87 protein-coding genes (1 of these 87 only partly in view) are annotated in these 115,343 nt (G+C 70.3%); 39 read left to right on the plus strand and 48 right to left on the minus strand.

Annotated features, from left to right (window positions below):
* Positions 1 to 51: 51 nt before the first annotated feature.
* The 4 genes from OEB96_RS39575 to OEB96_RS39590 all read right to left on the minus strand — a co-directional run bounded on the left by OEB96_RS39575 (position 52) and on the right by OEB96_RS39590 (position 6,337).
* The gene (locus OEB96_RS39575; protein WP_266222098.1) at positions 52 to 1,254 is read right to left on the minus strand and encodes an alpha/beta hydrolase; all 1,203 of its coding nucleotides are present in this window, start codon (positions 1,252 to 1,254) and stop codon (positions 52 to 54) included.
* 332 nt (positions 1,255 to 1,586) lie between these two features.
* The gene (locus OEB96_RS39580; protein WP_266222099.1) at positions 1,587 to 2,738 is read right to left on the minus strand and encodes a cyclic nucleotide-binding domain-containing protein; all 1,152 of its coding nucleotides are present in this window, start codon (positions 2,736 to 2,738) and stop codon (positions 1,587 to 1,589) included.
* Between the two features lie 6 nt (positions 2,739 to 2,744).
* Positions 2,745 to 3,671, minus strand: coding sequence for a hypothetical protein (locus OEB96_RS39585; protein ID WP_266222100.1), 927 nt, complete (start codon positions 3,669 to 3,671; stop codon positions 2,745 to 2,747).
* Positions 3,668 to 6,337, minus strand: coding sequence for a serine/threonine-protein kinase (locus OEB96_RS39590; RefSeq protein WP_266222101.1), 2,670 nt, complete (start codon positions 6,335 to 6,337; stop codon positions 3,668 to 3,670). Before OEB96_RS39590 ends, OEB96_RS39585 begins: the two co-directional genes overlap by 4 nt.
* Before the next feature lie 163 nt (positions 6,338 to 6,500).
* Here OEB96_RS39590 and OEB96_RS39595 point away from each other — a divergent pair, with 163 nt between their 5' ends.
* Entirely contained in the window at positions 6,501 to 7,907 is a 1,407-nt protein-coding gene (locus tag OEB96_RS39595; protein ID WP_266222102.1) for a sigma 54-interacting transcriptional regulator, read from the plus strand.
* A 44-nt stretch (positions 7,908 to 7,951) separates the two neighbouring features.
* Positions 7,952 to 8,428, plus strand: coding sequence for a hypothetical protein (locus OEB96_RS39600; protein WP_266222103.1), 477 nt, complete (start codon positions 7,952 to 7,954; stop codon positions 8,426 to 8,428).
* On the opposite strand, the gene OEB96_RS39605 is transcribed toward OEB96_RS39600, so the two are convergent.
* Together OEB96_RS39605 and OEB96_RS39610 are read right to left on the minus strand one after the other, a co-directional pair.
* The gene (locus tag OEB96_RS39605; protein ID WP_266222104.1) at positions 8,400 to 8,705 is read right to left on the minus strand and encodes a hypothetical protein; all 306 of its coding nucleotides are present in this window, start codon (positions 8,703 to 8,705) and stop codon (positions 8,400 to 8,402) included. The genes OEB96_RS39600 and OEB96_RS39605 overlap by 29 nt on opposite strands.
* Entirely contained in the window at positions 8,702 to 9,844 is a 1,143-nt protein-coding gene (locus OEB96_RS39610) for a hypothetical protein (protein WP_266222105.1), read from the minus strand. Before OEB96_RS39610 ends, OEB96_RS39605 begins: the two co-directional genes overlap by 4 nt.
* 239 nt (positions 9,845 to 10,083) lie before the next feature.
* Between OEB96_RS39610 and OEB96_RS39615 the strand changes: the two genes are divergently transcribed.
* From OEB96_RS39615 to OEB96_RS39625, 3 genes are all read left to right on the plus strand, one after another.
* Positions 10,084 to 11,181 carry a hypothetical protein gene (locus tag OEB96_RS39615; RefSeq protein ID WP_266222106.1) on the plus strand — a complete coding sequence of 366 codons (1,098 nt, stop codon included), beginning with the start codon at positions 10,084 to 10,086 and terminating at the stop codon, positions 11,179 to 11,181.
* 69 nt (positions 11,182 to 11,250) lie between these two features.
* Positions 11,251 to 11,742 (plus strand): hypothetical protein, encoded by a 492-nt coding sequence (locus OEB96_RS39620; RefSeq protein ID WP_266222107.1) that lies wholly within the window; start codon positions 11,251 to 11,253, stop codon positions 11,740 to 11,742.
* Positions 11,739 to 12,641 (plus strand): hypothetical protein, encoded by a 903-nt coding sequence (locus tag OEB96_RS39625; protein ID WP_266222108.1) that lies wholly within the window; start codon positions 11,739 to 11,741, stop codon positions 12,639 to 12,641. Before OEB96_RS39620 ends, OEB96_RS39625 begins: the two co-directional genes overlap by 4 nt.
* Positions 12,642 to 12,656: 15 nt before the next feature.
* Here the strand turns inward: OEB96_RS39625 and OEB96_RS39630 are convergent, their stop codons facing one another.
* A complete protein-coding gene (locus OEB96_RS39630) occupies positions 12,657 to 14,900 on the minus strand; it encodes a B12-binding domain-containing radical SAM protein (RefSeq protein WP_266222109.1) in 2,244 nt (747 codons plus the stop codon).
* Positions 14,897 to 16,009: a radical SAM/SPASM domain-containing protein gene (locus OEB96_RS39635; RefSeq protein ID WP_266222110.1), complete on the minus strand. Its 1,113-nt coding sequence runs from the start codon at positions 16,007 to 16,009 to the stop codon at positions 14,897 to 14,899. The genes OEB96_RS39630 and OEB96_RS39635 overlap by 4 nt, the downstream gene beginning before the upstream one ends.
* Positions 16,010 to 16,059: 50 nt before the next feature.
* Here OEB96_RS39635 and OEB96_RS39640 point away from each other — a divergent pair, with 50 nt between their 5' ends.
* Positions 16,060 to 17,454: an MBL fold metallo-hydrolase gene (locus tag OEB96_RS39640; protein WP_266222111.1), complete on the plus strand. Its 1,395-nt coding sequence runs from the start codon at positions 16,060 to 16,062 to the stop codon at positions 17,452 to 17,454.
* Positions 17,455 to 17,623: 169 nt separating this feature from the next.
* A complete protein-coding gene (locus tag OEB96_RS39645) occupies positions 17,624 to 18,151 on the plus strand; it encodes a hypothetical protein (RefSeq protein WP_266222112.1) in 528 nt (175 codons plus the stop codon).
* A gap of 8 nt (positions 18,152 to 18,159) precedes the next feature.
* Here OEB96_RS39645 and OEB96_RS39650 read toward each other — a convergent pair whose 3' ends face one another.
* Positions 18,160 to 19,287, minus strand: coding sequence for an acyl-CoA dehydrogenase family protein (locus OEB96_RS39650; RefSeq protein ID WP_266222113.1), 1,128 nt, complete (start codon positions 19,285 to 19,287; stop codon positions 18,160 to 18,162).
* 382 nt (positions 19,288 to 19,669) lie between these two features.
* On the minus strand, positions 19,670 to 21,028 hold the full coding sequence (locus OEB96_RS39655) for a class II 3-deoxy-7-phosphoheptulonate synthase (RefSeq protein WP_266222114.1): 1,359 nt from the start codon (positions 21,026 to 21,028) through the stop codon (positions 19,670 to 19,672).
* 111 nt (positions 21,029 to 21,139) lie between these two features.
* On the opposite strand from OEB96_RS39655, the gene OEB96_RS39660 reads away from it, so the two are divergent.
* Positions 21,140 to 22,213 (plus strand): calcium-binding protein, encoded by a 1,074-nt coding sequence (locus OEB96_RS39660; RefSeq protein WP_266222115.1) that lies wholly within the window; start codon positions 21,140 to 21,142, stop codon positions 22,211 to 22,213.
* A 123-nt stretch (positions 22,214 to 22,336) separates the two neighbouring features.
* On the opposite strand, the gene OEB96_RS39665 is transcribed toward OEB96_RS39660, so the two are convergent.
* The 3 genes from OEB96_RS39665 to OEB96_RS39675 all read right to left on the minus strand — a co-directional run bounded on the left by OEB96_RS39665 (position 22,337) and on the right by OEB96_RS39675 (position 30,419).
* Entirely contained in the window at positions 22,337 to 26,026 is a 3,690-nt protein-coding gene (locus OEB96_RS39665; protein WP_266222116.1) for a YncE family protein, read from the minus strand.
* 205 nt (positions 26,027 to 26,231) lie between these two features.
* On the minus strand, positions 26,232 to 27,737 hold the full coding sequence (locus tag OEB96_RS39670; RefSeq protein ID WP_266222117.1) for an OmpA family protein: 1,506 nt from the start codon (positions 27,735 to 27,737) through the stop codon (positions 26,232 to 26,234).
* Positions 27,738 to 27,992: 255 nt separating this feature from the next.
* The gene (locus OEB96_RS39675; RefSeq protein WP_266222118.1) at positions 27,993 to 30,419 is read right to left on the minus strand and encodes an O-antigen ligase family protein; all 2,427 of its coding nucleotides are present in this window, start codon (positions 30,417 to 30,419) and stop codon (positions 27,993 to 27,995) included.
* A gap of 227 nt (positions 30,420 to 30,646) precedes the next feature.
* Between OEB96_RS39675 and OEB96_RS39680 the strand changes: the two genes are divergently transcribed.
* Together OEB96_RS39680 and OEB96_RS39685 are read left to right on the plus strand one after the other, a co-directional pair.
* Positions 30,647 to 31,408, plus strand: a complete 762-nt coding sequence (locus OEB96_RS39680; protein WP_266222119.1) for a sulfite exporter TauE/SafE family protein — start codon at positions 30,647 to 30,649, stop codon at positions 31,406 to 31,408.
* Between the two features lie 156 nt (positions 31,409 to 31,564).
* On the plus strand, positions 31,565 to 32,617 hold the full coding sequence (locus OEB96_RS39685) for a hypothetical protein (protein ID WP_266222120.1): 1,053 nt from the start codon (positions 31,565 to 31,567) through the stop codon (positions 32,615 to 32,617).
* A gap of 13 nt (positions 32,618 to 32,630) precedes the next feature.
* Here OEB96_RS39685 and OEB96_RS39690 read toward each other — a convergent pair whose 3' ends face one another.
* Positions 32,631 to 34,874: a GumC family protein gene (locus tag OEB96_RS39690; RefSeq protein WP_266222121.1), complete on the minus strand. Its 2,244-nt coding sequence runs from the start codon at positions 34,872 to 34,874 to the stop codon at positions 32,631 to 32,633.
* 146 nt (positions 34,875 to 35,020) lie between these two features.
* The gene (locus tag OEB96_RS39695; protein ID WP_266222122.1) at positions 35,021 to 35,551 is read right to left on the minus strand and encodes a TIGR02444 family protein; all 531 of its coding nucleotides are present in this window, start codon (positions 35,549 to 35,551) and stop codon (positions 35,021 to 35,023) included.
* A gap of 109 nt (positions 35,552 to 35,660) precedes the next feature.
* Between OEB96_RS39695 and OEB96_RS39700 the strand changes: the two genes are divergently transcribed.
* Together OEB96_RS39700 and OEB96_RS39705 are read left to right on the plus strand one after the other, a co-directional pair.
* Positions 35,661 to 36,557 carry a HipA domain-containing protein gene (locus tag OEB96_RS39700; RefSeq protein WP_266222123.1) on the plus strand — a complete coding sequence of 299 codons (897 nt, stop codon included), beginning with the start codon at positions 35,661 to 35,663 and terminating at the stop codon, positions 36,555 to 36,557.
* Positions 36,554 to 37,345, plus strand: a complete 792-nt coding sequence (locus OEB96_RS39705) for a hypothetical protein (RefSeq protein ID WP_266222124.1) — start codon at positions 36,554 to 36,556, stop codon at positions 37,343 to 37,345. The genes OEB96_RS39700 and OEB96_RS39705 overlap by 4 nt, the downstream gene beginning before the upstream one ends.
* An 18-nt stretch (positions 37,346 to 37,363) precedes the next feature.
* Here OEB96_RS39705 and OEB96_RS39710 read toward each other — a convergent pair whose 3' ends face one another.
* Positions 37,364 to 39,187, minus strand: a complete 1,824-nt coding sequence (locus OEB96_RS39710; RefSeq protein ID WP_266222125.1) for a DUF2330 domain-containing protein — start codon at positions 39,185 to 39,187, stop codon at positions 37,364 to 37,366.
* Positions 39,188 to 39,431: 244 nt separating this feature from the next.
* On the opposite strand from OEB96_RS39710, the gene OEB96_RS39715 reads away from it, so the two are divergent.
* Entirely contained in the window at positions 39,432 to 40,877 is a 1,446-nt protein-coding gene (locus OEB96_RS39715) for an FG-GAP repeat domain-containing protein (protein WP_266222126.1), read from the plus strand.
* A 9-nt stretch (positions 40,878 to 40,886) separates the two neighbouring features.
* Here OEB96_RS39715 and OEB96_RS39720 read toward each other — a convergent pair whose 3' ends face one another.
* The 11 genes from OEB96_RS39720 to OEB96_RS39770 form a co-directional block, all read right to left on the minus strand.
* Entirely contained in the window at positions 40,887 to 41,579 is a 693-nt protein-coding gene (locus tag OEB96_RS39720; protein WP_266222127.1) for an NUDIX hydrolase, read from the minus strand.
* Between the two features lie 30 nt (positions 41,580 to 41,609).
* Positions 41,610 to 43,391: a hypothetical protein gene (locus OEB96_RS39725; protein WP_266222128.1), complete on the minus strand. Its 1,782-nt coding sequence runs from the start codon at positions 43,389 to 43,391 to the stop codon at positions 41,610 to 41,612.
* Entirely contained in the window at positions 43,388 to 44,191 is an 804-nt protein-coding gene (locus OEB96_RS39730; RefSeq protein ID WP_266222129.1) for a protein phosphatase 2C domain-containing protein, read from the minus strand. Before OEB96_RS39730 ends, OEB96_RS39725 begins: the two co-directional genes overlap by 4 nt.
* 42 nt (positions 44,192 to 44,233) lie before the next feature.
* Entirely contained in the window at positions 44,234 to 44,974 is a 741-nt protein-coding gene (locus tag OEB96_RS39735) for a vWA domain-containing protein (RefSeq protein ID WP_266222130.1), read from the minus strand.
* 14 nt (positions 44,975 to 44,988) lie between these two features.
* The gene (locus tag OEB96_RS39740) at positions 44,989 to 45,792 is read right to left on the minus strand and encodes a cysteine hydrolase family protein (protein WP_266222131.1); all 804 of its coding nucleotides are present in this window, start codon (positions 45,790 to 45,792) and stop codon (positions 44,989 to 44,991) included.
* Positions 45,793 to 45,935: 143 nt separating this feature from the next.
* A complete protein-coding gene (locus tag OEB96_RS39745; protein ID WP_266222132.1) occupies positions 45,936 to 47,216 on the minus strand; it encodes a lipoprotein N-acyltransferase Lnb domain-containing protein in 1,281 nt (426 codons plus the stop codon).
* 51 nt (positions 47,217 to 47,267) lie between these two features.
* Positions 47,268 to 49,253 (minus strand): serine/threonine-protein kinase, encoded by a 1,986-nt coding sequence (locus tag OEB96_RS39750; protein ID WP_266222133.1) that lies wholly within the window; start codon positions 49,251 to 49,253, stop codon positions 47,268 to 47,270.
* A 61-nt stretch (positions 49,254 to 49,314) separates the two neighbouring features.
* Positions 49,315 to 51,336, minus strand: a complete 2,022-nt coding sequence (locus tag OEB96_RS39755) for a serine/threonine-protein kinase (protein WP_266222134.1) — start codon at positions 51,334 to 51,336, stop codon at positions 49,315 to 49,317.
* Between the two features lie 107 nt (positions 51,337 to 51,443).
* Positions 51,444 to 52,490, minus strand: a complete 1,047-nt coding sequence (locus OEB96_RS39760) for a hypothetical protein (protein WP_266222135.1) — start codon at positions 52,488 to 52,490, stop codon at positions 51,444 to 51,446.
* 218 nt (positions 52,491 to 52,708) lie between these two features.
* On the minus strand, positions 52,709 to 54,034 hold the full coding sequence (locus tag OEB96_RS39765; protein ID WP_266222136.1) for an aspartate kinase: 1,326 nt from the start codon (positions 54,032 to 54,034) through the stop codon (positions 52,709 to 52,711).
* Between the two features lie 139 nt (positions 54,035 to 54,173).
* Entirely contained in the window at positions 54,174 to 55,505 is a 1,332-nt protein-coding gene (locus OEB96_RS39770) for an acetyl-CoA hydrolase/transferase family protein (RefSeq protein WP_266222137.1), read from the minus strand.
* Between the two features lie 90 nt (positions 55,506 to 55,595).
* Here OEB96_RS39770 and OEB96_RS39775 point away from each other — a divergent pair, with 90 nt between their 5' ends.
* Entirely contained in the window at positions 55,596 to 56,006 is a 411-nt protein-coding gene (locus OEB96_RS39775) for an MGMT family protein (RefSeq protein ID WP_266222138.1), read from the plus strand.
* Positions 56,007 to 56,016: 10 nt separating this feature from the next.
* Here the strand turns inward: OEB96_RS39775 and OEB96_RS39780 are convergent, their stop codons facing one another.
* Positions 56,017 to 56,439, minus strand: coding sequence for a zinc ribbon domain-containing protein (locus OEB96_RS39780; protein WP_266222139.1), 423 nt, complete (start codon positions 56,437 to 56,439; stop codon positions 56,017 to 56,019).
* A gap of 55 nt (positions 56,440 to 56,494) precedes the next feature.
* Between OEB96_RS39780 and OEB96_RS39785 the strand changes: the two genes are divergently transcribed.
* The 3 genes from OEB96_RS39785 to OEB96_RS39795 all read left to right on the plus strand — a co-directional run bounded on the left by OEB96_RS39785 (position 56,495) and on the right by OEB96_RS39795 (position 59,053).
* Complete coding sequence (locus OEB96_RS39785; RefSeq protein ID WP_266222140.1) at positions 56,495 to 57,553, plus strand: hypothetical protein; 1,059 nt, start codon at positions 56,495 to 56,497, stop codon at positions 57,551 to 57,553.
* A 246-nt stretch (positions 57,554 to 57,799) separates the two neighbouring features.
* Positions 57,800 to 58,168, plus strand: coding sequence for a BON domain-containing protein (locus OEB96_RS39790; protein ID WP_266222141.1), 369 nt, complete (start codon positions 57,800 to 57,802; stop codon positions 58,166 to 58,168).
* Positions 58,169 to 58,183: 15 nt separating this feature from the next.
* A complete protein-coding gene (locus tag OEB96_RS39795) occupies positions 58,184 to 59,053 on the plus strand; it encodes a diacylglycerol/lipid kinase family protein (protein WP_266222142.1) in 870 nt (289 codons plus the stop codon).
* 27 nt (positions 59,054 to 59,080) lie between these two features.
* Here the strand turns inward: OEB96_RS39795 and OEB96_RS39800 are convergent, their stop codons facing one another.
* Positions 59,081 to 60,523 carry a formylglycine-generating enzyme family protein gene (locus tag OEB96_RS39800; RefSeq protein ID WP_266222143.1) on the minus strand — a complete coding sequence of 481 codons (1,443 nt, stop codon included), beginning with the start codon at positions 60,521 to 60,523 and terminating at the stop codon, positions 59,081 to 59,083.
* Positions 60,524 to 60,627: 104 nt separating this feature from the next.
* Here OEB96_RS39800 and OEB96_RS39805 point away from each other — a divergent pair, with 104 nt between their 5' ends.
* Positions 60,628 to 61,518, plus strand: coding sequence for an Rpn family recombination-promoting nuclease/putative transposase (locus OEB96_RS39805; protein WP_266222144.1), 891 nt, complete (start codon positions 60,628 to 60,630; stop codon positions 61,516 to 61,518).
* A gap of 33 nt (positions 61,519 to 61,551) precedes the next feature.
* On the opposite strand, the gene OEB96_RS39810 is transcribed toward OEB96_RS39805, so the two are convergent.
* Positions 61,552 to 63,255 carry a peptide chain release factor 3 gene (locus OEB96_RS39810; protein ID WP_266222145.1) on the minus strand — a complete coding sequence of 568 codons (1,704 nt, stop codon included), beginning with the start codon at positions 63,253 to 63,255 and terminating at the stop codon, positions 61,552 to 61,554.
* Between the two features lie 121 nt (positions 63,256 to 63,376).
* On the opposite strand from OEB96_RS39810, the gene OEB96_RS39815 reads away from it, so the two are divergent.
* The 3 genes from OEB96_RS39815 (at position 63,377) to OEB96_RS39825 (ending at position 66,842) form a co-directional block, all read left to right on the plus strand.
* Complete coding sequence (locus OEB96_RS39815) at positions 63,377 to 63,547, plus strand: hypothetical protein (protein ID WP_266222146.1); 171 nt, start codon at positions 63,377 to 63,379, stop codon at positions 63,545 to 63,547.
* Between the two features lie 102 nt (positions 63,548 to 63,649).
* Positions 63,650 to 65,470, plus strand: coding sequence for a cation:proton antiporter (locus OEB96_RS39820; RefSeq protein WP_266222147.1), 1,821 nt, complete (start codon positions 63,650 to 63,652; stop codon positions 65,468 to 65,470).
* Positions 65,471 to 65,525: 55 nt separating this feature from the next.
* Positions 65,526 to 66,842, plus strand: a complete 1,317-nt coding sequence (locus OEB96_RS39825) for an alpha/beta hydrolase family protein (protein ID WP_266222148.1) — start codon at positions 65,526 to 65,528, stop codon at positions 66,840 to 66,842.
* Between the two features lie 36 nt (positions 66,843 to 66,878).
* Here the strand turns inward: OEB96_RS39825 and OEB96_RS39830 are convergent, their stop codons facing one another.
* On the minus strand, positions 66,879 to 68,510 hold the full coding sequence (locus tag OEB96_RS39830; RefSeq protein ID WP_266222149.1) for a hybrid sensor histidine kinase/response regulator: 1,632 nt from the start codon (positions 68,508 to 68,510) through the stop codon (positions 66,879 to 66,881).
* A 67-nt stretch (positions 68,511 to 68,577) separates the two neighbouring features.
* Positions 68,578 to 70,413, minus strand: a complete 1,836-nt coding sequence (locus OEB96_RS39835) for a sigma 54-interacting transcriptional regulator (RefSeq protein ID WP_266222150.1) — start codon at positions 70,411 to 70,413, stop codon at positions 68,578 to 68,580.
* A 287-nt stretch (positions 70,414 to 70,700) separates the two neighbouring features.
* Here OEB96_RS39835 and OEB96_RS39840 point away from each other — a divergent pair, with 287 nt between their 5' ends.
* The 4 genes from OEB96_RS39840 to OEB96_RS39855 all read left to right on the plus strand — a co-directional run bounded on the left by OEB96_RS39840 (position 70,701) and on the right by OEB96_RS39855 (position 78,299).
* Positions 70,701 to 72,893, plus strand: a complete 2,193-nt coding sequence (locus OEB96_RS39840) for an ATP-binding response regulator (protein WP_266222151.1) — start codon at positions 70,701 to 70,703, stop codon at positions 72,891 to 72,893.
* A 221-nt stretch (positions 72,894 to 73,114) separates the two neighbouring features.
* Positions 73,115 to 73,531 carry a response regulator gene (locus OEB96_RS39845; RefSeq protein ID WP_266222152.1) on the plus strand — a complete coding sequence of 139 codons (417 nt, stop codon included), beginning with the start codon at positions 73,115 to 73,117 and terminating at the stop codon, positions 73,529 to 73,531.
* A gap of 317 nt (positions 73,532 to 73,848) precedes the next feature.
* Complete coding sequence (locus tag OEB96_RS39850; protein WP_266222153.1) at positions 73,849 to 75,951, plus strand: response regulator; 2,103 nt, start codon at positions 73,849 to 73,851, stop codon at positions 75,949 to 75,951.
* 167 nt (positions 75,952 to 76,118) lie between these two features.
* Positions 76,119 to 78,299, plus strand: coding sequence for a response regulator (locus OEB96_RS39855; protein WP_266222154.1), 2,181 nt, complete (start codon positions 76,119 to 76,121; stop codon positions 78,297 to 78,299).
* 20 nt (positions 78,300 to 78,319) lie between these two features.
* Here the strand turns inward: OEB96_RS39855 and OEB96_RS39860 are convergent, their stop codons facing one another.
* Both OEB96_RS39860 and OEB96_RS39865 read right to left on the minus strand, forming a co-directional pair.
* Positions 78,320 to 79,363 (minus strand): hypothetical protein, encoded by a 1,044-nt coding sequence (locus OEB96_RS39860; protein ID WP_266222155.1) that lies wholly within the window; start codon positions 79,361 to 79,363, stop codon positions 78,320 to 78,322.
* Between the two features lie 111 nt (positions 79,364 to 79,474).
* Positions 79,475 to 83,563 (minus strand): VIT domain-containing protein, encoded by a 4,089-nt coding sequence (locus tag OEB96_RS39865; protein ID WP_266222156.1) that lies wholly within the window; start codon positions 83,561 to 83,563, stop codon positions 79,475 to 79,477.
* A gap of 255 nt (positions 83,564 to 83,818) precedes the next feature.
* Here OEB96_RS39865 and OEB96_RS39870 point away from each other — a divergent pair, with 255 nt between their 5' ends.
* Positions 83,819 to 84,652 (plus strand): hypothetical protein, encoded by an 834-nt coding sequence (locus OEB96_RS39870; protein ID WP_266222157.1) that lies wholly within the window; start codon positions 83,819 to 83,821, stop codon positions 84,650 to 84,652.
* A 34-nt stretch (positions 84,653 to 84,686) separates the two neighbouring features.
* Here OEB96_RS39870 and OEB96_RS39875 read toward each other — a convergent pair whose 3' ends face one another.
* Positions 84,687 to 85,871, minus strand: coding sequence for an SMP-30/gluconolactonase/LRE family protein (locus tag OEB96_RS39875; RefSeq protein WP_266222158.1), 1,185 nt, complete (start codon positions 85,869 to 85,871; stop codon positions 84,687 to 84,689).
* A 12-nt stretch (positions 85,872 to 85,883) separates the two neighbouring features.
* Complete coding sequence (locus tag OEB96_RS39880; RefSeq protein WP_266222159.1) at positions 85,884 to 86,432, minus strand: hypothetical protein; 549 nt, start codon at positions 86,430 to 86,432, stop codon at positions 85,884 to 85,886.
* Between the two features lie 119 nt (positions 86,433 to 86,551).
* On the opposite strand from OEB96_RS39880, the gene OEB96_RS39885 reads away from it, so the two are divergent.
* Positions 86,552 to 87,679: a glycoside hydrolase family 6 protein gene (locus OEB96_RS39885; RefSeq protein ID WP_266222160.1), complete on the plus strand. Its 1,128-nt coding sequence runs from the start codon at positions 86,552 to 86,554 to the stop codon at positions 87,677 to 87,679.
* A 10-nt stretch (positions 87,680 to 87,689) separates the two neighbouring features.
* On the opposite strand, the gene OEB96_RS39890 is transcribed toward OEB96_RS39885, so the two are convergent.
* The 3 genes from OEB96_RS39890 to OEB96_RS39900 all read right to left on the minus strand — a co-directional run bounded on the left by OEB96_RS39890 (position 87,690) and on the right by OEB96_RS39900 (position 92,020).
* Positions 87,690 to 89,537, minus strand: coding sequence for a phosphoenolpyruvate carboxykinase (GTP) (locus OEB96_RS39890; RefSeq protein ID WP_266222161.1), 1,848 nt, complete (start codon positions 89,535 to 89,537; stop codon positions 87,690 to 87,692).
* Between the two features lie 186 nt (positions 89,538 to 89,723).
* A complete protein-coding gene (locus OEB96_RS39895; protein WP_266222162.1) occupies positions 89,724 to 91,103 on the minus strand; it encodes a hypothetical protein in 1,380 nt (459 codons plus the stop codon).
* Between the two features lie 113 nt (positions 91,104 to 91,216).
* Positions 91,217 to 92,020: a hypothetical protein gene (locus tag OEB96_RS39900; protein ID WP_266222163.1), complete on the minus strand. Its 804-nt coding sequence runs from the start codon at positions 92,018 to 92,020 to the stop codon at positions 91,217 to 91,219.
* Between the two features lie 121 nt (positions 92,021 to 92,141).
* On the opposite strand from OEB96_RS39900, the gene OEB96_RS39905 reads away from it, so the two are divergent.
* Positions 92,142 to 93,107, plus strand: coding sequence for a hypothetical protein (locus tag OEB96_RS39905; protein ID WP_266222164.1), 966 nt, complete (start codon positions 92,142 to 92,144; stop codon positions 93,105 to 93,107).
* Positions 93,108 to 93,211: 104 nt separating this feature from the next.
* Positions 93,212 to 94,189: a DUF6263 family protein gene (locus OEB96_RS39910; RefSeq protein WP_266222165.1), complete on the plus strand. Its 978-nt coding sequence runs from the start codon at positions 93,212 to 93,214 to the stop codon at positions 94,187 to 94,189.
* Between the two features lie 4 nt (positions 94,190 to 94,193).
* On the opposite strand, the gene OEB96_RS39915 is transcribed toward OEB96_RS39910, so the two are convergent.
* From OEB96_RS39915 to OEB96_RS39930, 4 genes are all read right to left on the minus strand, one after another.
* On the minus strand, positions 94,194 to 94,925 hold the full coding sequence (locus OEB96_RS39915) for a hypothetical protein (protein ID WP_266222166.1): 732 nt from the start codon (positions 94,923 to 94,925) through the stop codon (positions 94,194 to 94,196).
* A gap of 148 nt (positions 94,926 to 95,073) precedes the next feature.
* A complete protein-coding gene (locus tag OEB96_RS39920) occupies positions 95,074 to 95,403 on the minus strand; it encodes a hypothetical protein (RefSeq protein ID WP_266222167.1) in 330 nt (109 codons plus the stop codon).
* Positions 95,393 to 95,890: a ClpXP protease specificity-enhancing factor SspB gene (locus OEB96_RS39925; RefSeq protein ID WP_266222168.1), complete on the minus strand. Its 498-nt coding sequence runs from the start codon at positions 95,888 to 95,890 to the stop codon at positions 95,393 to 95,395. Before OEB96_RS39925 ends, OEB96_RS39920 begins: the two co-directional genes overlap by 11 nt.
* 81 nt (positions 95,891 to 95,971) lie before the next feature.
* Positions 95,972 to 97,162, minus strand: a complete 1,191-nt coding sequence (locus OEB96_RS39930; RefSeq protein WP_266222169.1) for an acyl-CoA dehydrogenase family protein — start codon at positions 97,160 to 97,162, stop codon at positions 95,972 to 95,974.
* A gap of 248 nt (positions 97,163 to 97,410) precedes the next feature.
* Between OEB96_RS39930 and OEB96_RS39935 the strand changes: the two genes are divergently transcribed.
* The 7 genes from OEB96_RS39935 (at position 97,411) to OEB96_RS39965 (ending at position 106,701) form a co-directional block, all read left to right on the plus strand.
* Positions 97,411 to 98,157 (plus strand): hypothetical protein, encoded by a 747-nt coding sequence (locus OEB96_RS39935; protein WP_266222170.1) that lies wholly within the window; start codon positions 97,411 to 97,413, stop codon positions 98,155 to 98,157.
* A 16-nt stretch (positions 98,158 to 98,173) separates the two neighbouring features.
* Positions 98,174 to 99,241 carry a hypothetical protein gene (locus OEB96_RS39940; RefSeq protein WP_266222171.1) on the plus strand — a complete coding sequence of 356 codons (1,068 nt, stop codon included), beginning with the start codon at positions 98,174 to 98,176 and terminating at the stop codon, positions 99,239 to 99,241.
* A 103-nt stretch (positions 99,242 to 99,344) separates the two neighbouring features.
* On the plus strand, positions 99,345 to 99,926 hold the full coding sequence (locus OEB96_RS39945) for an RNA polymerase sigma factor (protein ID WP_266222172.1): 582 nt from the start codon (positions 99,345 to 99,347) through the stop codon (positions 99,924 to 99,926).
* Entirely contained in the window at positions 99,919 to 100,746 is an 828-nt protein-coding gene (locus OEB96_RS39950) for a hypothetical protein (RefSeq protein WP_266222173.1), read from the plus strand. The genes OEB96_RS39945 and OEB96_RS39950 overlap by 8 nt, the downstream gene beginning before the upstream one ends.
* 32 nt (positions 100,747 to 100,778) lie before the next feature.
* Positions 100,779 to 102,458 (plus strand): hypothetical protein, encoded by a 1,680-nt coding sequence (locus OEB96_RS39955; RefSeq protein ID WP_266222174.1) that lies wholly within the window; start codon positions 100,779 to 100,781, stop codon positions 102,456 to 102,458.
* A gap of 209 nt (positions 102,459 to 102,667) precedes the next feature.
* Positions 102,668 to 104,338, plus strand: a complete 1,671-nt coding sequence (locus tag OEB96_RS39960; protein WP_266222175.1) for a vWA domain-containing protein — start codon at positions 102,668 to 102,670, stop codon at positions 104,336 to 104,338.
* Between the two features lie 263 nt (positions 104,339 to 104,601).
* Positions 104,602 to 106,701, plus strand: a complete 2,100-nt coding sequence (locus OEB96_RS39965) for an AgmX/PglI C-terminal domain-containing protein (protein ID WP_266222176.1) — start codon at positions 104,602 to 104,604, stop codon at positions 106,699 to 106,701.
* A gap of 87 nt (positions 106,702 to 106,788) precedes the next feature.
* On the opposite strand, the gene OEB96_RS39970 is transcribed toward OEB96_RS39965, so the two are convergent.
* Positions 106,789 to 107,547 carry a hypothetical protein gene (locus OEB96_RS39970; protein WP_266222177.1) on the minus strand — a complete coding sequence of 253 codons (759 nt, stop codon included), beginning with the start codon at positions 107,545 to 107,547 and terminating at the stop codon, positions 106,789 to 106,791.
* A gap of 93 nt (positions 107,548 to 107,640) precedes the next feature.
* Between OEB96_RS39970 and OEB96_RS39975 the strand changes: the two genes are divergently transcribed.
* Positions 107,641 to 108,405: a glutathione S-transferase gene (locus OEB96_RS39975; protein ID WP_266222178.1), complete on the plus strand. Its 765-nt coding sequence runs from the start codon at positions 107,641 to 107,643 to the stop codon at positions 108,403 to 108,405.
* 35 nt (positions 108,406 to 108,440) lie between these two features.
* Here OEB96_RS39975 and OEB96_RS39980 read toward each other — a convergent pair whose 3' ends face one another.
* The 4 genes from OEB96_RS39980 to OEB96_RS39995 form a co-directional block, all read right to left on the minus strand.
* Positions 108,441 to 110,171, minus strand: a complete 1,731-nt coding sequence (locus OEB96_RS39980; RefSeq protein WP_266222179.1) for a M23 family metallopeptidase — start codon at positions 110,169 to 110,171, stop codon at positions 108,441 to 108,443.
* A gap of 88 nt (positions 110,172 to 110,259) precedes the next feature.
* A complete protein-coding gene (locus OEB96_RS39985) occupies positions 110,260 to 111,420 on the minus strand; it encodes a hypothetical protein (RefSeq protein ID WP_266222180.1) in 1,161 nt (386 codons plus the stop codon).
* Positions 111,413 to 112,078, minus strand: coding sequence for an RNA polymerase sigma factor (locus tag OEB96_RS39990; RefSeq protein WP_266222181.1), 666 nt, complete (start codon positions 112,076 to 112,078; stop codon positions 111,413 to 111,415). The genes OEB96_RS39985 and OEB96_RS39990 overlap by 8 nt, the downstream gene beginning before the upstream one ends.
* Positions 112,075 to 113,307 carry a hypothetical protein gene (locus OEB96_RS39995; protein ID WP_266222182.1) on the minus strand — a complete coding sequence of 411 codons (1,233 nt, stop codon included), beginning with the start codon at positions 113,305 to 113,307 and terminating at the stop codon, positions 112,075 to 112,077. Before OEB96_RS39995 ends, OEB96_RS39990 begins: the two co-directional genes overlap by 4 nt.
* A 190-nt stretch (positions 113,308 to 113,497) precedes the next feature.
* Between OEB96_RS39995 and OEB96_RS40000 the strand changes: the two genes are divergently transcribed.
* Together OEB96_RS40000 and OEB96_RS40005 are read left to right on the plus strand one after the other, a co-directional pair.
* On the plus strand, positions 113,498 to 114,112 hold the full coding sequence (locus tag OEB96_RS40000; RefSeq protein ID WP_266222183.1) for a hypothetical protein: 615 nt from the start codon (positions 113,498 to 113,500) through the stop codon (positions 114,110 to 114,112).
* Between the two features lie 129 nt (positions 114,113 to 114,241).
* A protein-coding gene (locus tag OEB96_RS40005; protein ID WP_266222184.1) for a NifU family protein crosses the window boundary here: on the plus strand, positions 114,242 to 115,343 show its 5' portion. It continues 164 nt past the right edge of the window; 1,102 of the gene's 1,266 nt are visible here — the first part of the coding sequence; it begins with the start codon at positions 114,242 to 114,244; the stop codon falls past the right edge of the window.

Below are 115,343 nucleotides of genomic sequence, written 5' to 3' on the forward strand. Positions count from 1 at the left end.
GAGCGAGGGATGACGCCGTTCGTCGGCCAGCCCGGGGACTTCGGATCCCCGTCACGGCTCCTGCCGCACCTCCGCCACCCCCTCCGGGTCGTCCTCGAGCAGGGTGTCGAACGCGTCGCCCAGCCGGGGCTGGCACTGGAGCGTCTCGCCGAGCGCGGCCGCCGTGGTGGTGTCGATGATGCTCCACGCCCACGGATCGGACAGCCGGTCGGGGTCGCACTGGACGCGCGGCTCGAGCTGCTCCGCCCCGCAGACCCCCACCTCTACCAGCACCTCGATCGCGCTCTGGCCCCGACCGTTGCGGAGCTCGCAGATCTCGGTGAACGAGAGGTGCCCGGCGTCGCGGATGCCCACCAGCCGCTTGGGCGAGGGCGACGACGAGAAGCCCTCGCCCTGGGTCTCGTAGCTCACGATGGAATCGGCGGTGCCGCCCAGGATCAAGGTCGAGCGCAGGGCCTTGCCGGCCTCCACGCCCGCCGCGGCCATGGGGACGAGCACCTGCGCCAGGTTGCCCAGCGATGCCAACGCAGAGCCGCCCTCCGCGTGCCCCACGACCGCGATGCGCTCGGCATCGATGCTGCCGTGGAGGAACGCCAGCGCGCCGTCGCGCACCATGGCGGACCCGCGGACGGCCAGGATCATGCGCACCGCGTCGGACCGCGCGTCGTGGGCGATCGGGGCGCCGTTGCAGGCCGACGCCAGCGCATCCTCGAGCCGAAGCCCCGGCAGATCGGCCGCCAGCACGATGAAGCCCCGGCTGGCCCAGTGGGTCACTTGAGGCAGCGACTGCGTCCGAAATCCACCCTCGCCGTGGAGGAACACCACCACCGGGTAGGGACCATGGGCGAGGTCGGGCACGAGGTCGCGGTGGCAGTTGCAGATCTGCCACGGCGAGTCGAAGTCGGAGATGAGACTGGCATCGTCGGGGTGGAGGTACTGCCGCAGGTCGTAGGACTCGGGCTCGTAGTGCACGGGCAGCAGCTCCTTCTGGGCGGGGTACCAGACCTCCACGGTCGAGCTGCCGATCTCGACCGTGCGCACGCCCACCCGCCAGGGTCCACGATCCCCCGGGTCGAACGACACGGGCCGCAGGTGCGCGTACTTGCAGCCGAGGTCGTAGACGGAGTCGTCGGCGAAGCAGCCCGGCAGGCTCGCGGTCATGGCCAGCGCCAGCGCGCCGATCAGCGCGCGAACGATGGGACACGAAACGGGGTGACCCGGGGCAACTGCTTGCTTGGGGGTCTTGGTGGGCATGACGCTCGCTCCTTGGACGGCACTCCGCGATCGCGACGGCGTGCCACCAAGGGCCGCCGCTCGCGAGCACGGCGTGTCGCATCCACGCCTTCGTCTTCGATCGTAGCCCGCGGCCGGTCGCGCCCCTCGTGCCGCGGCCGGTCACTGCCGTGGTCGGGCCGCGCGCTGGAGCGAAGGGACGTTCGGGCTCGCGGGGCCCCGGATTCGAGTCGGGCGGGCAATTCGGTGGCGGCCCGGCTCGGCCGACCCATGGGCCGCGGCGCCGTAGCCGAGCCCCGGGCGCAGCGCTCGTGGCGACGGGAGGCGGACGCGCGACGATCGGGCCGGGCTGCTCAACCTTCGACCGGTCGCAGACCGAGCTGCGTGGCGACCTCGCTCGGCACCCGACCTCGCTGGCGCAGCTTGTGGCACAGCCCGCGGGTCATCGACAGCAGGAACTTGGCCGCACCCGTGCCCTGGTTGGCCACCAGGGTCTTGAGGCTGCGCTCGCTCAGCGCGAGCACCCGGGCTCCGTCGTGGCCGGCCAGCACGTCGCTCATGCGCTCGCCATCGGTGAAGAACGCGACCTCACCGAGGATCTCCCCCGGCGCGGTGAGCTCCACGATCACCTTGCCCTCGTCGCGCACCACCAGCGTCCCCGTGAGCAGCACGTAGAGGGTGCGCGAGACGTGGCCCTTGCGGATCAGCATGGCCCCGGGATCGCAGTCGAGCGCATGACCGTTGTCGAGCAGGGTCTCCAGCTCCTCGTCGGTGAGCCCACCGAGCCGCTGGGCCAGCTCGACGCGGGCCACCGCCAGCTCGATCGTCTCGAAGAAGCGCGTGCGTCCCTCGGCCTCGCTGATCACCTTCTGACTGCTTCGGATCGCCTCGCGCAGCCGGCGGGGGAGCTCGTCGTCCTTGGGGTAGCGGTCGATCACCGAGGCCAGCGGCGAGTCGATGCGGCGCACGTGCTCCTTGTCGCCGAGCACGTAGGCCACGCGCACGAGCGTCCCGTTGATCGGGTGCTCGCACAGGCCGTAGGGGCGAAAGCCCAGCCGCAGCCAGGCATTGACCAGGTGCGGCTCGCACTCGCCCACCATCAGCTCGAACCCGCGGTCGATGGCCTGCTCGAAGGCCCGAGCGATGATCATCACGGGCAGCATCCCGCCGCGGTGCGCCGCTCGAACCAGCATGCGCGAGCCGACCAGGATGGTTCGCTCGTCGACCACCCCGGCGAAGGTGTCGAGGTCGAAGGTGTGGCGGGTCTCCTCGTCGAAGCGCCCGTCGGGGCCGTGGACGAACCGTCCCGTGCCCACGACCTCGTCGCCGACTCGCGCGATCCAGATCGCGGCGTGGTCGTCCATGGCGTCGCGAAGCCAGCGGCGCTCGTGGTCCGCCACGTCGCCGAACAGGCCCTGCTCTTGCACGTAGAGCTCGTAGCGCAGGTGGAAGACGGCGGCGCGATCGTCCTCGGTGAGCGCAGGTCGAATGTCGTAGCGGTGCATCGCGAACTACCTCCAGTAGGGCTTGTCGAGCCAGGAAAAGCCGTGCGCGCGTCCGAAGTCCCAGTGATCGATCTCGCGCTCGTGCTGGGGCTGCTCGTCCCGACGCAGCTGGATCCACACCGTCTCGCCCTCGCGGCGCACGTAGCCGGTGCGTCGCTGCCAGTCGTGCTCGGACCACGACTCGAGCTCCTCGCGAACGATGGGGTGCAGGCGCTCGTCGTTCCACAGCACCCAGCCGCCATCGGGCCGGGCCTGCGCCCGCTCGCCGGGGGCGAAGCGCTCGATCACGGGCTCACCATCGGGGCCGCGCAGGGTCAGCAGCAGCCGGTCGCCGTCGAGCTGCGGCACCACGTCGGGGCGCGGGTAGTAGACGAGCCTCCCGGCATCGTCGCGGTCGCGGGCCATCATGCAGCCGGCGTCGACCTCGGCGGCACCATAGCCCTGCAGGACCACCACCCGCTCGACCCGCTCGGCGAGCAGGCCGAGCAGCATTCGCTCGAGCGATCGCGGCATCACGTAGCCGCCGACCATCAGCAGCAGCGGATCGGGAAGCGCTCGATCGGCCCGTACGTGCTGCAGCAGGGCATCGGCGAGGAACAGCGGCTGTGCGCACAGGGCCGCCGGGTGGTTGGCGAGCTTGGCCAGCTGCAGCGCGCGCGACATCACCCGGGGGCTCAGGTAGGTGTCGACCGCGATCCCCGAGCTCACCGCGCCGATGGAGGCCGGATAGGCGTTGATGATCATGGGGGGACGCGCGGCGACGAGCTCGCCCAGCTCGGGCCAGCGCGCGACGGCGGCTCCCAGCAGGCCCGGGCGCTGACGCACCTTGCGGTAGCCCAGCGGGCCCATCTGCGTGCTTCCGGCCGAGTAGGACAGCACGTCACCCGGCTCGAGCACGGGCGCCTGGTCGTTGGAGATCGATCCCTGGCTCACCGGCCGATGATACCGCGGTGCGACCATGGTGGGAGCGAGGACGCGGGTGCTTCGGGGTGGGCTCCTTGCCATGCGTGCAGCTCGGGCCAGCGCTCGTCGTCGGGGCGGAGGATCGTGCGGTAGGCCTCGAGCGCCTCGCGAGCGAGCATGACGGCGCGCATCGGCTCGCGGAGCTCGAGCGCTCGGGCCAGCGCGAAGCGAGTGTCGGCGAGCTGCACGGGAGGCACGTCGGCGGTCTGGATCAAGCCGAGCGCGCGCTCGAGCGAAGCCACGGCGTCCTCGGGGCGGTTCAGGGCCAGGCGGGCCTGCCCCAGGCCCAGCAGCGGCTCGGCCACGCCGGGGTGCTCGGGTCCCAGCCCGCGGTCGAAGCCCGCGATCGCGGCCTCGAATTCGGGCTCGGCCTCCGCGGGTCGGCCCGCCTGCAGCAGCACCTGGGCGATCGCATCGTGCCCGCCCGCCACCTGCGGATGGCTCGGTCCTCGGCTGCGCTCGGCGATCGTGGTGGCCCGGCGCATGTGATCCAGCGCGGCCTCGTGCCGACCCTGGGCCGACAGCACGAACCCCAGGTTGCCCAGCGGCGCCGCCATGCGCGGGTGGTCGGGCCCAAAGGTCTCGCCATAGCGATCGATCACCGCCTCGAGCCGCGCCCGGGCGCGATCCATGTCGCCTCGTCGTAGATCCACCCCCGCCAGCCGCGCCCACACCTGGGCCACGCGCACGTCGTGCTCGCCGTGGAGCTCCCTTCGCAGCGCCTCGGCCTCGGTCCAGTGCTCGAGGGTGGCGTCGTCGTCCCCCGATCGAAACGCCACCTCGCCCAGCTCGAGCCGCGCATGGGCCCGGAGCCCGCGGTCGCCTCCGAGGGCCTCGGTCGCGGCCAGGGCCAGCCCGCCGAAGAAGCGCCCCTGCGCCGCGTCGTGCTGGTGGGTGCCGACCACGCGCGTCAGCTCGATCCACGCTTCGGTCTCGGCCCGCGCATCGCCCAGGCTGCGGGCCAAGCGAGCCGCGCGCTGCAGGGCTTGCTGGGCGCCGCCGAAGTCTCCGGCGTCGTCGCGCAGCACGCCCAGCGCGAGGTGGAGCGCCGCACTGGTCCTCGGGTCGAGCCCGGCTTCGATCTCGCGCACCAGAGCCTCGGCTCGATCGAGCGCCTCGCCTCCGCGACCCATCCGCCGCAGCGCATCGATCTCGGCCAGCCGGGCCCGGGTGCGGCGGGCCAGGGCGTCGTCGTGGGGAGCCTGGCTCGCGGCTCCTCGCGGGAGCGCCTGCCGGCATGCATCGGGATCGGGCAGCCCCATCACCAGCTCGGTCACGTGCTCGACCACCCCGGGGCTCGGCTCGCGCAGCGCGTGCACCGTGGCGGCCAGCGCTTGCCGAGCGTCGTCGAGGCATGTCATGCGCGCATCGAGGGCCTCGTGCGATTGCTCGCCGCGGCTCCAGGTGGCCTCGCAGACCTCGCGGTGGGCGGTGACCCATCGGGCGGACCAGGCGTCGAGCTCGGTGACCGCGGTCTGGGCGGCCTTGGCCGCATAGGGCAGGGCGACCTCGCCAAGCCCGGTCTCGATCGGATCGCGGATCTCACCGTTCCATGTCTGGGCCAGCGCGTCCTCCGAGCCCTCGCAGGGAGCACGCTCGGCTCGGCTCGAGCGGGCGATGCCCACGAGCGCGACGGTGGTCAGCACGGTCACCGCAGCGACGGCGGCCAGCGTGTGGCGACGGCTCGTGGGCTCGAGCTGCGCCAGCAGCTCGTCCATGGTCGAGAACCGGCGTTGCGGATCCACGGCCAGGCCTCGCGCCAGCACCCGGCGCAGCCGCGGGGGGATCGGCTGCGGCAGCCCTGGCGGAGGCTCGAGGTCGATCTTGGCCTCGTGCTTGCTCGCGGCCAGGCTCGCCACGTCGGCTCCGGTGAACGGGCGGCGGCCGTAGAGTCCCTCGTAGAGGGTCACGCAGAACGCATACTGATCGGCGCGTGCATCGACGGGCCGGCCCGAGTGCTGCTCGGGGGCCATGTAGATCGGGGTGCCCACCCGGGTTCCCTGCTCGGTGAGCGCGGGGTCGAGGGTCGCGTCGACGGCCGGCTCCGGGCCCATGCCTCCCGTGTCGGCGGTGGCGGTGACGTCGGGTCGCGCCAGACCGAAGTCGGTCACGGCCACCCGACCCTCGCGACCCAGCAGCACGTTGGCCGGCTTGAAGTCGCGATGCACCACCCCCACGCGATGGGCCGCGGCCAGACCACGGCCCGCGCCCATCATGCGCGCGACCACCTCGGGCCACGGATGGGGTCCTGCGGCCAGCCACGTGGAGAGGTCCTCGCCCTCGAGCAGCTCCATCGCGATGAACAGCCCCGCCTCGTCCTCGCCCACGTCGTAGATCGTGACCACGTGGGGATCGGACAGCCGCGCCAGCGTCTGCGCCTCGCGACGCAGCCGCGCATGCGCGGGCGAGTCGGCCGGGACGCCGCCGCTGCGCAGCCGCTTGAGCGCCAGCGGACGATCGAGCTCCGGATCGTAGGCGCGATACACGATGCCCATGCCTCCGCGACCCAGCTCGCCGAGCACCAGGTAGCGGCCCACGCGAGCGCCGCGTGGGAGCGGGGCGTCGCCTGGCTTGCCGGGATCGACCGACCAGCCGCGGGTGCGATCGGTGATCAGCGTGGGGTCCTGGGTGCCCACCGCGATCGAGGGTGCGGTACGGAAGGTCGAGTCGTCGAGGCCCCGCGCACACGACGGCCTTGCGCACGTCCCGTTGCCCCCATGAGCCAAATTCCGCCCAATTGGCCGGAGAAGCGGGCCAACGGGCTGCAACCGCTGTTAGACTCCCGGGCGCGTCCCGCCGATGGCCGATCCGGACAAGCCCCAAGGACCTCGCCGCTCCATCCATGCCGAGGTTCCCAGCACCATCCCCGTCTCCTCCCGCGTCGAGCCCCAGGGGCGTCGCTTGCTCGTGATCGCAGGCGATCGCGTCAGCTCGCACCCCTTGCCGCAGTCCGGCCCCTTCAAGCTCGGCCGTGGCGAGGAGGTCGATCTTCGCGTCGACGACCCCTCGGTCTCCCGCGATCACGCGTGCCTCTACTTCAACCGCAACCAGATCCACGTCAGCGACTCGGGCAGCTCCAACGGCACCCGAGTGCGGGGAAGGCGCCTCAAGGGCAACGAGCGGGTCCCCATCTCGGCGGGTGAGACCTTCGAGGCCGGCTCGGTGTTGTTGATGGTGCAGGATCCGTTCGGGGCCGAGGCCAGCAAGGCCATCGTGTCGCGGGCCGGGGCGAGCACCGACGACATCGTGATCCAGGATCGGGCCATGGCCAGCCTCTACCAGCTGGCCGAGCGGGTGGCTCGCAGCACGATCAACGTGCTGCTGCTCGGCGAGACCGGCGTGGGCAAGGACGTGCTCGCTCGCAAGATCCACGCGATGTCGCCGCGCGCCGACAAGCCGTTCTTGCCGCTCAACTGCGGGGCGCTCACCGAGCAGCTGCTCGAGAGCGAGCTGTTCGGCCACGAGAAGGGCGCGTTCACGGGCGCGGTGGAGACCAAGATCGGCCTGCTCGAGGCGGCCAACGAGGGCACCGTGTTCCTCGACGAGGTGGGCGAGCTGCCGATGTCGGTCCAGGTCAAGCTGCTGCGCGTGCTCGAGGAGCGGGCGGTGCGGCGCGTGGGCGGCCTGCGCTCCAAGCCCTTCGACATTCGCTTCCTCGCGGCCACCAACCGCGACCTCAACCAGGCCATCGCCGACGGCGACTTTCGCTCGGATCTGTTCTATCGGCTCAACGGGATCTCGCTGGTGATCCCGCCGCTGCGGCAGCGGGTGGGGGAGATCGAGGGGCTCGCGCACAAGTTCATCGAGGACGCGAGCAAGCGGGCCGGGCAGGATCGAGCGCCTCGGCTCAGCGACGAGGCGCTCGCGTGGCTGCGGGCCCACGACTGGCCCGGCAACATTCGCGAGCTGCAGAACACGATCGAGCGGGCGGTGCTCTTGTGCACCGGAGAGCTGATCACGCTCGAGCAGCTTCCGGTGAGGATGGCCGCCGTGGGCAACACGCCCGCGGCCGGGGGCACCGGTGGGTTCGGGGTGGTGCAGGCCGGGGGCGGCGAGGACGACGACCCCGAGCGGCGGCGGATCCTCGACGCGCTCGAGCACTGCGCCGGCAACCAGACCCGGGCCGCCAAGCTGCTCGGGATCTCGCGCAATACGCTGCTGGCGCGGCTGGATCAGTACGGGATCGCGCGACCGCGCAAGCGATGAGCGGGGCGTGGTCGCTGCGAGGCGGTCGGGGGTAGAATGAAAGTGTGAGCGCTTCGATGCATGGGCCGCTCGCCCTCGTGCTCGCCGCGGGCGTCGTAATCGCCTGCGATGCCAAGCCGCCGTCGCGCGACAGCGTCGACGGCTGGCCGCCGGGTCAGCCGGTGCAGGTGGGCTCGTGTTCGTTCGTCCTCAATCGCGCGCACCTGTGGCACTCGACCCAGTGGCAGCTCGAGGTAGACGTCACCTCCGAGAACGTGGGGGCCGAGGCCGTGCACTGCGGCGCGGCCGTACGGGCGACGACCGATCTCGACGTGCTGACCGAGGTGGGCAAGGGCGGAGGCAAGCGCCAGCCCGGGGTCAGCGAGAAGTTCACGCTGCGTGCACGCGAGGCCGACCTCACCGGCATGTCCACCGGCCCGGCCGAGGGCGCGTGGGTCTACGTGGAGCTGTCGCAGGGCCGCTGGCCAATGGCCGACACGGTCGGCGTGCACGTCAGCCCCGAGCGCGTACGACCGCCGTAGGCGGCGTGCATGGCGGTCGAGCGGGTCGCGGCCGCGGCCACACCCACGCCAGCACCAGCGCGGGCGCTCCCGCCAGCGCCACGAAGCTCGCCAGCCGCAGCACCAGGAACCCCGCCGCCGCGATCACCGTGCCCCACCCACCGCCGCCGGCCAGCAGGGCTCCCGCCACACCGTGGTCGACCATCGCCCTCGCGCCGAGCGTGCTCATCAGGCCGCCGAGCACCACGAACCCGATGAGCCACCACCATCGCCGGCCCAACCGGACGCCATGCCTCATGACCCCGCGCTCCATTCCCCGGCCGGCCGCGCGGTGAGCAATGCGAACATCAGCGCATCGCCCAGCGGCCCGCCCAGCGCAAAGCTACGCATTCCCTCGTGATCCACCGGTGCGCCGAACAGATACGCGGTGGACCACAGTCGCTCGAACGTCTCCCGATCCCCGTGGATCCGACTCCCCGCCAGCGAGAAGCCCGTGGCGGAGATGCTCACGCCCATGATCACCGGGCCCGAGTCGATGTCGCCCCGGCCCTCGATCCCCGGCGGGTACTCCCGCATTGCGCCAAAGCCCAGCAGCTCGCGCTGCATGTGCGTGCGCATGGCCTCGTAGAGCGAGCTGGACTGCGCCGCGTCACCAAACGACAGGAAGTACACCGCCAAGCCAGTGCCCGAGCCGCGAGGGCCGTCGACCACCTCGCCGCGGGGCGACACCGCCTGCACGAGCAAGCCCGTCGCCGAGTCGCGCAGCGAGGGCAGGCGCTCGGCCCAAGCCTCCAGCACCTGCCGATGATCGACTCCGGTCACGCGCTGGTGCAGGGCCAGGGCGCCGATGATCGATGCATTGTCGACCGGGTAGATCTCGCCGGGGTAGGTCTGCACGAGCCCGATGGGGCTCGTGCGCAGCGCCTGATCCAGGTGGGCCATCACGCGCTCGTGGAGTTCTGCATACGATCCCTCGGGCTCGAGCACGCGGTGCACCGAGAGCACCAGCCCCAGGTAGCCGAGGTAGGCGGCGTGCGCTCGATCCGTGCCGAGGTCGTCGAGCGGATCGCGACCCCATGCCGCGCGGTCGAACGCGCGGACCTGCGGGGTCAGCAGCCGCTCGATGCACGCCTCCATCGCGCGCACCTGCTCGTCGCGCAGCCGTGGATGCGCCCGCGCCAGCTGGGCGTGCCCGAGCGCGGCCATCATCGAGGTCCCGAACAGCCACTCCCCGTCGAAGCGCTCGCTGCCCGTCATCGAGTCGGTGGCGCTCAGCCTGGCCTCGTGCCAACGCTCGGACCTCCGCGCCATGGCGAGCCCGAGCGCGGGGTCGTCGTCGAGCAACGCGCTGGCCTCGCGTCCGCAAAAGGCCGAGGGCAACCACCGCAGCGACACCGCGAGCACGGCCACGACCAGCAACAGACGAAGGCGACGCATCGACGTCCTCAGGGTTGGCGACCCGGCACGCGTGGGCAAGGGCCACCGCAGTGGGTGGTCCACGAGCAGCCTGCGGACGGTCGCGATGCGACGGCGAGCGGTCGGGCGACCCGCCCGGGCGTTGGGCAACCTGCCCAATGGTCCGCGCACGCGGGCTCGGCCCCTCCGGGAATCGCCTTTGATCCTCCGGCCCCGAACCTGGCACGCGTCCTGCTAACGCCCCGGGGATGCGGTGGCTCGTGCTCCCGACCCTCTCGCTGGGGTTTGCCCTCTCCACGGCCTGTGACGCTCCGACTCCGATCGGGCGCCCGCACCCGACCCTGGGCGGAGGCGACGAGTCCGACACCGACGCGACCTCGGCCGGCGAAGGCGAGGGGAGCGACGCCGATGGAACCGGCGGCACCTTCGGAGATCCGGGCGGAGGCCCGGGCAATGACCACGGCGGCGACGATCGACCCGGCGATTCCCACGGTGACGATGCGCCGCCGGGCGACGACGGCCCCGACGACGGCGGTGGCCCCCCGGACGTGCAGTGCCCGTCCGATTGCTACTGCGAGCCATACGACGGCACGGCCGACATCGGCGACCTCGTGGCGTCGTTCAACGGCCAGAACTGGGTCGAGGTGATGATCGGCGTGCTCGAGCGTCGCTACCCCGCCGCGGCCGATCTGTTGATCGAGCAGCAAGACGACCCATGGTTCGGGGCGTTCACCGATACCAGCAGCTTTGGCGCCCTGATGGACTCCGTGATGACCGAGGTCCACGAGGGCACCCACGGCTGGGACTACGATCACGCGCTGGGCCAGCCCTACTTCGGCTACTGGCTGCGCGCCGATCTGGTGTTCGAGCCGCCCAAGATCGACGGCTTTGCGCGCTCCGAGCTCTACTCGATGCTGCCCGACGATGCGACCGCGCTCTACGCCGACACCTACCTGACCGGCACCCAGGGCACCTACGGCTGGTACGAGCTGCTCGACGAGCTGAACGCCTACATCAACGGCATGGGGGCGATCGCGGCCGTGGGCGAGCACATCCCCTGGGGGGTGTCGGGGCGCGACGGGGCGGTGGCCTTCCTCTACTACGTCGAGCTCTACCTTCGCCGCGCTCGCACGACGTACCCCGAGCTCTACGCCCAGCTGAAGGCCGAGCCCGAGTACGTGGACCTGGTGCGCACGCAGTGGCTGCGGACCCACTTCCTGCTCGAGCACGCCGATGCCCACCCCGACCTGGGGATCCACGATCAGGAGATCCGAGCCCACCTCTACGCGCCGGACAACCAGGCCGAGATCGAGATGTTCATCGGCCGGGCCGTGCAGGCCAGCAGCTGCCTGCCCTAGCCGGTGCCCTCGGCCGTCGCGTCGAGGTCGATCCCGCGGCGCGTCGGACGTGGTATCGTGCGGCTCGCCATGGGCAACGACGATCCCGATCGGGCGGCAATCCTCGCACGGCGTCAGCGGTTCATCGCGCTCGCACTCTCGGGCCTGGCCACCACGGCCTGCGACAAGCCCAACGACGGCTCCGAGTCACCCAAGGGGGTGCAAGGCGGCAAGGACGACGGCGCGCGCCCGCGGGCCTGCCTCGACGTGGCACCTCCCAACGACGAAGGGGCCGGCGAGGAGGGCTCGACCGGCAAGCCGATGCCGTGCCTCGAGGTCGCGCCGCCCGAGCCCCCGCCGGGAGAGGACGACGGCGCCGCGCCGCAGGCGTGCCTCAAGATCGCCGCGCCCGAGCCGGAACCCGAGCCCGACCCCAAGCCGCAGGCGTGCCTCAAGATCGCCGCACCCGAGCCGGAGCCGGAGCCCAAGCCCCAGCCGTGTCTTCGGGTCGCCGCGCCGGAGCCGAAGCCCGAGCCACGGCCGCACCCCTGCCTCAAGGTCGCCAAGCCCAAGGGCTCGTGAGGCTCGCGCCCACCCACGGCTTTTCCGAGCTGGTGTTCCACGTGCTGGCCCACGTGCCGCTTGGAGGCGCGGGGTGCTCGTACGATCCACGCTACCGAGCCTGGGCCCGGGCGCACATGCCCGAAGAGCCCGCGCAGTGGCTCGAGCAAGACGCCGCGGTGCTCGAGCGTGCGTGGGGCCAGGGGCGAGCGCCCGCGGCGGTGCACGCCTGGCCCGAGCTGCTCGAGTCCGTCGCCGAGCTGCAAGCGATCGCCACCGTCGAGCTCGGTGCGCTGCCCATCTCTCGCGTGCGCGCGCCATGGGTGCTGCAGCGGCTGCAGGCGGTCGGTGGGCCCGAGCTCGAGCTGCTCCACGCCACGCTGTGCGCCCAGGCACCGTGGCACGCGAGCTGGTACGGGCGAGTGCTGAGTGTGGCCCTCGCACGGGCCGCGGACCGGGTGCGACCCTGGATCGAGCGAGCGGCTTTGGTGCTGCCCTCGCTGGCCTCCACGCGCATCGAGCTGGCCTGGGCGCTGGGGTCGAGGGGACGGAGCTTCCCCGCTCGGATCGTGGTGGGGGCACCCGCGGAGTGGAACGAGATGGAGCCGGGCATGTCGGCGGTGCTCGCCCTGCACGAGCAGGCGGTGCGGGATGGCGGGCATGCGAGCTACGCACGCGCGGAGTGGGCCGCGCTCACTCGGCTCGCTGTGCGCATGGATGGTGCCCGTACCGAGCAGGTCGAGCTGGCCCGGCTGCACGCACGGTGGCTCGCTTCGCTCGAGCTGCGACCGCTGCTGGCCGAGCTTCGTGCGATGGGGGTCATCGGGCACGAGCACGAGCTCGCGCTGCACGAAGAGCGCGAGCGACGAGCAGCTCTCCTCGCGCATCTGCACCGCGAACCGTGCGGTCTTGGGCGATGATGCCGCGCGTTCACTTCAGTCGAGCACGGTCAGGCGCACCGGCGCTCGCTCGGGCTCGCGCGAGGGAACGGGCGCCTCGGCGAGCCCCGCCTCGGTCGCCGGCGGCGGTGCGCTACGAGCCGGTACGTAGCTGACCTCGTGCTCCCAGTGCTGCTCGAGCGATCCATCCTCTCGCAGGATCGTCCGGCACAGGCGCAGCACACCCTCGTGGCGCAGCGGTGCCACGATCACGGTGCCGGCAGCGAGCACGGCCCGCCACGCCGCCGGAATCTCCTCGAGCGCAAAGCCCACCGTGATCTTGCGCAGCGCCACGGCCCCGGGCGGCCAGGTGCTGGGGTCGAGGGCATCCCCCACCTCGCAGCGCACGTCCAGCGGCTCGAGCTCCACCCGAGCCTTGCGGACCAGCGCTGGATCGATCTCCACCGCCACCACCTCGCCCTCGTCGCCCACCAGCGCATGCAGCAACGCCGCGCCATAGCCCGTGCCCGCGCCGAGATCCAGCACGCCGTCACCGGCCGCCACCTCCAGCATCCGGTAGGCGGCCGCATAGGCATGCATCGCGCTCACCGTCGCCAGCCCGCTGCGGTCGAGCGCCACCGCCACGTCCTTGGTGCTGTCGTCGATCGCCTCCACCGGCACGAAGCGCTCGCGCGGCACGGACTCGATCGCATCGAGAATGAGATGCGTCGGCGGCAGCCCGGCCCGGTCGGCCACCGTGGCCCGCCGCGCGGCCCTTCGCTGCCGCGCCACCTCGGCCAGCGCTCCATGCCCCCGTCGCTCCCGCTCCGCGTGGGCGCGTCGCCCCAAGTACCCCTGCCACGCATAGTAGCGCTCGAGCGCGGGCATCCGCGACGCAGGCCGGGCGTAGGCCACCTGATCGCGGATCGCCCCCATGAAGTACCCTCGCGCGCTGCCGCGGTAGACGAACTTGCTCTCGACCTGCGCGAGGATCGGCGTGAGCAGCTCGTGCTGCAGCGCCTCGCGGCCCTTCCAGTCGAGCTCGGCGCTCGGGTCGACCCACTCCGAGAGGAACTCGGGATCGCCATCGTCCCACCAGTGGGGATGATGAAAGCGCGTACCGAAGCGCTGCTCGTAGTGGCCGCGATCGGCATCGATCGGCGAGCCCGGGTAGAGCCGAAACGGATCGACCGAGAGGAACCCGGTGGTCCCGCGCGGCTGCAAGAACAGCCGGCGCAGGTAGTCGGCGCTTCGCCGCAGCGTGTCCGGCGTCTCGCCGGGGTGCCCGCAGATCACGTTGGCCCCCCAGGGCACGTCGTGCTCGCGCGCACGCTCGGCGATGTGCTCCATGCGCTCGAGGTAGTCGTGCAGCCGCCCCGACTTGCGGATCGTGCCCAGTAGCTCGGGATCCCCCGACTCGAGCCCGAAGCCCAGGCCGCAATTGGCTGCGCCGAACAGGCGCAGGTCCTCGTCCTCGACCAGGTCGACCCGAATGAGCAGCCAGAACTTCTCCACCGGGATCCCGCGGCGAGCCAGGCCCTCGAGGAACTCTCGGCGCCAGCGCTTGCGCATGCCGAACAGCGCATCGCCGAAGTAGAGCGTCCACGTGCGCAGGTCGAGGAAGCGGTGCAGGCCCTCGATCTCCTCGAGTGCGCGCTCGACCGACAGCGGGCGCCACGAGACCTCGCGCTTGGCTCGCTCCATGCAAAATGCACAGTCGAACGGACAGCCGCGCGACAGGTACACCTGGGCCTGCGAGGCATGGCGTCGCGCCACCTTCTGATAGCGCTGCAAGAGCGACCAGTCCGAAGGCGGCAGCTCGTCGAGGTGATCGATCGCCTCGGGCCCCAGCACCGCCTTGCGCAACGGAGCGCCCCCGGCCACCGATTCCACCACGCGCAAGAGCGGCCGCTCGCCCTCGCCCACCACCACCACGTCGAACGGCGAGCCGTCCTCCACGTAGGGCAGGGGGCGAGCGCTCGGGTGATAGCCCCCCGCCACGATCACCGCATCAGGCCACTGCTCGCGGGCCATGCGGGCGATCGCCTCGCACAGCAGGTGGTCGAACGACGAGTACACCGACAGCGCGATCACGTCGTAGCCGCGGCCGTCGTCGCCCGCGAGGACCGCGGGCAGGGCGGTCCCCAGGCGGCGCTCGATCGCCAGGTCGCGGATCTCGACCGCCGCGCCCGCCCGGCGGAGGACCGTGCCCAGGAGGACCAGCTGGGGCACGCCGAAGTTGCCGGCCGCCGCCCCCTCGCTGCCGGGCCACAGCAGCAGCACCCGCACCGGCGCGCTCACGACACCACCGGGAGCGATGCACCGCCTCGGCGGCCGTCCTTGCGCTCGGCCCGGGGCCCATCCCGACGCTCGGCCGCCAGGCGCTGCGCCAAGGCATCGTCGACGTGCTGCGCCACGAATGGATCGAGCCCCCGCGGATCGCCCAGCACCGAGGCCGCCGCCGCGCCGCAGCCCCCCAGGCACGAGCGCCGATGGGGGCAGGGGGCGCAGAACTCCGGGGTCACGTCGCGATAGCGCCGCAGCGCCGGCGCATCGAGCAGCTCGCCGAACGGCTGCGTGCGTGCATCGCCGATCACCTCGGTATGCAGCGTGCACGAGCGCAGCTCGCCCCGCGGACCCAGGGCCAGCTCCTGCGCCTCGGTGCCGATCGGGCACCCGCCAAAGCGCACGTGCGGATAGTCGGCGTGGTCGATCACGCACGGCGGCACCGGCATCGTCACCTGGAGATCGAGCCCGTGCTCGGCTCCCCGGGCCTCGGCCTGCTCGAGCGCGTCGACCATGTCGCTGCGCGAGGGCAGCAGCTCCGCCACGTGGGCCGCCGCATAGCCGGCGGGCGAGAACCGCGACAGCGCGATCAAGGAGACCCCCAGCTCCACGAACAGATCGAGGATCTCCCCCACCCGCGCCGCGTTGCGCCGCGTGACCACGATGCAGCCGGCCACCGGGACCCCGTGCCGGCGCAGCGCCCGGATCCCCTCGATCGTGGCCTCGAAGTGCTCGCCGCCCACGTGCTCGGCGTGCAGCCCCGCCTCGGGTCCGTTGAGGGTGATCTGCACGCAGCGGATCGGGTAGGCGCGCAGCCGCTGCGCCAGGGCATCGTCGATGAGCCCACCGTTGGAGATGATCTGCACGTCGACCCCGTGCTCGCGACAGGCGTCGAGCACGTCGAACACGTCGGCGCGCGCGAAGGTCTCGCCGCCCGTCAGGGTCACGTGGTCGAGCTCGAGCTCGCGCAGCGCCTTCTCGACCAGCGACAGCAGCTCCGCATGCGGCAGCGCCCCCACCGTGCGCCCATTGTCCTCGCGCCACGCGTTGTAGCAGTAGCTGCAGCGCTGGTTGCAGTGGCTGGTGAGCTCGATGGCGATCGAGTGGACGCGACGGCGGGACACCGGTGCGAGTATCGCCCGCCCGGGGCTCGCGGTACAATGCGTGCGCCCGCGTGCACTGGAACTGCCTCGGACATGCGATGTGGCTCTGCGAGGCCTCCGGCCTCCGGCTGCTGTTCGACCCCTTGCTGCGCCCCGAGCACCACTGCGGCGTGTTCGAGACCGTGCCGCGGCGCATCGTGAACGCCGAGGCGCTGCGCCCCGACTTCGTGCTCGTCTCGCATCGGCACCCCGATCACTTCGACGTGCCCAGCCTGCACCGGCTGAGCCGGATCGATCCCGACGCGGTGGTGGTGACCCCCGACGCGCTGGTGGCCTGGGCCGCGCGCACGCTGGGCTTTCGCACCGTACACGCGCTGCCGCCCGCGCAGCGGGTGGCGCTCGACGGCGTGCAGCTGGTGACCACGCCCTCCCTCGGACCCGACGAGTGGGGGATGCTGGTCGAGGCCGAGGGCGCGGTCGCATGGAACCAGGTCGATGCGGTGCTGCGCGATGCGGCGCACGTACGCGCGGTGCTCGACCAGGCGCTGCCCTCGCTCGGGCAAGAGCCGACCGACGCGCGGGCGCAGGGCGTCGAGCTGGCGATCGTGCGCTGGCAGCCGATGCTCGAGATCGCCGCCGTGCTCGGCCATCGCACCGCGTTTCCCTATGCGAGCTACGCCGAGCTCCTGGCCCAGGCCGCGGCGGTACGGGCCACGGCGGTGGTGCCCGGCGCCAACGGGGCCGCGCACGTGGATGCCCTGCGGTGGATGGATCGCTACGTGTTCCCCGTGTCCGAGCGCCGGTTCCTGCGGGATCTCGCCCGCGTCAGCCCGGGGACCCAGCCGCTGCCGCTGCGGGTGGGCGGTCGCTTCCACGTGGAGCCCGGCGCCGTCACCCTCGAGCCCGAAGGCGCGGCCGCGCTGATCGAGCCGCTCGATGGCGGTGGTGGTGACCCCCGCCGCTATCGACCGCACGCGATCCCCGAGCTGCTCGACCCCAACCCCAACGGCCACGACGAGGCCATCACCCGCCCGCGCGTGCACGCGTGGATCCACGAGACGCTGGCCCCCGCGCTCGCCCGGGCGTGGCCCGGCATGCGCGTCCGCGAGCCCCTGCGCTTCGTGGTAGAGGTGGTGTTCCCCCGGGCCCACGACGCCTTCACCCTACACGTGGGCCCACACGGGGTACGCGTGGAGCCCAGCAACGACGAGGACTGGGACCTGCTCAACGTCGTGGCCGGCTCGCTCTTGTGGGAGGTGATCGAGGGCCGGCGCCACTGGGGTGACGTGCTCCTGGCCGGCTGCCTGCGCGCGAGCACGCGCGCCTACTCGGTGGACGAGCACGGGCTGCGGCGGGCGGACGTCGGCGAGACGTTCCTCTACTACGCGCTGCCCTACGACGAAGCGGTCGAGCGAGCGGTGCGACACGAGGTGCACACCTGCCTCGGCCGATCTTCGAACTCGTAGCTGCTCTCGAGCTGCTGGTCCGAAGTAATCGTGGTATGATGGCATTCACACTACGTGAGCCCGAGCCGGAGGAGGCACGCGAGCACGCTCGTCCTCGCCTCCAATGGATGCTCACACGTCGGCACCGCGATGTCGGTGAGACGAGTGGTCGCAAGGAGGCGACACCACGATGTGCGCGCCCATCGAGCCGTTCCTGGCAATCGTCGTATGCATCCTGTCGATCTCGTCCAGTGCATGCGACGTGATCGAGGCGGTCGCTCGCGGGGCTCCGTCGTTCCGACGAGAAGCCCGCGCTACCGCTCCCGCCGCAGACGGGCGACACTTGACGATCTCGATGCAGGCACCGCGCGGGGTGTTCGCGTGCCAGCGACCCGATGGCAAGCCGCTCGAGGTCGGCGGTGGCGCTCCCTTCTCACAGCTCTACATCGATGATGCTCGAGTCGAGGAGATGCCCTTCAACGAGCGCGAGGGCATGGTGGACGATGCCATCATCTTCGCCACGCATGCCACCTCGGTCGCGGTGGCGCTCACGCCGGGGGAGCACACCGCCTACTGCACGGTGCTCCCCAACGAGGACGAGCATGATCGAGCGGTGGAGCCCGGCGACGCTTGGGAACACTGCCGCACGGACACGGCCGCGTCGACCTGGTGCACGAGGTCGGGCACGCTCACGTTCATCGTGAGCGGCTCGACGTAGCCAGCGCCTCAGAAGAGCGGCAGCCCGCAGATCGCCCGCCCGATGAACTCGTAGAGCAGGTCGGTCGTCGGCGACATCACGGTGGCCGCCCGCGCATCCCGGAAGTGCCGCTCGAGCCCCACCTCCTTGCGGAACGCCGCCCCACCGCAGACTCGCATCGTCATCTCGGTCACCTCGATCGCCGCCTCGCCCGCGGCCGCCTTGATCTCGAGCACCCGCAGCTGCGCATCCTCGCGGCCGGTCTCGATCGCCGTCAGCGTGTCCGAGAGCAGCGCGCGCACCATGTCGACCTTGATGCGGCCCTTGGCCAGGTAGGCGCGGATCGTGGGCAGATCCGCCAGCGACTGCGACACGGCCGAGAGCTGGGTGCTCCCCACGTGGGCGCAGGCCTTGGTCAGCGCCGCCTCGGCCACCCCCAGGTAGCAAGCGGCGGCCAGCACCTGGAAGTAGGACAGCACGATGCCCATCATCACGTCCATGCCCTTGCCGTCCTCGCCGAGCATCGCCTCCCTGGGCACGAGCACGTTCTCGGCCGTGATCGGGCTCGACGCGTTGCCGCGCAGGCCCAGGCCATCGAACGGGCTGGGGATCGACAGCCCCGGGGCACTGCCCGGCACCAGCCAGATCGTCGAGAGCCCCTCGGCCGCCACCGGTCGGCTCGACCACACGTAGCTGTCGACCTGCCCGGCCGACGTCGACCAGCTCTTGCGCGCATCGAGGCGGATTGCGCCGTCGACCTCGGTCGCGGTCGACAGCGGCGCCCAGAAGTGGCTGCGCGAGCCGAACTCGGAGAACGCGAGCGTGGTGACGTGGCGCCCCGCGGCGATCTCCTTGCGGACCTCGAGCGCACCGTGCTGCTCGATCACCGCCGCGGCGCAAAAGTGCATGCACAGCACCATGCCCGACGATCCACACGCACCGCCGACGTGCTCGACCACCCTGGCTGCCGTGCGCAGCCCCTCGCCCAGACCGCCGACCTCCTTGGCGCTGATCGTGCCGAGCAGACCCACCGTGCCGAGCGCGTCGAGGGTGGCGCGCGGGAACTCGGCGTTCGAGTCGACGGCGAGGGCGTTGGGCGCCACGACGTCGGCGACGATGCTGGGGAGGGCGTCGATGGGAGAAGTCTGCTCGGTCATGTGGGGGTTTCCTTGGTTCCCACCATCCTGCCATCATGCCGAGACCGAGCAACCGGATCGAGCCACTGGCAATGGGGCCCAAATAGACGCGAGCAGTCGACGCCTCCCCAGGTGTCGACTGCTCGCAAGTTGCCCGCTCGGGTTCTCCCTCCCGAGGCCTCGTATCCCCGTACCCCAGTCCAAGATCTCGAAGAGATTCGGCTGGTTGGGCTCACCTCCATCCCCCGATGAGGTGGCCGTCGTTTCACCAGCCGTGTCTTCAACCTACAAGAACGCCGGCGGCGAGACCACCAGGAAATGCGTAAGTGATTCGCTGAAAATCACATGTTCATGCAGTCCGAGTGCATGGACATGCATGATCGCCAGCGCGACGAACCGCGCGCTATTCCGCTCGACCCGCGCTCGTTCGACGCAGGCGTCGGGTGATGAGCAGGGCCATCTCGAGCGCCTGCTGATAGTTCAGCCGAGGGTCGACCTTGCTGCGGTAGTGCAGGTGCAGATCACCCTCCTCGATGCCCCCTGCGCCTCCGATGCACTCGGTCACGTTCTCGCCCGTGAGCTCGAAGTGCACGCCGCCGAGGTGCGAGCCCAGGCCCGCGTGCACATCGAACGCCTGCTGCAGCTCGCTGAGGATCCGATCGAAGCGACGGGTCTTGATCCCCGAGGCCGTGGTCTCGGTGTTGCCGTGCATCGGATCGGCACACCACAGCACGGTTCGCCCGTTGCGGCGCACGGCCTCGATGAGGCGCGGGAGCTCGGCCTCCACCCGATCCGCCCCCAGCCGGTGGATCAGGGTCAGGCGCCCGGGCTCGCGCTCGGGGTCGATGCGCTCCATCACCGCGGTGAGCTGCTCGTCGCTCATGCCCGGGCCCACCTTCACCCCGATGGGGTTGCGGATCCCCCGGCAGTACTCCACGTGGGCCCCGGCCGGGTCGGCCGTGCGCATGCCGATCCATGGCATGTGCGTCGCCAGGTCGTACCAGCCCGTGCGCCGCGGGACCTGGCGGGTCTGAGCCTGCTCGTACTCGAGGCTCAGCGCCTCGTGGCTGGTGTAGAGGTCGACGCGGCGCAGCGGCAGGCTCTGGGTGCCCGTGACCGCCTCCATGAACGCGATCGCGTCCTTGATGGACTCGGCGATCCGCCGGTACTCGTCGTGATGAGGCGAGTCCTTGGCAAACGACAGATCCCAGTTCTCGGGGTGGTGCAGGTCGGCAAAGCCTCCGTCGGCCAGCGCCCGCACGAAGTTCAGGGTCAGCGCCGAGCGCTCGTAGCCGCGCAGCAGCAGCGTGGGGTCGGGCGTGCGTGCCTGGGCGGTGAACGGCGAGCGATTGACGATGTCGCCGCGGTACGAGGGCAGGGTGACGCCATCGCGCTCCTCGGTGGCCGACGAGCGCGGCTTGGCGTACTGCCCCGCGATCCGACCCACGCGAATCACCGGCGTGCGGGTGCCGTGCACCAGCAGCAGGCTCATCTGCAGCAGGATCTTGAAGTTGGTGGCGATGGTGTCGGGCGCGCAGTCATCGAACGACTCCGCGCAATCGCCCCCTTGCAGCAGGAACGCCTCGCCGGCCGCCGCCCGGGCCAGCCGCTCGCGCAGCGCCTCGACCTCCCACGAGGTGACCAGGGGCGGGAGCCGGGCGATCTCGGCCTGGACCTGCGCCAGCACCGCGGGATCGGGGTAGGTCACCTGCTGGCTGACGTCCTTGGTCTTCCACGAATCCGGGGTCCAGGGCTCGGGCATGGCGGGGCGCACCATAGCAGCAAGTCGCACCGATCGATCGCCACGGGGTCGACACTGGTAGGCGCGAGGCCCCCGGGTCCTCATCCTCCACTTGAACCATTGAGACCTTCGATGAACCTAGACATCATTGTGTGGAAGACCAGCTTGACCGCGCTCGGCCTGGGCAGCCTGCTGCTCATGGGCTGCGACCAGGGCGATGGCAACGACCACGGCGTGGCCGAGACGAGCGCGGGCGAGACCGAGGGCGAGACCGACGATCTCGGTCACAGCGATGACCAGGGCGATCCCCCTCCCGGAGCCGACACCACCACCAGCGGCGCACCTCCCGGCACCACCGCCGGCGAGCCGCCCCCCGACGAGCCGCCCCCCGAGGACGAGCCCGAGGCCTGCTCCGAGCTCGGCGCCTCCCGGGCCTGCGTGACCGACGACGAGCAAGAGGGCACCCAGTTCTGCGACGACCTCTATCACTCGGGCGCGGCCGAGCGCGTGTGGGGCCCGTGCCTGAGCGCCGTGGCCTGCGAGCCCGGCGACTCGCGCAGCTGCTTTGGCGAGTGCGGCGAGGGCGAGGACAGCGGGGGCATGTGCGGCATCGACGAGCACTGCAACCTCTACGACGGCGTGCCCGACTGGGACACCAACCAGGGCGACTGGGACGGCTGCAACACCCCGCTGGTGCTCTCGTTCGACGGGCGGGAGCCGCAGCTCTCACCCGCGCGCGCGGCCACCTTCGATCTCGACGGGATCGGCGGCTGCATCACCACCGACTGGCCCCGGGCGACCACGCCCTGGCTGGCCCTCGACCGCGACGGCAACGGCTCGATCGACTCCGGTCGCGAGCTGTTCGGCTCCGGCACGCGGCTGCGCGACGGGACCCGGGCCGCGCATGGGTTCGAGGCCCTCGCCGAGCTCGACGACGACGGCAACGGGATCATCGACGTCCGCGACGCGGGCTTTTCCCGGCTGGTGCTGTGGGGCGACCACGACGAGGATCGGCGCTCGACGTTCGCGGAGACCGAGGATCTCTCGCGACGGCAGGTGCTGTCGATCGAGCTCGGCTATCGCGTGCAGCGGCAGTGCGACGATCGGGGCAACTGCGGGGTCGAGCGCGCGAGCTTCACCTTCATCGACGAGCACGGGCAGGTGCGGCAGGGCGAGGTCGTGGACCTACACCTCGCGTGTCAGTAGCGCCGGTCCGCTCGAGCGATGGAACCAAGTGCGAAGCGCCCGTCCTCGGTCGAGGACGGGCGCTCGTTCGTTCACCGGGTTCGTCTCCGAGCCGCCGCCTGCGGGCGGCTCGGGCCGCACCCGTCACATGCAGATCGGCAGGTACTGCAGGTTGGAGACCTGCTGCCCGTAGCTCCCGACGAACGTCGGCGGGTCCCCGGTGTCCAGCGACACCGAGTACAGCGACGGCCCCGTCGAGATCCACGCCTGGCGGGTCACCGGGTTGTACTCGAGTCCGGTGGGCGTCCAGCTACCGCCGAAGAACGCGCTGAGGTCGCGCAGCTGCGTGGCCGCCCCGGTGTTGGGGTCGATGCTGTAGATCGACTGGTCGATGCCGTTGGCGATGAGCAGCTGCGACGTGACGCAGTCGAGCGCCATTCCGCACGAGAAGATGTCGAGCGGAGCCCCGCCCAGGAGGATCGGCACCGAGCCGACGATCTGCCCGGTCACGGGATCGAACGTGAGCAGGGCGTCGTCGTGGTCCACCCCATAGAGGTTGCCGTCGGGGCCGAACTCGAGCCCGCACACGATCGTGCCGGGTGCCGCATAGGCGGGCCCCACCGGGGCGATCACGCCGTCCCCCGCCATGCACGTCGCCGCGTAGTCGACGTCGAACACCTGCACGCTCGTCAGGTCGTTGGCGTAGATCTGGAACAGATCGTTGTAGGTCGCCGTGACGATGTTGACGTTGGGCACGCCCCCGACCGGGGTCTCCAGCGTCACGAACGGGGAGAGGCTGGCGTTGCCCTCGTCCACGACCGCGATGCTGCGGGGGGCGACGGCGTTGCCCTGGTAGGGCAGGAAGGCCGTCAGCTGCACCGCACCCGGGTTGAGCGCGGCGTTGGTGTCGTAGCAGTCGCTGCCCGACTCGATGGTCCCTCCGGGCGCCGTGTCGCCCCAGCCGTCGCCGTCGGCGTCGAGCATGCACAGGTCCGGCGGAGTCTCGTTGAACGCCGTGCCGGGGAACGCAGCGGCATTGGTGTCGTCGCAGTCGTTGCCCGGGACCACGCCGCCCGGCGGGTCGTCGTCGCCGAAGCCATCGTCGTCCTCGTCGCGCATGCACTCCAGGTCCAGGGGAGGCGCTTCGTTCTGAGCGGCCCCCGGGAACGTGAACGGCGAGGTGTCGTCGCAGTCGGTGTCGTCGAGCACGTGGTCGACGGTGGGCGGACCCACCGAGACCTCGCAGTCGCCGGGATCGCCGAAGCCGTCGCCGTCGGCGTCGAGGCACCACAGCTGGCCGCACGCGTTGGTCATGGGGTTGCACAGCGGATTGCCCGGGTCGGTGCAGTCGGCGTTCACCAGGCACTCCACGCAGCTCATCGCGGGCACGTCGCAGATCGGGGCCGGTGCCATGCAGTGCCCGTTGCTCAGGCACTCCACGCACGTCTCGGAGCCCAGGTCGCAGGCCGGGGTCGGGGCCGAGCAGTCGGCGTCCGACAGACAGCCCGTGCAGGTGTTGTCCGCGAGGTCGCACACCGGGGTCGCCCCGCCGCAGTGGCCGTCGTTGGTGCACTGCACGCAGACCTGCGGCACCAGGTTGCACACCGGCCCCATTGGGTTGCCCATGCAGTCGCCGTCGTCGACACAGCCCACGCAGACCATGGGCCCCGGATCACAGGCCGGGGTGGGCGCGGAGCAATCCCCGTCGTCGGCACAGCCCACGCACGTGTTGGTCACCGGGCTGCACGCCGGGCCGCCCGGGTTGCCCACGCAGTCGGCGTCCGCGAGGCACTCCACGCAGACCATGGGGACCACGTCGCAGACCGGGGTGGGCGCGGAGCAATCCCCGTCGTCGATGCAGCCCACGCAGGTGTTGCTCATCACGTTGCAGACGTTGCCCGGCGGGCAGTCGGCGTCGATGAGGCAGTCCACGCACAGGTTGACCGTCTCGTCGCACACCCCCATGGGGCAGTCGGCATCCATCACGCACTGCACGCACAGCTCGGTGGCCGTGTTGCAGAACGGACCCACCGGGTTGCCCGCGCAGTCCCCATCGTCGAGGCACTGGGTGCACATGGCGTCGGAGAGATCGCAGACCGGGTTCTGTGGATCGGTGCAGTCGGCATCGCTCAGGCAGCCCACGCAGGTGTTGGTGCCCGCGTTGCACACGTTGCCCGCCGGGTTGCCCGCGCAGTGCCCATCGTCCACGCACTCGACGCAGATCTGCGGTCCAGGCTGGCAAGCCGGCGTCGGCGCGGAGCAGTCCGCATCGTCCACGCAGCCCACGCACACGTTGCCGGTCGGGTTGCAGACCGGAGTGCCCCCGCCGCAATCGCCGTTGTTCACACACTCCACGCAGACCTGCGCCATGGTGTCGCACACCGGACCCACGGGGTTGCCGACGCAGTCGCCGTCGTCGACGCAGCCCACGCACACGTTGGGATCGGACGCGGTGTCACAGGCCGGAGTCGGCGCTGCACAGTCGGCGTCGCTCAGGCAGCCCTCGCACATGTTCGTGCCGAGATCGCACACGCCACTGGGGCAGTCGGCATCATCCATGCACTCCACGCAGACGTTGCTCGCCACGTCGCACACCCCGGTGGGGCAGTCCGCATCCATCACGCACTGCACGCACATCTCGGTGGCCACGTTGCAGACCGGGCCCGCCGGGCTGCCCACGCAGTCGGCGTCCTGGAGGCAGCCGGTGCAGGTGTTGTCGGTCAGGTCGCACACCGGGGTCGCCCCGCCGCAATCGCCATCGTCCGCACACTCCACGCAGACCTGCGGGCCGGTGTCACAGACGGGACCGGTCGGGTTGCCCACGCAGTCCGCATCGTCCACACAGCCCACGCAGACCTCGGCCATGGTGTCGCACGCCGGGGTGGGTGCCGAGCAGTCGGCATCGTCGAGACACTGCGTGCAGGTGTTGTCGGTCAGGTCGCACACCGGGCCCGCGGGGCTTCCGGCGCAGTCGCCGTTGTCGAGGCACTGCACGCAGATCTGAGCCCCCATGTCACACACCGGTAGACCCGGGTCGGTGCAGTACATGTCGCTGAGGCACTCCACGCAGACGTTGGGATCCGGCGCGGTGTCGCAGGCGGGGGTCGGCGCCATGCAGTCGTCGTCGTCCAGGCAGCCCTCGCACACCTGGGTGCCGGGATCGCACACGCCTCCCGGGCAGTCGCCGTCGTCCACGCAGCCCACGCAGACCTGGGCGCCCGGATCGCAGACCAGGCCGTCCATGCAATCCTCGTCGACCAGACAGCCCACGCACGTGTTCTCCGACGTGTCACACACGCCCATCGGGCAGTCCTCGTCGTCCACGCACTCGACACAGGTCATGTCGTCCGCGTTGCACACCGGGGTGGGTCGGCTGCAGTCGTCGTCCTCGACACAGCCCACGCACACGCGCTCGGGCACGTTGCACACGCCCATCGGGCAGTCCTCGTCGTCCGCACAGCCCGCGACGCACGTGTTCGCGTCGGAGCAGTACTCTCCCATCGGACACGGGTCGTTCTGTGGCGTGCACGGCACGCACTCCCCATCCTCGTCCGCATCCAGGTCGCACACCGGGTCGTCGCCCCCGCAGTCCTCGTCGGACTGACAGCTCGATCCGCCTCCGGAGCCCGCGGTCGTGTCCTCCCCCGTCGTGGTGGGCACGGTCGTGATGGTCGTGCCTCCGTCGTCGGTCGAGTCATCGGCACTCATGCCCGTCACGATGGGACACTCCGCGGACTGACCGCGGCCGAAGCCATCGTCGAGGCATGGATCACCACAGGCCGTCACTGCGAAGGGAATCGACACCCCCGCAATGCGAAAGAAGATGGATTGCATTCGAGATGTCATCGGGAATCTCTCGGGCAAAAGGGTCACGAACCGCTCCCAGATGGAGTCGGCAGACCGTGGATGGAGTTGTGGACAACGGGCTGCCTCCCGAAGTGGAGGCAGTCGATCGTGGCGTAGGTCGTACGATACCCGGGCAGCGGGCACCAAACGCCCGCTGCCGTCTACTCCTCGAGCCGCTCGAGGATATGGGAAGCTACTGCTTGATCTTGAACTCGATGCGCCGGTTCTTGGCGCGACCCTTCTTGGTCTTGTTGGTGTCTACCGGCTCATCGGGCCCCGCGCCGCGGGTCGTGATCCGCGAGGCGTCGACGCCCTTGCCAACCATGTAGTCCTTCACCGAGTTGGCGCGATCCTGCGACAACGTCATGTTGTCCTCGCGCTTGCCCACGTCGTCGGTGTGGCCGCTGATCTCCACGCCGACGCTCGGGAACTTGATCAGCACCTCGACCGCGGCATCGAGCGTCTTGAACGAGGTCTTCTTGATCGTCGACTTGTTGGTGTCGAAGCGGATGCCCTCGATGACCCCCGTGAACTTCTTGACCTCTTCGGGCACCTCGTCGGGGCAGCCGTCGCCGTCCTCGTAGCCGTTGGGCGTCTCGGGCTCGTTGACGCACTGGTCGTCGGGGTCGAGGATGCCGTCGCCGTCGGTGTCGGGGATCGGGCAGCCGTCGTACTCGGGCACGCCCGGCACGTCGAGGCACTTGTCGTCGGGATCGAGGATGCCGTCGCCGTCGGTGTCGGGGATCGGGCAGCCGTCGTACTCGGGCACGCCCGGCTCGTTGACGCACTGGTCGTCGGGGTCGAGGATGCCGTCGCCGTCGGTGTCGGGGATCGGGCAGCCCTGGTACTCGGGCACGCCCGGCTCGTTGACGCACTGGTCGTCGGGATCGAGGATGCCGTCGCCGTCGGTGTCGGGGATCGGCGGCGGCACGTAGGGCTTGGGCCGGTTGAACGTGAGCACGAACGAGACCAGGCCCTCGAAGTTGTGGTTCTTGAACGTCTCGTCCACGCCGCGCTTGTGGCTCATCACGTCGCGGGCATCGAGGCGGAGCGCGAACTGGCGGTTGAAGAAGATCTTCACGCCGCCGCCGAAGTGGGCGCTGGGGTCGATGTCGGCGCCCACGGCGTTGCGCTCGCTCTGCACTCCGAGCAGGCCGCCGCCGACCAGGACGAACGGGGTGATGCTCCACCTGGGGAGCTGCGCGATGAGCTGGCCGCGGAACCCGAAGATCGTGGCATCCACGTCGTTGTCGGTCTGGGTGGGCATGGCCGCCCCCTCGAGCTCGACACCGAAGAACCGCAGCGGCATGTACGAGATGCGCGCGCCGATCTCGGGACCAATCGTCTTGTAGTTGCGAAAGCCCTGGTCGGGCAGGTCGAAGGTCGGCTCGAACAGCTCGTGGTTCTTGCCGGGCAGGTACACGCCGCCCATGATCCCGACCTCCACCATGTGCTTGGTGGGGGCCCAGCGGCGGATCCAGGGCTTGGCCTTGATCTCCTCGGCCGTCTCGGTACCGACGTTGCCCTTGGCCTCGCCTTCGGCCGTGGCTTCGCCCTTGTTCTTCTTGCCCTTGTCCTTCTTGTCCCTGGACGCGGACTTCTGACCCTTGGCCTTCTTCTCCTTCTTGCCGCCGCCGAGGCTCACCGAGGCGCTTCCAGACGCTTCGGCATCGGCCCCGGCTTCGGGTTCGGGACCCACGAGGTCACCCTGGGCAGCAGATGCACCAGAGAGCTCGGCGACGAGGAGGGAGGACGTGAATAGCGAGAGGAGCGTCGTCATGGTGAGAGCGCGAGCGGTGGGGGCGCCGGCGCACTCTAGCAAACCAAAATGCGCGAGGGGTAGCGGAAATGACGAGCTCGGCAGCTGACACCAGGGGGCCACATCCACGGTTGGGTGGCCAGGGGCCGCGTCCCTTCGTTTCCAGGGGATCGGTGGAGCCGCATCGCGTCGATTTCAGTCGCTTTCGAAAACGGGGGATCGTTCGATGGGGTCCGGGGGGCTGGATGGAGGGGGTACCCTTCGTGCCATCAGCTCCCGCCTCCTCCGGGTCTCTCGCTCGGCCGGGCGGCGCAGCAGCACCGGCACCAGCGTCCGGGCTCGCGCCAAGGACGCGTCGTCACCCAGGTCGATGAGCGTGCGGAGCATCTCTTCTTCGATCTCTCCCCGGGCGCGGTCGTCGGGGAGCGGGGCCTCCCGTAGGGCGTGCTCGAGGGCCTGCTCGACCTCCGCGAGGCGGGCCGGCTCGAATGCCCTCAAGGCCCCCGCCACCGCCAGATGGGCCGCCGATTGCTCCGGCGCGAGCGCTCGCCACAGCCGGGCATGATGGAGGGCGAGCCCCGGATCGTGGGCCTCCATGGCCAGCCGATGCCGAACCAGCAGAGGGGCCGGATCCTCGGGGTGGAGCTCGTGATAGCTCGCGGCCAGCGCGTCCGCATGTCGCGGAGCCCGTGGCATCAGACCGTCGACCAGCAGCATCCACGGCTCGGCCCGCCCCGGGCACAGGGCGGCCAGCTCCTCCGGGCTCGGGTAGCGCTCGAGCAGGTGGTCCACGAGCGCCTCGTCGAGGGGGTCGTGGAGCTGGGCCAGGCCCGTGGCCATCGTCCGGTCGACCTGCTCGGGGGGCGCCCCCAGCTCGGCCCGGGCGGCCGCCAGTATGAACCAGGGATCCACGTTTCCGGGGCGCCGGGCCACGGACACCTCCGCCCTCGTGCGCGCCTCCTCCCACTGCCCCCGTTGGGCCGCGCGGCGGGCCCACAGCCCGTGCAAGCGGCCATCGAGGGGGCGCCACGGCATTTCGGTCCTCGGATCCACCTCGCCGGCCAGGATCGCCGCGTCGATCGCCGGTCGACGGGTGAACGAATGGGGAGCCGACCACGTCGCCAGGCCCAGCGCCGCCAGGAGCCCCACGCTGCCGATCCACCGCGCCCGGCCGGGCGCCCATCGCCACGCCGGCTTGGGAGACAGCGCCCCGGCCAGCGCCACCGCCGGCGCCGCGACCCCCAGGAACTCGAACCCGAAGTCGGCCGCGTTCTGCAGCGCGGCGGCCAGCAGCCCCAGCAGCACCAGCTGTCGGGCGGCGCCGTCGTGGCGTCGACGGTGGGCGACCATCGCATGGACCCACCACCCCGCCGTGCCCAGGACCATCGCACCGCCCAGCCACGGGCCCCACTCGACCACCATGGCCAGCGGAGCCGACTCGAGGTGGGTGTGCAGCACGTGCGTCGGCGTCGAGTCGATCGCTCCGAACGCATCGATGAACGCACCGCGTCCGATCCCCACCCATGGCGACTGGCCGACCAGCGCCAGCGACTCGTGAGCGATCCGCAGCTTGGTGTCGAGGTCGGCATCGGGATCGGCCAGGTCCAGCAGCGTGCCCAGCTCGCGCCAGGCTCCATGCTGCGCCACCAAGAGGAACAGCCCCAGCAGTCCCACCACCACCACCACCCGCAGCGGTGACATGTGCCGCGAGCGACGGCGCTGGCTGTGGCGCTCCGATCGCTGGCGTCGCAGCCCGAGCCACGTGGCCACCGGAGCCACCAGCAGCAGCGCCACGATCGCACCGCGCGACAGCGACAGCACCAGCGCAGGCACCTGCACCGTGAGCGCCGCCATCGCGGCCAGGAAGCGATCGCCGTAGCGATCCACCTTCGATGGATCGCGAGTGTCCAGGCCCTGGCGGTGTTGATCGGCCGCCAACCCGCCCGCCGCAAAGATCCCCAGCAGCAGCAGTCCCGATTGATGGTTGGGGTTGACGAACGTCCCCATCATCGACGGCAGCGTCGACGGGTCCACGTCGCGCGGGGCATAGACCCCGTAGATCGCCTGGAAGCCGAGGGCCTCGTGGGCGAAGCCGATGAGCGCCACGGCCGAGCCCGCCAGTGCGGTGGCCGTGGCCGTGGCCCGCCACGACAGCTGGGCGGCGGCCACGAACAGCAGGGTCAGACCGAGGAGGCGGGCGCACTCGAGCCCGGTGTCGCCGGGTGACGGCGAGAGCCCGGGGCGCGCCTCGATGCCCGTGCCGACCAGCGCTTGCTCGATCGCCGCATGCATCTGCGGGGCCAGGGCCTGCTGGATCCCCGGCACCGGAGCCCACTGCACGAACGTCAGCAACGTGGCCGCCAGACCCAGCAGCACCGGCCGGGGCACGAGCAACGGCTCACGGCTGCGCGTGCACATGCGCTGCCACAGCGCCAGCAACACCACCAGGAACACGAGCATGGCGGTGGGAGGAACCCCGCCCAGCATCAGCGCCGGGCTGCCAACGGCCACCATCAAGAGCGCCTGGGACCACGACCGACGTCGCTCCTGCTGCCGTCGCCCCGACCGCCGCACCGGCTCGACCGGCTCGAGCTCGGGATCCTCGTCGGGGTCGTCGCTCATCGATCACCCCAAGGGTGGCAGCAATGCGGGCACGGTGCGGACCGGCCCGCGGGAGCCTGATTATTCGGTCGGATACGAGGTTTTCAAGTGCAGTTGAAATCGCCCGATCGAGCACTCAATGGCCGATTGACGCCCGCCGTAGGAGCAGCGAGAAGCCCAGGAATCTGAAATACGGTGATCTACCGTTTGAAAGTCGCACCCGCTTGGACCACCCTGCGAGGACCAGCGTGGAAGTCCTCCTCGGCCTCATCATCGCGATGGCGATCGGCTTGACCGGCGTGGGCGCAGGCACCCTCACCGCCCCCGCGCTGATCTTGTGGTTCGACGTGCCACCGGCGATCGCGGTCGGCACGGCGCTCGCGTTCGGGGCCGCGGTCAAGCTGCCCGCGATCGTGGCCTACCTGCGTCGGGGCCAGGTCGACTTCGCCACGTTCCGTCGCATGGCGCTGGGTGGAATCCCCGGCGTGCTGCTCGGAGGCGTGCTGCTCCAGGGGCTGGACCACGGCCGCTCGCGCGGCGTGGTGCTGGTGCTCGTGGGCGTCGTGGTCGTGGCCTCGGCTGCGTTCTCGCTGCTTCGTCGCGCGCCCACCGAGCCCGCGGTGGCCAGCGAGCGACGCTCGTGGCTCGCCCCCGTGTCGGCGGCGATCGGCGTCGAGGTGGGGTTCTCCTCGGCCGGCGCCGGCGCGCTGGGTACCGTCGCGCTCTTCCATCTCACCTCGCTCACGGCGGCCCAGGTGGTGGGGACCGACTTGCTGTTCGGCCTCTCGCTGGCCGCGGTGGGTGGTTCGCTCCAGGCGGCCTTTGGCTCCTGGGATCCCACGCTCTTGCTGCGGCTGCTCTCCGGGGGAATCGTCGGCGCGATCGTGGGAGCCAACCTCGCCGTCGCCGTACCTCCTCGGATGCTGCGCACGGGGTTGATGGTGTGGCTGCTCTACGTGGGCGGCCACATGACGCTCAAGGGCGTCGGCGTGCTGGCGGTGGCGCTCTAGCCCCACGAGCGCCGTGGCTGCACGGGCGCAGCCGCGCTCCGGGGCAAACGCACCACGGTGCATCGCCGGCCTTGGTCGTGGCCCCCCGTGTGACTCGGATCCACGAAACGTCGCGACCTCGGCAATGGCCCCGTGCTCCGAGCGTCCAAGGCCCCCATGCGCATCGGCCCTCGCTGGATCCCGCTGGTCTCGTGGCTCGCCTTCGGTTGTGATCACGCCGACGCACTTCCCGTGACCCCCGGCATCCCGGAGCCCCTGGCCTGCCGCTCCCGCGTCGACCCCGAGCAGCTGCTCCCCAGCGACGCGGTCATCGTCGGCTACTACGACATGGCTCGTGAGCGTCGCCTCGCCCCCGACGTCTCGGCCACCAACGCCGCCGGGCCCCGTGCGCTGCTGCCCCTCATCGAGCTCGAGGCCGCGCGCCTGGCCTGGGTCGGCCTCGTCGCCGCGTGCGAGCTCGACCAGGACTTCTTGCGCGAGTCATGGTTCTCCGTCGATCGCTCCGAGGAGCTGCTGGCCGTGGTCACCGGCAAGGGCATCGGCGACGGCGATGCCCTTCGCTGTCTGCAGCGGCAGCTCGGGCGCTGGGAGCCCGATCTACTCGACACGACCATCGCCGGCGATGGCTGCGGCGTGAGCTTCGAATACGACGGCATGCTCGCGTTCGCTCCCCACGACGAGCTGCTCGTGCTCGGAACCGAAGGCGCCGTGGCGCGGGCCCGCCACGCCTGGTCCTCGGGGCGGGGCTCCGGGCCCACCGATCTGCTGCCCCGGCGCCGGCCCAACAAGAGCTACGTGTGGGCTGCCGCCGATCTCTCCGCCTGGCTCACCCCCGAGGAGCTCGAGCACGAGCTGTCGTCCACCGCCATCGAGGACCTCGATCCCCTGGCCGCCGTCCGCACCGTGGAGGTCGAGGCCCAGCTCGGGCGCCGCTACTCGCTGCGCGTGGGCAGCTCGTTTCGAGTGGAGTCCGATGCTCGCGCGGTGGAGGCGATGATCCGCGCCCTGCTCGACTCGCCCCCGCCCTCGCTCCCCGACTGGGCCATCGAGCTCATCGGCACGCTCGAGCTGTCGCGCAAGCACACCCACGTCGACCTGGTGCTCCCGCTGTCCCGCCGCCAGGCCCACCAGCTCGGCCTGCTGCCCAACGAGACCGAGGCGAAGCAGGTGCCCGCGTTCCCGTGGCTGGCGCTGTTGCTGCTGCTGTGAGGCCGAGAGCAGCTCAGTCCGAGCCCGTCGCGGGTGCTCGATACGTGTAGTAGTCCCCGCCGTAGTCGTAACGCTCCTGGCGCGTGTCGACCTCGTTGAGGATCACCCCCATGATGTTCGCGTCGGCCTGCCCCAGCTGGGTCAGCGCGCGGTGGAGCTCGCCGCGCGTGGTCGAGTCGCAGCGCGTCACCACCACCACCGCGTCGGCCTGGCCGGCCAGGATCAGCGGATCGGTCACCGGCAGCACCGGCGGGCTGTCGATCACCACCAGATCGAAGCGCTCCTTGAGCTCGCCCAGCAGCCGCCGGAATCCGGGCCCGTCGAGCAGCTCGGCCGGGTTGCCCGGGATCTCCCCGCACGGAATGATCTTGAGGTTCTCGGGGGCATCCTCCGGAGCGGGCAGCAGCGCCGCGTCGAGGCCGGCCCGCTCCGACAGCAGGGCCGCGAGCCCCAGCTCGTCGTTGTCGACCGGCGCGGGATAGATGTGGTGGATCCGCGGCCGTCGCAGGTCGGCGTCGATGAGCACGACCTTCTTGTTCGCCTGGCAGAACGACAGCGCCAGGTTCATCGCGGTCGAGCTCTTGCCCTCCGAGGAGCTCGGCGAGGTGATCATGATGCTCCCCACCGGCTCGCGACCCTGCGCAAACGTCAGCGCCGTGCGGACGCCACGGCAGCGCTCGGCCATCAGCGACTGGGGATAGAGGTGCGAGTAGAGGTCGCGCTGGCGTCGCTGCGCCCGCACGTTGCCCATGCCCAGCCGGTTGTCGGCGGGCAGCAGCGGCAGCTGACCCAGCACCGGCAGCCCGAAGCTGGCCAGCGCGCGCTCCAGGTCGAGCAGACCCCGAATGCGATGGTCGCGGAAGTCGATGCTGATCGCGAGCAGCGCCCCCAGCCCCAGCCCGCCCACCAGGCCCAGCGCCAGCAGCAGCAGCTTGGGGGGAAACACCGGGATCGTGGGCACGGTGGCGCGATCGAGGATCTCGATGCCCTCGGCCTCCACGCGGTTGGTGATCGCGATCTCGGTGTCGCGCCGTGCGACCAGCAGGTAGTCCTCGGCGGCGCTCGCTGCCTCGCGCTCGAGCTCACGGTAGCCGCGCTCGAGGTCGCCCAGCGCCAGCGCCTTGTCGTTCTCGCGGCGCATGGACGACGCCAGGTCGCGCTCGGTCCCCCGCGCCGCGGCGAGCTGCGACTCCAGCGACGCGATGAGGCTCTTGGCCTCGCGCTCGATCTTGGCGTTGACCATGTCGAGCCGCCGCTTGGCCTTGCGGTGCTCCTCGTGCTTGGGGCCGTACTCCACGTCGATCGCATCGAAGGCGGTGTCGGCGTCGAGCTGCTCCTGCCGCAGCTTTTCGAACAGCGTGCGATCCTCCTCGGGCAGCAGGCTCGCCGCGGCCAGGTCGCCCCTGGCGTGCAGGTCGCGAGCCTGCGCCAGCATGTTCTGCAGCTCGATCCGCCGGGCCTCGGAGTCCTTGGCTCGAGTGGACAGCGTGAGGATGTCCTGCGTGATCACGTTTTGGCGATCGGACAGCGAGATCGACGTGATCTCGTGGGCGCGCTTGAAGTCCTCGAGCGCCTTCTCTGCGTCCTGCAGCTTGAGCTGGGCCTTGTCGCGCTCCGCCGAGATGTTTCCCTTGGCCTCCTCTCCCACGCGCGAGCGGCTGCGGCGGACGTGCTCGATGTAGGCATCGGCGATCGCGTTGGCGATCTCGGCCGCGACCTCCGCGTCGGGGTACTCGGCCGAGATCTCGACCACCCGCGAGTTGCGGACCTCCTGCACGAACGTCAGGTCGCGCAGCCGCTGCACCGGATCGATCTGGTCGGCCAGCGCCTGCCGCTCCACCTCGCTCTCGATGTCCGCGATGCCCAGGAACACCGGGTCGTTGGCCAGCCCCAGCTCCGTCAGGGCGCGCTCGGCCACGGAGCGGCTCTGCATGATGGTGCGCTGCGTCTGGTAGTACTCGCGATAGCCCAGCACGCGCCCCTCGGCGTCCTCGGCCACGCCCTTGACCTTGTCGAGCACCTGCGGCCCCGACATGTGCAGCACCACGCTGGCGGTGGCCTTCCATCGCGGCTGCAGCAGCATGATCGCCAGCGCGGCTGCGGCCATGCACAGCGTGCTCGTGACCACCACCACCATCCATCGCCTCCGCAGGATCGCGAGCAGCCGCAATGCCTGCGCCAGCACGTCGGCGTGGGCCGCCTCGTCTTCGGGGCGCGCTGGCGTGGGGCCAGGCGCGAGCTGGGGTGAGCGAGCCATGGGTTGGCCAGCAGCGCGGCTAGCTTAGCAGGGGGGTCCTGGGGCTCCAGGTTTGTCGCCGACATTGGGCCGCCGGATCCAACACGCGCGGCTCGAACCCGGGTTTCTTGCCCGATCCGGCCGGATGTGCCTCGGCGGGATCGGCGTCACGCGCGAGCATCGGGCCAGGTCCGCACCACCAGCTCGCGCAGGAGGGGCTCGCTTTCGCGGGCGTTCACGTGCTCGGCGTAGCGCGGCAGGGCCAGGCCCGCGAGCTCGGGGGCCCGGTCGTGAGCCCGCGGCGCGGCCGGGTCGACGACGAGCGGGGCCACGGCTGCCTCGATCCGCGACAGCTCCACGCGCTCGGCCGCGAGCTCGGCCGCCTTCAGGTGCTCGTAGGTCGATTGCCAGCGCGGGTCGTGCTCGCGATCCGAGCTCACCGCGCGCCGCAGCACGCGGAGCTGCTCCACGCGTGCGTGCACCGGGGCGGCGGCGTCGAGCATCGCGGTGAGCGAGGCCTCGTCGAGCTCGACGCCCCGCTCGGCCAGCCACAACAGGCCCAGCACCACGTCCACGTCGACGCCGTGCTCGTCCTGCAGGCGCAGGCACAGCGGGGCGACCCCGGGGAGCGCGTAGGTTCGGACGGCGAAGCGCCACAGCGCGTCGCGAGGGGACGCGGTGGGGGAGGAGCCTGGCAACCCGAGAAGCCCTACCACGATCTGCGACTCGATGTCCGACCCATGGTGCTATGGTCGGCGTCCGCGGGAGGCCAGGTTGGGCATCGAGGGATCCTACGACTGTCGGGTCGTGTTGCGAGCCGAGGGGCTTGGCAACGAGACGATGGGGACCAAGGAGAAGTTCTGGTATCGCGACGGCAGTGGCGCGAGCTGGCTCTTCAAGTTCGCGCGACGGAACACGGGAGAACACTGGTCCGAGAAGATCGCAGCGGAGATTGGTCACATGCTCGATATTCCATGTGCGCGAGTCGATCTCGCGACCTGCGATGGCCAGCCGGGTAGCGTATCGATGAGCTTCGTGGAGACGGGCAGTGGATCCCTCGTTCATGGGAACGAGCTTCTTCAAGAGGTCGACGAGACCTACCCAACCGTACGGCTACGCGGGGTTTCGAAGCATACCGTCGGCGCAGTACTCCAGCGGTTGAAGGGAGTGGATCCTCCGAGGAGCGCCGAGTCGTCACTGGCCTGTGCAGCCGACTGGTTCGTTGGCTATCTTCTCCTCGACGCCGTCATCGTCAACAGCGATCGGCACCACGAGAACTGGGGCGTACTGCAACTGGCGAGCGGTGTTCGGGTGCTCGCGCCGAGCTACGATCATGCATCGTCACTGGGTCGGGAGTTGACGGACGGAGAGCGACAGCGGCGCCTGGAGACCAAGGACCCCGCGTTCGAACCGTCGGGCTACGTGAGCCGCGCTCGCTCGGGATTGTACGCCGAGGTCGGCGCCAAGCGACCATTGCACCCAGCAGACGCCTTTCGACTGGCAGGCGAGCAGCACCCGGCTGCGATGGCGATCTGGCTCTCTCGCCTGCGAGACACCGGTTTCGGCGGATTCGAGCGCATCGTTGCGCGTGTGCCCGACACGATGATCAGCGACACGTCGAGGGCCTTTACCCTTGCAGTCCTGTTGGCAGCCCGTCAGAATTTGCTCGACCACTCGAACTCGGTTCCCGGCTCGCAGTCATGAATTCCCGAAGGCTCATCGTCAACTGGAGGCACGAGTCGACTCGCGCAATCGTGCCCGTCGCCGAGCTCGTGGCGACCCGAGCCGCCGCGGAGCCACGGGAAGTGCGGTATGAATTCGGGTACATCGAGGGCGTGCGCCGAGCTCTCGAGCTGGGCTTTCAGCCGTTTCTCGCGTTTCCCCATCTGGACCGCCGCTACGCGGGCTCGAATCTCTTCCCCTTCTTCCGCAATCGAGTGCTCCCGAGCACGAGACCAGACTATGCCGCCTATGTAGAAGCGCTCGGTCTGTCCGTGCAGAACGCGACCGAGGTCGAGCTGCTCGGACGAAGCGAGGGACGCAGGCAGACGGATCGAGTCGAGACGGTCCTCGCCGCCGAGCGCGATCCGGACACGGGCCGGTACGTGACGTTCTTCCTCCTCCGAGCCGTCCGCCACATCCCCGGGGCCGAAACCGTGATCGCGGAGATGCGACCAAGAGACGAGCTCGAGGCCGTGCCCGAGCCCACGAACGAGCACAATCCTGGGGCCCGGCAACTGCGGTTCGAGGGCTCGATCGTCGGCTACATCGCGGACTACCTCCTGACCGACCTCGATCGTCTCGTCGCGGCAGCGGGGAGCCCACGGTTCGTGGTGGAGCGCATCAATCCGCCTCCCCATCCTGCCCATCATCGCGTGCTCGTTCGGGTCGACGCGGCGTGGCCGAGCGGCTTCGAGCCGTTCGACGACCCCGTGTTCCTTCCCTATCGGGGCGGGAACGACGGCGAGTCCCCGCTCTCCCTCGTCGGTTGATCGGCGGAATGTACGATCTCAGTGCCGTCGTCGGCGTCGCGCGCCCCAGCCCATCGCCAGCAGCATGAGCGCCCAGCTGGCCCAGCCGCTGCCCTCGTCGGCTCGGCATCCGCAGCCTCCCAGGACTCCGTCCGCCCCCGGATCATGGCAAGAGGGCGAGACGGGCAGGCTCCCGGCCCGGCTGCCGTTCCACAGCGCCAGCGCGGCGTCGATGGCCTCCGTCTCGTCGATCAGCACCACCGGGGCGGCGCCGGGCAGGTGCTCGGTCACGCGCTCGGCGTAGGGCATGTCCTCGAACCCGAACACCGGCCACTCGTCGAACGGCTGCAGGCGAACGTCACGGGCGCCGGGCAGACCCTGCATCTCCGCGCGGCTCGAGCACGCCAGGAACCGGTTGGCGGCCACCGCGGTGTCGTCCACCACGTCGAACGCCTGGGGCTCCACGTGGAAGGTCGGATCGAGCGTCATCTCGTGAGGCGAGAGCGTGGTGTAGAGCCGGGTGACGAAGGGGTTGGTGTCGAGGATCTCGAGCGCATGCTGGCCCGGGTCGATGATGCGGCTGCGCAGGGTTCGGGCGAACTCCAAGGGATCCCAGTCCCGCTCGTCCACCAGGTCCTCGTAGCACTCGATGCACTCGTAGAACGCGCTGGGCGTCACCCCCTCGGGCACGGGCAGGTACGCGGCCAGGATGCCCTCGATGAGCGGGTGCCCGAAGGTGCACTCGCCGAACTCGCAGGACAACAGCCCCTGCTGGCTCAGCAGCCCCGGCACCTCCAGCGGCGTCGCGCTCTGGAACGGAGCGTGATCCCAGCGCTCGTCGTAGAGCCCATCGCGCGGGATCCTCCCGGTCGGTCCCGCGAACTCCGTCACGAAGCCGTGCCCATCGACCATCGGCGTGTCGATGGCCATCGTCACCACGTCCTTGTAGTTGGAGGCCAGGTTGATCCAGTCGAGCTTGAGGTGGTTCAGCTCCACGTGGCGGTAGTTGGTCGGATACGCGCGGGTGTTCGACAGGAAGAACGTGCGGATGTCCATGTCCTCGCTGGCCGCGATGGCCGTGAGGCGGATGGGCACGCAGGGCTCGGTGCCCTCGTAGCGCATCTCCAGCGGGTGCACCTCGCCGACCCCGGCCCCGTTGGTGAGACGGATGGCCGCGAACATGGCCCCGTCCTCGATGTACTCCTGCAAGATCGGCGTGGCGTTGGGGTCCTGGTAGAACTCGTTGTCGCCGAGCCAGGTCATCAGCTCCTCGGCGGTCTGGCTCTGCAGCACCACCACGTCGAACGCTCCGATCGTGTGGCTCGAGACCACCTCGGTGCCGCCACCCGTGGTCTCGCCGTCGTCGCCTCCCTCGCTGCCTGCGGCACTTGTGCCCGGCGATCCCGTGAAGCCCCCGTCGCCGGCGGCACCGCTCGTGCCATCGCAGTAGTCACCGCCCCCCCAGCCGTCGTCCCAGTTGCCGTCGTCGCCGAAGCCCCCGCACGTCTCGACCTCGTTGACGTACCCGTAGCTCGGCACGGTGGAGTTTTGCAGGTTGAGGAACAGCTGCTGCGAGCTCACCGAGAATTCGGGCGAGGTGCCGAGGATCGGAATCAACCAGGCGAAGCGCTCGGCTCCCGACTCGGGGTCGTACTGGATCTGGATGTGGGCCTCGACGTGGGTCGGCCCCACCACGAACACGATGGTCTCTCCCGTTTGATCCACGGGCATGGCCTCGGGGTCCACCACGTTGGGGCCCGCATCGCAGAAGAACCCGCCGCACGCGTGGGCCGGGCGCGCGGTGGTGAGGGCCATCAGGCCGCCGAGACCAAGGGTGAACGCAGCAGTACCAACGAGGCGCATGAGAGACCCTTCTCCAAGCCAAACGAGATTTCCTGGGAGAGCGGCAACGCGCACCCAGGTGCGCGCTCCCCCGTCGGGACCCACCACGGTCCCGTCCCCAGGCCGCGCGCACCCGGTGCAAACATCGGGCCCCGTGTGATTGCAGGGGGTTGGCGGCCCCAGGCGCTCGAGGGTCGGGCGCCGGTGTCTGAACCCGTGACATCGATGTCGCGATCGACGGGTGAGCGACTACCATGGCCAAACCATGCACCCCCGGATCTCGATCCTCGCGCTCTGCTCGCTCGTGGCATGCGGTGACGACGTTCCCATCGTTGGCGGCACGGGCTCGTCGTCGACGGCCAGCCTCGATGGCTCGACGACGGTCGTCGGCACGATGTCCACGACGAGCACGGGCTCGAGCAGCGAGGGCTCGTCCGCCCCGGCCGAGACCACCATGGACCCCGCGACCGGCTCGAGCACCACGACCACGACGGCGACGACGGGCTCGAGCGGTGAGGCCAGCACCGGAGCGACGACGGGCTCGAGCGGTGAGGCCAGCACCGGCACCACCGACGGGAGCACGGGGACCTCGGGTGGCATGGAGGAGTGCCAGCCCACCTACCCCGACGGCGACATGCTGTGCGCAGACGGCCAGGTCGTGGCCGGAGAGCTCTGCTACGAGATGGTGCCGCCGCTCCAGGACATGGGCACGTTCGCCACGCGGGTGTGGGCCGGCGATCTCGACGACGACGGGGATCCCGACGCCATGGTGCTGGTGGAGTTCCCGGCCGCGATGGCGGTGCTGCTCAACGATGGCCTCGGCAACCTCGTTCACGACGACACCTACGGCCTGGTGATGGGGGCGAACACGGGCGCGCGGGACGTGGCCGTGGGCGACATGGACGAGGACGGCTGGGTGGATGCCGTGGTCGCCTTCACGTCGCCGCCCAGCCTGCTGGTGCTGGAGAACGACGGCGGTGGTGCGTTCGGGTTCCCCGTGGTCACCCCGCTGGCGCAGGCGCCTCATGCGGTGGTGGTGGCCGACCTCGACGGCGACTTCCTCGACGACGCCGTCGTGAGCGATGCGCTCGGCGTCACCGTGTACTACGGGCTCGGCAACCAGTCCTTCGGGATGTCGTCGTCGCTCGCCGATCCCGCGCTCGTGGAGGGGCGCGACCTCGCCCTGGCCGACTTCGACGGCGACGCCGATCTCGACGTGGCGGTGACCTTCAGCCAGACCGTGGCCGTGTTCCCCAACGTGGGCGGCGTGCTGCAGGCGCCGAGCACGACCCCGGTGGCGACCTCGGTGTTCGGGCCCAACGACGTCGCAGTGGGCGACATGGACCTCGACGGGATCCCCGATCTCGTGGTGGCCGACTCGCTGCAGAACGAGGTGCACGTGCTCATCGGCGTCGGCAACGGCACGTTCGTACCGAACCCCATGCCGGTCGCGGGGCGCTACGCGGTCGTCGGCGAGGTCGATGCCGACTGCAACCCCGACGTCCTCACCCGCACCGCGCCCCTGATGGTCGATCTGCTGACGATCTACCCCGGCGACGGTGCGGGAGGGCTGGCCACCGGCACCAGCTTTGGGCTCTATAGCGGCATGGTCGACCTCGAAGGGGCCGACTTCGACGGCGATCTGCTCACCGATGCCCTGTTCGCGATCGGACCCTCGGGCGAGGTGGGCGTGGCGCGGACCGAGCCGTAGCCGGCACGCTCAGTCGGCACGCTCGACCAGGCGATACACCGCGGCCGGTCGCCCGCCCGTACTCTGCTGACCGTCGATCGGCTCGATCTTGCCCTCGTCCACCAGGCGCAGGAATCGACGGCGGAAGTTGGCCTTGTCGTAGGTGGTGCCCTCGATGATCTCGTACACGCGCCGAAGATCGCCGATGGTCAGCTCGCGGGGCACGAGGTGGAAGGCCACGCGCGGGTCCTGGCTCAGGCGTGCGCGCAGGTGATCGAGGGCGAAGCCCAGGATCTCGGCATGATCGAACGCGAGTCGCGGCAGCTCGTCCACCGTGAACCATCGCGCGGCGGCGGCGTCGGTGGCCGCCTGAACCCGCGAGAACAGATCGGGCGAGACCACCGCGAGATACGCGATCGAGACCACCCGCCCCCGCGGATCCCGGCTGGGGGCTCCGAACGCGTGCAGCTGCTCCAGCCACACCTCGTCCACGTCGAGACCGGTCTCCTCGCGCAGCTCTCGGCGGGCCGCCGCGTCGAGGCTCTCACCCCGACCGCCGCGGCCGCCTTCGACCTTCACGAAGCCGCCCGGGAGCGCCCACTGGCCCGCGAACGGCTCGAGCGCGCGCTCGATCAGCAGCACCTGCAGCCGCTCGTGCCGGATGGTGAGCACCACGATGTCGACCGCGATGGCCGGGCGGGGGTGATCGTAGATCCTGGGCATTGGTGAGCGGCGGCGGTCGCCCAGAGCGTATCAGCCCGTGCGGCCATGCATGGTGACCTCGTAGACGACCGAGCCCACGGCGACCAGCAGGCAGCCGTCTCCGGGGTGCAGCAGCCAGTCGCCGCCCACCGCGGGATCGTCGACCCAGCGGGCGCCTGCGCTGGCATGGGGGCGCATGAACAGCTCGAGGCGATCGTCGGCGTCGAGGCTCACGCACACGCCCGTGTCGAGCACGACCAATTGAGCGGCGTGGGCGGGCAGGTTGGCCTCGCGGCGCACGTGGTGGCCGCGAGGCCCGAAGCGCAGCACCAGGCGCTCGTGCTCGCCGTCGCGAGCCGCCACCACCACCATCACCCCGCGCTCGTGGATCGCATCGACGATCGTGAGGCCATCGAGCTCGGGAACGCGGCGCTGCTCGGCGCCGCCGGTCTCCGACAGCAGCGACACGGTGGTCGCCCCGAGCAACTGCTGTACCACGCAGCCCCGCCACAGCCGCGAGGCGCGGGGGGCGATCATCACGGCGCGCCGCAGGCCCGCCACCAGCCGCGAGCCCACGTCGAGCAGCTCCACGCGCGCCACCTCGTCGCCGCAGGTCACGAAGAGCGTGCCGCGGACCGAGGTCACCCCGCGCGCGGCCGCCTGGCACGGGATGTCGACGCTGGCCTCGAGATCGTGGAGGCGAAGCGATCCGCCCTCCACCCATGCGGCCACGCTGCGCCCGCGTGGCGACGCGCCGAACACCAGCGGGTGCTCGCAGCGCAGGCGCTCCTGGCCGTCGACATGGACGCGATCGCCGGCGTGGACCAGCAGGTGCCCGTGGAGCTCGGCCACGGTACGAATGGGCGTACGAATCGGCGCACGCCCGGCGGATGGCATGCGCGTCCGCTCGATCATCCGCAAGCTGGCGGCCAGCGCCCGCGGCTGCGCAGGTCCGGTCGACACCAGCCCCTGGACGCTCGTGATCGGGGGTGGCGTTCGCTGGCCGTGCTGGAGCACCGCTTCCAGCCAGTCGCGCCATGGCCGAGGGATCGAGCCGACCGGCAGGCATGCCCGCGGCACCCTCACCGCGGAGTCGAACACCGAGATCCCCGCCTTCATGCGCGCGGCCAGTCCGTGCACGGTGGGGTGCTTGCCGCGGTAGGGGTGGATCCCCACCAGCAGGGAGAACGCCACCACCGCAAACGAGAACCAGTCGGTCGACTCGTCGAAGTCGCCGATCGCCCGCGTGGGGTCGTGCACCGCGGGCACGATCGCGGTGGCGGGAAAGCCCGGCGCCTGGAAGCTGTCGGCGTCGATGAGATACGGGGTGGAGAAGTCCTGCGAGACCAGCACGTTGGCCTCGTTCAGGTCCACCACCAGGCAGCCCGCGGCGTGCACCGACTCGACCACTTCGCGCAGCGATCCGATCAAGGCGGGGATGGTGGTGGGGGGCAGCCCATGGCGGCGTCGAAAGGCGATGGGCACGAGCTCGCAGGCGGTGCGGGCGTTGGCCACGAACGGCAGCTCGTGCCCCACGTGGATCCGCCGCCGCCCGCTTCGACGATGCAGCCCGCCCCGCGGGGCGAGCACGCGTGGGTCGGCGATGCGGCGCAGCGCGGCGATCTTCCCCACCGGACATGCGCGTGCCGGGTCGTGGGCGAGCTTGAAGCCGCGATCGCCCACCGCGTAGACGTTGCCCTCGCCTCCGCCCGCGACGAAGTCATCGGGCCCCAGGCTCACGCGCTCGCCCGCGTCGGTCCACACGTCGACCCCTCCGTCGACCCCTCCGTTGACTGGGCCAGGCAGTCCCGTGGATGCCAGCGCGATGCTCATGCCGCCTCCGGCCACAAGATCGTGGCGAGCGCGAGATCATCGGTGGGGCGCCAGCCGTCGCGCGCGCACTCGCGACGCAGGAACCGGCGGCCGCGTCGGGCCAGAAATCGCCCCTGCGGCCGCGGGAAGCACAACAGGCGCTCGAGCACGGTCGCGACGGGCAGCGGGGTGGCCACCCCGTCGTCGACCGCCACCATCGCGTCGAGCCCATCGGAGCCCAGCGTCACGCTCGTCAGCTCGTCGATGCGCAGGGTCAGCTCCGGCGTGTGCTCGTGCTCGATGCAGACGGGCTCGGGCCCGACTCCGGCTCCGGTCCCGCTGCGGTGCTCCACCACCACCGGAGCGCAGCACCGCCGCCACGCGGCCAAGCGCTCGGGATCCAGCCCGTAGCTCGGGTAGGGCGGCGCGCCGTCGGGGTGCTCGAAGCGATGCACGTGCAAGCCGCCGTCGCGTCGTCGGGCCGCGACCACGCCATCGCCGAACACTCGCACGCGACAGCGCTCCGCATCGGTCAGCGCCACCAGCAAGGTCGAGTCGAGACCTCGCGGCGGCAGCTCGAGCAGCGCTCCCGCCCGGGCCGCTCGCTCCACCACCTCCTCGGCATCGGGGAGGCGGCCGAGGCGTAGGCACGCCTGGGCCGCCAGCGCCAGCAGGCGAGCCCCCACGTCGGTCTGGGGCGACGACGAGCAGCCGTCGCAGACGATGGCGTAGGCCTCGCCGAGCGCGGTGCGCCCGGCGAGAGCGAAGTCCTCGCACACCACATGGGTGTCGCCGAGGCAGAACCATGCATCGGTGTGCATCGCAGTCGTGCTCCTCGTGGTCGTCACTCGGTCGGGCTCGCGTCAGAACCCGATCGTCTGGCTGGCCCCCGAGCCCAGCGCCATCGACTGCGCCGAGATCGATCGCGACACGAACTGCGCCAGCCGGGCCAGCGAGCTCGCCTTTGCGTCGCCAATGGGCAGGTACTGGGTGAAGCCCGCATCACGGGCGAGGTCCTTCAAGTACTGGTCGAGCTGTGGATCGGCCACGTTGACCCCCACCAGCACCGACACCATCGACTCCACGTGCTCGGAGCGGCGGATGCCGGCGAGCGCCTTGGCCAGGGCCTTGGCGTCGTAGCTCGACTTGTTGTCGGCGCCGTCGGTGATCACGAACACGATCGCGTTGACGTCGAAGTCGGCGTCGCTCAGCGTCTTGCCGTAGGCACCGATCGATTCCACCAGCGTGGTGGAGGCGTCGTAGAGGGCGGTCATGCCCCCGCAGCGGGCCACCTTGTCGTACGAGGCCTCGGGGCACTGCGTGAGCGGGCGAAAGCCGTGGACCTCGCGCAGCCTGTCGCTGAAGGTGACCAGCCGCAGCATCAGGTTGTCGGCCCGGGGCGAGCGGCGGCAGGCCTTGACCACCTCCTTGATGCAGCCCTCGATCTCCTTGCTGAACGACGTCACGCTCGCGCTGACGTCGGCGGCGATCCCCACCAGGGTGTACTCGGTGGCCCCGAGATCGCCCACACGGGTGCCGGAGAACGAGAAATTGGACGCGCCGAGGCGCTGGGTGACCATGGTCTTGGACGTGAGCACTGGCATGAGTTCGATCTCCTTCAGGCCGCAGCCAGGAAGTCGGTGGTGGTGGTGACCTTCATGCCGCGGGCGGTGAGCTCGCGGATGAAGTCGTCGCCGTAGCTCTCGAAGCCCGGCACGCAGCCGGTCGCGTCGCGCAGCAGGTGGATCTTCGAGACGTACTTGGGGTCGCTGAACTGGGCCGCGATGTCCCGCACCGTGTTGGCCAGGCAGTGCGAGAGCGCCTGCCCGGCCATCAGCACCACGTCGGCCTCCTCGAGCGTGCGGATGAGGCCCACGTTGACCTGGGTGGAGGGATCCTCGGGGTCGGGCACCTCGGCCTGCACGCCCGAGAAGTGCTCGGTCCACGGGTTGCTGCCCTTGGTGATCACGTCCGCCATCGCAAAGCGCTCCTCCCAGCGATGGATCGCGGCCGAGAGCACGGGCGCCACGTTGTGCCCCTCGTCGCCGATGAGGCAGTGGTAGGGCCAGACCACGTGGGGGTAGCGGCCGCTGCCCTCGAGCGCCCGCAGGTAGGCCAGCGAGCGGTCGAACGCGCTCGGCTGGGTGGTGGTCCAGCGCCCGTCGCACAGCTCGCTCGCGGTGATGCGGGTGAAGGGCGCGGGAGCGCGTCCGTGGGGATCGGCCCACCACATGGGGTGGCTGATGTCCACCTTGCGGTGGCTGTCGAGCGTGATGTGGACGTCGTCGAGCTCGTCGCGCAGGCGGTCGACCAGCCGCGCGAGCCGCTTCACGTCCTCGTCGGCGCCGGGCACGAACAGCGCTCCATTGGGGTTGCAGAAGTCGTTTTGGGGGTCGATGACGACGAGGTGGATCTTGGGCATGGCGGTGCTCCGTCGGGCTCGAGCTATTTTGGTCTTTCGGACCATATTGTGGTCATTACGACCAAAATAGTCCGGACGCAAGCGAAAGACGCTCGCCCGCGTGCTGCGACCAAGCTCACGGGCTCATGCGGTCATGGCTCGCTCTACGCCCGGGCTGGCCGTAGTGCCCACCACAGCGACAGCCCACACACGAGGCTCGCCACCGGCAGCACCCAGGGTTGTTGCACGAACAACCCCACGCCCCGGGCACCCACCGCCAGGCCCACGACCCCGAGCCGCACCTTCGCGTAGGTCCGCAGCCAGCGCGGCACCGTGGTGCGCCCTCGCACCCAGGCGATCGCGGGCCTCGACAGCAGCAGATCGGTGGCCACGGTGCTCAGCACCAGCTCGTTGTCGCGCAGCTCCGGCACCGAGGACCCCACCGACAGGATCGTGAGCACCAGGCCCAGGCTCCCGATCGGGAGGCTCCACGCCAGTAGCCACCACCCGGCCACCCGCGACGGCACCGCGTTGCGTCGCCGCAGCAGCACGGCTCCCACGAGCACCAGCCCCGCACCAAGGCCCGAGATCCACCACGAGTAGCGGTTGCGGTCGGCGATGGCGGGTGGCCCCTGGCGCTCGGCCAGCAGCTCGGGAGGGCCTGCGAGTGGAACGAGGGCGTCCCCTCCCGCGGGGTCGGGCACCCGCACGTCCTGCAGGTACTCGCGCATCTTCCACGGCCACAGCAGCGCGAAGTACTGGTCGATCGGACCGTCGTGTCGCCGGCCGAAGGCGGCGTCGGCGAGAGGGCCGATGATGACGAGCTCGTCGAACACGAGCTGCTGGTAGTCGCGGATCGTCCACGGCTCGGGGTGCCCGCCGAGCTGGGCCGCGAGCTGGCCGTCGAGCACCTCGTCGAGCAGCTCACGGATGCCCGTGGTGCACGTGGCATCGAGGTGGTGGAAGGCGTACTCGCGATTTCCGGGCAGGGCCTGCCACGCCAGCCGCTCGGCCACGAGTCGTGCCTGCGCGTCGTCGAGGGCCAGGCGCTGGCGCCAGACGTCGCGATTCTGCAGCTGCCCGTAGAGCTCGGCCGCATCGTAGACGTTGCCCACGATGCTCAAGAACCCCTTGACGTGCCCGAACACGAAGCGGAATTCCAGCCAGGACTCGTCGAAGTTGGCGTCGCCGTAGTTGTAGACGATGCACAGCTCGCGCCCGTCGGCCAGCAGCTCGCAGGCGGCCAGCGCGGCGTGCCCTCCTCGAGTGGGCAGCGCATCACCTGGCCCCATGGTGAGCAGATCGACGCGGTAGCGCGCGGCCTGGGCCTCGTGCGGGTCCGGGGCTGCATGGGCGATGGCGGTGTGGAGCACGTGCAGCAGCACGGCGAGCAGCGCGATCCGGATCCTCCGCAGCCCGAGCTCGAGCCGTAGCCGTCGATGCATCCCGCTGACCATCGCACGAGCTCGTCGCTGGGGCCAACGGTCGATGTGTCGCTAGTCGGGGATGCGGACCGCGGTGCGGCGCTTGGCCCCGGCGGCTGCACCGGCTCGACGAGCGGAGGCCGGTGGCGTCGGGTCGGGCTCGGGCTCCCGGCTGCCGCCCTCCTCGATGGCACATCGATCGAGTGCTCGAGCCAGCTCTCCGGCATCGGCGAAGCGATCGGCGGGCCGCTTGGCCAGGCACTTCATGATGGTCGCCTCGAGTCGCGGGGACACCGGTCGACCCAGGCGCGCCGAGGGAGCATCGGGCGTGGTCGTCACCGCGAGCTGCAGCAGCTGCGCGGAGTTGGTGGAATCGAAGGGTGACGTGCCCGTGACCGCGAAGTAGAGCACCCCGCCCAGGCCATAGACGTCGGCGGCGGGGCCCGCATCGCCGCCTGCCGCCACCTCGGGCGAGACGTAGGCGGGCGTGCCCGCCACCCAGCCCGTGCCCGTCAGGCGCGGCTCGTCGCTCTGGGTCATGCGCACGATGCCGAAGTCGAGCACCTTGACGAAGTCGGGCTCACCGCCGAGCTCGGCCACGAAGATGTTCTCGGGCTTGAGGTCGCGGTGCACGATCCCGCGGCGGTGCGCCTCCGCCAGGGCACCCGCGGCCTGCCGCCCCACGTGCACCGCTCGGGCCGGCGACAGCGGCCCGTCGGTGGCCACCATGTCGTAGAGATCGACGCCCGACAGCAGCTCCATCGCGTAGTACCACAGGCCGTCGTCGGTCGAGCCGTGGTCGTAGATGCGAACCGTGTTGGGGTGCGACAGGGCGGCGGTGGCCATGATCTCGCGCTCGAAGCGGGCCACCGCGTCGGCCTGGGTGCCGGCCTCCGGGCGCAGGATCTTGAGCGCCACGTCGCGGCGCAGCTGCTCGTCCCACGCCACCCACACCTCGCCCATGCCGCCCTCGCCGATCCTCCGCTCGAGGCGGTAGCGGCCGATGCTGCGGGTGCGGAACACCTGACGGCGGAGCGTCCACGCGTTGTGGCTCGCGATGACCAACAGGCCCCACGCACCTCCGATGAGCATCAAGTAGAAGAAGTAGGTCCCGCGGGCCCCTGCGTCGGCCAGCTGGAGCTGCAGCGCGGGAGACAGCGGCAGCGCCAGCGCCAGCACCACCGGGCTCGCCAGCGCAGGGACCCCCAGGCGCACCATGCCCGTGCGCCAGTGATCGGGGGTCGACGCCGCTCGACCTGCGATCACCATGGCGATGTACGTGGCATACGGGCTGGTGAGGCCGCCCGACAGCAGGCACATCGCGGACAGGATCGTGGCCGAGCTGCTGGTCATGGCCAGGTCGAGACCCGCCAGCAGGCGGGGGCTGGGGATCGGCCCGTGCGAGAGTCGCCACCACGAGGCGAGGATGGGCAGCACGCCGAGCAAGCGCAGCCCCAGGTAGGGCAGCAGGGGCCCGGGAACGACCCAGGTGGCCAGGACCCAGTCCACGAAGAAGAATCCGAGCCACAGCACCACCGCCAGCGGCATCAAGCGTCTCATGCGGCCGACGGTGGCCAGGTGCTCCTGGCGCTCGAGCTCGCGGTCGGCCTCGACCACCTGGTGTTGCCGGGCCGCGCTCATCGAGGCGGACGACAGCATCGCGCCGCGCTGCGGCTCGGCGTTCTTGGGACGGGGCGGGGTTGCGACGAGCTTGGCCTTGAGGGCCGCGAGCCCGGGCGCCTCGACCTTCTCGGCGTCCTCCGGCGGGGCGTCGTCGGGCTGGGCGTCGGCCTCGGCTTCGGGTTCGGCCTCGGCCTCGGCTCGGGCATCGGCCTCGTCCGGCTCGGCATCGGTCGACGCATCCTCGGTCGGCTCACTCCTTGCCGGTCGTTCGTCGACCGGCGGCTGGTCGCTTTGGGCCGGGGCCTGGTCGAAGGCGATCGTACCGAGGCTCACGTGCGTGGGCTCGGACCACTCGAGGTCTTGGCGATAGCGGTAGGTCGGCTGCCGCATCGATCGAGCGGCCTCGGACTCGTCCTTGCTACCGGCCTGGCTCACGCCGCGAGTCTAGCAGTGAGCGGGCGTCGAGCGCTCGTTTCACTCGCGGTTGCCCTCACGATCATCGGCTGGGCTCGGTCGGGGCAGGTGTGGGTGGCCCCTTGCTCGCAGCGGCCCCGACCAGCGCCAGTGCCTGCCTCAGCGCCGCATCGAGGGATTGTGCCGGATCGAGGGCATCGATGTGGGCCCTGGCATGCTCGGACCATGCGAGCGCGTCGTCGGTCCGGCCGAGGGCCGCGAGCACGTCCACCAGGCCGATGGCCGCGGTGGCGGCCACCCGGGCGCGACGGTCGGCCACCGCGTTGAAGTAGGCGGCACGCAGATCCAGCTCGGCCGCGGCCAGATCACCCGTGCTGCGGTGGAGGTAGGCACGCTCGAGCAGGGCCCGCCCGGACACCGGGCGGAGGTCCTCGACTCCCGCCCGGTCGACCACCTCGTCGATCTCGGTGCGTGCCTCCTGGGGCCGTCCGGTGGTGCGCAGGGCCTTGGCCCGGGCGATGCGGCGCTCGAGCTCCACGGCGCGCTGCTCTCGGCCCGCATCGCGATCCGACGCTGCGAGCAGCGACTTCTCGTCCTCGCAGTCCTCGAGCGGCGACAGCCCGTGCACGGATGACGCCGCGCGGTGGATCACCACGGCCGAAGGAGCATCGAGCGCTTCCACGAACGAGCCCAGCTCCACGCGGTGCCGCTCGAGGCAGGCCAGCCGGGCGCGGTGCAGGCGAGCCTGCCGGTTGCCGTGGGGCGGCTCGGCGCAGGTCTGCTCGTAGAGCGCGGTCCAGGCGGTGGCCTGGGCGTCGAGCCGAGCCGCGACCTCGCCGAAGCGATCCTCGGCCCCGGCGACCTCGGAAGCCACGAACGCCTCGCGAAGCCGGTCGCGGTGGGCGTCGTTCCACGTGTCGGCCAGCGCCTCGGCCGCGGTGGGGCACACGGTCGGGGTGGGCGGAACGATTGCTTCCGATCGTGACAGCTCGGCCACCGCGACCAGTCCGACCGTGAGCCCCACGACCGCCCCCACCACGGACCACGAGCGCCACGGCGAGACCTCCGACTGCGCGTCCTCGTGCAGGGTCCGCAGCTCGCGGAGCAGGTCGGGCATGCTGCCGAAGCGATCCTCGGGCCGCGGCGACATGCCCTTGCGCAGCACGTGGAACAGCCGGTACGGCACCGGAGAGCCGGAAGGGGGCTCGCGGATCTCTCCGCGGTACTTGGCGCGCGCCTGATCCTTGACCGAGCCCTCGCCGAACGGAAGCATGCCGTAGAGCGCCTCGTAGAGCGCCAGGCAGTAGCTGTACTGGTCGGTGCGAGCGTCGGCCGGCTTGCCGGCGTACTGCTCGGGCGCCATGTAGATCGGCGTACCGAGGATGGTGCCATCGGCGGTGAGGGTCTCCGACCAGTGGCCCTCGAGCTCGGGCTCGTCGCGCAGGCCCGGGGCCGGCTTCGGCTCGGGCTCGGGCTCGGGCTCGTCGACCACCGCGCGGGCGAGGCCGAAGTCGAGCACGCGCACGCGCCCGTCGTCGCCCACCAGCACGTTGGCCGGCTTGAAGTCGCGATGGACCAGTCCCGCGGTGTGAGCGGCGGCCAGCCCTCGCCCCGCGGCCCGGAACACCCCCAGCGTGCGGCGCCAGGGCGGCTTCTCCTTCTTGAGCCACTGCCTCGCGTTGGCGCCCAGCACGTACTCCATCGCGACGTACAGGCCCTCGCCGTGCTCGCCCACGTCGTACACGGGGATCACGTTGGGGTGGGAGAGCTGCGCCATGGCTCGCGCCTCGCGGAGCAGCCGCTTGCGGCGCTTGAGCTCGGCCTGGCCCGACTTGCGGCTCGACTTGAGCAGCTTGAGCGCGACCTCGCGGTGCAGCTCGGGGTCGTAGGCCTTGTAGACCACGCCCATGCCGCCCGCGCCCACGCGCTCGATCACCTCGTAGCGCCCGATCTTGTCGCCTTCTCCCAGGTTGCTGGTGTCGAGCTCGTTGCCCGATGGCAGGGTCTGATCGAACGCAGTGACCCGACTGCTGTCACCCGCGGAGGGAGGCGAGTCGGGGCCAGGGCTGCGGCGTTCGCCGCGGTACGGGACCGTCTCGGCCACGGGGCGCGAGGGTAGCACCGTCGGGCGCCGGGCCGGGGGAGCGCGAGATTCCCCCGAGATCGGCCCCAGGCCGGCGCCCCGCGGGGACGTGGGTCCGCGGACGGGCGTCAGCCAGGGGGATCGAAGTTCTCGCAGGTGGAGACGATCGTCTGCACCGTCTGCGCGAAGATCGGCCCGAAGTCGGGCTCGCACACCGACGCCAGCACCCCCTGGGCGCCGAACGACTGCACGAAGCCGATGAGGTTGGGGCTCTCGATCCCGAACACCACGCAGCTGACGTTGCTCCACGGCACGAAGCCGATCACCACCATCGCCGTGGGGTCGCCGTTCTTGGCCTGGACCACCGCGTCGTACCAGCCTGCGGTGTTCGTGCCGGGGTGGGCGTCGTCGAAGTCGGGGTCGTAGGGCGGGTCGTCGGTGACGACCACCACCACCAGGATCGCATCGTCGCGCAGGAAGCCCTCGTTGCAGGCGCCGGGGGCCGCCTTGGCATCGGACAGCGCGGCGATGGTGGCCGTCACGGGCTGCTCGATCGGGCTGCCGCTGGTGCCGATCTGCGCGACGCAGGGGAACTTCACCCCGAGGTCGTCCTGCTCGGTGGCGAAGCGAAGGCCCTCCGCGAACGGAAGGCAGTTCTGACCCGCGGCCTGGAAGCCCCCGGTCTGGGTGACCAGATCGCCGATGGACGTGCAGCCCGCCTGGTTGTAGCCGTAGTTGTCGCTGCTGACGACGCCCACGTGATAGCTGTCGACGGTGTCCTGCAGCGAGGCCTGGATCGCGCTGATGAAGCCCGGGAAGCTGTTGAGCAGCTGGGTCTGCTGGGCCGACATGCTGCCCGAGTTGTCGATCGCGAACAGGAAGTCCACCTTCCGACAGCCCGTGTCCTCGGGGATCAGCGAGTCGGGCTGGACGCCGAGGTCGAACTTGGGCGCATCGTCGTCGTTGGCGGCCGTGGTGTCCGCGGTGCCGTCCGGGGCGGTCATCGTGGACCCGGTCGCGGTGTCGGTGGTCGTGGAGTCGGTGCCGGACGAGACCGTGGTCAGCGGAGGGAAGGTGGCCGCCGTGGTGGTGTCTTCGCGCGAGTCGGGGGTGCTGCAGGCCGCGGCCACGAGGGCAGCGGTGACGACCAGGGAACGACGCCGAGCTTCGGACATGGTCGCAGCATATCGAGAGGCGGGCGCCCGATGGGGGCGAGGTGGTCGTCGGTGCGCAACCGCGACCGAACGGCCGTCTCAGGGGTGCCGTAGATCACGCGCACGAGCGAATGGTCCCATTCGCTGTCCGAAATTCGGGAGGGGGCGGATACGATGGCGGGGTCATGGGTGGCGTCGCCTTGCGACACCGCAGGGCTTCGTCGGCGGGCTTGCCCTGCCTAGTCCTCGAACAGCGCCGCATGCAGCGTCGCCACCGCGCGTCCGACCGCGTCGTCGTCGATCACCAGCGAGATGTTGTTGCTCGACATTCCGAACGTGTGCATCTGGATGTTCACGTCGGCGCGGGACATGGCCTCGAGCACCTTGGCCCCCACGCCCTTGGTGTGCTGGATGTGCCGGCCCACCACCGCGAGGATCGTCTTGCCTCCGTGCACCTCCACGCGGCCCAGCGGGGCCAGGTCGGGCAGCGAGCGCTCGAGCGCCTCGCGATCGTGGGTGGTGATCGACACGCTCACCTCCGAGGTGGCCACCAGATCCACCACCACCTGGTGTCGCGCCAGTACCTCGAAGAACCGCGCGAGGAAGCCCACCTGCTCGAACATCCGCGGCTCGGTGATCACCAGCACCGTCTGCCCCTCCTTGTAGGCGATGCTGGTGACCGGGCTGCTCTTGGGCTCGGGCGCGGACTCGATCACGGTGCCGGGGTGGCCTGGCCGGTTGGTGTTGAGCACGCGCACCGAGATGTTGGCGCCGATGGCCGGCAGCAGCGTGGCCGGATGCAGCACCCGGCTGCCGAAGAACGCCAGCTCCGCCGCCTCGTCGAAGCGCATGGTCGGGATGCTCTTGGCCGCCTTCACGATGCTCGGGTCGGCGCTCATCACCCCGTCGGTGTCGCTCCAGATCTGCACCTCATCGGCCCCGATCGCCGCGCCCACCAGCGTCGCGCTCAGATCGCTGCCGTTGCGACCCAGGGTGGTGATGACTCCGCGCGCGCTCTTGCCCACGAAGCCCGTCACGATGGGGACCACGCCGGGCGGGACCTTCTCGGCGAATGCGGCCTTCATGCGCTCGGCGTACTCGGCCACCGGGCGGGCGCGTCCGTAGTTGTCGTCGGTGTGGAGGCCGAGGTCCCAGGCGTCGAACGCCTGCGCGGCCAGGCCCTGGCGGGTGAAGTAGTCGGCGATGCAGCGCACCGACATGCGCTCGCCGAAGCTCGAGATGTGGTCGAGGCTGCGGGGTGACAGCTCGCCCACCAGCCGGATGCCGCGCAGCAGATCGCGGATGTCGGAGTAGAGCGGCATCAGCAGCTCCGGGGCGCAGCCGAGCTCGCCGGCCACCGTGCGCTGGCGCTCGATCACCGCCTCGCCCGGCTCGAAGCCCGACGCCGCGGTGCGAGCCGCGTCGATGAGCGCATCGGTGATGCCCTTGTGCGCCGAGCTCACCACCACCGGCCGGCGGTCGAGCCGGTCGCGAACGATGCCGAGGACCTTGGTGATCTGCTCGCGGTTGGCAACCGAGCTTCCACCGAACTTCATGACGATCATGGTCGTCTCCCTCTCGCTTGCTTCGTTGGGGGCTGGCCGTGCGGGCGGAGCCGCAGCGGCCGGATGGTGCCGCGGGTCCACCGATGCTGCAAACGCGGGATCGCCGGAGCCGGCGTGCGTCGTGCTGGCATGCTGGCGCTCAGCGCCCGCCCAGAGCGACGAGGTTGCGCAGGGCCGCGGCCGCGCGCAGCTCGCCCCGGAAGTCGGGATGCGCAATCCCGATGAGCAGCTCGGCGCGCTCGCGGAGGGTGCGGCCCCGCAAGTCGACCGCGCCGTGCTCGGTGACCACCCACTGCACGTGGCCCCGCGTGGTGACCACCCCGGCGCCCGACCGCAGCCGCGGCACGATGCGGGAGCACTGGCCCGCGGTGGAGGGCAGGGCGATGATGGCTCGCCCCCCGGGGCTGCGCAGCGAGCCCTGCACGAAGTCCATCTGCCCGCCGATGCCGCTGTGGATCTGCTCGCCCATCGAGTCGGCGCAGACCTGCCCCGTCAGATCGATCTCGAGCGCGGAGTTGATCGCCACCATGGCATGCTGCTTGCGGATCTCGTTGGGATCGTTGACCACGTGCGAGGGATGGAACTCCACGAACGGGTTGTCGTCGACGAAGTCGTGCAGCGCCGCGGTGCCGGTGGCGAACGAGGTCACCACGCGGCGCTCGAAGCGGGTCTTGCGGCGGCCGGTGATCACCCCGCGGCGCGCGAGCTCGAGCAGCCCGTCGCTGAACATCTCGGTGTGCACGCCCAGGTCGGAGTGCTCCCCGAGGGCCGCGAGCACCGCGTTGGGCACCTTGCCGATGCCCACCTGGATCGTGGCCCCGTCGGGCACCAGCTTGGCCACGTGCTCCCCGATCGCTCGCTCGATCGCCCCGTACGCAGCCGGAGCCACCTGCGGCAGCGGGCGATCCACTTCCACCCCGTAGGTGATCTCGCTGACGTGGATGGCCGAGTTGCCCATCGTGCGCGGCACCCTGGGATTGATCTCGGCAATGACCGTGCGAGCGGCCTCGACCGCCGGCAGGGCGCACGCCACCGAGAGGCCCAGGCGGCAGTAGCCGTGCTCGTCGGGCGGGGTCACCTGCACCATCGCCACGTCGAGCGGGAGCTCGCCCGAGCGAAACATCGAGGGGATCTCGCCGAGGAACACCGGGGTGAAGTCGGCACGCCCCTCGGCGACCGCCCGGCGGGTGTTGGCGCCCACGAACAGCGCGTTGTGACGCAGGTGGCCCGCCAGCTCGGGGGCGACGTGGGGGGCGGCACCATCCACGTGCAGGTGCACCAGCTCCACGTCGTGGAGCCCGGACGCATGGTCGGACGCTTGGTCGGACGCGCGGTCCACCAGCGCCCGTAGCAGCGACTGCGGCACCATGGTGGCCTCGTGGACGTAGACCCGCTCACCGGAGGTGATGCAGGCGACGGCGGCTTGGGCGGTGACCAGCTTCATGAAGGCGCCGCCCGGATCGTGGCACATCGCGACGCAGCCGCGAGGCGAGGCACGATGTGCGCGCTCACGCCTTGGCGATCGGGCGCCCGCGGTCGCGGTCGAGTTAGCATGCTCGCCGTGGTTCCGGTCATCGAGCCCCGTGTCGTCGGTCCCGGCTTCAACGCTCGCGTGTATGCGGTGGTTCGCCAGGTCCCCGCGGGCTTCGTCACCACCTACGGTCACGTGGCCGCACGGCTCGGCTCCCCGCGGGTTGCCCGGCACGTGGGCTTCGCCCTCGCGGCGCTCACCCCCGAGCACGAGCCGGTGCCGTGGCACCGGGTGATCAACTCGCAGGGGCGCGTGTCGCATCACCGCGCCAGCGATCAGCAGCGGATGCTCGAGGACGAAGGGGTGGTCTTCGACGCGCGCGGGCGGGTGGATCTGAAGCGCTACCTCCACACATTCGCTGCGAGGGAGCAGACCAAGCCGCCGGCGAAGAAGCGGGCCAAGGCGCCCGTGAAGAAGCCGAGCAAGGCCTCGCGGCGGTGAGCCGCGGTCGTCAGTCGTTCTTGCCCAGCCCCAGCCGTGCCTTCATGGCGGCCAGCTCGTCGTCGATCGACTTGCGCCGGGTGTCCTCGCGCTCCTCGGCCTCGCGCTTGGCTCGGATGCGCTCGAGCTCGGCCTGCTTGGCCACGATGGCGGCCTGCTTGGCCTCGAGCGCGCGCTGCTGGACCTGCTCGCGCTCGGAGAGCTCGGGCGGGAGGGTCTGGTCGAGCTCCATGAGTGCACCGCATGCGTCACACGCGAACTGGGTGGACTCCGAGCTCCACAGGTTCACGAAGTGATAGGCGGTATAGGTCTTGTGCACCACGCACTCGCGGAACACGGTGGTCTTGCCGCACTCGGGGCAGCGCCGCTTCTCGAATTGGCCGTCCGGGACGCGTCGCGCCTTGCCCTTGGACCCGAACATCAAGAACGGCATGGCGTCGACACGGTATCACGCGGGCACGGGTTTTTCGCTATCGTTCGCGCAGGGCATGTCGAAGCGGCGCACCAGCAAGGACACGACCAACCCCAAGGTCGTGCGCAAGCGGACGGCTCCTCGCCAAGCAACCGCGGGCCCGCTGGCCAGCCGCCCGATCGAGCCGGTCTCCGCGTCCAACGTGTTCCCCCTGTTTCCCGGCTTCGTCCCCGACTACGAGTGGGTGCTGGGCCTGGTGGTCACGACCACGCGACCGGGGCAGCGCGTGCTACCGCCGGTCGCGGCCTTGTTCCTCGAGGCGGGCTCGGGGACGGTCATCCACGTCGATCCATTGTCTTCGATGTCGCCGCAGAGCGTGGGGGCCACCGTACGCCGCGCGCTCGAGCGCGGCCACGCGCTGGGCCTTCGCACGCCCACTCGGATCCGCGTGGGGGCCCCGGCGCAGGTCGAGCTGCTCGACGAGGCGATCGGACGTGGCATCGAGGTGGTGGTGGGCCATACGCCCGAGGTCGACGACGCGATGCGCTCTCCTGGTGCGCTGCGGGGGCTCGCCGGCCCACCGATCGACGACGTCGATGCCTACCGCGGGATTGCGGCGATCGACGACGCACGGCTCGCCGCATTCTTTCGCGTGGCCGAGGCGTTCGCCGCCAGCGCGCCGTGGCGGCTGCTTGGTCGGCATGCGCCGCTGCGGCTGCGGATCCCGGCGCTCGGGCTCGATGATGGACGCATGGGCTTGCGCGCGTCCGATCCGCGCAAGGGGCTGGAGGTCCGCGCCGCGCCGGAAGGGGGAATCTGGGTCGTGGGCTTCGTGCCGCCCAGTCGCCTGTCGCGGGTGCGTCGCGTCGAGCTTCGCGAGCTGTCGTTTCGGCCCACGGCCGGCCCGCTGCCGGTGCTGCGACCGATGGGGGCCGACGGTGAGCTGCGGGCGACGCAGGATTCCGACTACGCGCTGGCGATCGCCGCCATGCTCGCCACTCGCCGGCTCGTGAGCGAGTACGGGCCGGTGCTGCGACGCCGCTCGCTGCGCTCGCTGATTGCTCGATACGAAGTGGAGTCGGGGGGGGAGCCGGATCGGGTCGCGGTGGAGCTCGGGTTTCCTGCGGACTCGTGAGCCGTATCCACCGGCAGCTCGCTCATCGTCGACGGCGCCTGACCATCTCCTCGTCGCTGATCGGTCGTCCCCTCGGTCGTGGACACCGCGACTCGCCCGATCGTGGTGGGCGAGTCCTACCCGCACACCCGTGCGACCGCGTCACATGTGGTTTCCCCCTACTCCTGTTGGAGCGCGTACGAACGGTGCCTGGGGTCGCGCTCAGAGCTCGCCGACCTGGCGCTTCGCTTGCACGGATGACGGCCGATGCCCCGTCTCAACGACGCCACGCGCCTTCGAGGCGCACGTGATGTCGCCTCCGAGCCCGAGCCGGATGCTCCGGTTCGCTTCGCGCGCCGCGAGGCCAGCCTGAGCCCGTCGGCGCTGGCCCCGGTCGCCGACGCCAGGCGAGTGGAAGCCGAAATCCGTCAGCTGTTCGAGGAGCGGCTCCCCGATGATGCCCGAGACATGGAGATCTCGGTGACCGGAGGGGGGGTCGTGCTCCATGGCATCGTCTCGTCTCCGCTCGCCCGGCTGCTCGCCGAGGATCTCGTCTACTCGGTGCCGGATGTCTGGGAGTGCCACAACGAGCTGGTCGTTCGCACCCGCGAGGACACGGCGGCGAGCGCTGCCTGATTCGGAGGGAGCGCCATGGCGGTGCTCGCCATCGTCAACCCGGCCTCCGGCAACGCCGATCCGGATCGGGTGGAGCTTCGATTGCGCGAGCACCTGCGGGCGCTCGAGCCGTGCCGCGCACCTCCGCACGACCTCATCGGCTTCGTTCGGGCCCGGGTGGACGAGCAGCGGCCGGATCTCGTGGTCGCATGTGGCGGCGACGGCACGGTGTCGGCGGTGGCCACCGCGCTCATGGAAACCTCGATCCCGCTGGGCATCGTGCCGACGGGCACGGCCAACCTGCTCGCCCGCGAGCTCGCGATCCCGACCGAGGTGGATCGGGCGTGTGAGGTCATCGCAGCCATGCGAACCCGGCCGGTCGATGCGATGTCGTTGGGCGCGCGGTCCTGCCTGTGCCGGCTGGGCTTTGGGCGGTTGGCCGAGATAGGAGCCAATACCACTGCCGAGGACAAGCAAGCGTCCAAGGGGTTGGCGTACGTGGGTTCCGCCATCCCCCGCTTGTTCGCGCCCGAAGAGCTCGACTTCGAACTCGAGATCGACGGACGAACCATCGTGGCCCGAAGCTCGAGCATCGTGGTGACCAACCTCAGCAGCGTCGGCATGGGTCGGCTGAGCTGGGGCGATCGGGTACGATTCGACGACGGTGTCATCGACGTCATGGTCGTGCAGGCCGAGAGCGCCATCGATCACCTGGGGCTGCTGTGGGGGACGATCACGGGCGAGGCCCTCGAGTCCGACGTGATCCGCCACTTCGAAGCGCGGCGATCGATCTGCATACGCGCCGCGGTCGACATCGCCGTCGTGGCCGATGGAGAGCCCCTCTCGGGTCGGCTCCATCGGATTCGCGTCCATCCTCGTTCGCTGAACGTGTGCGTGCCGCGCTGACCGATCGCTCGTACACCCGCGGTGGCCTCAGATCATGCGCCCGCCCGTGAGCTCCAGCGGCCGCACCGCCGCCGCGCAGCGAAACCCGAGATCTCCATCGCCGCCCTTGCGGGCCTTGACGCCGCCGCGTCGTCGCACCAGGAGCTGCTGCGGATCCTCGTCGCGCCAGCTTCCGCCCATCACCACCCGTCGCCGCTCGTTGCCCTCGAACGGGGTCGCCGTCCACTCCGCCACGTTGCCCGCCATGTCGAGCACCCCGTTGCGCGACTTCCCCAGCGGTCGCTCGCCCGCCGCGCACGTGCCCAGGCTGGCGTCCGCCCGGTTCCAGCACGCCAGATCGGACGTCGGCGGCAGGTGTCCCCACGGGTACGCCCGCTCCTGATCCTGTCCACGCGCCGCCCACTCCCACTCCTCGGCCGTGGGCAGGCGCTTGCCCACGCTCTCGCAGTAGCGCGTGGCGTCGTACCAGCTCACGTCCGTGATCGGATGCTGCTGGCCCTCGGGAGCGCGAAAGGTCCCGTAGCGCGAGCGCGGCGGGGCCTCGCACGTGCCCGAGTCCACGCACTCGCGGTAGGCGGCGGCGGTCACCTCGGTGGTATCGAGGCAGAACTCGAGCAACGTCAGCTCTCCGAGCTTGCCGCCCGCCACGTGCTGCATCCCGTAGGGACATCGCGACTCCCGCTCGGCCGCCGGGCGAATGGGCTGGAGCGTGAGCCGCAAGGGCGTGCTGCAATCGGGGATCGGCTGCGTACCCCAGCCGCTCTGGGCGCACCGCTCGGGGTCGCCCTTGTGGCTGAGCTCGCTGCGCTCCGACGAGGTCCCCGCTCCGGTGCCGGCCTTGACCCCACCCACGCCGCCCTGCACCTTGGCGCCGCCCGCCTTGCCCTGCGTGCCATCCACCCGGTAGGCGCCCACGTCGACCGCATGCACCACGTGGGTGGCGCCCTCGCAGCGCGAGCCCCGAAAGTCGTCCGCAAAGAAGTCGAGGGCCTCGGCCACCTCCCAGGTGCCCCCGAGCGCGCGGGTCACCTCGAGCTCGTCGTAGCGATCGAAGTGCGCCTCGAGCCCGACCCCGCCGATCTGGAACTCGGCGATCGCCTCGGTGGCCGAGCGCAGCGCCACCACCTGCGGCTTGGTCATCGTCGCGGGCGAGAACTGATAGTGACCGTCGCGCGCCTTGCAGCCCGTCAGCAGCTCGAGCGAGCAGCCCTCGTAGCGCACCGCGAGCGGCTGCTGCTTGTCGATCGCTCGCTGCAGGTCGTTGAGCTTGATCTCGTCCCAGGCGACCACGTAGGGCTTGGACAGCGAGCTGACGTACTGGCACGCCTGGCCGCGGTTGCCCCCGAACGCCATCACCAGCTCCTGCTGCTCGTCGGTGGGCGTCGCGTCCGGCCGGCAAGCGGCCGCGCCCGGCAGGCCGAGCACGAGCGCGAGGAGGAGGACGCGAGGCGAGCCGGAGGCGAGCGGCATGGGCGGCGGGGTGAGCGTATCACGGAGGTGGCGTCTCCGGGCCCGTCCTCCGCGCTCTTCCGGCCTACGGTGGGTCGGGTCCAACGGAGCCACTCGAGCTCGGGTTGCTCGACCCCAAGAACGACTTCGTCTTCAAGACGATGCTCACTCGCCGGGTGGAGCTACTGCGTCACATGCTCGAGGGCATCCTCGGCCGCCCGATCCGCGCGGTACGGGTCATCGATCCGGACATCCCCGGCGAGCAGCTCCGCGACAAGGAAATCGTGCTCGACGTTCGGGCGGTCCTCGACGATGGCACTCGCGCCATCATCGAGATGCAGCTACGCCTGACCGCGGCCCTCACCGGCCGGCTGACCTACTACCTCGCCCGGGACTTCGTGGACCAGCTCCGTCGAGGGGAGGGCTACGAGCGGCTCACCCCCTCGGTGGTGATCGTGTGGCTGCCCAAGCCCCTCTTGCCCGAGATTGCCGAGGATCTGCACTCGGTCTTCGAGCTGCGCGAGCGACGGCGGGGCATCGCGCTCGGTCAGTACCTTTCAATCCACGTCATCCAGCCATCGGCACTGTCCTCGGCCAAGGCAACGGGCTACGATGCCATCGTCGAGCGCTGGGCAAGGTTCTTCGTCGGCTACGACGATCCCGAAGTTCTCGCCCAGCTCGCCGCGGAGGATTCCATCATGGCCCTGGCGACGCAGACTCTGGAGGAGATCTCCCAAGACCCCGAGGTCCGTCGCCTCGCCCTCGAGCGCGAGGACGAGCGCAAGCTCCATCGCATGGACCTCGCGGCCTGCCGCGCGGAGGGCTGGAACGAAGGCCACGACGTTGGCCACGATGCCGGCCGGGCCACGCTCCTGCTCGAGCAGCTCGGTGCGCTCTTCGGCTCCCCGTCGGAGGCGATCCAAGCCCGAGTGCGGGCGGGTACGGCCGAGGAGCTACGCACGTGGGGCCTGCGCGTGCTCGGGGCCAAGAGCCTCTCACAGGTCTTCGGGGGATAGTGCCTCGTCCCGCGCCGTGCCCCTGGGTTCCCGCTACGTATGCTCCCGCGTCGCGGAGAACCGCACCTCGGGAAACCGCTCCTCCACCTTCTGCAGGTTCCACCGATTCGGCGCCAGGTAGGCCAGGTCCCCGTGGCCATCGTGGGCCAGGTTCGCCTCGTTGCGCCGCGTGAACTTCTCCATCAGCTGGCGTACCTCGATCTTGTTGCGACCCTCGGTGATCGGCGACACCCACCTCGCGGTGTTGAGCTCGGTGGCTTCGTAGTCGGCCTCGACCTGGTACTCGTGCAGCAGGCGGTGTTTCATCACCTCGAGCTGCAGCTGGCCCACCACGCCCACCACGAACTCGCCGCCCAGCATCAGCTTGAACACCTGGATCGCGCCCTCCTCGGACAGCTGGGTGAGGCCCTTGGCCAGCGCCTTGGCCTTGAGCGGGCTCTTGAGCAGCACGCGGCGGAAGATCTCGGGCGCGAAGCTGGGAATCCCCGTGAAGCGCAAGAGCTCCCCCTCGGTCAGCGTGTCGCCGATCTTGAGGGTGCCGTGGTTGGGAATGCCGATGATGTCCCCCGCGAACGCCTCCTCCACGATCTCGCGACTCTGTGCGAAGAACATGGTGGCGTTGCCCAGGTTCACCTCGCGGCCGAGGCGGGGGTGGAATGCCTTCATGCCGCGGGTGAACCGACCCGAGCAGATCCGCAGGAACGCCATGCGGTCGCGATGCTTGGGATCCATGTTCGCCTGGATCTTGAACACGAAGCCGCAAAAGCCCTCCTCGGTGGTGTCGACCTGCCGCGTGGGCACGGCCTCGCCGGGTGGGGGCGGGTGGAGCACGGCGTCGCCCGTGATGGCCACGCGGTCCTGCGGCGGCGGGGCCAGGCGCACGAAGGTCTCGAGCAACTCGCGGACGCCGAAGTTGTTCATGGCCGAGCCGAACAGCAGCGGGCTCTGCTTGCCGGCCAAGAACAGCGCGTGGTCATACTCGGGCGCGGCGCCCTGCAGCAGCTCGATCTCGGCGCGCAGCTCGGCCGCCTGGTCCTCGCCCAAGAGCTCATCGAGCCGGGGATCGTCCACGCCGCTCACCGGGATCCCATCGGCCGGCATCTCGTCGTCGCGAGTGCCGTCGATGGTCTTGAACAGGAACAGGCGCTGGTGCGCCAGGTCGTAGACCCCGCGGAAGCGCTTGCCCATGCCGATCGGCCAGGTCATCGGCACGCAGGCGATGCCCAGCTTGCTCTCCACGTCGTCGAGCACCTCGAGCGGCTCCATGCACTCGCGGTCGAGCTTGTTGACGAACGTGACCACCGGGGTGTCGCGCAGGCGACAGATCTCGATGAGCTTCTCGGTGCGCGACTCCACGCCCTTGGCGCCATCGATGACCATGAGCGCGGCGTCGACGGCGGTGAGCACCCGGTACGTGTCCTCGCCGAAGTCGGCGTGGCCCGGCGTGTCGAGCAGGTTGATCTCGGCCATCGGGTCGTCGGCCTTGGAGCCAGGGATCGGGTAGCGGAAGCTCATCACCGACGTGGTCACCGAGATCCCACGTTCCTGCTCCATCGCCATCCAGTCGCTGACCGCGTGGCGGGAAGCGCGACGGGCTCGTACCGCGCCCACGGTCTGGATCGCGCCCCCGAAGAACAACAGCTTCTCGGTGAGGGTGGTCTTGCCCGCATCGGGGTGGCTGACGATGGCAAACGTTCGGCGACGCCCGACCTGGGCCTCGAGCTCGGCAGTGGTCACGCCCGCGCTCATAACCTAGAACGCGACCGAGGGCGAAACCGAGGCCGCGGGGCTCGCGCAAACAATCGTCCTCGGGGGGTTGCCTCGGGCTTCGATGGCCTCACCCTGGGGCCACGGAACCATGACCCACGAAGAGACCCACGAATCGAGCGAGGAGCGCGGCGAGCCCACCAGCCTGCCTTTCGAGTACGAGGACCGCACCGATGGCAGCTATGCCCGTGCCCTCGAGGAGGTCCGAGCCGCGTGGCTGTGGACCAAGAGTCGGCGGGCTCGCGGGTTGCTGCCGAACTAGCCGGTTCGCCAAGGGGAACTCGAGCTCGATCGGAACGCTGGTGATGCTCGAGCGGGTGCTCGCGTATCCGACGGGCCGACGTCCATCGTACCCTTGCCGGGCATGACCTCGACCATGCCGATGGTGCTGTTGGCGGCCGGCGGCGGACCGGCCCCGCTGGTGACCAAGATCGCGCTGTGCTTCGTGGCATCGGCCGTGCTCGCGCTCTTGTGCGAGCGTCTGCGCCTGCCGAGCATCGCGGGCTTCATCTTCGCGGGTCTGGCGATCGGCCCGATCGGCCTGCGCTGGGTGGAGGACCGCAGCGACATCGAGACGATCGCAGGCCTGGGCCTGGCGCTGCTGTTGTTCCTCATCGGCCTCGAGATCAACCTGCGCAGCCTGCTCGCGAGCGGCCGCACGCTGGTGGTGACCGGGCTGGCCCAGGTCCCGTTGTCGATCGCGGTGGGCTTCGGCGCATTCACGCTGGTGGAGCTCTTGGGCCTGGCGCTGGTGCGGGGCGACTATTCGCTGCTCTACCTGGCGCTGGCATGCGCGTTCTCGTCGACGCTCTTGGTGGTCAAGGTGCTGCACGACCGCCTGCAGATGGACACGGTGGACGGGCGGCTGTGCTTGGGGCTGCTGATCTTCCAGGACATCTGGGCGATCGTGGTGCTGGCGATCCAGCCCAACCTCGACGACCCGCAGCTGGCCCCCCTGCTGGGCACGTTCGTGGGCATCGCCTTGGTCATCGGTCTGGCGGTGCTGGCCGCCCGCTTCGTGCTGCCGTGGGCGTTTCGCGCGGTTGCCAAGTCGCCCGAGTTGGTGGTCACGCTGGCGCTCGGCTGGTGCTTCGGTCTGGGCATGTTCGCGGTGAGCCTGGGGTCGTGGGCGCACGCGCTGCACCTGCCGGTCGAGCCGTCGGTGTCGCTCGAGCTCGGCGCGCTGGTGGCCGGGGCGAGCCTCGCCTCGTTTCCCTATGCGCACGAGGTGGTGGCCAAGGTCGGCAACCTGCGCGACTTCTTCATCACGCTGTTCTTCGTGGCGCTGGGCATGAGCATCCCCATCCCCGACGGCCCCGCGGTGCTCGTGGGCGCGCTGGTGCTGGCCCTGGTGATGGGCCTGCTGCGCTACCTGGTGTTCCTGCCGCTGCTCTACGGCAGCGGGCTCGATCGGCGCCACGCCACCACCACCTCCACCAAGCTCGCGCAGGTCTCCGAGTTCGCGCTGGTGATCGCCTACCTGGGCCTGTCGCTGGGGCACATCGAGGCGAGCCTGGTGAGCATGGTGATCTTCGCGTTCGTGCTCACCGCGATCGTGACGCCCGTGCTGTTCTCGCTGGCCGATCCGCTCTACCTGCGGCTGTCTCCGCTGCTGCGCCGCGTGGGCATCGGCGAGGGGGATCGGCAGGCCCCGCAGCAGGAGGAGGGGGCGCCGCCCCGGCTGGCCCTGCTCGGGTTCCACCGCCTGGCGTCGTCGCTGCTGCACGACATCGAGCGCGACCACCCGGAGCTCCTGCCCGACCTGCTGGTGGTGGACTTCAACGTGGCGCTGCACGATCGCATCCGCGCCCGCGGAGCCCGGGTGGTCTACGGCGACTTCGCCAACCCGGCCACGCTGCAGCACAGCGGGGTGCTGGAAGCGGATGTGATCGTGTCGACGATTCCCGACGATCTGCTCAAGGGCATCACCAACCTCGAGCTCGCCGCGCAGCTGCGGCGGCTGGCCCCGGAGGCAAGGATCGTGGTGAACACGCTGCGCTTGGCCGACGTGCCCGCGATGTACGAGGCGGGGGCGGACTACGTGTTCTCGTGGCCCACGGAGACGTCGCTGGGGGTGGTGCCCGCGGTGTGTGCGGCGCTCAACGGAGATCTGCGGGGGTTCTTGGAGGCACGGCGGCTGGAGGCGGGGGAGATGCTGGTGCAGCGCGACGAGGTGCTCAATTGAGGACCCCCGACGGCGGGGCGCTCGCTACGGTGGCCAGGACCGCGTATGCTCGGGCGTGCCCTTCGTTGCTCGTCCTTCGGCGTTCGCGATCGTGATGCTCGTGGTGGGTCTCGGCGCCTGCCGAGAGCCCGAGGCCACCGACGATGGTGCGGGCTCGAGCGGAGGATCCGAGTCGTCCACCTCGACGACGGGCGAGAGCGCGGACACGACCGCCGTCGATGGCAGCGGCAGCGCCGAGGGCAGCGGGACCAGCGGCGAGGACGACTCGCTCCCGTTCCCTCCCGCCGGCCCCGACGCCGCGCCCGATCCCTCTGCCATGGGTCCCTACCCGGTGGGCGTGATGACCGTCGAGCTCGTCGACGACTCGCGCCTCGACGACATGGGCCAGCCCCGGCGGCTGCCCACCGAGATCTGGTACCCCGCCGTCGAGGAGGCGCGCGGGCAGCCGGGCTACGTCTACACCGAGGAGGATCTCTTGACCGAGGAGGCCCGCGCGTTGCTCGAGACCACGCTCGAGGTCGAGCTGCCGACCGAGGCCGTGCGCGACGCCGCCCCGCGGCCCACGAGCGAGCGGTTCCCGATCGTGCTGTTCAGCCATGGCTCGTCGGGCATGCGCATGCAGCAGACCTTCCTCACCGTGGTCCTGGCCAGCCATGGCTACGTGGTGGCGGCGCCCGATCACATCGGCAACACGCTCAGCGATGCCGTGGTGGCGGGAGGACCGAGCACCGAGGCCCAATTCGAGAGCCTCGGTCTGCGTCCCGACGACATGGGCTTCGTGCTGGCGCATCTGCAAGGCCTGCCGCAGGACGATCCCCTCGGCGCCATCGTGGACGGTGACCGCGTGGGGGCGACCGGGCACTCCTTTGGCGCCCTCACGACGCTTCGCTTGCTCGCCCAGGGGCGCCCCATCGACGTGGCGGTCGCCCAGGCCCCGCCGAGCCACGAGATCGTGTGGTTCGGCGGGCTCCCGGTCGCGGCGAGCGAGATCACGATCCCGGTGATGCTGCACGCGGGAGAGCTCGACATGACCACGCCGCTGGCCGATGCGCTGTCGATCTACGACGAGCTCACCCCGCCGCGTAGCTTGCTCACGGTCAGCGCGGCCGGTCACTTCACCTTCAGCGACATGTGTCTTCTCGACACGGCGGCGATCGAGGGCGCCACACAGATCGGTCTGTCACAGGCCCTCGAGGACGGGTGCACCCGCGATCACATCGGCCCCGACCAGGCCCTGCCCCTGCAGCGGCACTTCGCGATCGGGCTGTTCAACGGGCACCTGCGCGACTCTCCCGGGAGCCTGGAGCTGCTCACGGCCGAGGCGGCCGACGCGTTGGCTCCCGGGATGTTCACGATCGACCTCGAGCCGTGAGGGGCGCCGCTCGCGGCGTCGCTGGGTGACCCTGGCTCAATGGACGACGCAGCGCGGCAGCACCGACGTTGCTCGACGGCGCTCGCCCACGCTCTCGATCGTCTCGCGCAGCAGCTCGGGATCGGGAGGCTTGACCAGCATGACGTCGAAGCCCGCCTCGAACGCCTGGTGCTGGGCGTGCTCCTGCCCAAAGCCGCTCACCGCCACCAGGCCAGGCCGCTCGTCGCCGAGCTCTGCGTGGATCCGGCGCGCCACCTCGTAGCCGTCGAGGTCGGGGAGATCGATGTCCACGATGGCGACGTCGGGGCGCAGCCCAATCAGGCGCTCGACCCCTTCGCGGCCGCTCCCCACCGCATCGACCACCGTGTGGCCCCACGCTGCGATCAAGTGCCCGAGGAGCTCCCGGATGTCGACGCAATCCTCCACCAGGACCACGCGCAGCGAGCTCGCCTCGACCGCCGTCGCCTCGGGATCGATGCTCGTCGTGCCCTCGCCCGGATCCGGGGCGCCCGCGGCCGGCAGGGTGACGACGATCTCGCTGCCCCGGCCCGGCCCTTGGCTCTCGACCTGGACGTTGCCGCGGTGGGTCTCGACGATCTGGCGCACGAGCGCCAGGCCCAGGCCCAGCCCCGGGCTCCCGCTGCGCTCCTGCGAGAAGGGATCGAACACACGCTCGATGAACTCCGGCCGAATCCCCCGACCTTCGTCGGCGACTCGCACGAACGCATGCTCGCCATCGCAGCCCCAGTGCACCCAGATGCGACCTCCCGGGTAGGAGTATCGCGAGGCATTGGTGAGCAGGTTGGAGACCACCTGGGTCAGGCGTACCGGATCGGCGTGCACCGCAACCGCGCCCGGCTGTCCTTCGATGATCAACAGCTGGTGACGCTTCGCGATCATGCCGCAGCACATGTCGCGAGCCTGGTCGACGACCGTGCCCAGATCGACCGAGGCCCGGTCCATCTCGAGCTTGCCCTCTCGGATCCGTGCGATGTCGGTGAGATCGTCGACCAGGCGCTCGAGGTGGCGAACGTGCCGCTCCATCTTGTCGCGTGCGTCCGAGACCACGGGATCGGCCGCGCTGCGGGTCGCGATCAAGCGCAGGCCTGCCACCAGAGGCATCAGCGGGGTGCGCAGCTCGTGGGCCAGCAACGCGATGAACTCGTCCTTGCGCCGATCGGCCTCCGAGAGCCGATCGACCTCCATCGTACGGTCATGGAGGTCCACGAACGTCTTGACCTTGGCTCGCAGCACGCTGGGGACGATGGGCTCGAACAGATAGTCGACCGCCCCGAGCTCGTAGCCACGCTGCACGTCGTGGTGGTGCTGGCGGTGACCCGTGATGAACATGATGGGCACGTGCTCGCCGTGCTCGCGCGAGCGAATCAGCCGCGCCGTTTCGAATCCGTCGATTCCGGGAAGGTCGACGTCGAGCAGAATGACGGCGAAGGAGCGCTGCATCGCGTGCTGGAGCGCGTCCTCTCCGGAACTCGACGTGGTCACTCGAACCCCGAGCTCGGTGAGGGCCGCCTCGAGCACCGCGAGATGCTCGGGATCGTCGTCGACGACGAGCACGTTGGCATCACCGTCGTACGGCCGCGTCAACGGGGTGAGCCCGATGACGCTCGATGCGTCCGAGCGTTCTGCGTTCCGGTCGCGTGGTGGCATGGTCGTCATGGGTGGTGGTCCTCACGAGCTGGCATGCGAGACGCGGGCCAAGCTCGTCGAGGCGTGCTCAGCCCACGGATGCGGTGCGTAGGACGTGCAGCAGCGCGTCCGTGTCGATGGGCTTGTCGAGGAACGCGACCGCGCCCAGGGCGGTCGCCCGCTGCTTGAGCTCCTTGTCGCCGAACGCGCTCATGAGGACGACGGGGGTCTTCCAGCCCCGCTCCCGCACTTTCTGCAGCAGGTCCAGCCCGCTGAGGAACGGCATCCGCACGTCGGTGATGATGGCGTCGGGAGGAGCGCCTTGGCGTTCGAACAAGACCTTGGCGCCGAGGTGCTCGAGCAACGCTCGGCCGTCGCGTACCGCAACGACGCGATACCCGGAGCACTCCAGGAAGTCGTGGAGGCTCCACCGCAGCTCGTCGTCGTCCTCTGCAAGGAGGATCTGTGCCCGGTGCTCGGTGCCTTCCTCGCTCGCGCTCTCCTCGCTGCGCGCCCCGATCGTCGCCATCTGGAGCCTTGCGGTCGTGGAGCGCTCCCTGCGATACTGCTTGAGGCGATAGTGCAGCTTGCGTTCCGAGACCCCGAGGACCTCGGCGGTCGCTCTCACCGTGCCCATCGCGGCGTAGGTCTCGAGGATCGCGTTGCGCTCGAGCTGCTTGAGGGTCAAGCCGACCAGTGAGCCGGAACCATTCGTCTCACGGGACTCACGCTGGAGCTCGGGAAGATCGGCCGGTTGGATCGATCGCTCTCCTACCAACATGAGCGCATGCTGGGCGGCGTTCTGCAATTCCCGAACGTTGCCGGGCCACCGGTGTCGCAACAGTCGACGACGTGCCGTGACGCTCGTGCGTGGGGCTGGTCGTCCCTCGCGGCTCGCTCCCATCTGCAAGAAGTGGTCCCACAGGGGCAGGATGTCCTCGCGCCGGAGCTGGAGCGGAGCCACCCGGATCGAGAGCACGCGAATGCGATAGAACAGATCGGCCCGAAAGCGTCCGCGGAGCACCTCGTCCTCGAGCTGGCGGTGCGTCGCCGACAACACCCGGACGTCGACCGAGAGCGTTCGCGTTCCGCCGAGTCGCTCGAAGCGTCGCTCTTGCAGCACCCGCAGCAGCTTTGCCTGCAACGCCAGGGGAAGGTCTCCGACCTCGTCGAGGAACAAGGTGCCCCCGTCGGCGAGCTCGAATCGACCCTTGCGCTGGCTGGTCGCGCCGGTGAACGCACCCTTCTCGTGCCCGAACAGCTCCGACTCGAGCAGGGCCTCGGGAATCGCGGCGCAGTTGACCGCCACGAACGGACCGCGGCGACGTGGCGAGAAGCGGTGCAGCGCGCGGGCGACGAGCTCCTTGCCCACGCCGGTCTCTCCGTTGATGACCACCGATGCATCCGAGCAGGAGGCGAGCGCGACCAGCCTCCAGACCTCGCGCATGCGTTCGCTGCGATCGAGCAGCGCGGGCAGCACGAGCGGCTCGTCCCGTGCAGCCAGGAGGGGCCGATGATTGCCCAGCAGGCGCCGTAGGGCGGCGCGCTGGAGCGGCTGCGGGAGGATCGCATCGGCATCGCAGGCGTGGGCGATGCTCACCCAGGTTCCGCTGGGGATCGGGAGCAACAGCACCCGGAGCGCAGAGCGAGCCGCGGTGAAGATCGACGCCAGCAGCTCCCGATCTTCGCCCACACAGGCACCGTCGACGATCACGAAATTCGGCTGCAAGGCGTCGATCTCGTCGATTGCGTCGGCGGGATCGGGGACGAAGCAGGCCTCGATCGAGGTGCCCTCGAGCTCGGCGCTCAGTGACTGCCGGGTCGTGTCGTCGCTCGCAATGATGACGACGACGAGGGAAGGCTGGCCTTTCGGCCGGATGACTCGTTCCTCCGATTCCGCGATGTCTTGGAGATCGTACGACACACGTCTTCCCTCTCATTCTGACGCACCCTTCGTCCTCCGTCGACGGAGGGAATTGGCCTACACTTCGGTCGAGCGCCCGTGAAACGAGCCTTCGCTGGCTTACGACGTCGACACTCGTGTCGGTGCCGATTGCGTGGTGCGGATCGCCGCGCGAACCGACCGGCAGGATTGCACCTCTTCGATCGAGTCGATGCCGCGGACCTGCAGCCTTTGCAGAGGCCCAAATCGCAACCTACTCGAGATGGTGAGATGTCGAGTGGTACGGTGCATGCACTTGGATCGCACACGTGTTGAAGCTGAGCGAATTGCAGCGCTTGGTCGGCGCTCTGTGCGGCGAGATCCTCGCTCCGCAAGTTGGACAGATCGGTTGGTTCATTCAGCGCCTGATCGCCCGGATCCGAGGGTTGGACGAGGCAGAGCGCAATGATCTCATTCGTGCTTCGTTGGGAGTTCAGCCGACGATCGACGCACTCTTGCAGGCCGCCGCCACCAGCCGCCGTCTCGATGCGTCCGAGGTCCGCGATCTCACCACGGTGCATCGCCGACTGAGCACGATCCTCGCGCACCTCGGCTCGCGCCCGGGGGGAGAGCGCCTCGATGCCGAAGCGCTGCACGTCGGGTATGCGCGGGTCGACCTCGTCGACGTGGTCGGGCGCGCGTGCGCATGCTTCGAGCGCCTCGCCGTCGATCGACGGCTCGCCTACCAGGTCTCGCTGCCCGGTGAGCTGATCGTGGAGGTCGACGTGGACAAGACCGAGCTCGCCATCGGCAACGCGCTGTTCAATGCGTTCAAGTACGCCCCCGAGGGCGGCGTGGTGCGCTGCGTGATGTCCGTGGACGAGCTGCTGCAAGACGTCGTGATCAGCATCGAGGACAGCGGCCCCGGCGTCCACCCGGCGCAGCTCGACGCGATCTTCGATCGCAGCCGAGTCGTGGAGCGCAATGTCGCGATCCGGGTGGGGAAGGTACGGCTCGCCCTGGGCACGTCTCGCGATCTGATCGCGCTGCAGGGCGGGATCCTCGACGCCGTGCCCACGAGCACCGGTCACGCGCTGTTCGAGATCCGGCTGCCGCGCTGGGCCCCCCGAGCCGCGCCGGTGTCGGTGGATCCTCCCAAGCTGGCGGCGTGGATGCCCGAGGCAGTCGCGCTGGCCGAGGCGGAGCTTCGCGCCGAGGCCGAGCTCGACGCCAGGCCGGTGGCCGACGACGGCCGACCCGTCGTGCTGGTGATCGAGGGCTCTCGTGCCCTCAATCGCGCGCTGGTGGGCTGCCTGGGGCCCGACTGCGCGACGGTCTCCGCGTTTCACGGGCGGGCGGGAGTCGAGCTGGCGTCGGACCTGCGGCCGGATCTGGTGATCGTGGATCTGCGGCTGCCCGAGCTCGGTGGTGAGCAGGTGATCGAGATCCTCCGCGAGCGCGAGGAGCTGCAGATGCCGATCCTCGCGCTCACGAGCAGCCGCGACGAACCGCAGGTCTTGCGGCTGCTCGAGGCGGGTGTCGACGACATCATGGTCAAGCCCGTGCTGCTGGCCGAGCTACGCGCGCGCGCGCGTCGCCTGCTGATGGCCAAGAGGACGCACGACGTGCTCAGCGAGGCCATCGGCCAGCGCGACACCGACCTCATCGCGCTCGCCAATCAGGTCGCCGACACCCATCACAGCCTCGAGCGGGCCTACGCCGATCTCGAGGCGGCCCGTGAGCGCGCCGAGCGGATGAACGAGACCAAGAGCAACTTCTTGCGGATCATGTCCCACGAGCTCAAGACCCCCGTGACCGCGATGAAGCTGCAGCTGCGCGTGCTGGAGAGCGACCCTGGCGTCCTGCGCACGCCGTCGCTCGACCGCGGGCTCGAGCGCATCGACCGCTCGGTACGCCGGCTGGTCGACCTCGTGGACACCATGCTCGAGTGGGCACGGGTGGAAGACGGCCGCTACCAGGCGGAGATCGAGCCGTTCGATCCCGCAGAGCTGGCGGACGAGGTCGCTGCCCGGCTCGAGAGTCACGCGCGCGTGCGGGGAACCGAGCTGGTGGTCGACGACGTGCGCGAGCGACCGGTGGACTCGGTCAGCGACCGTCGCCTCGTGCGACTGGTGCTGCTGAACCTCGTGGAGCGAGCCATCTCGGTGAGCAACGAGGCCCGAGTCGAGATCCGCGTGGCCGCCTCGGGGCTGGGGCATCGCATCCACATTCGAGATGCCGGCCCTCCCCTGAGCGAAGAGCAGCGCGCCGAGGTGTTCGACCCCGTGGGACGGACCCGCGACTTCCATCGGCTCAGCGGTGCTGGCTCCGGAATCGGCGTCTATGCAATCCGTGACATCGCCCGGGCGGTCGGCGGGGAGCTCCGCTGGGAGGATGCGGACGGCACGGGCAACGACTTCGTGTTCGAGGTGCCCTCGCGGCTCGAAGGGGGGAGCACCGCGGTGAGCCCTGGGATGCTCGGCAACGCCGTGTCACCGGCGCTGCCGTCCACCGAGCCATGAGCGTCGTGGCATGGCCATGGCTGCACTTCTTTCACACGCCGGCTTCGAGGTCCGGCGGGCCCCGACGGTGACCGGCTGCTCGATTGGCCGTTTCGCAGGGACGCGTCCGATCTGGCACGGACGATGCAGCGGCTAGAGCGGCCGCAAGAGGAGGCAACGTGTTCAACTCCATCGAAACCACGCCACGAAGCTCGAGCCGGGATCCTCGGCACGACCTTCCCATGATCTATCTTGCCGAGGACGAGCCCGACATCCGTGAGTCGCTCACCACCCTGCTGACACACGAGGGATTCGTGGTCCGGGCGGCGCTCGACGGCATCCAGCTGTTCGACTGGTTGTTTCGTCAGCGTGGCCGCAGCGCCCGGCTTCCCGACGTGATCATCACCGACCACCGGATGCCGGGGTATACGTCGCTCGACATCCTCGATTGCCTGGCCGAGCTGCAGTGGACGATCCCGGTCATCGTGCTCACGGGGTTTGGACCCGAGATCCGCGACCTGGCCAAGGCCCACGGGGCGACCGCGGTGTTCGACAAGCCCTTCGATCCCGACACGCTGCGCGATGCGACCATGACCTGCATCAATTGGGATGTGCGACGGCTTCGCGAGCCCGCGCGACGCAATCGCGCCACCCAATGAGCGAGGCTGGCTCGGTCCCAGCGAGAGCCACCCATGGTCTCACAGGGGGGTGCGGTCGGTCGACGGCGTGGGGCGCGAGCTGAAGCCGTCGTCGGGGCCGGGTGGGGTGCATCTGCGACCGAATGAGCGCCAGGGCTCGATCTCGGGTCGATCCCGATGTGAATCGTTTGCGGTTCTGGATCATCGAGGAGCAGCAATTCGCCGTATGATCACACCGCGCAAGGACGCGCGGCACCATGACTCTACTGGAATCGATCACGCGAATCTTGAGGTCGGGTTGTCCCGCATCGGCGTCACCCGACGAGATCGAGCAGGTCGTGACCCGGCACGCGACCCTGCTGGTCGGGACGATCGCGGCGTTGGGCTCGGGCGTTGGGCTCGTGCTGTTGGGCTCGACGTTGCATGCCGTGATGGCGACCTCCACCGGCCTGGTGTGCGGGTTGGGCTTCTTGCTCTCGGCTCGTGGACACTATCGGCTCGGCGTCGTCCTCACGTTGGCGATCGTCAACGTCATCATCGTCATGGGGGTGACGGCGGAGGGAGCCGACCACTTGGCCGTGTTGCACATCTTCACGGTATGCCTTCCGTTCTCGCTGTTCCATACCAGCGATCGGATCCTGCTGGCGGCCGGAGTGGGCATGGCGGCGCTCGGCATGTGCGTCAGCACGGTGCCGCTGGTGCCTACTCCCTGGCTGAGAGAGGGGGGCGAGGTCATGGGGAACGTGCGTGCGATCGCCAGTATCTCGATGACCGGAATCATTGCGACCCAGCTGTGGCTGTTCTTCGACAACCGCAATCGTACGCTCAAGCGACTGTCGGTGGCGTTGGCCGAGGCCAACGCGGCCAGCGTGGCCAAGAGCGCGTTCCTGGCCAACATGAGCCACGAGATCCGCACGCCGATCAACGGGGTGCTGGGGATGATCGGAATCCTCGAGGGTACCAGGCTCGATGCGATGCAGCAGGAGTACGTGCAGACCGCCCGAACCTCGGGGTTGGCGCTGCTCGACGTGATCAACGACATCCTCGATCTGTCGAAGGTCGAGGCGGGGCAGATGCGGCTCGAGCCGGTGCCGTTCGAGCTGCGCGCCACGGTGGAGGACATCCTCGACCAGTTCGCGCTCCAGACCACCTCCAAGGGCCTGGAGCTGGTGCTGCGCTACGTGCCGGGGACGCCCGAGCACGTGGTGGCCGATGCGGGGCGCATTCGTCAGGTGGTCAACAACCTGGTGGGCAACGCCATCAAGTTCACCGAGCGAGGCCATGTGCTCGTGACCGTGGAGCCCGACCCGAACGGCGCCGAAACCGAGGATCGTCCGGTGTTGAGGATCTCCGTCGAGGACACGGGAATGGGCATCCCTGCCGAGCGCAAGGAGGAAGTGTTCGACAAGTTCCGTCAGATCGATGGCTCGGCGACGCGGCAGCACGCAGGGACGGGCCTGGGGCTGGCCATCACGCGGGAGCTCGTCCAGCTGATGGGGGGCGAGATCGGGCTCGTCAGCGAGCTCGGGCGCGGCTCCACGTTCTGGTTCACGCTCCCGGTGGCGCTCGACGACGGGATCACGGTGGTGCGCTCCACCCCCGAAGAACTCGCGGCCGCGCGCGTGCTCATCGTGGACGATCACCCGGTCAATCGTCGCGTGCTCCGCGAGCAGGTCAGCAGCTGGGGCATGCGCAATGCAGAGTGCGACGGCGCCGCGAGGGCGCTCGACCTGCTGCGCGAGGCCAAGGCGCGGGGCGAGCCATTCGACTTCGCGGTGCTCGACTACCAGATGCCCGGACAGGACGGCGTCGCGCTGGCCACGGCGATCAAGGCAGAGCCCGAGCTGGCCGAGACGATCTTGATCCTGCTGACCTCGGTGACGGTCACGCTCGACGTGGGCGAGCTCGAAGCCATTGGGTTCGCGGGCTATCTGGTCAAGCCCGTGCACCACAGCGAGCTGGCCGACGTACTGGCAGCGGCACTCCATGCACGCAAGGACCGATCGACGCGGCCGCTCATCACGCGTCACCTGCTGCAGGAGCACCGTGCCGATTCCAAGGGGCGCGAGCGCTACCAGGGACTGCGGGTCCTGGTGGTCGATGACAATGCGATCAACCAAAAGGTCGCGGCCAAGCTCCTCGAGGGGCTGGGGTGCCGGATCGATCTGGCAGGCAACGGGCAGGAGGCGGTCGATCTGGTCGATGGGGTGTCGTACGACCTGGTGTTCATGGACGTGCAGATGCCGATCATGGATGGCTTCGAGGCCACTCGGGTCCTGCGCGAGCGGGGGCAGTCCTTGCCCATCATTGCGATGACGGCACACGCGATGCAGGGAGACCGCGAGCGCTGCTTGGCGGTGGGAATGAACGGCTACGTCAGCAAGCCCGTGCAGCGCGATGCGCTGAGCCGGGAAATCGCCAAGGTGGTCGAGCTGCGGTAGTACGGGACACCCCGACGCCGGGGCGCGCGAGCGCCAGTATCATCGGGCCGCGAGCAACGGCGGAGCGTCGCGTCGTCGCATGGATGGGCCGCTCGATCGACCATGCGGATGCCCCTCGGACTCCGTGCCGCCGTATGATCATGGCAACCGAGAGGCAAGGAGCGTCCGTGGATCTTCGAGGCTTCGTTCGTCGCACTCTTCGAGCCGGTGTACCCGAGCCCGCGCTGCCGGGCGAGCTCGAGCAGGCCATCACTCGCAACGGGACGCTGCTCCTGGCCGGACTGGTTGCCCTGACGGCGGCCACGGCGCTGGGGCTCACGGGCAATGCCTTCCACTGTGCGATGTCGTCGTCCGCGGCAGTGGGCTGCCTTCTGGGAGCGTATCTCTGCATGAAGGGGTGCCCCCAGATCGGGGTGCTGATCACGTTGCTGGTGGTCAACGTGATCGTCACCCTGGGCGTGACGGCCGAGGGGGCCTCACACATGGCGGTGCTGCACATCCTGGCGGTGTGTCTCCCATTCTCGTTGTTCAGCACGCGTGACCGACTGCCGCTGCTGCTCGCGGTGGTGATGTCGGCCGCCGGCATGGCCATCAGCACGATTCCGCTGGTTCCCACGCCGTGGCTGACACCGGCCGGCGAGGACCCGGGCATCGTGCCGGCGGTGGCCAGCATCGGGATGCTGGCGCTCATTGCGGCCCAGCTGTGGATGTTCTACAGCAGCCGCAATCGCATGCTGCTGCAGCTCTCCGTCGCGCTCGATGCCGCCAACGCGGCCAGCGTGACCAAGAGCGCGTTTCTGGCCAACATGAGCCACGAGATCCGCACACCGATCAACGGGGTGCTGGGGATGATCGGGATCCTCGAGGGCACCAAGCTCGACGCGATGCAGCAGGAGTACCTGCAGACGGCGCGGACCTCGGGGCTGGCGCTGCTCGACGTGATCAACGACATCCTCGATCTGTCGAAGGTGGAGGCGGGGCAGCTGCGGCTCGAGCCGGTGCCGTTCGAGCTGCGGGCGACGATGGAGGACATCCTCGATCAATTCGCGTACCAGACCACGGCCAAGGGGGTGGAGCTGGTGCTTCGCTACGTGCCGGGGACGCCCGAGCACGTGGTGGCCGACGCGGGGCGCATTCGGCAGGTGGTCACCAACCTGGTGAGCAACGCGGTCAAGTTCACCGATCGCGGGCACGTGCTGGTGACCGTGTCGTGCAAGGGGGCGTCGGCCGACCGGGCGACCTTGAGCCTCTCGGTGCAGGACACGGGGCCAGGGATCCCCGAGGAGCGCCGCGCGGAGATCTTCGACAAGTTCCGCCAGCTCGACGGCTCGGCCACCCGCCAGCACGCGGGCACGGGGCTGGGGCTGACGATCATGCGCGAGCTCGTGCAGCTGATGAACGGGGAGGTCGAGCTGGACAGCGTGGTGGGCGAGGGGTCGACGTTCCGAGTCACCCTGCCGGTGGACATCGACCAGGACGAGATCAGCGTGCGGCGATCGACGCCCGACGAGCTGGCGGCGGCGCGGGTGCTGATCGTGGACGACCATCCGGTCAACCGCAGGGTGCTGTGCGAGCAGGTCACGAGCTGGAACATGCGCAATGAACAGTGCGAGTCGGGGGCGGAGGCGCTCGAGCGGCTGCGGCGAGCCAAGCAGCGCGGCGAGCCGTTCGACCTGGCCGTGCTCGACTACCAGATGCCGCAGATGGACGGGGTCGCGCTGGCGAGGGCGATCAAGGCCGATGCCGAGCTGTCCGAGACGACGCTGATCCTGCTGACCTCGGTGACGCTGGCGCTCGATCTGGGGGAGATCAAGGCGGCCGGGTTCGCGGGGTACCTGGTCAAGCCGGTCCACCAGAGCGAGCTGCTCGACGTGCTGGCGGCAGCCCTGCATGCGCGCACCGAGGTCACGCAGGGACCGCTGCTCACGCGGCACCTGCTGCAGGAGCATCAGCGCGACGAGGTCGGCGGTGGGCTCTACGAGGGTCTGCGCGTGCTGGTGGTCGACGACAACGCGATCAACCAAAAGGTCGCGGCCAAGCTGCTCGAGCGGCTGGGGTGCCGGATCGATCTGGCCGGCAACGGGCAGGAGGCGCTGGAGCTGATCGATCGCGTGTCGTACGAGCTGGTGTTCATGGACGTGCAGATGCCGGTGATGGACGGGCTCGACGCGACCCGGACCCTGCGGGCGAAGGGGGTGATGGTTCCGGTGGTTGCCATGACGGCGCACGCGATGCAGGGGGATCGCGAGCGCTGCCTTGCCGCGGGAATGAACGGCTACGTCAGCAAGCCGGTGCAGCGGGACGGGCTGGCCCGGGAGATCGCCAAGCTCGTCAACCCTCGGGCGTGAGGCTCGATGGCGCGCGGGCCTCAGCCGTAGCCGTCGCCGCCGTAGCCCGGGGCGTGGGGGCTGCCGATCTCGGCCACGTCGAGCCCCATTGCCGGCACGGCCTCGTCGATGACGATGGCCGAGTCCTCGAGCCGGACCGCATCGCGGGCGATCGGCAGCGCCACGGGCTTCGGCGGGGCCGAGGCGCCGCCGGCCGTGAACAGGGGCTTGCCGTCGGGGTCCACGACAGTCGCCTGCTCGACCGGGGCGCGGCCATCGAGGAGCGCCTCGACCACGATCCAGCTCAGCAGATCGTGGTACGGGTCGAAGTAGTAGTGCACGTGCGCGTGGTCGTAGGCGGGCGAGCGTCCACGATGGGTCGGGTTGGGACGATGGGTGGGGGGACGCAGGCGCTGGCGAAATCCAAGGTGGCGCAGGCGGGCGACTTGTACCGGTCCGGGGGCGACGATGCGAAGCTGCGGGCCCTCGACCCGCACCGAGGTAGGTCCGAAGGCGGCGGCGAGGGCGGTCGACGCGGCACGGGTGAGCGCGCTGCCGCGCTCGCGCATGCGCTCGAGGCCGCCCTCGGCGAGCAACGCATCCACCCGGGTGCGGTACTGCGAGGGACCTTCGTCGGCCGTGATCCGCAGCTCGGCGGTGCGGGACACCAGCTCGATGGAGGCCGGGGCCGTGCCCTGGGCCACTTCTTCGTCGATCGTCAGCTCGGCGACCGTGTGCAGGCCATCGGCCACGTGTGAGAGCACGACCCGCACCGTTCCAAAGCCCGGCTCGAGCCGGCCCGACTCGACGACGCGGGCGAACGCGTCATCGAGGTCGTCGAGGCGCTGCTCCGTGTCGGTGTAGACCGCGTGCTTGCCCACGACGATCGCGATCACGTCGCGAACGCCGGTGGTGGCGAGCGCCTGGAGGGTGGCGCCCAGGAGCTCGAGCGCGTTGCCCAGCAAGCGCTCCCTTGCCTCGTCGGGCCCGGGATCGGTGACCAGCGACAGCAGCAGGCGCTTGATTCGACTGGTCCGTGGCAGGGGCTCGCGGGGTAGGTCGATGATGATGCGCGCGTGCAGCATGCATCGATCTTGGGGGCTGCGGCCGGAAACATCCACCCGTGCACACGTGGCGATCACCGCGCACGCCCTCGGGGGCGCGCGCGGCGATCGTCGGCCCGTGCTGCGCTCGGGCTAGCGGGTGCTCCAGAACACCTTGGCCACCCGCACGCTGCCCTCGCGCATGGTGACGGGGATCTTGCGGGTGCCGTCGGGGGTCTTGACCGTCAGCACCCCATGGAGCACGCCGCGCTCGCCCTCGAGGGTCCGCGACGACGAGGGACGCGTGACCTCCACGAACACGGACTTGCTGACCTTGCGCAGCGTGAGCTCTTCGCGACCGCTGCTCTCCCGCACGCGTGCCTTGCCCTCGGGCCGCATGCCGGACAGGCGACGGCCCTTGACGTCGACCACGGCGAGATCGAGCTCGCCCTCGCCGGTCCAGATGAGGTCGAGCTTGAGCTCGGCGCCGCGGTGCAGGTCGATGGTGGCCGGAGTCACCGTGCGCGAGGACATCGCGGCGCCCACGCGACCCAGACCGGCCGTGTCCTTGGTGGCGAGGCGCCGGCCCTCGTCGAGCGCGTCGACGGCGTCGCGCGAGCGGCCCTCGAGGGCGAGGCAGCGTACGAGGTCGGCGTGGTGATCGCCGTCTCGGGGATCGATGCTGACCAGCGCACGACGGTGCGAGCACGCCCGTCGAAGGTCGCCCTTGCTCTCGTAGGCCTGGGCCAGCTCGGTGTGCTGCCGCTTTGCGAACGGCTGCACCTCGAGTGCGCTCTCGTAGGCACGCAGCGCCATGGGGTCTCCATCGGCGGCCATGGCATCGGCCAGCGCGGTCAGGGCCGCCGCATGGTCGGGGTCGACCTCGGCCCATGCTCGGGCAAAGGCCAGCGCATCGGGGTGCCCCGCCCGAAGGGCTGCGCGCACCAGCTTGCCGTGGGTGCTGCGCTGGGTGGGATCGATGTCCACCGCCAGCCGCAGGGGCTCGAGCTTCGCCAGCGCGCCGGGGTCGGGCGAGGCGATCGGCCGGGTCTTGAGCCGCCGGATCGGTCGCCAGTGGCCGCCGCCCTTGGGCGCGCCCCAGCCGGGAGGAGGGCTGCTCCAGCCACCGCCGCCGCTGAGTGGATCGTCGTCCCACTGCGGGGGACGCCCGGGGGCGGGCGATGACGGCATGGGCCTGGCCTTCTTCTTCTTCTTGGTGCTGCTCTTGGCGGGGTCGAGGATGTCATCGGCGCTCGGGCGGCTCGAGCTGCCGCTGGACTTGCCGAGCCCGCTGCCGAAGCCATCACCGCCCTCGTCGTCGCCGAGGTCGACGTCGGCGAGCCGATCGTCGTCTTCGTCGGCGTCGATCTCGGTCTCCGCCGGAGGAACCGTAGGCTCGGCGGGCGAGTCGAAGCCGAGGCCGAAGTCGCCGTCGTCCTTGGCTGCCTGGCCCCGCCCGCTGCCGGCCGCGCCACCGAGCTTGCCTCCGACCACGCCGCCGGCCACTCCGCCGGGAATGCCCCCGGGCACGCCCCCCGCGGGCGGCGGGGCGGGATCGGGCTCGGGCTCGGCGAAGGGCTCGGCCGACGCGGAGCCGCGGGTGCGGTCGGCCTCTTCGCGCTTCTCGAGCGCCGCACCGAAGTCATCGGCCGGCGCGGGGGTGGCGGTGGCCCCGCTCGCGGAGGACGGTCCCTTGGCCTTCTCGTCGGACTTGGTGGTGGCGGTCTCGGTCTGCTCGTTCTCGGCCGTGCTCGAGGGCGCCTCGGTGAGCTTGCCGTCCCACTTGTCCGTGTTCTTGGCCGCGCGCACCACGTTGAACTCGCGGAACATCGCGTCGTTCTCGAGCACGAGCAGGGAGGTGTGTCGCGACATCACCGTGTAGTGCTGGGACAGCGCGATGATCTCGTCGCGAGCCTCGGCGCCCTTGGTCTGGGTGAGATGAGCGATCTCGGCCTGGGCCCACGTGCGCGGCAGGTGGCGGTGCTCGACGGGCGAGCTGCGATCGGCCTCGAGATCCACGCGGAAGCGGGCCTCGACCGGCCCTTCGGGGCCGCGGGCGCGCACGACCACTTCGTCGTGGACGGGGCGGCTGAGCTTGCCGACCAGTACCAGGGTGTCGCCGGGTCGCAGCCCGGCGGTGCCGTGGCGATGCACCGCGACCATGCCGTCGGGCACGTCGAGCTCCACGTCGGTGGCCATGGGCACACGGGCCCGCAGCCGCAGCTCGCGGACCAGCTGCTGCCGGTCGTCGCGAGGATCGGCGCGCAGGATGTCGCCGCCGGTCTGCTGTACGACGGCCTCGAGCGTGGTGAGGTCGGAGCGGGCGCCCAGTGCCACCGCCATCACCCGGGTGCCGCGCAGCGGCTCGGCCACGTGGCGCGCGAGGCGGTCGGCCGCCAGCTCACCCGACGAGGGGGTGCCGTCGCCGAGGTACACGATCACGCGCTCGCCCGGGGCCCCGCTGCGCTCGAGTGCCTCGGCCGCGCTCACCAGCATTCCACCCACGTCGCTGGCCCCGGCCAGGTCCTGGCGCTCGAGGAAGCGCTGCACCTCGTCGAGGTCGCCGGGCTGCGGCGACAGCAGACCTCCGGGGGCCTGGTCGCACGCGGTGTCGCAGGCGAGCACGGCAAAGCGGTCGTCGGGCTCCATCGAGCTCGACAGCGCCTCGACCATGCCGCGCGCCACCGTCCACAGCTCGGGGCTGGTGCTGTGGCTGCGATCGAGCACGAAGGCGTAGCTGGTGGCGCCTTCGGGTCTGGGGAGCTCGAGCTGCGGCCGCATCGACACCATGAAGTAGGCCTGCCCGTCGCGGTCGAGGTGGGTCTCGGTGTGGACGCGGGCCTCCTGCTCGCCCACGGGGATGTCGATGCCGAGATCGGCGGTGGGGATGAAGCGCTCGCGCTCCGCCACGAGCCGGACGCGACCGTCCTCGAAGTGGCGGTCGAGCTCCATCATGGGGGTCTCGATGTCGGCGAGCTGAGCCTCCGCGATCTGCTGGCCGTCGACGGTGACCTCGAACTTGAAGCGCTCGATCTCGGTGCCCCCCGCCCCGCTGCCCGCGAGCGGGAAGCGGTAGCGCAGGGTGTCGCCGGCGACCGGCAGCACCTGGGTGTAGGCCAGCCGCACCCGTCGCTCGCCGCGGCCGGGGATCGGGAACACCCGCAGCTTGAAGATGTTGCCGCGCTCCCACTCGAGCAGCGCCGGATCGCGCGGGATGGTGGCGTCGACGATCGCGGCGAAGATCCGCCGCGCACGGGCTTGCTCGACGATCTCGCCCTCCATCCAGCGGTTGCCCACCAGCAGCGAGAGGCCCGAGACCGAGCCGTCACCGGGCAGCGGGAAGCGGTAGATGCCCTCGAGGACCGCGGGCTGGTCGTTGAAGAACGCCTGCTCGACCTCGGTGTGCGCGATCCGGCCGGCGATGTTGACGGTGACGGTCTCGTCGGTGAGCCGCAGGCGCTGCTGCTCGGTGCGGCTGCCGGCTCGTCGCGCGGTGAGGCTACCCACCCCGGCCGGGACCTCGTCGGCCATGCGCGCGGCGTTCTCGAACGTGCGCGACCAGCCGGTCTCCTGCAGCGGGGCGAGCGAGAGCTCGGGCCTTCGCTCGCGCTCCTCGGGCAGCGGGGCGTCGATGCTCTCGCCGGGCGCGAGGGTGAGGCTGCGCGAGGGCGCCTGCAGCGAGGCGGTGCCGCTGAGCACCGCGAAGTGCCGGGTGGTGCCCGCGTTGCGGATCTGGGCCTCGCCGCGGGTGACCGTGAGCACCTCGTCGCCCGCCGCCACCGAGAGCTCCGCCGTTGCTCCCGGCTCGGTCAGCACCACCACCTCGCCACGGGTGAGCACCATGCGAGCCGCCGCTCCCGATCCGGGCAGGGTCAGCGCCGTATCCTCGTTCATGCGCACCCGAATGCCGCCCGGCAGCCGCAGCTCGGCCAGGGTGCCGCGCGGGGTCTCGAGCGCCTGTTCTTCCTGCAACCGCCCGCCCTTGCCCAGGAACGTGCCCGGTGGCAGCGTGGGCGAGAGCAGGCCACCGGGGCCGCTGATCGCGACCACCTCGGCGACGTCCTCGGCCGGGGCCGGGGCGGCGGCCTCGGAGGCGCCGTCCTGGGGGGTCTGTGCGGCCGGCTCGCCCTCGGGTGCGGCATCGCCGGAGCGGCAGCCGAGGGCCATCAGGAGGCACAGCGAAGAGGATTGGAGCAGGATGCGGGCGCGGGCGCGGGGATGATCGTGGGCGGGCTTGGGCATGGCGGGGCCTCGGCGACGGCGTGCCAACGCACGGTGTGGGAATAGGGTCTGCGGGGGCAAGGCGGCAGGGGACGACCGGCCACCATGAGACACAAGGCATTGATTTTACACGGTTAGTCGCCTCGCAAGACGCACGTCGGTGAGCGCATGGCCGGCGATCCGACCTCTCACCGAGGGCCTCGAGCGTCGATCGGGCATTGCCCACGGCGTGAGCGTGATGACAACCCCCCCCGCCCCCGCATACCCTCGACGCGGATGCCGAGCGCCCGGGAGATCTTCCTCGCCCAGGTACGCACCCCCGATCTCGATGCCGAGGTCGACGAGCTTCGTCGTGACCTGACCACGCTCAAGTACGAAGCGTTGCAGCAGGTCGAGCAGCTCGACGACGAGGGCAAGCAGCGGGTGATGCCCAACCTCTACGAGCAGATCGTGCACAGCCAGGTACAGCTGGCCGGGCACCTGGGTCTGGGGGTGTCGCTCGCGCTCACGGTGCTCGACGAGCATCACAGCGGCGCCTCGCTCTCGCGCTTCGATCGCGAGCTGCGGGAGCAGATGAACGAGATCGGCACCGAGCTCACCAATCGTCACCACAGCCGCCTGGCCAAGATGGTGGCGCAGATCGAGGTGCAGCGCCTGGTGTGGCGGCACAGCCACGAGTTCATGTCGTGGCTGGCCTTCCGGCGCGGCGACGAGCGCTACCCCGCGGCCGATCGCCTCGAGCGCCTCGACGCCTTCGGGGTGCAGCCGCGTCTGCTCGAGGCCCGCTCGGTGGTCATGGCCATGCTGGGCGTGCGCCTGTCGGCCGCGATCGAGGGCGTGGACCGCTTCATGCTCGGCAACCGCTGGCGCCTGGGCGACAGCCCCGAGCATGCGCTCGAGCGCTACGTGTGGCCGATCCTCTCCTACTTGCCCGCGCCCACCGTTCGCATCGAACGGGCTCGCTGGGAACTCGACACCATGCTCGAGAGCGGGCTCGAGGGCGATGCGCTCGATGCCGAGCGCGCCAAGATGGCGGGGCTGCTCGAGGCGCAGCTCGCCGATGCGCTCTCGGAGCTGCCCGAGGCGGCGCTGGCGGGGAGCCTCGATTAGCCCCGCGCGCGGCGCCGCCGGCGGGCTGCCGTGATCAGTACGGATACCCGGGAATCTCCAGCTCGATCGAGTAGATCGCGTTGCCGTTGCTCGGATCCCCGGCGGTTGCGTAGAGCGTGCGCCGATCGGCCCCGCCGAAGGCGACGTTGGTGAGGCTCGAGGCCACCATGATCGTGCCGTGGTCGGTCTGGTCGGGCCCGAGCACGCGGACCTGACCGGCCGAGTGGAGCGTGACGTAGAGATTGCCCGCGCAGTCCATGCCCATGCCGTCGACCGAGCTCAGGCCCAGGCCGGGAGCGAACGGCGTGGGCGGGGTCACCAGCGCGCCGCCGGGCTCCACGTCGTAGCGCAGCACCCCGCCGGGCGTGCCCACGTAGAGCCATGCCTGGTCGGGTGACAGCGTGATCCCATTGGGCATGTTCTGCGTGCCGTCCTCGAGGGTGATGGCGCCGCCCGGATCGACCCGGTAGATCCCGCGCACGGGCTGCGGGTTGGGGTTTTGGGCCTGCCAGCTCGGATCGGTGAAGTAGATCGTGCCGTCGTCGCGCAGGGTGAGATCGTTGGGCGAGTTGAGCCGATTGCCCTGGTACTGGGCGACGATCGAGGCGCGGGTGCCGTCGAGCGTGAACGTGGAGATGCCACCATCATCGTGGGTCGCGGCGACGATGCGGCCGCGCGAGTCGACGGCCAGGCCGTTGCTGCCCGAGCCCGCGATGTGCTCCTCGAGCGCACCGCCGGGGACGTAGCGCAGAATCGAGGCCGGTGGCTCGGGTCCCGTCCCGAAGTGCGACAGATGGAGCGCGTCACCGATCCACACCGGGCCCTCGACCAGACCCCCGGGGTAGAGCCCGAGCTGGGTGTTGGGCACGGGCTGGGCCGCCACCATCGCGCCGGGCAGCGGCGAGGCGGGAAACGGTCCGTCGGGACAGATGCTCGCCGGGGGCGGCGGATCGCCGGTCGTACCCGTCGAGTCCGCCCCGTCGTCGGTGGTCGGGGTGGGGCCGTCGTCGGTCGTCCCGGGGCCGACGCTCGTGGAGGTCCCGGTTGCCGAACCCCCAACGGTGGGATCGACGGTGGGATCGGCGGTGGCCGAGGTCACGGTGGTGGTCGAGGAAGCGCTGCCGTCGTCGCCCGGGCAGGCGCACAGGACGAGCGTCGAGCCGACGAGGGTCCCGATGCGGGCAGCGCCGAGGGCGAGGTCGTGCATTCCATTCGACATGAGGGTCACCGATCAGGCACACACGTGGGTTCCGTCCGCGTCCATCATGGGGCCGCCGACTTGTTGGCCCTCGGCGTCGAGGCAGCTCACGTCGCAGGTGCCCACGTTGGAGCACGCGACGCGACAGGCTCCGTGGCACTCCACGGTGCAGGTGCCCACCCTCGCGCAGTCGACCACGCTGTCGGGCCCCACCGCGACGTCGCAGCGGGATGCATCGGCGCAGGTATAGTCGCAGCGGGGGCCGCAGGCCGCCTCGCAGCCGCTGAGGCGGTCGCACGCGATGCGGCAGTCCTCGTCGCACTCCACGGTGCAGTCGTCGAGGTCGGCACAGTCCACGTCGCACTCGTCCTGGCACGAGGCCTCGCAGGTGCCGAGCGCATTGCAGTCGATGTCGCACGGGGAGGCCGAGCACGCGGCCTCGCAGTGGTCCAAGCCCTCGCAATCGCAGTGGTCACCGTGGCAAGGGCCGTCGTCGTGGGCACAGCCCGTGCCCACCAGCGAGCCGACCAGCGAGCCCATCACGACGCCGACGAGCAGGTCTCGTAGCAACCTCGGGATCATGGCCACTCGATCGGTAGCACGTCGTGTCCGAATACGGCAGCTGAATGGATCCTTCCGTGCATGGGCACGATCCGTTCCCATGCGCCGCGTCGCCGGCTCGGGCTAGCATGGGTCCACCAATGTCCTCGTGGTCGTCGTCATCGTATGGCTCCTCGCGCCGGCTGCTGCTGGTCGCCTTCTCGACGGGGCTCGGGATCCTGGCCGGCTGTGCCGCGGGCTCGAGGCCGCCGCCGGTGGAGCCCGGGGCCAACCCCTTCGCGGGCCGTCCGCTGCGGTGGGTCGAGAGCACCAACGCAACCCGGCAGGCCGAGGCCTGGCGCAGGGATCAGCCCGACGATGCCGCATACATGGAATTGCTGGCCGAGCAGCCGGTGGCGCTGTGGTACGGCGACTGGACGCCCAGCGTCGAGGAGGCCATCCGCGGGGTGACGTTCGAGACGCGGCGCCGGGGCGAGCTGGCGCTGATGGTCCTCTACAACATCCCCAACCGCGACTGCGGGCAGTACTCGGCCGGAGGCGTGGACGATCCCGAGACCTATCGCCGCTGGATCCGTCAGGCCAAGCGCGGCATCGGGCGCGGGGCGGCGGCGGTGATCCTCGAGCCCGATGCGCTCGGGCTGCTCGAGGACTGCCTGAACCCGGCCAAGCAGCGCGAGCGCCTGGAGCTGCTGTCGGATGCGGTGCAGGTGCTGTCGGAGGGGGGCGGGGTCGCGGTGTACATCGACGCGGGCAACGCCCGCTGGCACCCGCCCGAGGAGATGGCGCGTCGCCTGCGGAAGGCCGGCATCGAGCATGCTCGCGGTTTTGCCCTCAACGTCTCCAACTACGTGGGCACGGAGGAGACGGTCGCCTACGGCAAGGCGATCTCGGCGCTGGTGGGAGACAAGCCGTTCGTCGTCGACACCAGCCGCAACGGCAATGGACCCACCGAGGACCTGAAGTGGTGCAACCCGCGGGGCCGCGCGGTGGGGCGACCACCGACGAGCGAGACCGGCGATCCGTCGGTCGATGCATTCCTGTGGATCAAGGTTCCAGGCGAGTCCGATGGTGCCTGCAACGGGGGCCCGGCCGCGGGGGCGTGGTGGCCCGAGGTCGCGCTCGAGCTCGCGCGCAATGGGACGTGGACCAACGCCGCGCTCGGGCGCCAGCCGCCCCGACCGGAGCCGGAGGCGAAACCGGAGGACGACGCACGGCTCGAGTCGGCCCCGCCCAACGCGCCTCAGCCGTCCCCGGGGCCGCGGCGGTGAGCCGGGGTTCTCACAGTCCGCCCGGCGCCGTCTCGGCCCCGGCCAGCAGCTCCCACCGCTTGGGCGATCGCCACAGCCGCGAGCGCAGCAGCTCGCGCTCGTAGACGAACTCCTTGGGCAGCCGGTCGAAGAACCGATCGAACAGCTCCTCGTGTGCATGCGCCTCGACGGTGCCCGACTCGCGGCCCACCGCCATGAGGCCCTTGAACTGCTCCTTGGGGAAGTCGAGGCCCTCCCAGCTCAGGTCCTCGTAGCGCGGCATCCAGCCCAGCGGGCTCTCGATCGCGTAGCCGGTGCCGCTGATGCGCTTGAGGATCCACTCGAGCACGCGCATGTTCTGGCCGAAGCCCGGCCAGATGAACTTGCCGTTCTCGTCCTTGCGAAACCAGTTGACCCGGAAGATGCGCGGCGGGTTGGGGTTCAGCCGCCCCACGTTGAGCCAGTGGTTGAAGTAGTCGGCCATGTTGTAGCCGCAAAACGGGAGCATCGCGAACGGGTCGCGCCGCATCGCGGCCTGCCCCACGGCGGCCGCGGTGGCCTCGGAGCCCATGGTGGCGGCCAGGTACACGCCGTGCGACCAGTTGAACGCCTGGTAGACCAGCGGCTGGTCCTTGCTCATGCGGCCGCCGAAGATGAACGCCGACAGCTGCACGCCCGCGGGGTCCTCCCACTTGGGATCGACCGAGGGGCACTGCGACACGGGGGCCGTGAAGCGCGAATTGGGGTGCGCGGCCGGGGTCTTGCTCTCGGGGGTCCAGTCGTTGCCGCGCCAGTCGATGAGGTGGGCCGGCGGCTCCTTGGTCAGCCCCTCCCACCACACGTCGCCGTCGTCGGTCAGCGCCACGTTGGTGAAGATGCAGTTGGCGTGCAGGGTGGCGATCGCGTTGGGGTTGGTCTCGAGCCCGGTGCCCGGAGCCACGCCGAAGAAGCCCGCCTCGGGGTTGATCGCGTAGAACCGGCCGTCGGCGCCCGGCTTGATCCACGCGATGTCGTCGCCGACCGTCCAGATCTTCCAGCCCTCGAAGCCCTTGGGCGGGACCATCATGGCGAAGTTGGTCTTGCCGCACGCCGAGGGGAACGCCGCGGCCACGTACCTCTTGGTGCCCTGCGGGTTCTCGACCCCGAGCACCAGCATGTGCTCGGCCAGCCAGCCCTCGTCGCGCCCCATGACCGAGGCGATGCGCAGCGCCAGGCACTTCTTGCCCAGCAGCGCATTGCCGCCGTAGCCGGAGCCGAACGACCAGATCTCGCGGGTCTCGGGGAAGTGCGAGATATAGGTATTGTCGGGGTTGCAGGGCCAGCGATCGCTCTCATGACCCTCGGCCAGCGGCTGACCCACCGAGTGCATGCAGGGGATGAACTCGCCGTCGTCACCCAGCACGTCGAGCGCACCCTGGCCCATGCGCGTCATGATCCGCATGTTCACGGCCACGTAGGGGCTGTCGGTGATCTCGACCCCGAGCTTGGCGATCGGCGAGCCCAGCGGGCCCATCGAGAACGGCACCACGTACATGGTGCGGCCCCGCATGCAGCCGTCGAACAGCCCGCGCAGGACCTTCTTCATCTTGCTGGGCTCCATCCAGTTGTTGGTGGGCCCGGCGTCGGTGGAGTTGGTGCTGCAGATGAAGGTGCGGTCCTCGACCCGGGCCACGTCGCGGGGATCGGAGCGGGCGAGGAAGCTGTTGGGGCGCTTTTCCGGGTTGAGCCGGATGAACATGCCGGAATCGACCATCTCGTTGCACAACCGCTCGTTCTCCTCTGCGCTACCGTCGCAGATGTACACGCTGTCGGGTTTGCAGAGCGCCTTGATCTCCTCGATCCAGGCAAGCAGGCGGGGGTGCGAGGTCGTGCCAGCCATGATGCGGCGCATGGTAGCGCCTGGCCGGCGCGCCGCTGGTCCGGCGGAAGCGTTCCCGGCCGTCCGGCGGGGCGCGGATGCTCACGCAATAGGGAAGTGAGCAACCGCGCCGTGGGCGACCGCGAGCGAATGAGCACGGCTGTGCGGCCGAGAGAGATCCCTTGCCGGCACGCCTTGCGTGGCGGCCTAACCGGACTCCCGCAGCCGATCGAGGAAGCGCTGCACGTCCAGCGGCGGCGGAACGTCGCTCTGCTCGAACTCGTCCTTGGCCAGCACCCCGTGACCGAGCGCGAGCTCGTACTCGCGCAGCCGCACGTCGAGGGTGGCGGCGTAGAAGTAGCGGATGCCCCGTCGCATGGGATCGGGCTCTTCGTCGATGTCGAGCAAGAGCGCGTCGCGGCACAGCTGGGCCAGGAACGGGGTGTCGGCCACGATCACCAGGGCCTCCACGTTGCCCGCCGCGTCGCGGGCGCTCTGGGCATCGAGGTCTCCGTCGAGCAGCAACGACGCCAGCGAGTGGTGCACGTGCTCGACCGCGACCAGCTCGCCCTTGGCCTCGAACACGATTCCGGCGATTGCCAGCAGCGCGGGAACGTGGGTCGGCATGCGCTCGAGCGCGGCCTCGAAGCGCTCGCGCGCGGCCGCGGGGTCCTCGCGCTGCCGTGCGACCTCGCCCCGGATGAACCACGCCTGGGCCTCTTGATCGCGCTCACCGACCTCGGCGTAGGCGGTGGCCGCCTCGCTGGCCAGCTGATCGGCCCGCTCGAGATCCCCACCCTCGAGGGCGATCACCGCCAGCATGTACGTCACCGCTGGATGATCGAAGCCGCCCTCGCGCGCCTGCAGCAAGAACGGCCGCGCCGCGGCGCCGGAGAACCGGGTCATCTGCACCCCGGCCCACAGGTACGCCAGGTCGGGCGTGAGGTGGCCCTCGGCCGCGAGCGTGGCCAGATCGTTCTCGAGGATGCGCTGGGCCAGCGCGGCCACGTCGTCGTTGGGCGGGCAGCGCTGGGTATAGGCCGCCACGCGGGCGCGAGCGATGCGGGCCTGCACCTGCAGCGCTTCCACCTCGGAGGTGACGGCGGCGTCGAGATTGGTGAGGGTGGCCTCGACCGAGACGTCGTCGGGCTTGATGCGCCGCTCCTCCGAGAAGTCGACCTCGCGCGCGGTGGGCTGGCCCTGCTGCCCGTCGGTGAGCCGCCACGCCACGCCACGAATGCACACGGTGAACCACAGCGCGGCCACGTCTCCGCGCGCGACCGCGATCCAGTGGCGTCCGGAGCCGTCGGCCGCCGTTGCGAGGCGCCGATCGGCGCTGGCGGCCTTGCCCTCGCGCAGCAGCGCGCTGACCGCCTCGAGCACGGCCACGGTGCGCTCGTCGGCGTGGTCTCGCGCCACGGTCACCAGCGGCTCGAGGTCCTGCCACTGGGCCCAGCTCCCCATGGCGGTCGCCGACGCCTCGGCCGAGCCGGCCGGGGGCACGCTGCGCTTGCATGCGAGGGAGCCGCTCGCGATCGCCAGGGCGAGCGCGGTCGCCGAGCTCAGTGCACGGAGCGAGCCGAGCATGCATCGCGGGCCAGAGGGTCGAGCCAGGCGCGTCACGGGGCGGCAGGGTATCCCAACCCCGGGAGCAAAGCCGGTCCGGGCCCCAGAACAGGCCCCCGAACCAGACCCCGGAACTAGCCGAGGCGAGTCATCCACTGCTCGGCGGCGCGGCGCACCGCATCGCGGCTGGATGCCTTCGACAGCCGCAACAGCGCGTCGGGGCCGACCAGGGCCAGACCCTCGCTGCGCACGCGCGTGGCCAGCAGATCGCCCATCCGTCCGGGCTCGGTGAGCCAGCGCTCCACGATGGCGCGCGGCACCTGGAACGCGGCTCCTGGGCACGCCACCCAGCGCTCGCCGATCTCGCGGATCTCCGCGTGGCCGTGCTCCACCAGGAACGGCAGCAGCACTCCGATCTGATCCGGATCCACGCGGGCGACGGTGGCGCCGTCGGGCTCGCGCAAGCGACCCGGCGGAAGCTCGAGCACGGTCGCCACGCCCTCGACGATCGCATCGGGCGACAGGCCGATGTGCTCCAGCGCATCGCGCAGGGCAGGGCCGGGGGCCGGCGCGTCGTCCCCGGCCGCGGGCCGCAAGCCCCGGCGTACCAGCTCGTAGAGCCAGTCCCAGCGCCCCCGGCCGGTCAGCGCCGCATCGATCAGCTCGTAGCCCAGGGCCTGCAGCGTGCGCAGGCGCTGATCGAGCAGGCGCTCGGCCTCGCCCTGTCGCAGCGCTCGCCACGAGAGCGCACGCCCCCCGGCGAGGGTGCGGGACGAGGTCTCGGAGGGCTCGGCCCGGGCTTCCCTCACATTGAACCAGCTGCCGGTCAGCCCCCGTCGCTCCACGAGCGAAAGGCGCACCACCTGGTGCCGCGGCTCGACCTCCGGGGCGGGAGGCAGCCGCAAGGTGAAGCCGCGACGCTCGATCCAGCGGGGCACGGGGGGGTTATAGCCATGCCTGGCGTCGGGCTGTAAGAGGGGGATGGCGGGTCGCGTTCGGGGGGCCGTCCACGACCGCCACGATGGCTCGCGTCTCCACCGATCACTCATAGGCTTCACCATGCGTCCATCCCGCCCGATCTCCCTGGCCTCCGTTGCTCTCGCCGCGCTCGTCCTCGCGGGCTCGTTTGCCGAGCCGGCCCATGCCCGGCGCAAGCAGGCGTTCGCCGCCGCGCCCGAGGCTCCCATCGCCCAGCCGCTGGTGAGCCTGTCGCTCGAGCGCCCCGGTGGAGGCACGCTGCCCTCGTTCATGCACCTGGGGTCGCTCTACTTCGCGGGGCAGCAGGGCGAGCGCTACGACCTTCGCCTCACCAACAACACCTCCGAGCGCGTCGAGGTCGTGGTCACCGTCGATGGCCGCGACGTGATCAGCGGCGAGCTCGGCAACTACAAGCGACAGCGCGGCTACGTGATCGAGCCGTGGGCCTCCGTCGTGGTCGAGGGGTATCGCCAGTCGCTCGACCAGGTGGCCGCATTCCGATTCTCGGACCCGAGCAGCAGCTACACCGCGCAGCGGGGCTCGCCCGAGCACGCCGGGGTGGTGGGCGTGGCGATCTTCAAGGAGAAGCGCCGCAGCGCCCGCAAGCACCGCAAGGCCCTGGCCGCCGCTCCGCCGCCGCCGCCCTACTACGAGCCCTACTACCGCGGGGAGGAGCAGGCACCCGCGGCCCCCGATGCATTCCCGGAGTCGTCGAGCAAGGCCGAGCGCCGCGCCGCTGCATCCGAGGCCGAGGCCGCCGACGAAGCGGCCCCCGCGAGGGCTCCGTCACCCACCGAGGGCGGTGGCTTTGCGCCGGCGCCGAGCCCCACCCCGCGCCAGCTCGGCACCGCCTACGGCGAGACTCGCTACAGCGCCGTGCAGGAGGTCGAGTTCAAGCGCCACCGTCGTCGCCGGCCCGACGCGTTCCTCACCGTCTACTACGACAGCTCGCAGGGGCTGGCCGCGCGGGGGATCAACGTCGGCGCACCTGCGCTTCCCTACGAGCCCCAGCCGTTCCCGGGCTACGCCGCCCCGCCGCCGCGCTGATCCCCGCATTGCCGGGATGAGCCAGGGCCTCGTCACCGCGTGCGGAGGCGGGCCTTCGTCGTCGGGCCCGATGCGGGTCTTGGCTCTGCTATGGTCGGTTCGCCATGAAGCTCCGTTCCGCCGTCGCCCTGGTTTGCGTGCTGCTCCTCGGGGCGTGCACGTCCTCGAAGACCGACGAGGTCGAGGCTGCGGCTGCGGCCGCGGCGTCCGCTCCGGCCGAGGGGGTCGATCTCGTGGACATCCCCGTGCGCGAGCCTCCGCGGGTCCAGGTCGAAGTGCCCGGCGCCGAGCCGCTTCGCCCGCTGCGTCTGCATCCCGCGGCGGGTACCCGCGAGTCCATGGAGATGTCGGTCGGCATGACCATGAGCATGCGCAACGGTGCCCAGGACTTGCCTTCGATCCCGGTGCCCACCACCAAGACCCGCCTCAGCGCCGTCCTCGAGGAGGTGACCGCCGAGGAGTTCACGGTGCGGCATGCCGTGGATGCGGTCGAGGTGGTCCCCGTACCCGGGACTCCGCCTCAGGTGCTCGAGCAGGTGCGCCAGAGCGTGGAGCCGCTGGCCAGGTACCGGGCCGTGGTGCGCATGGATCCCCGAGGGGCGGTGCGGGGCGGTCAGGTGGAGCTTCCGCGGGACGTCCCCGCGCTGGTGCACCAGACCATGCAGCAGATGACCCAGAACCTGGGCCAGCTCGCGGTGCCGCTCCCCGCCGAGCCGGTGGGCGTGGGCGCGAGCTGGACGGCCACCCACGAGCTCGAGCAAAACGGGATGAAGCTGCGTCAGACGGGGCGCTACACGCTACGTGCGCTCGAGGGCGAGCACGTCACGCTCGACGCCACCATCGAGCAGGAGCTGCTCGATCCCAACGTGGAAGCCCCCGGCATGATGGGCGCAACGGCCCGGGTGAGCGACTTCTCGTCGAGCGGCCGGGGCACGCTGGAGCTCGATCTCGATCGCCTCATGCCCACCACCGTCTCGCTGGGGATCGACCTGCACATGGTGATGGACGTGACCGTGCTCGGTCAGAACCAGCACATGGAGATGGACATGGGGATGCAGATGGACATGCGCCGGCAGGACTGATGCGTCAGAGCTGCTTCTCGCAGGTCCCGCGCACGATGTCCGGCCCGTTCTCGGTGTCCTTGGAGGTGAAGACGAACGTCCACAACCCCGCCCCGAGGCCGTTGTAGTCGTACGACCAGGAGAACGCACCGGGGTTGCCTCTGATGACCTCGTTGGTGCCACCGATCACCACGCCGCCGGGACCCTCCGCGTTCATCTTCACCCACGTCAGGCCCACCGGGTCGGTGAAGGCCACGTTGAACATCGCCCCGGCGACCGGCTCGGGCACGAACGAGAAGTCGGGGTCGCACTCGAGGTCGACCCCGCCTCCGGTGGTCGTGTCCCCGGAATCGCCGGTGCAGAACGGATCGCCGCAGGCGATGGCCAGGTCGACGCACTCCTGCGACCACACGTTTTGGCAGCACGAGGGCTGGCTGGTGCACACGCACGCCTCGGTCACCTCGCTGTCGCAGCCGGCCTGCCCGCCCGGCATGCAGCACAGGGCATTGCCTCCGTCGCCCCCGCTGTTGCTGCCCCCGCTGGTCGTGCCGTCGGCGCTGGCGGTGGGCAGCGGGCCCTCGGCGCTCTCGTTGGTGTCCTCGGATCCTCCTCCGCTGCTCGTGCCGGCGTCGCCGTTGCTGGCCGAGTAGGCGGCCGAGGAGAAGCCGGTGAGCCCATCGTCGCTCCCCGCGGCGCAGGCCGAGACGAGCAGGGGGCCAACGAACAGGGACGCGAGTCGGGGGGCAGACCAAGACATGGGATGGGGCTCCACGGTCATGGTGCCGCAACCCGCGACGAGGTTCACGGTGCGGACGGGATCTTTTCCACGGGTGGCCACCGCACCACCGGTGCACCGCGCGTGGGCGTCATTGCAATGTGCGCAAGGGGATCCGAAACGCCGGGCATCAACAGCGCCCGATTTCGCTCAGCGTCTGGGCTGCCATCACGCACTTGGCGTGCTCGGCGTACTTGATGCGCCCGCGAAGCTGGATCTTGTCGCGCTTGTGCTCGATGCACTGCTCGCGGGTCGAGTCGACCAGGCGCGACAACGAGTCGTCGCTGAGCGCCTCGTCGCCGGCCTCGCGCAGGGTGACCTCGATGATGTGCTCGCAGACGTCGAGCGGGCCCGGAGCGCGGATGAACCCCCACCATCCGAGGAACAGCACCAGCACCAGGCCGAACACCACGCCCGAGGCGATCTTGGCGGCCGTGCGTGGCTTGGGCTCAGCCCCCACCGTCGATGACCTTGAAGGCGGCGCGGCGCTTTTGGACCTGGCTCTCGTCGGTGCTCTCGGCCGGGCCGGTGCCCTCGGTCGCCGGCTTGGGATCTTCGACCTCCGCGTCGCTCCCCACCGTGCGCAGCGCGGGCCGCTGCGCTTCCTCGCCCTTGCCGTAGCGGCTGCGCTTGACCGAGTCGGGCATGTTCTGGTCGAGCACGATCCCGCGGCCCGTGCTGCGATCCGCCACCACGTAGACCGACCCGTAGGGGAAGGTGCAGCGGGTCACGTAGCCTCCGAACGAGAGATCGGCCGAGAGCGCCTCCTCGAGGAAGGCCAGGTCGAGCGGGTAGCTCGGGTCGAGGTCGATGATCAGGCGCTCGCGCCACTGGTCCCGGATGAAGTCGGGACACACCACGCCTTCGAACATCGCGTTGACGTGGAGCCGTGGACAACGGCCGGCCGCCTGCAGCGACTCGATGACGCTCTGGACGGGATGAACCACCGGGATCGGCAGCGTAGCGGATTCTCGACCGCCGAGCGAGGCGCGTTTTGCGCAAGATCGCGGGGCGGCAAGAGGGGGCGCTCAGCTGAACGCCGACAGCCCCGTCAGCGCCCGGCCGATGGCCAGGGTATGCACCTCATGGGTCCCCTCGTAGGTGAAGACCGTCTCGAGATTGCACAGGTGCCGCATGATGTGGAACTCGCCCATGATCCCGTTGCCGCCCAGCATGGAGCGCGCGGTGCGAGCCGCCTCCAGGGCCATGCGGACGTTGTCGCGCTTGAGCATCGACACCTGCACGGGAGTGAGCTTGCCTTCCTGCTTGAGCCGCCCGAAGTGGAGCGCGAGCAGCAGGCCCTTGCCGATCTCGTTGTGCAGCTCGACCAGCTTTTGCTGGGTGAGCTGAAAGCTCGCGAGCGGTCGATCGAACTGCACGCGATCCATGGTGTAGCGGCGCGCGCGCTCGTAGACGTCCATGGCCGCTCCCAGCGCGCCCCAGCCGATGCCGTATCGGGCCTGAGTCAAGCAGGACAGCGGGCCCTTGAGACCATGCACGCCAGGCAGCAGGTTCTCCTTGGGCACGCGCACCTCGTCGAGCACGATCTCGCCGGTCACCGACGCGCGCATGCTCAGCTTGCCCTTGGTCTCCGGCGTCGACAGGCCCTTCATGCCGCGCTCCACGATGAACCCGCGGATCACCGGGGCGTCCGAGCCGTGCTCGAGCGTCTTGGCCCACACCACGCCCAGGTCGGCGATCGGGCTGTTGGTGATCCAGAACTTCTGACCATTGAGCACGAAGTCGCCGCCGGGTCCGTCCTGCTTGGCGTGGGTGCGCATGGAGGCGGGGTCGCTGCCCGCGTTGGGCTCGGTGAGGCCAAAGCAGCCGACGAGCTCGCCCTTGGCCATGCCCGGCAAGAAGCGCTCCTTCTGAGCGTCGGTGCCATAGGTGTGGATCGGCCACATCACCAGGGCCGACTGCACCGAGCAGAACGAGCGGATCCCGCTGTCCTGGCGCTCGAGCTCGATCATGGTCAGGCCGTAGGCCACCGGGTTCATCCCCGCGCAGCCGTAGCCCTCGAGCGTCGAGCCCAGAAAGCCCATCTCGCCGAACTCGGGGATCAGCTCCTTGGGGAACGTGCCGTGCTCGTAGTGCTGCTCGATCGAGGGCGCGATGCGGCGCTGGCCGAAGTCGTGGGCGGCCTCCCAGGTCAGGCGCTCGTCCTCGGTGAGCAGGTGGTCGATGTTCAGCAGGTACGGGGTCGCCTCGGCGGGCATGGCATGGCTCTACCACAGCGAAACCGGTGGCGGCGGGCCGGCAGGGCCCGGCCGGGGCGGGGCAGACCGTGAGGCAAGCCAGGTTTGCCGGAGGTGGCGGCAACCTGGGCACAAGATCGCCAGCACGAGGGTGGCGGAGCCGGGAGCGGCCGGGCGGGTCGGTGTTCGGTGTGTGGCGTGCCTCACCGAGCCCTGGGCGGTCCCCGCGGAGTCGGCAGCGCGCGGGCGGGCCTGCTAGCATCCGGCTCATGCGCGCCCTCGCTTCGCTCTTGGTCGCCCTGCTGGCACTCGTGGCCTGGTCCACCGAGGCCGTCGCCGCCCCCTCGGCCAGCGGCTCGTTCGACACCAACAAGGGGTTCCAGGGCAGCAGCTCTGGCGGCAAGAAGGGGCGCTACGAGTGGCCCGAGCTGGTGGTGGGTGGCAACGCGATCTCGTTCATCTCGCCGTTCCAGATCGGTGCGGTGGGGTACCTGCCCAAGGGGCGCTTCGCGTTCCAGTACGACCGGCAGCTGTCGCCCAATCTGGCGCGGCACTGGATCCACCTCGGCGCTGGCATCGTGTTCGACCGCGCCGACTGGGAGAGCTTTCGGCTCGACTCCTGCGACCCCTCGAACGACGGCAACTGCCGGCCTGGCGGCGTGGTCGGCTACGACATCTATGCCGGCTACACCCATCGCTTCTTCATCGAGAAGAAGCCGTGGCTGGTGCCTCACCTCAAGGGCTCGGTGGGATTCTCGTGGTGGGCCTTGCCCAAGGTCGGCGGAGGACGAGAGGAGCGGCAGCAGAGCCGCCTGCACTCGTGGACGCTGAACCTGCGACCCGGAGGCGGGCTGCGGCTCTTCTTGCTCGAGCAGCTCGGGCTCGGCATCGACGTGAACATCCCCATCGGCTTCCTCGTGCACACCGACGCGATCGAGCCCGACGGTGAGGACAAGAGCGGCGGGTTCCTGCTCGGGTTCGAGATCTTGCCGCTGATGGTGGAGTACCGGTTCTAGTCCGCGGTCGGGGGGGATGAGCGTGGGCGCGCTCGGCGGGGTGCTCGTGGCACTGTGGTCGATGCTCGCGCCGGGTGAGCCGGGCGTGCCCGAGCTGCGCTCGCCTGCGGCCGAAGCGGTGGTGCTGTCGTGGCAGGCGCCCGCGTCGTGTCCCGACCAGGCCGCGGTACGCCGGGGGCTGGCCACCGTGCTCGGCGAGGGACCGAGCGCCGAGGCGGGGGCCGGCGTGCGGGCCGTCGCGCGGGTGCACGAGGAGGGTGGGCGGCTGCACCTCGAGCTGCGCACCGAGACCCCCTCGGGGGTGACCACGCGGGAGACGGTCGCGGACGACTGCGCGGTGCTGGTGGAGGCCACGGCGTTGATCGTGGCGATCGCGGTGGATCCGACCGCGGTGCTCGGGCGCGGGGAGACGCTCGCCGAGCCCGAGCCCAGTCCAGTCGAGCCCGAGCCCCCGGACGAAGCGCCCGCGGTGGTGGTCGAGCCCATGGAGCCCGCAGACCCCGAGACCCGCCTGGGGATCGAGCCCGTCGAGGCCGCAGACCGCGAGGTCGAGCCGACGACGGATCCCCGGATCCGCTTCGGGATGCGCGTGGCCGGAGCGATCGACGGTGGCTCGCTGCCCGGGGTCGCGGGCGGTCTGCGAGTGACGGGGGCGGTGCTCGGTCGTCGCTGGCGGGCCGAGCTCGGCGGCGACTACTGGCTGCCGCGCACGGCGACGGCCGAGCCGGGAATCGGCGGGCGGATCGGCCTGGGCAGCGGGGCCGCGCGTGGCTGTGGCGTGCCCGGGATCGACCGGGTGGGGCTCGAGATTCCGCTGTGTGCCGGGGTCGAGGCCGGCATCCTCCGCGGTGACCCCGCCGGCGATCGCGTCGCCAATCCCGTCACCGCCCGCGTGCCGTGGGTGGCGGCCACGGCGGGCGCGGGTGTGGCCTGGACGCCGCGACGCTTCATCGCGCTCGTGCTGCAGGGCGAGGTGGTGCTGCCGATCGCCCGCACGGGGTTCGTGGTGGGCGACGTCGAGGTCTACCGCGTGGGCGCAGTGGCGGGGCGCGGCACGCTGGGGATCGAGGTGCGGTTTCCGTGAGCACCACCAAGGCGGTTCGAGCGCCTAGAACATCGTTCTCGCGGGGATCTGATGCTTCGTCCCGCGAGCGATCTTTTCGTCACGGATCCGCCCTCGGCCGGCCATGGCCGCTTCCGTGACGGCATGGTCCGCCGATGCTTCGGGCATCCTCTCGATACCCGTGATCGACCCCGATCCCGAGTTCGCGCGCCTGTACCACCGTCACCACGGGTTCGTGTGGCGCATCCTCCGAAGGTTGGGGGTCCCGCCGGCCGCGCTCGACGATGCGAGCCAGGACGTGTTCGTGGTGGTGCATCGGCGCCGCGACGCGCTTCGGACCGACGTGTCGGTGCGCAGCTGGCTGTTCGGCATCGCTCGCCGCGTGGCGGCCGACGTGCATCGCGGTCAGCGGAGGCGACAGCGCAAGCTCGATGCGCTGCTGCCTCCGCCCGATGCCCTGCCCCTCGACGACACCCTCGCCCGTGACGAGGCCGCCGCCTTCGTGCACGCGTTCCTCGAGCGCCTCGACGACGGCCACCGCATGGTGTTCGTCCTGTGCGACGTGGAAGGGCTGACGGCACCCGAGGTCGCGGAAGCTCTCGAGCTCAACGTCAACACCGTATACTCGCGGCTGCGCAAGGCTCGACTCCAGTTCGAGCGCGCGGTGGCCCGACATCAGGCACGATCGAAGGTGCTCCATGGCTGAGCGAATGCCCCCCGAGCCGAGCCCCGCTGCTCGCGAGCTGCTGCGTGCGTTCCGTGAGCAGCAGAGCCCCGCCGAGCACGTGCGCGAGCACGGCTGGCAGGCGCTTCGGGTGCGTCTCGAGCTCGCCCCTCCGGCGACCTCGGCCGCGAGCGCCGCGGCCAACGGAGCCTTCTATGCCAAGGTCGTCGGGATCACGGTGGGGATCGCCGCCGCGGTGCTCTTGTCGCTCAAGCTCGTCGGGGCCGGCGTGGTCGCGCTCTCGAGTCAGGCGCGGCAGCCCGCCATGGAGGCGCCGCATCACGGAGGCGCCGAGGCCAACGATGGCACCGCCGTCGCACGTGCGTCGCGAGCCGAGCCCGATCTGGCTCCGTCGACCGAGACCAGCGGCCCGGCTGGTGCTGCTGGTGCTGAGGTGGAGGCCGCCACCTCGCCTCTGGTGGCGTCGGAGCCCACGCCCTCGAGCGAGGCCGTTGGTTCGCCTCGCTCTCGCTCGACGCGCTCGACCCCCGCACCCGATACGGCGACCTCACTTGCTTCGGCCGATGCCCTCCGCGCCGAGATCGCGATCATCAAGCGTGCCACCAAGGCACTCGAGGACGGACGGCACGACGACGGCCTCGCGGCGCTGCGCGAGCACGCCGAGCGCTTCCCCCGGGGGACGATGACCGACGAGCGCGCGGTGCTGCGGGCGGAGCTGCTGTGTGCAGCGGGGCGCACCGAGGAATCACGTGCAGCGGTCGAGGCGTTCCTCCGCGAGCACGCCGGCTCGGCGCTCGCCGGCCGCATGCGTCACGCATGCACGAGCGCAAAGAAACCGTGACGGATGCTCACGGGCTCGGCCATGGCCGAGGTGTGACACGCCCTGCACGAGCCTCCGCCCTCCTTGCTCTCCTTCCCCTGCTGCCCGCGCTCGCCTGTGGCCTGCCCGCGGGCAAGCTCGGTGACATCGGCGACACCGGCGACACCGGCGACACCGATCCCAGCGATACGTCGGACACCAATGCCACCGCCGACTCCGGCGAGAGCGGCTCGACCGAGCTACCGCCCGAGTCCGATCGCGTGGGTGTGCTCCGGCTCGACGATGGTGCCCTCGATGTGTTGTTCGTGATCGACAACTCGGGCTCGATGGGGACCGAGCAAGCCCGCGCGACCGCGGCCATCGCTGCGTTCGCCGAGCACGCGGCCGGGACCCTCGGCACCGACCTGCGCGTGGGCTTCACCACCACCGACAACGGCAATCCCTGGTGCGGAGGCACGGGCCCCGAGGCGGGCAATCTGAGGCTCTCGTCTTGTCTCAGTCGCCAGCAGGAATTCGTGTTCAACGGCGCGAGCACCATCGACGTCACCCAGGAGGCGTGCCTCGATTTCTGTGTCCTCGACGACATCCCCATTCTACCCACCACCACCCATGTGGATCAGACGGCGACGGAGCGCCGATGGATCGAGGCTGGTCCGGGCGGCACGAACCTCGGCGCGGTGAGCGTGTCGCAGGCGGTCTCGTGCGCGGCCCCGCAGGGGATCAACGGCTGCGGCTTCGAGCAACCGCTCGAGTCGATGCACAAGTCGATCGAGCGCAGCTTCTTCGCCGGCGACGAGATGGAGGGCTTTCTGCGCCCATGGGCACGCCTGGCCGTGGTGTTCGTCACCGACGAGGTAGACTGCTCGTACGACCCCTCGTGGCAGGACATCTTCCTTCCAGAGGGCAACCGTGCGTTCTGGGGCGATCCCGAAGCGGCATCCCCCACCAGTGCCGTGTGCTGGAATGCGAGCGTGGAGTGCCAGGGCAGCGACCCCGACATCGGTCCCTGCACCGCGCAGAACTTCGACGTCGATGGCAACGTGACCGACGCCTCCAACGCGGTCATGTACTCGCTGACGCGCTACATCAACGAGCTCCAGATGGTCGAATCGACCAAGCTGGCCTACCGAGACGACGGCTCGGTGTCGGTGGCCCTCATCGCTGGCGTACCGGTGGGCTACGCCGAGGGAACGGCCGAGCTGGTCTACACGCGGGGGGCGGCGGGCGATGGACAGTTCGTCGAGGACTTCGGCGTGGATCCGGGCTGCGAGAGCCCCGCGGGAAGGGCCGTGCCCCCGGTGCGGATCAAGGCGCTCGCCGAGCTGTTCCCCGTGGGGGCGCAGCCGGCGATCCACTCGATCTGCGGCGACGACTACTCGCCGGCCCTCGGTGCGATCTCCAGCGCGCTCGCGAGCCCCCAGCACGACACCACGGCCTGCATCCCCGCTTGCGTGGCCGACACCGATCCGGCGCTCGTCGGCACGCAGCCGCAGTGCGAGATCGTCATGGGCGTGGGTACCGAGATGGGCCGCGATTTCACGCTCGTGCCCGCGTGCGACGGCGGAGCCGCCGGTATGCCCTGCTACGAGATGCGCACCGACGGCGAGGCGATGCAGTGCGCCGCCCAGGGCAGCAACGCCGAGCTCGAGCTGGTGCTACCCGCAGGGTTCGAGTGGCAGGGGCAGCTCACCATCGAGGCCGCGTGCGAGCTGGCCCCAGCGGGCAGCTGCTGACGACAGGCCCATATCGGAATCGGCGAGCTGCTAGCGAATCTCGTCGACTCGGAAACCTTCGGACCCTTCGCGGGTGCAACTAGATGGTCCGAGGCCATGGTCCCGGATCACGTAGGTCGACCCCATCGGTCGGATGAAGAGGGGTGCCGATGGGGCACCCCTCTCACATCGAACCCGGAGCAATCGTAGTGACAGCGATGAAGACGCGGATGAGCACGCAATGGATCGGCCGTCTTGGCCTCGCAGTGGCAACCGTGTTGGCGCCCGCGCTCGCGGCGTGCAACAGCCACCCCATCAAGCCGACCGAGTACGACAACTTCCAGGAGAGCGAGGACGACATCCCGATCTCCGTCAACCGCGACGTCGACATCCTGTTCGTGATCGACGACTCGCGCTCGATGGCCGAGGAGCAAGCCACCCTCGCGCGCAACTTCGGGCCGCTGCTCGAGCGCCTCGATCGAGACGACGTCCGGGCCAACTATCGCATCGCGATCACCACCACCGACGATGGCCACTGGTTGTGTGGCAATGGCGACGAGGGAGCGTTCCAGCTCAGCAGCTGCCTCGGCCGTGCCGATGACTTCCGCACCACCATCGACGGCCAGTCGCGCGACTTCTTCCAGGAGGCCTGCGCCGAAATCTGTGCCTACGAGTCGATCGACGTGCTCCCCACCACGACCTTCTCGGACCCCACCCCACGGCCGCGTCCGTGGATCGAGAGCATCGACGGCGTCAGCAACCTGCCCGAGGGCATCAGCCCGGTGGACGCGTTCAAGTGCTTCGCGCCGCAGGGCGTCACGGGCTGCGGTCTCGAGGCGCCGCTCGAGACCATGCGCAAGGGGCTGACGCTCACCACCGATCCCACCGCTCCCGAGTTCGGCTTCGTTCGTCCGGGCGCGATCCTGGCCGTGGTGATCGTGACCGACGAGGCCGATTGCTCGTCGCGCTGGGACGAGGTCCGCGACCCGTGGGACAAGAACGGCAGCCAGGCGCTGTGGACCGAGGAGAACATCGCGAAGGGACAGCTGACCTCCGAGGTGTGCTGGTTTGGTGGGGTGCACTGCGAAGAGAGCCCCGACGGCACCAAGGAGTGCTGGGCGGTCGACAAGGCCGCCGATGGCAGCGAGACCCAAGACCCGAGCCAGGCGGTGCTGCACCCGCTCGATCGCTACGTGGACTTCCTCGCCAAGCTCGAGGCCGACAAGCAGGTGATCAACCCCGATCAGCAGCTGTTGGTCGCGGTGCTCACCGGGGTGCCCAGCGGCTATGACGGCGGCGCCATTCCGTACACCGACGGCGACGACGCCGAGTTCCTGCGCGAGAACGGGATCGGAGCCGGCTGCGCCTCCGACAACGGGAAGGCGGCTCCACCCGTGCGCCTGGCCGAGCTCGCCGATGCGTTCCGTGCCGATGACGACGACGTCAACCTCTACTCCGTGTGCGAGCCCGACTACTCCAACGCGATGTCGGCCATCGCGGCGGCCATCGACCAGCAGGTGCGCCCGCCGTGCGTGCCGACGTGCGTGGGCGACTCCGATCTGGATCGGGAGGGCCTTCAGCCCGACTGCCAGCTCACCGAGGAGTACGTCACCTACGAGGGCGACGAGATCAGCTACTCGATCCCGGCGTGCCTCGCAGTCGACGGCTCATGGGCGCTGCCCGAGGGGCACGACGTCTGCTACCGCTCGCTCACCGATCGCGACGGCAGCACACCAGAGGACGACGACGATATGAGCCCCACGTGCGCCGAGGAAGGCTGGAACCTCGAGCTCTCGCTCATGCGTCGCAACGACGCCTCGGCGCCGCCCGGAGCCAGGGTACGAGCGCGGTGCAGCGTCTCGCAGTTGCAAGCGGTCGACTGCCCCGGTCTCGAGGGCTGACGCCTTCGCTCGGTCTCGCTCGCGGGCGCGCCGACTCTCGTTGGCGGGGCTCGCGAGCGGTCCGAGGATCCGCGCGGGACGTGGCCTGGCTGGCCTCGGCGTGCATCAGACAGCGCCCTGGAACGGAAGTTCCGTGGGCGCCAAGTTCTTTTATGGGACCACGATCTTTCTCCTCGACAAGGACTGCTTCGATGTGGTGACGGTCGGAACTTCGGCTGGTGGTCGCTGTCGATCGAGCACCAGTGACGAAGGAGACCCTGACCATGTCCCGCACGATCAACCTGAAGATCTTCAAGAACGAGCAGCTCATCGGCAGCCGCACGTTTTCGCAAGAGGTGATCAAGATCGGCAAGCTTCGCAGCAGCGATCTCTACCTCGAGGACGACGCGGTTGCTCGTATGCACGCGGTGCTCGAGGTGACCGCCGGCGAGCTTCGCCTGGTCGACCTCGGCAGCGCCGGCGGCAGCTCGATCAACGACCAGCGCGTGACCAAGAGCGCCGCAATCCAGGGCGGCGACTCGCTGCGCGTGGGTCCGTTCCGCATCGAGGTGGAGGCCGCAGCCGTCACGGCGAAGGCGCCCACCCCGGCCGTCCGTTCCGCGATCACGGCGGTCGCGGCTGCTCCGGCGGTCGCGATCGCTCCTGCGCTCGCACATGCGCCGGTCTCTCCCCGCGCGACGCTTCCCGTCGATGCTCGCGACGTCGAGCACGGCGATCGTCACGTGGCCGAGGTGGTCACCAGCTACGGCAAGACCGTGCTCGACGTCCAGCACGTGGGGCAGGTGGGTAGCCGTCGCAAGCAGGCGCCGGCGTTCTTCGCCCTCGGCGGCTTGCTGCTGCTGGCGGGCGGGGGCTTGCTGGCCCACGAGGTCTCGCAGGACTGGGAAGGCTACCAGCAGGCCCAGGCCGATGCTGCCGTGTCGGGTCGTCCGGCGCCCGAAGCTCCGGGCCTCGGCCTGGGCGGCCTCGCGATGGCCCTGGCGCTGCTGGGGCTGGTGCCGATGGGCCTGGGCCTGTCGCGACGCGAGGACGTGGGCCTCGATCGCTACACCCTGGGCGAGGGTCCCGATGCCAGCTTCAAGGTGGCGATGCCCGGCCTGGGTGACCAGTCGTTCCCGCTGGTGCTCGAGCGAGGCGATGCGCACGTCCTGCGCTTCACCCCGCAGATGAGCGGATACGTGAGCATGGGCAACCAGCGCCTCGACCTGCCCGAGCTGGTGCGGTCGGGCGCAGCGGTGCCCGATGGCTCGTCGTACGCGATGTCGCTGCCCCACGGCGCCAAGGCGCACCTCGAGCATGGCGAGCTCTCCTACGAGGTCTCGTCGGTCAACCGCGGCAAGGTGATCGCCAAGGGCAACGACACCGACAAGCCGTTTTGGATCTACAACGCGGCCTCGTTCGCCGTCATCGGCGGGCTGCTGTCGCTGTCGCAGCTGGTGCCCGAGGATGCGCTCTCGATGAGCATGGACGACGTCACCGCCGAGAACCGCTATGTGGGCTACATGGCCCAGCCCGACGACGAGGAGGACCAACCCGAGGAGATCGTCCTCGACGCCGACGAACCCGACGAACAAGAGGCCGGCGACCAGCCCGGCAAGCGCCACAAGGACACCGAGGGCAAGGCGGGCAATCCCGTCGCTCGACCCGTCAGCGGCCTCATGGCGATGAAGGGCCCCAAGAGCGCCATCCCCAGCATGGATCGCAACTACCGGCCCGAGGTCGCGGCTCGCAACATGGGCATCCTTGGGATGATGGAGCTGGAGAGCGGTCACTTCCTCTCGTCTCCGACCGGCACCTACGCGATCGGCAACGATGACTCCGACGTGTGGGGCAACCTCACCGGCACCGCGATCGGCGACGCCTATGGCGTGGCTGGCTTCGGAGACATCGGCACCGGCCGCGGTGGCGGTGGCGATGGCGATGGGACCGTCGGCCTGGGCGAAGTCGGCCTGATGGGCCGGCGTGGCAGCGGCGGTGATCGGCTCGGCTACGACCAGGGCAAGGGCACCGGCTTCAAGGACCGCACCACGCGTCAGCCGCGGGTCTCCGTGGCCAAGGACACCAAGGTCGTCGGCATCGACAAGGACATGATCCGTCGCGTGATCAAGAACCACCACAACGAGGTTCGCCACTGCTACAACCAGGGGCTCGCGCGCGACCCCAACCTCAAGGGCCGCGTGGCGGTGATGTTCACCATCGGGCCCGCGGGGACCGTGCCCTCGGCCGCGGTCTCGGAGAACACCCTGTCGAATCGCGACGTGGCCAACTGCGTGGCCAAGTCGGTGCGTCGCTGGAAGTTCCCCAAGCCCAAGACCGGTGGTAGCGCGATGGTGACCTACCCGTTCTTGTTCTCCCCCGGCTGAGCGCCGCACCCACCCACCAACGACGAGACGGCGTCGTCCCCTCCCTCATCGCGGGGAGGGGGCGGCGCCGTCTCGGCCTTCGCTCGGCTACGACGAGCCGCGGCGCGGCCCGCCGCCACGAAAGGGATCGCCCATCGGGCGCAGCACCTCGTGCTCGAGCCGGGCGAGCATGGCCACCGCCCGCTCGCGGTGCCCTCGACCGTTGCCCCGCGCGAGCCACCGGCGATGGAGCGCCGCGCCTCGGCGCGCCTGGTCCTCTTGCCAGCGGCTGCGCACGAGATCCTCGCGCAGCTGGGCCGACCCCATCCCGCGCTCCTCCAGCATGCGGCGGTCCTCGGGCGGCAGCTTGGCCACGATGGAGATCCACTCGAACATCTCGCGGTCGAGCTCGGCGAGCGGTAGCTCGGGATCCCGCACCACGATCGCCAGGCTGCGGGTGTGTCGAACCAGCCGCTGCAATGGTGCGGAGAGGGTCGCGAAGGTGCCCGGCAGGGCCGCGGGATCATCGAGATCACGACGTCGCAGCCGGCTGCGGATGGTCTGTGCCATGCCCACCCAACCTCGGCCCAGCAGCACCCCGGTGCCCGCAAAGGCCAGCACCGTGCCCACGCCTCCCTGGCCGAGGACCAGCAGCACCACCACGGTCACCATGCCCACCAGCCAGACCGCGGTGATGGTGCCCAGCACGCCGAGGGTGAGGGCCCAACCGACCGCGAAGCCGGTGGTCAGCTGTGGGGGGGACCACGGCTCGGGGTCGAGCACGGGTCGCAGGGCAGGGGAGGTGGGGCTGGTGGAGAGCGCGAGATGATCGCGCTGCGCACGCGCTGTGCTCTCCCGTTCGCCCATGCGTGCATGGAGCATGACCGAGGTCGGGCCATGGCGCCCGTCGCGACCGAAGGAGGTTGCCCCGACGGCGCCCAAAGGGGTAGAGCAAGCTCCATGGCTGTAGACGCCCCCTATTCGCTCTACTACTGGCCGTCCCTTCCGGGGCGCGGGGAATTCGTGCGCCTGGTGCTCGAGCAGGCGGGGGCTCCCTACGACGACGTGGCCCGGCGGCCCAAGGAAGACGGCGGCGGTTCGGGTGCGGTGATGGCTCAGCTGTCGGCGCCCGGTGGTCTGCGGCCGCTGGCCCCGCCGGTGCTGGTGCACGGGACCGTGCGGCTGGCCCAGATGCCCAACATCTGCGCCTGGCTGGCCGCTCGCCACGGGCTGGTGCCCGACCAAGAGGACGCGCGCGCGGAGGCGATGCAGCTGCAGCTCACGCTCGCGGATCTGGTGGCCGAGGCCCACGACACGCACCACCCCGTGGTCAAGGGCGACTACTACGAGGTGCAGAAGTCCGAGGCGCGGCGGTACGCCAAGCAATTCGTGGAGCAGCGGCTGCCGAAGTTCCTGCGCTACTTCGAGGCGGTGCTCCAGGCCAACGCAGAAGGCCAGGGGCGGCACTTGCTGGGGTCGTCGCTCACCTACGTGGATCTGTCGATGAACCAGGTGCTGCACGGGCTCGAGTATGCGTTTCCACGGGCGTTTGCTCGCGTGGTCGGCGAGCTCCCCGGGCTGGTCGCGCTGCGCGAGCACGTCGACGGCCTGCCGCGCATCAGTGCCTACCGGGCGTCGCCGCGCTACTTGCCGTTCAACGAGAGCGGGATCTTTCGGCGGTACCCCGAGCTCGACGCCGTCGACGACGACGGGCCGGCTGCGTAGCGCGTCGGGCCGCGCTTTCGGATCGCAGGACGAGCTCAGGGCATGGGCTCGACCACCGTCTGCGGATCGATGCGGGTGTCGAACAGGTTCATGCGCCAGTCCAGATGCGGCCCGGTGGAGCGGCCCGTGTTGCCCGAGGTCGCGATCACCTGGCCCGCCTTCACCACGTCACCCTCCTTGACCTTGAGCTTGTCGAGGTGGAGGAACGACGAGGTCAGGCCGTGGCCGTGATCGAGGATGACGAGGTTGCCCGACAGCGGCACGTCCTTCTCGGCGAGCACCACCACCCCACCGGCGGGGGCCTTGACCTTCTTGCCCACGGGCACGCCCACGTCCACGCCCCAGTGGTAGCCGTGGTCCTCGTCGTTGAGGATGCGCTCGCGCCCGTAGGTCGAGGTGATCTTGCCGCGCAGCGGCCAGTCGAAGCCGTCGCGGAAGTAGGGCACGTCGCTGCTGCGCCGTCGGAGCCTGGAGATCTTGGCCTTGGACTTGTTCAGCGCCTTGCGGGTCTCCTTGTCGAGATCGACCATCTCGGTGGGCAAGCCGCTGATCTCCTCGGGTTCGAACACGCGGTCGGCCACCTGCAGCACGCGGCGCTCGGGGGGGCCGCCCGCGAACGCGAAGCTGAGCAGGGCGCGCGGGGAGGCGTCGCGGCCAAAGCCGATCAAGAAGTCGCCCTCGGCCGAGACCTTGACCTTCTCCTTCTCGAACCAGACCTTGGTGTCGGGCGGCACGATGCCGTGGACGAGGCCGCCCTGCACCAGCTGCCCCTTCAGCGTCACGCGGGGATCGGGCTGCGCCATGTAGTCCTCGTCGACGTGGAGTTCGAAGCCGAAGCGCTTGGGCTTGCTCTCGGGGGCCTCGCGCACGTCGAGGCGTCCTTGTAGTGCCATGTCGATCGGCGTGCCCGTGGAGAGGTCGTAGCGGGCGCGTAGCTTGCCCTGGCCGCTCACCGACGCGACCGCGGACAGGCCCAGCGGGGTGCCGGTGAACGGCTCCTCGGCGAGCGGTCCGTAGGTCACCTTGGCGTCGAGCTCGAGCTGCTTGCCGTCGATGGCCTTGGCGGTGCACGACAGCGTCTGCCAGGTCGGTATGCCCAGCACGTCGATGCGGCGGCGAACCTCCCAGCGCGTGCCCTTCTTCATGGTCAGCGCGGGCACCGGGACCATCAGGTGCCCCAGCGCCAGGCGCTCGGCGGCGGCGAGCTCGACCGCGTTGGAGTCTTCACTGGTCGGCCAGGGCAGCGCGGTGACCACGTCCCAGCGATCGGTGGTCAGCGAGACGGCGGCGGGGGTGTCGCCCGGAGCCAGCGCGGTCTGCAGCGCGGTGACCGTTGCCTCGTCGGCCACCTTGCCCTTGGTCAACACGGTGACCTCGCGCGGCGTGAAGCGGTAGCTCGAGCCCTCGTCGCCGATCGATTCGAGCACCACGTCGGCCGCGATGCGGGTGATCGGCACGCGCAGCTTCTTCTTGGCGCTCGTGGTGAGCTCGAGCTCGATCACCAGCCGGCGCTGCGTGCCGGGGGTACGCTCGGCCAGGGCACGGTCTTCGCCCTTGCCTTCCTTGGTGAGCGCCACCGAAGGCTCGAACGGTCCGTCGGCCTCCACCGCGGATTCGTCGCCGTCGGTGGCGGTGCCGCCCTCCGCGGGGGTGGCCTCGGGGGCCGGTGCGGGCTCGGTGGCTTCGGGCGCGGGCTCGGAGCATCCGAGGAGCAACGAGCCGGCGAGCAAGCAAGAGCCCCACGTCCAACGCGCCTGACGTCTCATGGGTCGAGATTGTAGTGCCCCCGGCGGACGCGGCGGGGGTGAAACTTCGGTGGGCTACGGCTACGCCCGCGCCCAGCGCGGCCCGGGCCTATCCTCCGCAGCCCAGCCGCGCTTGCGCGCGGTCGATCGCCTTGGCGTAGCGACCCTCGGGGAACCGCCGCCGGTGCTCGGACCAGTGCTGGCACGCCTGCTCCTGATCGGCGAGCTGGGTGGAGAGGATCGTACCCAGCTCGTAGCTGAGCACCTCGCGGGTGTGGCGATCCCATCGCTTGCCCAGGGCTTGCCGGAGCAGGGCGACGGCGGCCTGGTACTGACGCTGGGCCCGGAGCTCGGCCACGCGATCGACCAGACGGCGCAGCTCCTCGGCCGAGGAGGCCTTGTCACGCGCGCGCGTGCCGTTGCCCTGTCGCGAGGCCTCGGCCTCGCGCTCGAGCGCAGCCAGGCGATCACCGACCGCGAGCAGCGGGGCTTCGTCCTCGCTCGTCGTCGGCTCGGGCGCTGCGGCCAGCGCTTCGCTCGCCTCGGGCACATCCGGCTCGTTGGCCGTGGCCCACGCGAGTGCCTGCGACGAGGTGAAGCGGAAGCGCTCGCCCGGCTGGATCGCGTATGCACTGCCGTCGTCGGTCACGAAGCGCATGGTGCCTTCGAGGAGATCGACGTGGCCTCGGTCGCCGGCCACCACCAACGAGAGCTGCGAGGACAGCACCTCGATCGCTCCGCCGGGCACCTCGATGCGCCAGGGCTCGTGCCCAGCCTCGTGAGCGGCCCCAGGGTGGGGCTGGTCGGGCTCGCTCGCGGCGTTGGTCTCGATCATCACGGTGCCGTCGACCACCACCACGCCGCCCTCGATCGGGCGCAGGCGCGTGGTCTTGCGGCTCTCGATCACCACGCCGGCGCGAGGAGGATCGACGCGGCAGCTTCCGTCGAGCACCAGCTCGACCTCGCCGCGAGTCACGTGGCAGTTGTCACCGCCGACCTGCCAGGCCGCGTGCATCGGCGCGGCCTCGGCTTGCTCGGTGGCGAGCTGGGGCTCGCCTCCCATGGTGAACACCGCGAGCACCATCGCCGCTCCCGCGGCGAAGCTGACCATGGGGATCCAGGTGCGGCGCCGGGCGGGGAGCTCGGCCTGCATCAGCTCGGCGTCGAGTCGTCGGGCGATGCGGTGCACGGCGCCCGGCCGCAGGCGCTCGGCCTGATGGACTTGGTCGAGATCTTGGAGTTCGTCGAGAAAGGAGCGTCGTTCAGTCATGACCCACCTCCCCACCGGTTCGTTGGTTGGTCTCTTGATCGGTCGTTGGGTTGGTCTCTCCGTTGGCGTCCCCACCGAGCTCCCATCCGGCCTCGCGGATCGTGGCCTCGGCGCGCTTGATGAGCTTGCAGACGTAGCTCTTCGAGAACCCGAGGATCTCGCCGATCTCCTGCTGCTCCTTGCCGTCGAGGCGATACATGCAGAACGCGATGCGCTGCTTGGGTGGCAGCGAGGCCAGCATCTGGTCGACCCTTCGCAGGTCGCGGCGCTCGGCCGTCTGGGCTTCGGGGTCCGAGGGGACCGTCGCGGCGCGTCCGAGGAGCCACCGCACGGCGGGGGCGTTGGCCACGGCCTCGCGGCGCAGCCGGCTCAAGCAGCGATTGGTGGCCACGCGGTAGAACCATCCCTTGAGGGCGTCGTCGTCCTCGAGTCGGTGGATCACCTTGCACAGCGAGACGAACACGTCCTGCGTGACGTCCTCGGCCCATGTGCGGTCACCCCGGCCGTAGCGCAGCGCGAGCCGATAGACCTGGTCGCGATGCTGACGATAGAGCCGACCGATGCGCGCCGCGGTGGCGCCCACGGTTTGCTCGCCGCCTTCGCCGAGCAGCAACAGCGAGCTCGACTCGAGCTCGCGAACCTCGCTTGCGTCACTCACCGTGGCCTCCATCCATAGCTCAAGCCCACCGAAGCTCCAATGCGCCAGGCGGTGCGGCTCCACACCGCCACGTCGTCCACGCGATGCTCTCGATCGCGCGCGGAGCGACCCGCCCGAAGCGTCAGCTCGATTCGCAATCCGCGGGGCAATCGAAACGATGCGCCCAGGGGAAGCTCGGCCGTCCAGTCGACTCGATGCCCCGTCCGTGCCCCGCGCTGGCGATAGCGATGGACGAGGACCCCGCCGAGCGCCTGCGCGTGCAGGGCCACCACGGGGGAGACCTCGAACATCCAGCCAAAGCCACCGCTGATGCTGGTTTCGAAGATCGAGATGTCGGGAGCCGAGCTGGGCACCATCAGCACGTCGAACAACCCCGCGGGGCCAGGCTCGCCGCCCACGCGCAGGGTGGTGCCAACGGCTGCATCGGCGGCGGTCATGCGTCCGTAGACCCCGGTGCGAGCGCCGATGCGAACCGCGGGGCCGCGCCGCGGCGGCTCGAGGGTCCGGTCGTCCGTGAGGCTGGCCGACGGAGCCATGGTCGACGCGGGGCGCTCGGACGACGTGGTCCGTCGAGGCGCGGGCTCGTCGGGGCTCAAGAGCGCATCGAGGGAGCTGTCGAGCGCGAGGGGATCGGGCTCGCGGCCAGACTCGACCGGCTCGAGTCCCACCAGCTTGGCCTGGAGGTCGGAGGCCAGGCCGCAGCCGTCGGCTTCGTCGGCCCGCGACAGCGCGAGCGCTTCGCCCCGGCCCTCGGCGCACAGGACCTGGTCGGGCTCGGCATCCAGCGGCACCACGGTTCGGTGACGCTCGAGCAGCTGCTCCACGAGCGTACGTCGCAGCGCATCGGGAGAGATCGCGGCGGGCGGAGCATCGACGCGCACGGCCACGCGAGACGGCAGCGTGCCCTGAGGGGTGGGACGAGGTGTTACCTCTTCGAGGGCCTCGATGGCGCGGTGCACGGCCTCGAGCGGGAGCACGGGGCCGGTGGCGACCTCGAAGGCCAGGGTGTCCTCGCCTTCGGCCTCCACCCGAATCCCGCCCGGGGTGGGCTCCACGCGCAGCGTGCGGGTGGCCTGGTCGGCCGAGGGAGCCAGGGGGTAGCCCTCCTCGAGCAGGCGCATCATGAGCTGATCCCGCAAGGAGCGCGTTTCGGTTGGATCCGCGCTCGAGACCCGCTCCACGTAGACCGGCGCCGGAGACAGCAATAGCCCCAGGACGGCGCTGATCATGCCGTTCTCCGTGGTTGCCGGCTCTCCATGGTGGTCCATCAGCATAGCGGGCGCGGACCTCATCACGCGACATGGGGGCGGGAGTTTCCATGGGGGGCGGCGGAAAACGCGTGCGATCTCGGGAATCTGAGCATTTCTAGGATTTTCGGTTGGGCCATGGGCGCCCGCGTCGGGCATACTCCTTCGCATCGTGCGTGCGAGGAGGGGCGGAGCGCTGACGCTGGCGACGGTCGGTCTGCTCGTGTGCGCATGTGGCGAGCTCGACATCGTCGATCACGATCCCCTGCTGCTCGACCCCGAGGGCAATTTCCCCGCGGAGGTCGAGGAACGCTGTGGGACGCTGCCGCCGGGGGTCGGGTCGATTCCCGGGCTCACCAGCGCGTGGCTGTCCGAGGTGCCCGTCAAGGAAGGTGAGGTCAGCCCGCGCGCTGCCGCCACCAGCAAGGTGCTGCGGCTGTCCGACGATGGTGTGCCTTGCGGGGATCCGCTCGACCCCGAGCTCATCGGCTGTCCCCGGGCTTGGGCCGTGGACATCTCCCTGCGTACCGCCGCCTTCGGTCCCGGGACCTTCGCCCTCGACGACTATGCACAGAGCTGGCACCTCGCCACTGCCACTCGCGTCGAGGACGGGGTGTGCGAGCGCGACCAGGAGCTCGGCGTGTTCGAGGGCGGGCAGCTCGAGATCTTCACACTGACCGATGCGTGCGTGGTGGGTCGGCTCGTCGCGACCACCGACGAGATTCCCGTCGAGGGTGGCCCGGTCGAGGGCGGCTTCGTGGCACTGCGTTGCGAGTCCGAGGGCTGACCGCGCTCCCGACGACGCCGGATTTCCTCGCCTTCGACCCCGGTGGCCGTCCCCGTGTGGCCGTCCATGGCAAGGATGGCCACGGCCCGGCTTGACGGTCGAGCGAGCGGCGGGCTACGGATGCGCGCCATGCTCGGTACGCTCATTCGCCGCGTCACGGTCAAGACCCTCGATGTCGTCGTCGACAAGGGGCGCTCATCCGAGCACGCACCACTGCGGGCGGCCGCATCGGCGCTCGACCGCGTGCGTGGCGTGGTGGGGCTCGATGTGGTCGAGGCCCAGGCTCCGCTGCCCACGTGGTCGGGTGACCAGCCCGACCAGCCCATGTGGGCGAGCGACCGCAAGAAGCTGCGCAAGCACCAGCTCGAGAAGGGGATCATCCGCGACGAGGACGAGGACGCGGCGGCCTCCTCCGCGATGTCGGCCGAGGCCGCACCCGTCATCAAGGTCTACTACAAGCGTGGATGTCCCTACTCGCGCGCGGCCATGGATCTGCTGCGGGAGCGAGAGTTCGCGTTCGAGGAGCACGACATCAAGGGGGACGACGCCACGCTGAGCTGGCTGAAGATCGTGACCGGGCAGCAGACGACGCCGCAGATCTTCATCCACGGCAAGAGCATCGGCGGGTTCGAGGAGCTGCGCGCGCTCGATCAGTCGGGCGAGCTGCGTCAGCGGCTCGAGCGGGCGCCGGACGAGGGCGAGGACGAGCCCGCGGGCGACGAGGCGCTGGTCGACGAGATGGAGATCGCCGATCTGCGCGCACGCATCGACGCGGGCGCGCAGGTTCGGCTCTGCGACGTGCGGACGGCCGCGGAGGTCGAGCAGGGCATCATCGCGGGGGCGATGCACGTGCCGCTGCAGGAGCTCGACGCGCGCCACGGTGAGCTCGACGCCGCCGACGTGTGGGTGGTGTACTGCAAGTCGGGTCGTCGCTCGCTGATGGCGGTCCAGGCCCTGCGAGGGCACGGATTTCGCTCGGCGGTGAGCCTGCGAGGCGGCATCGACGCTTGGGTGGCCAGCGGAGGAGCCGTGGTCGCGCTCGCGCTCGACGAGGCTGCTTCCGCGCCTCGACGGCTGCCGGTGCTGCAACAGCACCCCGAGCGCTCTCCATTCGAGGACCTCGCGGTCGGCGACGGCAGCGTGAGCATGGCGCTCGAGGGTGACGAGCTGGTGGCACGGGTACGAGAGGTGCTCGACGAGTGCCGTCCGCTCGTGCAGGCCGACGGTGGCG

This window comes from Paraliomyxa miuraensis, assembly GCF_026337845.1.
Classification (GTDB): Bacteria; Myxococcota_A; Polyangia; order Nannocystales; family Nannocystaceae; genus Paraliomyxa; species Paraliomyxa miuraensis.

Excerpts from the sequence above, each read along its gene's own strand:
- OEB96_RS39575 (WP_266222098.1), bottom strand. The coding sequence starts at position 1,254 with ATGCCCACCAAGACCCCCAAGCAAGCAGTTGCCCCGGGTCACCCCGTT.
- OEB96_RS39580 (WP_266222099.1), bottom strand. The coding sequence starts at position 2,738 with ATGCACCGCTACGACATTCGACCTGCGCTCACCGAGGACGATCGCGCC.
- OEB96_RS39595 (WP_266222102.1), top strand. The coding sequence starts at position 6,501 with ATGGCCGATCCGGACAAGCCCCAAGGACCTCGCCGCTCCATCCATGCC.
- OEB96_RS39605 (WP_266222104.1), bottom strand. The coding sequence starts at position 8,705 with ATGAGGCATGGCGTCCGGTTGGGCCGGCGATGGTGGTGGCTCATCGGG.
- OEB96_RS39610 (WP_266222105.1), bottom strand. The coding sequence starts at position 9,844 with ATGCGTCGCCTTCGTCTGTTGCTGGTCGTGGCCGTGCTCGCGGTGTCG.
- OEB96_RS39620 (WP_266222107.1), top strand. The coding sequence starts at position 11,251 with ATGGGCAACGACGATCCCGATCGGGCGGCAATCCTCGCACGGCGTCAG.
- OEB96_RS39645 (WP_266222112.1), top strand. The coding sequence starts at position 17,624 with ATGTGCGCGCCCATCGAGCCGTTCCTGGCAATCGTCGTATGCATCCTG.
- OEB96_RS39650 (WP_266222113.1), bottom strand. The coding sequence starts at position 19,287 with ATGACCGAGCAGACTTCTCCCATCGACGCCCTCCCCAGCATCGTCGCC.
- OEB96_RS39655 (WP_266222114.1), bottom strand. The coding sequence starts at position 21,028 with ATGCCCGAGCCCTGGACCCCGGATTCGTGGAAGACCAAGGACGTCAGC.
- OEB96_RS39660 (WP_266222115.1), top strand. The coding sequence starts at position 21,140 with ATGAACCTAGACATCATTGTGTGGAAGACCAGCTTGACCGCGCTCGGC.
- OEB96_RS39665 (WP_266222116.1), bottom strand. The coding sequence starts at position 26,026 with ATGCAATCCATCTTCTTTCGCATTGCGGGGGTGTCGATTCCCTTCGCA.
- OEB96_RS39675 (WP_266222118.1), bottom strand. The coding sequence starts at position 30,419 with ATGAGCGACGACCCCGACGAGGATCCCGAGCTCGAGCCGGTCGAGCCG.
- OEB96_RS39685 (WP_266222120.1), top strand. The coding sequence starts at position 31,565 with ATGCGCATCGGCCCTCGCTGGATCCCGCTGGTCTCGTGGCTCGCCTTC.
- OEB96_RS39690 (WP_266222121.1), bottom strand. The coding sequence starts at position 34,874 with ATGGCTCGCTCACCCCAGCTCGCGCCTGGCCCCACGCCAGCGCGCCCC.
- OEB96_RS39705 (WP_266222124.1), top strand. The coding sequence starts at position 36,554 with ATGAATTCCCGAAGGCTCATCGTCAACTGGAGGCACGAGTCGACTCGC.
- OEB96_RS39710 (WP_266222125.1), bottom strand. The coding sequence starts at position 39,187 with ATGCGCCTCGTTGGTACTGCTGCGTTCACCCTTGGTCTCGGCGGCCTG.
- OEB96_RS39715 (WP_266222126.1), top strand. The coding sequence starts at position 39,432 with ATGCACCCCCGGATCTCGATCCTCGCGCTCTGCTCGCTCGTGGCATGC.
- OEB96_RS39720 (WP_266222127.1), bottom strand. The coding sequence starts at position 41,579 with ATGCCCAGGATCTACGATCACCCCCGCCCGGCCATCGCGGTCGACATC.
- OEB96_RS39725 (WP_266222128.1), bottom strand. The coding sequence starts at position 43,391 with ATGAGCATCGCGCTGGCATCCACGGGACTGCCTGGCCCAGTCAACGGA.
- OEB96_RS39730 (WP_266222129.1), bottom strand. The coding sequence starts at position 44,191 with ATGCACACCGATGCATGGTTCTGCCTCGGCGACACCCATGTGGTGTGC.
- OEB96_RS39735 (WP_266222130.1), bottom strand. The coding sequence starts at position 44,974 with ATGCCAGTGCTCACGTCCAAGACCATGGTCACCCAGCGCCTCGGCGCG.
- OEB96_RS39740 (WP_266222131.1), bottom strand. The coding sequence starts at position 45,792 with ATGCCCAAGATCCACCTCGTCGTCATCGACCCCCAAAACGACTTCTGC.
- OEB96_RS39745 (WP_266222132.1), bottom strand. The coding sequence starts at position 47,216 with ATGCATCGACGGCTACGGCTCGAGCTCGGGCTGCGGAGGATCCGGATC.
- OEB96_RS39760 (WP_266222135.1), bottom strand. The coding sequence starts at position 52,490 with ATGTCCGAAGCTCGGCGTCGTTCCCTGGTCGTCACCGCTGCCCTCGTG.
- OEB96_RS39765 (WP_266222136.1), bottom strand. The coding sequence starts at position 54,034 with ATGATCGTCATGAAGTTCGGTGGAAGCTCGGTTGCCAACCGCGAGCAG.
- OEB96_RS39770 (WP_266222137.1), bottom strand. The coding sequence starts at position 55,505 with ATGTGCCACGATCCGGGCGGCGCCTTCATGAAGCTGGTCACCGCCCAA.
- OEB96_RS39780 (WP_266222139.1), bottom strand. The coding sequence starts at position 56,439 with ATGCCGTTCTTGATGTTCGGGTCCAAGGGCAAGGCGCGACGCGTCCCG.
- OEB96_RS39785 (WP_266222140.1), top strand. The coding sequence starts at position 56,495 with ATGTCGAAGCGGCGCACCAGCAAGGACACGACCAACCCCAAGGTCGTG.
- OEB96_RS39790 (WP_266222141.1), top strand. The coding sequence starts at position 57,800 with ATGCCCCGTCTCAACGACGCCACGCGCCTTCGAGGCGCACGTGATGTC.
- OEB96_RS39795 (WP_266222142.1), top strand. The coding sequence starts at position 58,184 with ATGGCGGTGCTCGCCATCGTCAACCCGGCCTCCGGCAACGCCGATCCG.
- OEB96_RS39800 (WP_266222143.1), bottom strand. The coding sequence starts at position 60,523 with ATGCCGCTCGCCTCCGGCTCGCCTCGCGTCCTCCTCCTCGCGCTCGTG.
- OEB96_RS39815 (WP_266222146.1), top strand. The coding sequence starts at position 63,377 with ATGACCCACGAAGAGACCCACGAATCGAGCGAGGAGCGCGGCGAGCCC.
- OEB96_RS39820 (WP_266222147.1), top strand. The coding sequence starts at position 63,650 with ATGACCTCGACCATGCCGATGGTGCTGTTGGCGGCCGGCGGCGGACCG.
- OEB96_RS39830 (WP_266222149.1), bottom strand. The coding sequence starts at position 68,510 with ATGCCACCACGCGACCGGAACGCAGAACGCTCGGACGCATCGAGCGTC.
- OEB96_RS39845 (WP_266222152.1), top strand. The coding sequence starts at position 73,115 with ATGATCTATCTTGCCGAGGACGAGCCCGACATCCGTGAGTCGCTCACC.
- OEB96_RS39860 (WP_266222155.1), bottom strand. The coding sequence starts at position 79,363 with ATGCTGCACGCGCGCATCATCATCGACCTACCCCGCGAGCCCCTGCCA.
- OEB96_RS39865 (WP_266222156.1), bottom strand. The coding sequence starts at position 83,563 with ATGCCCAAGCCCGCCCACGATCATCCCCGCGCCCGCGCCCGCATCCTG.
- OEB96_RS39870 (WP_266222157.1), top strand. The coding sequence starts at position 83,819 with ATGCCGAGCGCCCGGGAGATCTTCCTCGCCCAGGTACGCACCCCCGAT.
- OEB96_RS39875 (WP_266222158.1), bottom strand. The coding sequence starts at position 85,871 with ATGTCGAATGGAATGCACGACCTCGCCCTCGGCGCTGCCCGCATCGGG.
- OEB96_RS39880 (WP_266222159.1), bottom strand. The coding sequence starts at position 86,432 with ATGATCCCGAGGTTGCTACGAGACCTGCTCGTCGGCGTCGTGATGGGC.
- OEB96_RS39885 (WP_266222160.1), top strand. The coding sequence starts at position 86,552 with ATGTCCTCGTGGTCGTCGTCATCGTATGGCTCCTCGCGCCGGCTGCTG.
- OEB96_RS39890 (WP_266222161.1), bottom strand. The coding sequence starts at position 89,537 with ATGGCTGGCACGACCTCGCACCCCCGCCTGCTTGCCTGGATCGAGGAG.
- OEB96_RS39895 (WP_266222162.1), bottom strand. The coding sequence starts at position 91,103 with ATGCTCGGCTCGCTCCGTGCACTGAGCTCGGCGACCGCGCTCGCCCTG.
- OEB96_RS39905 (WP_266222164.1), top strand. The coding sequence starts at position 92,142 with ATGCGTCCATCCCGCCCGATCTCCCTGGCCTCCGTTGCTCTCGCCGCG.
- OEB96_RS39910 (WP_266222165.1), top strand. The coding sequence starts at position 93,212 with ATGAAGCTCCGTTCCGCCGTCGCCCTGGTTTGCGTGCTGCTCCTCGGG.
- OEB96_RS39915 (WP_266222166.1), bottom strand. The coding sequence starts at position 94,925 with ATGTCTTGGTCTGCCCCCCGACTCGCGTCCCTGTTCGTTGGCCCCCTG.
- OEB96_RS39930 (WP_266222169.1), bottom strand. The coding sequence starts at position 97,162 with ATGCCCGCCGAGGCGACCCCGTACCTGCTGAACATCGACCACCTGCTC.
- OEB96_RS39935 (WP_266222170.1), top strand. The coding sequence starts at position 97,411 with ATGCGCGCCCTCGCTTCGCTCTTGGTCGCCCTGCTGGCACTCGTGGCC.
- OEB96_RS39940 (WP_266222171.1), top strand. The coding sequence starts at position 98,174 with ATGAGCGTGGGCGCGCTCGGCGGGGTGCTCGTGGCACTGTGGTCGATG.
- OEB96_RS39945 (WP_266222172.1), top strand. The coding sequence starts at position 99,345 with ATGGCCGCTTCCGTGACGGCATGGTCCGCCGATGCTTCGGGCATCCTC.
- OEB96_RS39950 (WP_266222173.1), top strand. The coding sequence starts at position 99,919 with ATGGCTGAGCGAATGCCCCCCGAGCCGAGCCCCGCTGCTCGCGAGCTG.
- OEB96_RS39960 (WP_266222175.1), top strand. The coding sequence starts at position 102,668 with ATGAGCACGCAATGGATCGGCCGTCTTGGCCTCGCAGTGGCAACCGTG.
- OEB96_RS39965 (WP_266222176.1), top strand. The coding sequence starts at position 104,602 with ATGTCCCGCACGATCAACCTGAAGATCTTCAAGAACGAGCAGCTCATC.
- OEB96_RS39970 (WP_266222177.1), bottom strand. The coding sequence starts at position 107,547 with ATGGGCGAACGGGAGAGCACAGCGCGTGCGCAGCGCGATCATCTCGCG.
- OEB96_RS39975 (WP_266222178.1), top strand. The coding sequence starts at position 107,641 with ATGGCTGTAGACGCCCCCTATTCGCTCTACTACTGGCCGTCCCTTCCG.
- OEB96_RS39980 (WP_266222179.1), bottom strand. The coding sequence starts at position 110,171 with ATGAGACGTCAGGCGCGTTGGACGTGGGGCTCTTGCTTGCTCGCCGGC.
- OEB96_RS39985 (WP_266222180.1), bottom strand. The coding sequence starts at position 111,420 with ATGACTGAACGACGCTCCTTTCTCGACGAACTCCAAGATCTCGACCAA.
- OEB96_RS39995 (WP_266222182.1), bottom strand. The coding sequence starts at position 113,307 with ATGATCAGCGCCGTCCTGGGGCTATTGCTGTCTCCGGCGCCGGTCTAC.